This window comes from Microcoleus sp. CZ3-B2 (assembly GCF_036705055.1).
In the GTDB taxonomy this organism is placed as follows: domain Bacteria; phylum Cyanobacteriota; class Cyanobacteriia; order Cyanobacteriales; family Microcoleaceae; genus Microcoleus.
Genome location: NZ_JAUBTN010000001.1, coordinates 62,079 through 177,421 on the forward strand (window position 1 = coordinate 62,079; position 115,343 = coordinate 177,421).

The following is a 115,343-nucleotide window of genomic DNA, read 5'->3' on the forward strand; positions in this document are numbered from 1 at the left end:
AAACCGGGTTTTTTGCCAATTTTTTCGACGATCGCGCAAGATTGTCGGAAAAACCCGGTTTCTGAGTTGTGGTGGCGCGGCCTAGAAACCGGGTTTTTTGCCAATTTTTTCGACGATCGCGCAAGATTGTCGGAAAAACCCGGTTTCTGAGTTGTGGTGGCGTGGCCTAGAAAATGTAACGACTTGTAACGTATAATTAAGGCGAAGCGAACAGAGGGCAGTAGTATTAAATGCGAGTTGCGATCGCCGGAGCCGGCCTAGCAGGGTTATCCTGTGCAAAATATCTCACCGATGCGGGTCACACCCCCATCCTCCTAGAAAGTCGGGACGTACTCGGCGGCAAAGTAGCCGCTTGGAAAGATGCAGACGGCGACTGGTACGAAACCGGCCTCCACATATTTTTCGGTGCATACCCAAATATGCTCCAACTATTCAAAGAACTAGACATCGAAGACCGGCTGCAATGGAAAGAGCACTCGATGATTTTCAATCAGCCGGAAACACCCGGAACCTATTCGCGCTTTGACTTTCCGAATATTCCGGCTCCCTTCAACGGCCTTGTGGCTATCCTCAGAAACAACGATATGCTCACCTGGGCCGAAAAAATCAGTTTCGGCATCGGTTTGGTTCCGGCGATACTTCAGGGCCAGAAATACGTCGAAGAAATGGACAAATACTCCTTTTCCGAGTGGCTCAAAAAGCAAAACGTCCCCCCCAGAGTCGAAAAAGAAGTATTCATCGCCATGTCCAAGGCGCTGAATTTTATCGACCCCCACGAAATATCTGCAACCATTCTGCTGACAGCCCTCAACCGCTTCTTGCAAGAGACAAAAGGCTCGAAAATGGCTTTTTTAGACGGTTCCCCTACGGAGAGGTTGTGTCAGCCGATGGTAGACTACATAACTGAGCGCGGTGGCGAAGTCCGGTTGAATGCACCCATCGGGGAGTTTTTGCTCAATGATGACAACACGGTGCGCGGTTTCCAGATTCGGGGTGTCAAGGGGGCAGAGTCAGAAGTTCTGACGGCTGATATTTACGTTTCGGCGATGCCGGTTGACCCGCTGAAGTTGATGATGCCGAAACCTTGGGCCGAAATGGGTTATTTCAAAAAGCTCGAAGGTTTGGAGGGTGTACCGGTGATTAATGTACACTTGTGGTTCGATCGCAAGTTAACAGATATCGACCACTTGCTGTTCTCGCGATCGCCCTTGCTGAGCGTCTACGCCGACATGAGCAACACCTGCCGCGAATATGCCAACCCAGACAAATCCATGCTGGAACTGGTACTCGCACCGGCAAAAGACTGGATAGGCAAATCTGACGAAGATATCGTCGCAGCCACAATGGTCGAGTTAGAAAAACTCTTTCCCGACCAAATCCCAGAACCCGCCAAACTGCTGAAATATCACGTAGTCAAAACCCCACGTTCCGTCTACAAAGCCACTCCCGGCCGTCAAGAGTGCCGTCCCACCCAAACCACTCCCATTAGCAATTTCTATCTAACGGGGGATTATACAATGCAGCGTTATCTTGCGAGTATGGAAGGTGCTGTGCTTTCTGGTAAGCTGACAGCGCAGGCTATTTCAACGGCCAATAACAAATGAAAAATTAAGAATTTTTCATAAATACTGGGATGTGCGCGCGGGCGACGTGAAACCGGGTTTTTAGCCAAAATATTTGCTGAAAACCCTCAATCTCGGTTGAAAAACCAGGTTTCTCGGTTCGGATGCGTCAATCCTAAAGACGTAAAAGAATCTCCCGTTGTCTCAACGGGGGAATGTCAGTTCTAATCTTTAAATTTCTTATTCTCGGATGCTGCAACTGTCAAAACTCCAGTGCATGAGAACTCTGGCCTCTTTGGATGAATCCTACGAACTGTGCCGCCAAGTCACAGCGAGTTATGCCAAAAATTTTTATTTAGGCACTCAACTCATGCCCGAAGCTAAGCGTCGGGCTATCTGGGCGATTTACGTCTGGTGCCGCCGCACCGACGAACTCGTAGACGGGCCAGGTTCTGAGGCTACGACCCCTGAAACCCTAAATTTGTGGGAAAAACGCCTAGAATCGCTGTTTGCGGGGCATCCGCACGACGATTATGATGTCGCTTTGGTGGATACTTTGTCTCGTTTCCCGATCGACATTCAGCCGTTTCGAGAGATGATTGCGGGCCAGCAAATGGACTTGTACCGCAGCCGCTACGAAACTTTTGAAGAGCTCAATCTTTACTGTTATCGAGTAGCGGGTACTGTCGGGCTGATGTCGATGTCTGTGATGGGTGTAGACGAATCGAACCGGGCTGCCAACTGGAATTGGCACTGGGGAAATAAAATTCCCCAGGAAGAAGCAATCGCCCTCGGTATAGCCAAGCAGTTAACTAACATTCTGCGCGATGTCGGAGAAGACGCCCGTCGCGGCCGCATTTACCTGCCCTTAGAAGACTTAGCGCTGTTTAACTACACCGAAGAAGATTTATTCAACGGTGTGATTGACAACCGCTGGCGGGAGTTGATGAAGTTTCAAATCCAGCGAGCTCGCAAATTATACGCCAGCGCCGAGCCCGGAATCAAAGTTTTGAGTCCCGATATCCGCTGGACAGTGTGGGCTGCTACGATGTTGTACAGCAGAATCTTAAATGCGATCGAACGGAATCAGTACGATGTTTTCCAGAAGCGGGCTTATGTCAGCAATTCTCAGAAATTGCTGTGTCTCCCCGCCGCTTGGATCAAGTCAAAAGTGCTTTAGCCTCCGGCAATATTGCTTCGATATCAGTCCGCGCCGGCGGACTTTGTTATGGCGCATCAAAATTCTCTTCGGAGGGATGATTTTTGCTTTCCAGCAATTGTTTTTCCTGCTGGAGTTTGGCTTCTAAATTTTGAATTTGTTCGCGGCGGGCTTCAAGTTCGATCGATCTCCGAGACAATTCTTGACTTTGCAAAGTGAGAGATTGGCGGCACTCTTCTGCTTTCTGGGCTTCTTGCTGCAAAAAATCGGAAGTAAAGCCTGTGGTTAAATACTTTTCAACTAATTCTAGCACCCAGTTTGTAGCTGTTTGAATATTCAAAACCTGGCTATTTTCGCCAATATCTGCTAATACTAGCATTCCTTCATTTAACACATTTTGATGACAATTTGGCGGCACTATCAAGACAGTTTGTTCGGGAAGAATAGCCCAAGTCTCATCAGCATTTTGACAAGCCAGCAATTGCAGACTTATTTCACCTAAAATATCCTTCTTTTGTACTTGGGCTAAATATAGCATAAAGGTTATTAGTTATTGGTTGTTGGTTATTAGTTATTGGTTATTTGTTATTGGTTGTTGGTTATTGGTTATTGGTTATTGGTTATTGGTTATTGGTTATTGGTTATTGGTTATTGGTTATTGGTTATATCAAATCCGGTAGCATCGGAATGATTCAGCAGATATATATTCTCGGACTCTGTGTACTCTGTGTACTAATAAGGTTAAATCACCTGACGATGCAAGCGGAAACGATATTATTGGTTGTTTGTTATTGGTTATTTGTATATCTCGCTTGTGGCCGAGACTAGATCCCCCTCGCATCCCCCTTTTTAAGGGGGTTAGGGGGGATCGAGAGGATGGGGACTCAGATAGAAGACTGATACTACCTTGACTGTAGAATTTAGATGCGCCTCAACTTAGCTGTCAACTGTCAACTGTCAACCGTTAACTATTAAAACAACTTTAGCCGATCGCGCAAAATTTCCGCCTGTTTCTCCGCTTCCGCCAAAGCATCCCTCGCGCCCTGAACCACATCAGGAGTAGCCTTATCCACAAACTTCTGATTAGTCAAACGCGCCGCAGTATGCTTAATTTCAGCTTCCACCTTGCTCAACTTCTTCTCTAATTTACCGCGCAAAGCCACCAAATCCACCACCCCAGCCAGAGGAATCAATACTTGTACAGTACCGACAACCCCAGCAATTGTCTGTCCTAAATCTGCATCCAAACTAGATGTTACCGTCAGATTTTCCACCCTGGCTAAATCCTGAATGTAAACGCCTCCATCCGAGATAATTTGGCGTTCCTTCTCGCTTTCGCTTTGCAAAATCGCCGTCACCTTCAGACTCGGTTTGATATCAGAATCCGCCCGCAAATTACGAAGAGTGCGAATTGTCCCGAACAACAACTCAAACTGCTGTTCTAATTCTGGATCGATCGGCGATGTATCGGCTTCAGGATAAGCTTGCAAAGCCAAACATTGATCGTCACCTGTTTGAGTCAGAGTGTGCCAAATTTCCTCAGTAATGTGCGGCATAAAAGGATGCAGCAATTTCAGAATTCCTTCCAACACAAAAGCAAAAGTTTGCTGCGCGACTTTCTTAGAATTGGGTTCAGCATCCTCCTGCAAGCGAGACTTAACTAACTCAATATACCAGTCGCAGAAATCGCCCCAAATAAACTCGTAAAGATTCTTAGCCGCTTCTCCCAAGCCGTAAGTTTCCAAAGAATTGCGACTTTGTTGCACAACTTGATGATAGCGAGAAAGAATCCAGCGATCGCACAATTCCAAACTACCGCCTTCTACAGCCGGACTTCCCAACTGCTGCGGAGTTTGTCCCTCCAGATTCATCATCACAAACCGGGCCGCATTCCACAGCTTATTTGTGAAATTCCGGGAAGCCTCGACTGATTTCGATTCATCAGTTTTGCGATCGTACTCCATGCGAATATTCTGCCCAGCCCCAATCACTTCCTTAACCAAAGTGTAGCGCAAAGCATCAGTCCCGTACTTACCAATCAACAGCAGCGGATCGATACCATTACCTTTACTCTTAGACATTTTTCGACTGTTTTCATCCAACACCAAACCGTGAATGTAAACAGTATCAAACGGCATCTTTCCCGTAAAATGTCCTGCCATCATCGTCATTCTAGCAACCCAGAAAAAGATGATATCAAAACCCGTCACCAGAGTAGTTGTCGGGTAGTAAAAATCCAAATCCTTAGTTTCTTCCGGCCATCCCAGAGTTGAAAAAGGCCACAACCCCGACGAAAACCAAGTATCCAATACATCTGGATCTCTTGCTAATTCGACATCTTTGCCAAACCTAGCCTCCGCTTTTTCTCTAGCATCAGCTTCAGTTTTAGCCACCACAAACGGCGTTGTATCAGTAATTTCGCCGTTAGTTTCGCTAACAGCATACCAAGCAGGAATTTGGTGTCCCCACCACAATTGCCGGGAAATACACCAATCTTTTAGCTTCACCAACCAATCGCGATAAACCTTTGTCCATCTGTCAGGAACAAATACAGGCGAATTACTTTTGTCCAATGCTTCTAGCGCGCGTTGAGAAAGCGGATCTATCTTCACAAACCATTGGGTTGATATCAACGGTTCGACGGGAACTTTGCCGCGTTCGCTGTAGGGAACTGTGTGCTTGTAATCTTCTATTTTAACCAAAAAACCGTCGGTTTCTAACCGCTTCACCACATTTTTGCGGGCAACAAATCTATCTTGTCCTTGGAACTCTCCGGCATTTTCATTTAAAGTGCCGTCCTTGTTCATGATGTTAATAAACGGCAAATTGTGGCGCTTACCCATCTCGAAGTCATTCGGATCGTGGGCGGGAGTCACTTTGACACAGCCAGTTCCGAAAGTTGGGTCAACTAATTCATCGGCAAAAATTGGAATTTCGCGATCGAGAATGGGCAAAGTGACAGTTTTACCGATAAGATGCTTGTAGCGATCGTCCTCTGGATTCACGGCCACTCCAGTATCGCCCAACATCGTCTCCGGCCGAGTCGTCGCCACCTCCAAATAACCGGAACCGTCCGTCAAAGGATAGCGGAAATGCCATAAATGCCCCTCAACTTCCTGCTGATCAACTTCCAAATCCGACACAGCAGACTGACTCGCCGGACACCAATTCACCAAGTAATTACCGCGATAAATCAGCCCCTCATCGTACAGACGGACAAAAGCTTCTAAAACCGCAGCGGATAAGCCTTCATCCATCGTAAAGCGTTCTCGCGACCAATCGACAGACACGCCCAGACTACGCAGTTGATTAGTAATAGTATTGCCAGATTCAGCTTTCCATTCCCAAGCCCGTTCTAAGAATTTTTCTCGCCCTAAATCGTGGCGAGTTTTGCCTTCTGCTTTGAGTTGTTTTTCGAGAATAGTTTGAACTGCGATGCTAGCATGATCCGTTCCCGGCAACCACAGGGTATTGCGTCCAGTCATGCGGTGATAGCGGACGAGGACATCAATCAGCGTCTCTTCAAAAGCGTGTCCCATGTGGAGGCTGCCCGTGACGTTGGGCGGCGGAATGACGACGCAGTAAGGTTCGCCGCCGGCTTCTGGGTCAGCTTTGAAGGTTTGATTGTCTTCCCAGTATTTTTGCCACTTGGTTTCGGTGGCTTTGGGGTCGTATTGGGGTGGTAGGTTTGCGGTCATGGTGGCTTGAGGGTTTTATCTTATTTATGATTGTGCCACAGCGGGGGGAGGGTGAGGGGTGTTTGGGGGAAAGTGCAATTTCTACTTAGTTTACTTTCTTCCCAGTAGAACATTATTTACTTCTTCCTTCTTCCTTCGTGTCCTTTGCGTCTTCGCGGTTCAATAATCCTAATTTTTGGGGTCTGAAAGTAATTGAACAAGCAAAGAAAGAGCGATCGCCCTTTTGGGGATTAAGGGCGATCGCTCTAATTCTAAACTTGTCTGAAGACTAGATTAGAGGATGATGAAATTCGCAGCCGTGAGAGAGTCTTTATGGACGATTGAAATCGTGTTCCCAGAACTGATGGTAATTCGAGAAAACTGTCCAATAACATTGCCGCTCTGATCGGTGTAATCCCCACCGAAGAAGGTTCCTGGACGCGGAACTAAAACATCGGCTCCACTGTTAAAACCAAGACCAGCAGCTATCTGTATCTTGTCATCAGCCACCACAAAATCATTGATTTGATCTTGGCCATTTGCTGCTCCAAAGAAAAACGTATCCTGACCCCCGCCACCAGAGAGCGTGTCATTGCCAGCACCTCCCGTCAGAATATCATTGCCACCTGAACCGCTGATGATGTCATTACCACCTAAACCGTTGAGAGTATCTGCCAAATCTGTGCCAATGACTTTATCGTCTCCCTCAGTTGCAGCAGTTGGCGTTGAATCTTGAACGGTAAATCCGTCAAATTTGTAGCCAACATCTGCCAAAATTGCCAAGTCAACCTTTGTGGGGATAAATGCAAATGCAGAACCACCACTTCCCATAAGGGATGATACGCCTGATGGTGTTGTGATATTGCTTAGATGAATTATGTTATTTGCACTGCTTACAGGAATTGGATTGCCTCCATTAACAATCTTGGCGTTCACACCATTAAAAGAAGTGCCATTAACTCGCGCACTGTAAATAGGTGACTGAGTAAACCCTAGTACATGAGCTATTTCATGGCTGGCAGTGATAAAAAGGCTAGCATCACTACCATTTTCACTGGCAGTATCACTATAGTCGAAGGGCGTTTTGTCAACACTATATGCAACATCAGAACCAAAGGAAATGCTTCCTAGATAAGGTTCATAATTGACTCCATTTACCCGATCGGGCAAAACATAGGAAAAACTCGTTTCATCTTTGTAGCCAGCACCAGAACTGTTTGTTACCCCAACAGCGAAGCTCCTGATAGGGCGAGCGCCGACAAATATCACCACATCGTCGATTTCCTTATCTAAAACGACCTTATCCAATTTTGAAGTTTGAGGATTTGGTACCCAAAGCTCGGTACCAGTGGCAATATTAGGAAATTCATCTTGGATGACGGATTCCCAGTAGTCTGCTGCTGCTTCCAAAGTAGCTTTGCGGTTGGGGTCATTGAAGAACCCATTAGCATCAAACCGATAGTCGAATGTAATGTTGAAAGTGCTTACCTGGGAAGGAGCGCTAGCTCGACCTTGAGCTTTACCCAAAGTCTCGTAGTGTTCCAAAGCACTTTTCACCTGACCCGTCAAAACGGCTTTGGCGACATCATAATTATTAACCAGGTAGAATTTTTCATCAAACGCTGTCGGTTTTACAGGTGTCGGAGTCGTCACAGGCGTCGGAGTCGTCACAGGAGTCGGAGTCGTCACCACAGGCGTCGGCGTTGTCACAGGCGTCGGAGTCGGTGCAGGTGTCGGAGTCGTCACCACAGGCGTCGGAGTCGTCACCACAGGCGTCGGAGTCGTCACCGCAGGAGTTGGAGTCGGTGCAGGAGTTGGAGTCGGTGCAGGCGTCGGAGTCGTCACCGCAGGCGTCGGAGTCACCGCAGGCGTCGGAGTCGTCACAGGCGTCGGAGTCGTCACCGCAGGAGTCGGAGTCGGTGCAGGTGTCGGAGTCGTCACCGCAGGAGTCGGAGTCGGTGCAGGTGTCGGAGTCGGAGTCGGTGCAGGAGTCGGAGTCGTTACAGATTCAGGCGTCGGAGTCGGCGTGATGGAAGGTGTCGGCGTCGAAGCGATCGAAGGTGTCGGCGTCGGTGCAGGTGTCGGTGCTGTTGGTAAAGGCTCGGGCTGCACGGTATTAACTCCGCTAGAATCAGCAATAGCGATACTATTCGTACCCTCCAAAACCGCTAAATATTCGTTTGTTAGCTTATCCTGAATAATCGTGTAGCCAGAATAAACGCCTTTACCCGCATAAATTTTCAGGTCATCAAACGACAGGTCGCTATTTAACTTAATTACATCTTCACCGTCTGTATAATCAGTAATGAAGTCCGCATCCAATAACTGAGAACCGCCGGTAGTTTTACCGATAAAGAAAGTATCATTACCATTCCCCCCAGTTAAGGTATCCGAACCCTTGTCGCCAGCAAGAAAGTCATCTCCCAAGTTGCCCAACAAGCTGTCATTACCTTTGCCGCCGTAAACTGTATCGTTGCCTTTACCACCGTTTATGGTGTCCACGCCGTCGTTTCCATACAGCAAGTCGTCGTCAGAATCGCCAAATAGTCGATCGTCACCTTTGCCGGCATAAACAGTCTCATTACCCTTACCGCCGTACAAAGTATCATTCCCTTCATTCCCGTGCAGAGTATCAGCCCCCTGCTTCCCATAAATCAAGTCATTTCCATCGCGCCCAAACACCAAGTCAGAGCCTTCCCAAATATCACATCTGCATTAGAAGTGCCATTGAGAGTATCGTCAGCCAACGTTCCGTTAATGGTTGCCATTTTTAAGTCTCACTATTACAGCAGTCGAACAGCTAGAACCTGTCTGCTTATTTGTCAGACTCAAGCTCTTGTTTTTATGCGGAACGACGATTTTTGTAATAAAACTTCATAAAACAGGCGGCGGATTGTTCTGATATCGTGTCCGGTCAATTGACCGATCTAAAATGAATTCGTAGTGTGGAATGGGAGTCCGCAATCCCGGAGCTGACTCGCATTCCACACTACAAACTGAAGGTATTTAATTATTTCACCTCTTGATAATCCACGCCATAACTCGTATCTCTCCCCGACAAATACGTAGTTTTCCCCGTCAAAGTCTCCAAAGTTTCTCTGGTTTTAGCCGAAGTAATCGTATTCAGCGGCACTCCTAACTTGCTAGCCAAACCAGCGGCTACGCCCACACCTTGTCCTTGATAAATATTCACTGTCGCAATTCGCCCGACTGATACCGCCATACCGACATAGCCCGAAGATCGCCCGACGATCGCCAAATTACTCACTTTACTAGCCAAAGCGCTCTCTATCCCGAAATTATACACCGGCAGCGGCGGAATTCTCGAATCCAAATCCTTGACTCCGCCCCGCAAGTCGAAATCGTAGGAAAAACTGCCGATCGACTTTTCTGGTATAGTTCCCCCTAGAATAATCTCCTTCCCCGTCAGCGGCGCTACCACATCGCGCACATTCAAAGTTTGTCTGATATAAATCTCATCCGGGATAAATAGTCTCACATCTTTACCCGACTTTTTTTGCAGCCATTCTTGCAGGTGTGACATTTCTTTAACCATTTCAGGAGTCGGTTTTCTGCCGTTAGCTTCCATCTTCATCAATTCGTCAACTTTGTATTTAAACAGAAACCCGTTCCACGACATCGAATTATTTTTATAAACGCAAATATTTGCCTTGTCAAAAAAGAATCCTTTTTCTTGAGTGAAGGGGAGATTTCTATCTGCGTGATAGGCGGCTCCGATGGCTACACTTCTGATATTATATCCGTCTGTATAGGCTTGATAAATCGTACTTTCAAAGTTCCTCATCCAGAATTGTGTACTGGCAGGGTCTTTATATTTGCTAATGCTGGCTTTAATTTTTTCTACTAAAGGAGTGTTGTAGAGAATGTTATCTTCTATTTTGCGTAAATCGGCGATCGTTAGCCCGGTAATTGTCGGGACTACAGATATAGCTAAGGATTCATTTTTTGATTTGATGTTTTGCGATTCATATCCTGTGTAATAAGATAAACCTGCTTTTCTAGCAAGTTCGGCATCTTGAGTTACATCAATAAAAGAATTAGCTTTAATTTTGATTTTAGTGTTATTGACTTCGGCATATTCAATTTTATTATTGACTACGTGAGGAGTAAGAGTTGAGTTGGAAATAACTTTAACTCCGGCTTCCGCAAGCATCTCTTTGAGTGCTTTGTCGGCCTGTTTTGGTTCTAAGCAAGATTCGGGAACATTGGCTTTATCTAAGAATTCCCGGAAGCATTGGGCGTAGGGTTGGCGATACCAATCGGGGATTTTATCTAAATCGACGTAACCTAAACCGCCGCGGGTGAGTACGCCGCCCAAGGGATCGGTTGCGTAGTTCGATCGCACGATCGCAACTTTTCCTTTTTCACCTAAAGTTTTCTTAGCCCATATCGCCGCACATATTCCCGGTACTTCGTCGCCGTACACTACGATATCAAAGTTGCGATCGACTGATGTTGGATGGGCTGCTGGGGGCTTGTTTGTGGCTGTTTGTCGCAGGTTTGGGGGGTCTAATGTGGCACTTGCTTCGTTTCGGTGGGCGATCGAGCTTTTTGCTTCTTTGAAATAGGGGGAGTCAACTAAAACTTTTACGGCTACAAAAAAGATGGCAATGGCAGCTAATTTCTTGAAAGTAGGAGGCATTTAGTTGACTGGTTGATGAATTTGCATTACCTGAAAGTGCTGTTCAGGGTTTAGGGGAATATAGCACGTTTAGGTAATTTCGACACAAGTTTAACTTTTCCGGGAAGGGTTATTAGCGGTTTTGTCAGTGTTACTACTGGGAGAGGGAGGGGAATTGATGTTGATAAGGATGCGAAGGGCGATCGTACTTTATGACTCCCGACTTTCCCAGCCGCTTGTAATGTGATACTGAGAGGGAAGGAAGGGCGAGATAGCAACCCAAATCATTGACTCAGTGGTAAAATTAGATCAAACTGAGGTATGGCGGAAACTTGAGGAGGTACAAACAAGTGACAGCAGAAACACAGGTGACGATCGAAGCAATTGACCATACATCCCCTCATTTGCAAACCGTTATAGCACTAGGTGACGCCAATAAAAAAACTCTCGGCTTGTTACCAAGAGATGCTTTTCTAGAATATGCAATCAAGCGCACGATTCTTGTGGCTATTGATCCCGATAAAACTTGTATTGGTTATCTGCTATACCGGAAGGCGATCCGAAAACACGCAATTGTTATTGTTCATCTCTGCATCGATCCGTCATGGCGTGGCAAAGATGTTGCTAAAAAGCTAGTCAATTACTTAAGTCAAAAAACTCAGGATTTTTATAGGATTGAGCTTAAATGTCGCCGAGACTATGGAATAGACGGGATGTGGTATAAATTAGGCTTTGTTCCCTTAGATGAAAAGACAGGCAAAAGTAAGGATGGTAAACTTCTGACAATTTGGTGGCTAGAACACAATCATCCTACGATATTTTCTTATGCTGCTAATCAGAAGCTTGAATCTAAACTTTGTGCAGTCATCGACACAAGCGTTTTCTTGGAATTGCACGGAAATGAAGAGCTTAAAACTACAGAATCCGACTCTCTACTCGCTGATTGGTTGCAGGATGACTTGGAGTTGTGCATCACTGATGAAATTTTCAAATCAATCAACAGAATAGATGATGCTAAATTAAGAGATAGCAAACGTTACCTCGCTAATAGTTTTACTCAGTTGTTGTATGACAAAACTAGACTTGAAGGTATTTTATATTCTATCGCTCAACTGTTAGCCGACCAATCTATAACCTTCGATCAAGCTACAATAAATCAATTAGCTATAACTATTGCTTCTGATTCTCCGGTATTTGTAACTCGCAACATAGAAGTCTTGAATTTAGCTGATGAAATTTATAAAAAATTTACACTGGAAGTAATTAGCCCAACAAATTTAATTTTAAAATTCGATGATATTCGCAGAAATGTTGAATATCAACCTGTTCGCTTGGCAGGTACATCTATAAAGATGAAACTCATCCATAAATTTGAACAATTTCGATTGGTTGATAGTTTTCATGCTAGTGAAAAGGGCGAAATAGAGGGAGAATTTAAACAACGGCTGCGCCACATTATTGCTAATCCCGATAAATTTAAATGTTATGTTTTTTTAGAAAATGAAAATACACCCCTTGCTTTAATTGTTTTTGATCGACACCAAACTTACGAACTAAAAGTGAAAATCATGCGAGTTCGTCCAGGCGCTATAGCGGCTACACTGGCACGGTATTTGATTTTCTATTCTATATCACTCTCAGCCGATGAAAAGCGACAATTTACCAGAATTATTGACCCCTATCTGCAAGAAACTGTTTTACAAGCTATTCAAGAAGATGCTTTTGTTCGAGTTAACAATGGGTATTTAAAGGCGAATCTTGCTGTTGCAAAAACATCAATAGAACTATCTAATTACCTTGCTGAATTAGGTAGCATGGGGCCAGAATATCATTTTTGCATTCAGCTTGCAGAAACTCTTACTATCAGCGAATTAACTCAAGATATAAAGACTATATCGGAGATAGAACGTCACCTTTGGCCTGCTAAAGTTATTAATGCTGACTTGCCTACATTCATTATTCCTATTCAACCCAGATGGGCAAAAGATTTGTTCGACGAAGAGTTGGCTAACCAGTACCTCTTTGATTCTCAAGCTGATCTAGCGCTAAGACGCGAACTGGTGTACTACAAGGGAAATAATGGCGGTCTAAGACCTGGTGATATTGGTCGAATTTTATGGTATATTAGCTCCGATACATCATTTACTTTTGGAACCAAAGAGGTTAAAGCTTGCTCTAGGTTAGATGAAGTTATCATAGACAAGCCTGACAAATTATATAGACAATTTCGTAGTTTAGGTGTATATGAGTTAAAAGATTTAATGACTCTAGCAAGAGACAAACCCGATGAAGATATTATGGCTATCAGATTTAGCTATACCAAAATTTTTACTAAACGACTGACATTAAATAGGCTTCGGGAAATACTTGAAAATAAAACAACCGTTCAAAGTTTATTTAAGATTTCAAAGGAACAATTCGGAATCATATATAATGAAGGAACCGCGACATAAAGAAAGGAGTGTAACCCATGTCAAGTATCTTGCTATTATCTATTCGACCGGAATACGCCCACAAAATATTTGATAGCAATAAGACTGTTGAATTGCGGCGCGTCCGCCCTCGATTATTGAACGAAGGCGATTTGGTATTAATTTACATTTCTTCCCCGACTAAAGCTGTATTCGGTTCATTCAAAGTGGATACTATCATAGAAAAACCAATTGCGGAACTTTGGGAGGAAGTTGAAGATAAAGCGGGCATTTCATCTGAAAATTTTTATGATTATTATCAAGGTACAAAAACAGGTATTGGAATTTTTCTTAAAGATATTCACAGGTTTAGCCAACCAGTAGACTTACACCGTTTAAGAAAAAAGTTGCCTGAGCTTAAACCACCACAAAGTTATCGTTACATCACGGATAAACAGTTGAGAATAGTCTATTCTCTAGGAGAATGTTCGAGATAAATATTTACTACAATAATTTATTAATCAATAGTTGGCAAGAGCAGTATGCTAGCGAAAAAAAAAGCTGAGTTCGTCAGGCTATTTCAGGAATTTGTCAGTTCATATCCCTACACTCCAGATGGGTTACGTCATAGGGTGGCTTACGAGGAGCAGCGTCAGCAGGGACGTAGAAATTTTGAAGCGATCGCTGCTGCTGCTGAGTCTGGAGAAGATGTGAATGAATCTATAATGTTGAAACTTCTACCTTACCAAGACTCTCCTACTAATCGACAAAGGGGGGCCTGGATTCATATTAATCCGTGCATAATAAAAGGGTTGTTATGGAATTCAAAATCTTATAAAAAATTGTCATTAATAGCGCCAGTAAGAATTGCCGAATTAATTTTTTATTTAGTCTGCTGTTGTAACGACGAGCCGAGTCGGCTATATTATTCGTGTAGAGAGTTTTCAGAAGAAATGCCCGTCTCCTTGTTCGGCGAGATAGGAATGCTAACACCTATCCTCAATGCTCTCCGTCCCGATGACTTTCTCGCGATTAATGACAAGTCAATACAGGTTATTAACTATTTGGCCAATACTTCGTATAGCAAACAGCTAATAGACTACTCTTCTGCTAACTTAACCGGACGCGAGCTAATTGAAGAATTCACTAAAGAAATGCACCAAAATGGCGCTCCATCTATTCGATATGACGATCTATTTGATATGTTCTGCCACTGGCTTGTAGATGTAAAAAAATATGACTTTCCTAGTAACGAAGTGCAACCAGTAGATGAGGGCATTGTGTTTGAATACGCTGTAGAAAAAGTAGAGTTGCAACCGGAATATCTTTTGAACCAATGTGCCGAAGAAACTGGCTTTGACGAAACAGAACTCAACCGCTATATACACGCCATCCACCGCAAAGGCCAAACCATCATCCAAGGCCCGCCCGGAACCGGAAAAACCTTCATAGCAGAAAAACTCTCCCAACACTTAATTGGCGGCGGTGACGGCTTCTCAGACATTATCCAATTTCACCCCGCCTACACCTACGAAGACTTTATCGAAGGCCTCCGCCCAACAACTCAAAACGGACAATTAACCTACTCCATAGTTCCCGGTAGATTCCTAGAATTTTGCGAAAAAGCCGAAGCCTGTGAAGACACTTGCGTTCTCATTATTGATGAAATTAATCGCGCAAATTTATCTCAAGTCTTTGGCGAGTTAATGTATCTCCTAGATGACCGACAGGACACAAAACGCTTTATTACACTAGCCAGCGGTAAACTATTTAGAATCCCTACAAATGTCCGCATTATCGGCACAATGAACACCGCAGACCGTTCTATTGCCTTAGTCGATAACGCACTCCGCCGCCGTTTCGCATTCATTTCTATCTATCCAAACTATGAAGTGCTGCGACAGTATCACCAGAGAGAGGAAACAGGTTTTCCAGTTGATAAATTAACTAGCATTCTAGAAGATGTCAATCGCGCAATTAACAATAAACACTATGAACTAGGCATCTCCTTCTTTTTGACAAAAACCTTAGCTGAAGATATCCGAGATATTTGGCAAATGGAAATTGAGCCATACCTCGAAGAATACTTCTTTGATAACCTGGAAAAAATGGATGAGTTTCTCTGGGAGAATATCAAGAATAAATTGGGCTATTGACAATCTAACGCCGTCATTAACGCCGATACGGTGGCGTTACCGCATCCACCACAATTATGAAACCAGAATCCCGCCGAATTATCGAACTTAAAGAATATCTATTAGCCACTTTTGAACGAGATTTTATCCCCGAATCAGTAGGAGATAAAATATACCAGAATTATGGCAAGGAAATCGACATAGAATTTCCTAACCCTAAAACAAAATATCAATGGGAATTAAAATCTAAAGGCAGAGTTGGCAACATTCCCATCACTCCCGACTTTCACATTGCCATCCGCCCAAAGGTTCCCATAAACAACTTATTCGGAATGCTTGAATATGCCTACAACCTTAAGATAAAATTTCCCCAAGGGCAGATTCAGTGCCAATCTTTAAAACAAATTTACGAGAGATTAGCTAACATTCTTGCTCAAAAAATTCTCGAACGCTGTCGCAAAGGATTGTATCGCGATTACTTATCCAAAACAGAAAGACTCGCTTATATTCGCGGCCGCGTCGATTTGCGGTCAGCCCTGCAAAAACCTTGGGATGTTAAACTAAAATGCCACTATCACGAACAAACAGGCGATATCGAAGATAATCAAATTCTGGCTTGGACACTCTTCATGATTGGGCGCAGCGGTGTGTGCGGTGAATCTGTTTCATCCACTGTGCGAAAAGCATTTCATGCACTCCAAGGATTTGTGACATTAAAACATTTTAAATCATCAGCTTGTGTCGATCGCACTTATCACCGTTTGAATCAAGATTATCAACTTTTACACGCCTTATGTCGATTTTTTTTAGATAACACAGGGCCCAGTCACGAAAAGGGCGATCGCGAAATGCTCCCTTTTCTCATAGACATGGCTAATTTATATGAACAATTTGTCGCTGAATGGCTCAAAGCAAATACACCAACAGGCTTCTTTGTCAATAAAAAACACACGGTAACACATGACCAAAATTATTCCGATAAAATTGACTTAATTCTACGCGATATTGAAACAAATGAAATCCTGTATGTCCTCGATACCAAATACAAAAATCCAGATCAAGTAGCCAGTAGTGACCGTCATCAAATAGTTGCCTACGCCAATGCAGTAAACTGTAAAAATGCAATTCTCATTTACCCGCAAGACCTCAAACAGCCACTAAACAATAAAATTGGTGATATCCGAGTTCGCAGTCTAACTTTTTCCCTAGATGGCGACCTCAATGAAGCCGGAAAAACCTTCTTAACCTCTCTACCTCAAAAAATCCTCTTCTAACTATTCTCTGCGCCCTCTGGCGCTGGAGCGGTTCATTTTCTCACAAAAAAAAGAGGCGCAATTGCACCTCTCAAACCTTTCATATTAGGGTTCTAAACACTAACAGCTACTTTCGATTCCTTCGCAGTCAACTTCTCGTAAGTCGCCCGCATCTTCAATCCGACTAACACTTGGAACAAACCAGTTCCATTGTTGGAACCGGGATATTCGCGGTGCTGAAGCAACAGGTGAGTTAACTCGCCTTCATACTTCGCAGAAGTCTTGCTCAAATGGCTTTCGATGTAAATAACTTCTTCCAGATTCTCGAACTGACCGTCTACTTCCAAAATCGAGACTTCGTGGTCGTAGAAAGCGTCTGGCCCGTAGTACATCTTAATTCCGGGATAGGAACAAGTCAGTTTGCGACCGCAAGGAACCCAGTTAATTGTTGAACCTTCGTCAAACAAATACGCTGGCTCAAAATTGGCGATACCTTCGCGCTGGATCATCTGCACGCGCAGAACTTTCCGCTCTTTGTCATCTTTAATCAAGTTGGTCGGCAATACTTGAATTACCACATCAGCGTATTGCTTTTGGGGGTCGATGTAAGCGGTGAAATCGGGTTTGCGAGCGTTGATTGCAAACAGCACGTCTTCGTAACGGTGGCCCCGTTCCGCCATGTCGCGCTGGATTTTCCAAGCAATTTTAACTTCGTCGCTGATGTCGAGGTAGACGCTGAAGTCGATGAGATTTCTCACTCGCTCGTCGTAAAGGGGGTGCAGTCCCTCAATCACAATGATGTGATTTGGCTCTACCCGCTCAGGAGGATCGAGCAGACCGGTTTCGTGGTTGTAAATCGGTTTGTCGATCGCCTTACCTTCTTTGAGCGCTTTCATTTGCTCGGCCATCAGGTCAAAATTGTTAGCTCTGGGGTCAAGGGCGGTAATCCCTGTTTCCTTGCGCTGTTTGCGATCGAGACAATGATAGTCATCGAGGCAGATTACAGTCACGAAATCTTCCCCGAACAAATCTGTCAATCGGCGCAAAAAAGTAGATTTTCCGCACCCGGAGTCTCCGGCTACGCCAATTAAAACCACGCGATCCGGCTTACTTGTCATAGTTTCCCTCTAAAAAAATCACTGTTTACTAACTCAAGTCTAGATTCCACAAAATTTCAGGCCGCAGGTAGCGTGCCGGCTTTGTGCGATTTTGTTGCTACCCCGATCGGATCGAGCACTCACCAGCATACAGGAGTCAGTTGACTGCCTGCGAGGGAAGACCCAAGCAATCTTCAAGGCAATTGACATACTCCCGGTCCCTCAAGGCATGGGGATTGTGGATTCAAACAGCTTCTGGCAAGCACAGCTTGTCCGATCTTGCCTCGCCTCTAGGTTGATGCCTCAACCTATTTGAGATTTTTTGGACTATGGAGTTGAGACGGGATTTTTACATCTGGCGAATCAACAATATATAGTTCCATCACGATTCCCGTCCGATCGGGCTTGCCCGCTCGCCTGCCTTATTGGACGGGATCGTACCCCAATTTTTGGGCTATTAATGCTAACTTTAGTGATTAATCTTACCAGAATGCGTCCGCCCACTACAAGTTCAACGTCATTTAATCAAATTGTGCTTTAATTTGTACTTCATTATTATAAGTTGTATATTTCCATGCCGTATTCCCTTTGATAAGCTAAATCCTCTCCCGATATCGGACTCTGCCTCTGCCGAATCTCCAAATCAGAAGGAGCGATCGGGGCCGATCCCGCGATCGGGTAAAATATTGGCAGTACGCAGACAACAATAGCTATAGGTCAACACCTGAACGCAGCCGGACTCTATAGCCGGCGTGATGTTCGGCTGATGGGGAACTGGAGGCGCGATCGACCAAAAAGGGACACGCCCGCCCGCAACGGCGAGGCCCGAAGATTGGCGCGGCCAATTAGTCCAGATGGCCTTAAGAAAAAAGTAAATTGAGTCTAACGTCACATTCTCTTTCTTTATAACTCTGTATCGTGAAGGACAAGCAACAAATGTACAGCCCAAGCATATCTGGTGTAGCGGCCAACTCAGAATCAGGCAGCCGCATCTTTGTTTACGAAGTGGAGGGTATGCGTCAGAGCAAAGCAACTGACCAAACAAGTCACCCGATTCGCCGTAGCGGTAGCGTGTTTATCTCCGTTCCCTACGATCGCATGAATCAGGAAATGCGGAGAATTGCTCGCATGGGTGGCAAAATCGTCAGCATCCGCCCATTAAACGGCGCTCCCGAAACTCATAGCAAAGTTGCACCAGAAGCAGGGCTACAGAGTCAGAAATCTGGAGAAAAAGCTAAGCCCATGACTCAAGCCAAGGAAAAAGTTCAGGTTCCTGTTAACCTTTACAAGCCGGCCAATCCCTATATTGGTAAGTGCATTTCTACAGAAGAATTGGTCAGAGAAGGCGGCGAAGGCACAGTCCGCCACGTCAAATTTGACATTTCTGGAGGCAAGTTACACTATCTCGAAGGTCAAAGTATCGGGATTATTCCTGATGGGACGGATAAAAACGGCAAACCTCACAAAATTCGGCTTTACTCGATCGCCTCCACCCGTCACGGAGACGATGTAGACGACAAAACAGTCTCTCTGTGCGTCCGCCGCCTAGAGTACAAAAGCCCAGAAACTGGCGAACAAGTGTTCGGTGTTTGTTCGACTTTTCTCACCGGTTTGCAACCTGGAGATAATGTCAAAATCACCGGCCCGGTAGGCAAGGAAATGCTCTTGCCAGAAGACGAAGATGCCACCGTAATTATGATGGCTACCGGTACGGGTATTGCTCCTTTCCGCGCTTATTTGTGGCGGATGTTCAAAGAAAACAATCCCGATTACAAATTCAAAGGTTTAGCTTGGCTGTTCTTTGGAGTTGCTTACACTCCCAACATTCTTTATAAGGAAGAGTTGGAAGAATTGCAGCGCGAGTTCCCCGATAATTTCCGCTTGACTTATGCCATCAGCCGCGAGCAAAAAACTGCTGACGGCGGCAAGATGTACATTCAAAGCCGGATTAAAGAGAACGCAGACGAATTGTGGGAATTGGTTCAAAAGCCGAAAACTCACACTTACATCTGTGGTTTGAAGGGAATGGAAGGCGGAATTGATGAGGGAATGTCTGCTGCATCTAGCAAGCACGACGTTGACTGGACAAGCTATCAAAAACAGTTGAAAAAACAGCATCGCTGGCACGTTGAAACATATTAATGTGTTACCTGATTTAATTTGAATAGTAGGGCGGGCTTTGGCTCGCCCTACATTTTTTTGTGAAACAGTTTTCAGCATTAAACAAGATTGCATAAATCTTCGATGGATCCTTCAACCGCAGATGCAAAGCAGATAAACACAGATTAACGCAGATAATTTCAAGATAGGAAAGTAAATGAATGCAATCCAAGTCTATTCAGGGGCAGATTCACCCAATACAAGTGTAAAATAGACAGTAAGCTCACCGAAAAAGGGAGATAACTGACATGGTTATAACTTCTACCCAAAAACTGACCTTTGAAGAATATCTGAACTATCAGGGAGAATCAGGTGTTTGTTATGAATTATATCGGGGACATCTCATCGAAATGCCAACACCCACAGCAATACATATCAAAATTTGCGAGTTTTTGGTTTACCAGTTCCGGCGCTTCTTTGCAGCACACAACCTACCGCTAGTTGCAATTGTGACTACTGCAGTCCGAACTGAAGAAGACTCTTCCCGCATTGCTGATGTGGTAATTTGCACTCGGAGTTTGTGGAAGTCTGCGCGCAACCTGGTTCCACAGTGCTGGACTTTGAAGAAAAACCGCTGTTAGTTATTGAAGTTACCAGTCAAAATTGGCGGGACGACTACATCCGCAAGCGGGCAGAATATGATTTAATTGATATCCCCGAATATTGGATTGTAGACCCCAATCGACCGAAAATACGAGTATGCAGCCGTCCTGAAAATGAAGGCAGTTATTCTCACCAGGAATTTTTGCCGGGACAGCTTGTTCAGTCTGTACAGTTCGCTGAATTTATTTTATCGGTGAATGAAGTCCTATCTCCACCGCTAGTCGAAGATTTAATTCGAGAAGAATCTGTACGGCGACAACAGCTAGAACAGCAGAATCAACAGCTAGAACAGCAAGTTAATTTAGAAAGGCAGCGTGCCCAAAGATTGGCGCAGAGGCTGCGAGAAATGGGAGCAGATATGGATGCAGAGCTTTAAATTGCTGTGTAAATTCTGGATTCATTAGTCATGCAGAGCCCCAGCTTCTTTAAGAAGTCGGGGGTATCGCTATTCTGTGAATGCCCGGTTGTCATACAATGATTGTAGATTAAGTGAGTTTCAACGGGTCAAAGTCGTGGCTTTCAAAATTGGTTTGCTAGGTTTGGGTACAGTTGGCGCGGGAACTGCAGAGATTTTGCTCTCCCGAGACGATCGCCATTCGCTGTTGCAGGAATTGGAAATCTATCGGGTGGGAGTGCGCGATATTTCTCGAACTCGGTCTTTACAATTGCCAGAAAATGTGCTGACAACTGACCTAGAGGCGATCGCCACTGACCCGGAAGTTGATATTGTAGTAGAACTGATTGGGGGATTGGAACCGGCGCGATCGCTCATTCTGCAAGCGATCGCCAACGGGAAGCACGTCGTCACCGCCAACAAAGCAGTTATCGCCCGCTACGGTAGTGAAATCTTCGACGCGGCTAACGAAAAAGGCGTTTACGTGATGTTAGAAGCTGCTGTAGGCGGTGGCATTCCAGTCATTCAAACCCTCAAACAATCTTTAGGTGCAAACCGCATCAAAACTGTCACGGGCATCGTTAACGGCACAACTAACTACATCCTGACGCGGATGCAGAGTGAAGGTGCAGACTTTGCCGAAGTGCTCGCCGACGCTCAGCAATTAGGTTATGCTGAAGCTGACCCTACAGCGGATGTAGATGGATTAGATGCGGCTGATAAAATTGCTATTTTAGCCTCGCTAGCTTTTGGCGGGCGCATCAAATTAGCCGATGTTCACTGCGAAGGTATCAGAAAAGTTAGTGCGGCGGATATTGACTATGCTGATAAGCTGGGATTTACGATCAAGTTGTTGGCTATTGCTGAGGAAAAATCCCAAAGTTCCAAGCAAAATGGGGATGAAGAAGCGGAACTCCTCTCGATTCGAGTGCATCCTACTTTGGTGGCGAAGACTCATCCGCTGGCGAGTGTCAACGGTGTTTACAATGCAATTTTAATCGAAGGAGAGCCGATCGGACAATTGATGCTGTACGGGCGCGGTGCGGGGGCGGGCCCCACAGCTAGCGCGGTGGTATCGGATATTTTGAATGTGGCGGCAATCCTGAAAACCGAAACTGTTCCGATTCCCCATCCTTTGCTGAGTTGCACTCATCAACATTACTGCAAAATTGCTGAAATGCAGGAACTTGTGACTCGGTTTTACGCCCGTTTTCTGACGCGCGACTCTCCGGGAGTAATTGGTAAACTAGGGACTTGTTTTGGAAACCACAAAGTTAGTTTGGAGTCCATTGTGCAAACTGGAATTCACGGCAATTTAGCAGAAATTGTGGTGGTGACTCACGATGTGAAGGAAGGTAATTTTCAGCAAGCGCTTGCTGAAATTCGCGCGATGGAAGCAGTCGATAGTATTGCGAGTACCTTGCGAGTTTTGTAAGAATTCCACAAGGTTAATAGTCAGGACTAAATTCCTGACTACTAACCTTTTTTAGATTGTTTTTAGTTTAGTACGGATCAATACAATTGGATTTTGTCGATCGCCCTACAGGAAGGCACTTGCTAGATGCTATCTACGAAAAGTTTGCCAAACCCCAACTACACGATACTTTCAAACCCAGCAATCCGTCAATTTACGTTCGGCACCAGCTAGGGCAAGTTGTGGATGGAAATTATATCATAGAAAAAGTCTTTGAAGACTCTGGTACTGGTTTTTATGCTGAAAGTCGCCTTCCCGTTTCTGGGAACAATCCGCCCGTGCTCGTGATTCGCGGCTACGGTTCTTGGTATCCTTTCGAGCGCGTTTTGGAAGATACGCCCGATGTATTTATGGCAAAACTAGAACGCCAGTTAAAAGCGGCGAAAACTGCGGGTGCTATTGATTGGATAAAACAGCAATTTCACAGCGGAAATCCGCCGGATGTCATCGGAGAAAGTTTGGGCGGCAAAGTTGCTCAGCAAATTGCAGCAAAATACCCGAATTATCTGCGATGTACTGTAAGTTTTAATTCTGTGGGCGTTTCGGAAAAGTTAGCTCAAACTTCCACCGCTAACAATGTTTTTCACTACTTTACTTTAGGCGAAAGGTATGCTTTCTGGGCAAATGAAGGCGATTACATACCGGGAACAATTTTTGTGATTTCCCAGAAAGGGGAAAACTGTTGTTACAAGCTAGAAGAGGCGATCGTCCGAAGGGCTCATTTTGAACGTAAGTTTCGCAAAAGACGAGTCCTGATGGCAATATTTGCCCAGTGGCTGTTGTTAAATCGGCATAATGCGATCGTCCTCAACAAGAAAAAGCCGGTAGTCGTTCAGATCGATCGGGCTCAATTGCAAATTTTCCGAAAAAGTCGCTTTGTTTAAACTCAGACCAAATTGCTTCAGGTAGCAGAGGGCTGATTTTCCCGCGCTGCGACGGCGAGTACCAGACAAAGGGCTGCGATCGCTTTTTCCCACTCTTCCTTAACGGCGATGGGTTCAACCTCATCAAAAGCGCTAACTAAGCGAGGGATCGATCTTTCTAATGCTTTGCTGGGAATCGATTTGTGCAATTCAACTAAACGAGTTAAACTTTCTTGATTCTTCAAAAAATCCACTACCCATTTAGTAGTATGATCGGGACTGTCCGGGACATTTTTAATTCCTAGTTCTGTTTGCAACCAGTCGTAAAAAGGCGGCAGCTTTTTGGCTAAAACAGCTCCAGCAGTGGGTAAAGTTTCTTTTAGCAAAGCAGTATCGAGACTCCCCAAAACTTGATTTAACTCCGGTGATTCCAGCAAGGTAGTTAATGGAAGCGAAAGCATGGCTTCAGAATCCTCGGGGGATACATTTAAAATCCGCGAAAATGTTTGCAGCATGGGAAAGTATTTGGTATGGATGACTTTTTCACTATAACAATAACACGCCGCACTGAATGTGAGCTACCTCATATTCAGCAATTTTGATGGAAAATAATTAAATTGAACTCATTTTTTGAGGCTAGCAATTCATTGACGGGCATACTAAAATTAAGCCCAACTATTTGAGTGCTGACAAGTTCACCCCTGGTAAATAAAAGTCTCTGCTGTTGAGTAATACCAATTTAAAAAAATCTTGCTCAAATATAACTTTTGGGCAGAGTGAAACAGAGAGTTGTTTGCTCAAATATTGTCGAGGAGGTGCGTCGCTTGGAGATTTTCGATTTTTTTGGGGGACGATCTATGGCGACGCGCCCTACAAACATTGTTGTATAAATTTTAAAAATTGGTATATAGCGGTTCGATCGCGTGGTGACGTATGCCCTATGCCGGATAGTACGTCATATTTCTGAGACTCGGCTATATCTGCGTTCACCTGCAGTTAAGAATTTCGCATTCATAAATCTAAATAAATTCTCCTTTCGCCACCATCACAACCTTACCACCAACCAAAACCTCTATTTCTTCCTGATTTTTTTGAGCTTTCAATAGCAGCAGCGAAGGTCTGCCAATCTCATAACCTTGTTCGACTCTCACATCAATTTTGGCTGCCCCGCAATAACCATATTCTACCAAATATCCAGCCAAACAGCCATTGGCACTGCCCGTCGCCGGGTCTTCGGGAATTCCTAGGGAAGGGGCGAAAACTCGGACGCTTAAATCATTAATGTGGCTGTAGGTTTCCGGGCAGAAAATTAAAATTTCTTTGGCTTCTGTGGTATTAATCAGTTGAAAATATTGGTCTAAGTTAACTTGAGCTTTTTTGAGCGCTGCGAGATTTTTTAACGGTACAATGATAAACGGCACTCCGGTGGAAACTTCTTGAATGGGGAATTTTGCATCAATTTCATCGACTTCTAAATTCAGGATGCGGGCGAGAGTTTCGGCTGATAAAACTTGACCGAATGTTGGCGGGTTTTGTCGCATCCATAAAATATCTGCGGATTGATTGTGATAATTAAAGGTGACAGGAATTTGACCGACGGCTAGATTGAGAATTACTCGATCGACCTTTTCGCCAATTATCTCTTGCTGCAACACAAACGCAGTGCCCAACGTCGGATGACCGGCAAAGGGCAATTCCTTCTTGGGCGTGAATATCCGCACGTCGTAGCCGTTATTTCGCGGATCGGGCGATCGAATAAACGTGGTTTCGGAATAATTAATTTCCCTCGCTATCAGCAGCATTTCGGCCTCTGAGAGCTCGGCAACTCCAGCGCCGCAAAATACAGCTAGCTGATTGCCAGCATATTTTGACTCAGCAAACACATCAACTATATAAAAATTCATATTTCCCTCTTGCAACAGTAGTTTTTAGTCAGGAGTTTTCAGAAACCGGGTTTTTTACGACAATACTTAGTTTTTACCCTCAAATTATCTAAAAAACCCGGTTTATTTGGTTGTACGCGCTCACAAAGCCTTCCTTCTTCCTGATGACGTTGTACGGAAAGCAGTTGCCAGTTGTCAGTTGTCAGTTGTCAGTTACCAGTTGCCAGTTGCCAGTTGTCAGTTGTCAGTTGCCAGTTGCCAGTTGTTACCAATAACAAATAACAAATAACAAATAACTAATGACTAATGACTAATGACTAATGACTAATGACTACTGACTACTGACTTCTAATTACTTCAAACAGCGAATGGCCTGCAACATTCCCCTGGCTTTATTCAGAGTTTCTTCGTACTCCAGATCCGGGTTAGAATCTGCCACCAAACCAGCACCGGCTTGCACAGAAACCGAATGTTTATTTCCATCTAAAGAACGAACAACCATAGTCCGAATTGCGATCGCGCTATTCAACTGTCCTTCAAAATCATAATACCCGTAAACCCCAGAATAGGGGCCGCGACGGCAACCTTCTAACTCGTGCACAATTTCCATCGCGCGAATCTTCGGAGCACCGCTAACCGTACCCGCAGGAAAACCAGCTTTCAACAAATCCCAAGCTGTCTTATCCTCGGCCAATTCTCCCACTACATTGCTCACAATGTGCATCACGTGAGAATAACGCTCAATTCCCATTAATTCATCAACTTTGACAGTACCATTTCGGCAAACTCTACCTAAATCATTCCTGCCCAAATCTACTAACATGACGTGTTCCGCAATTTCCTTCGGATCTTGCAGCAATTGGGCAGCCAAAGCATCATCTAGTTCGGGAGTTTTGCCCCGGCGGCGCGTGCCGGCAATCGGCCGCAAAGTTGCAATCTTTTTGCCGTCGGCAGTATTTTCTGCCTTCACCATAATTTCGGGACTAGAACCGATAATCTGCCAATCTCTGAAATTAAAATAAGCCATGTACGGAGAAGGATTAATCAATCGCAAAGAGCGGTAAAGTGCAAAAGGATCGCCGCTATATTTAGCTTCCAGCCGCTGCGAAATTACTACCTGAAAAATATCTCCGGCTTTGATATAATCCTTGGCTTTTAAGACATTTTCACAATACTTGTCGCGGGTAATATTGCTGGTGTAAGCTAATTCTGTATTTTCATTTGTGGAACCGACATCTTGCTCGTCCCTCGGCGGAGTCCATTCTATGAGAGTAGATTGCTGGGAAAGCGGGGATTGCAGCTTATTTACTAAGTGAGAAACGCGATCGCACGCTTTGCCGTAAGCATCAGCCAAATCAACGCCAACCTCCCGCAAATCCGCATAGGCTACGGCCCAAATTTTCCGCTTCACCTGGTCAAAAATCAGCAAATTATCAACCTGCATCCACAACCCATCGGGCAAATCGTTTTCTGCAGCCGGATGCACGGGAACTCGCGGTTCTATCCACTTAATTAACTCGTAACCCCAAAAACCGAATAACCCGCCAATTCCCGGCGGTAATTGTGGCAATTTCACTGGTTTGTAGGGCTGCAAACACTCGTTTAATGCTGCAAACGGATCGCCGGCAAATACTTTTTGGGAACCGTCGCGGTAAACTTGAGTTGTGCGAGATCCCCTAGCCTCCAAAATCCACAGCGGATCGCACCCTAAGAAACTATAACGCCCGATTTTCTCCCCACCTTCCACCGACTCCAGCAGAAAACTGTAGGGTTGACCGGCACAAACCCGATACCACGCAGACACTGGCGTATCCAAATCAGCAACCCATTCTTGATACACGGGCACAAAATTGCCTTGTTTAGCCAGTTCTGAAAATTGTGAGAAGTCGGGAAACATCATAAAGTAAAAGGAAGAAGGAAAATGGAAGATGGAAGAAGTCATTAGTTATTTGTCATTAGTCATTAGTTATTTGTTATTTGTTATTTGTTATTTGTTATTGGTAACAACTGACAACTGACAACTGACAAATAACTACTGACAACTGGCAACTGCTTTCCGTACAACGTCATCAGGAAGATGGAAGAAGAAGGAAAGATAGAAAGAAGAAGAAGAATAAAGAAGAAATACACACTAACCTTTTGATCCATACATATTGTATGTTTAATTAAGTGGATTTACTTACAATCAATAAACAAAAGACGGAAACCAACATCCCTCCGGCGGCTGGTAGTCGCCAACGGCCATCACCGCCATCGGTTTGACGGCGCGTAGCCCTTCTTTCAAGCACCAGCGAAACAAACTTGCATATCTCAGCGGCAAGTGGAAAGCCAGCACATCTTCGGAAGTGTACGCAGCAGCCCCCAAGAGCAAAGCCTGCATATCTGCCTCGGTGTGGGCGACGCTGTGGCCCAAAGCTGATACCGCACAAGTATAAGCCACAATCCGACCTTGCTGGCAAGCAACGAAGGGGGAAAAGTGATTCAGGGCGTATTCTATCTCGGAAGTTCGATCGCACCCGCATACTTTTTCGCACAAAACCTGACATTCGCCCACATCCTCAGCAGTCAGCGGCCGCACCTCAAACCCATACTGCGGTTGGCTGTGAAACTTCCCCTCCATTAGCACGAAAGGTTCTTTCACCTCAAAACCCAGAGAAGCGTACAGTGACAGCGCAGCCATGTTGAAAGATTCTTGCACCAAACGGATGCCCTCTGCGTCTTTTCCCCGTTCCAGCAAGGCTTTCATGATTTCTCGTCCCGCGCCGCGGCGTTGAAAAGCGCTTGCGACACTGACGGGCCCGATACCGCGAATCGGGTTGCGTTCGTCCATAAAACCGCAGCCGACAACCGCACCGGCGCTCTCGGCTACGATGCCGAAATACGAGGGATTTTCAATCCAAAACTGAGTGATTTCGGCAGCCAACTCTACCGTCATAAAATCTGTGTGAGGGAAGAAATGGCGATCGGAAATATCTTTAAAAGCTTCATAATTAATGCGAGCGCAAATATCGATATCACTTGGTGTTGCTCGCCTGATTGCGACATTCATTCATTTTTAATTAATGATTAAGTTTTAATTATATTTGAAGTTAGCAGCAGTTGGGCGCGGCCCGTTGCTGTCAGATCAACCCTAAAGTTATTAAAAAATATCGCTTTTATCCTAGTATCGATGGGAGCATCTAATTTTTGGAAAAAGCCTTTTTTGATTATAATGCTGTCCCCGCTTGCTTGTAGAACCAAGCGAGCGAGGAGGGCACTACAAAGCAAAACTGAGAGGAGCCAGTCTCGATCGCCCTCAATTACCAAAAAAAATGGGGAGGAAAGAGAATACTCTTCCCCCTTTTTTTTTTGGGGGGCCTGCGGGCGATCGGTCTTAACTGAGCTTTTGGGGCCTTATTACCTTTTCAAGCTCAGCGATTAGCTCAAAACCTAAACTTCGTAGGTTTTCTTACCGGTGAACTTCACCTTAATCGGATTAGGGTTGCTGCCGATATTGCGGTCAATCTTACCGACGTAGGGACGACCTTCGTTCACCTTCTCGGGGAACACGCCATCCTTGGGATGCAGGTACTCATTAGAACCGTCGGGAAATACGCGGTAGATTTTGTAGTTCGAGATTTTGAATTTCGCCCGCAGTTGCTGGCCGCCCAAAGCGATGCACTGCTCCTTCCGGGGCAGATACAGCAAGTTGTCGCCTTGACGCATAATCGCAGCGCCACCTGTAGGCATTTCAAACACCTGCTCCTTGGGGCTAGTCCAAGTGATAGCATACTTCTCTTCAACTAGCGCCTTGGTCAGCAAGCCGCCGGTGCTGCCGCCGAAGATTGGGGGTTGTCCAGTCAGTTCTTCTGCCATAGATATATCCAAAGGATTTTACGGCATCCTATCATCCAGACTGCGCGCTGTTCTCAAAATTGTAAGGAAAGTTAACAGTTTTTGGGCGATCGATCTTTTCTGATAATTGCTAATTAGTATTTGATAATTGATAATTAGTAATTTTTGCCAAACTTAGAAAACATAATTATCAAATACAAATCCCCCAAATAATAGCTCAATAAAAATGCAATGCTTCGGGTGTTTGTAGCGCACCCAAAGCATCGCATATTCCCCCAGTTTTCTCTGTGCGGGCGATCGCACCATTTACTGCACCAAGCCTAAGTCAAGAACCAATGAGGGTCATAACCGCGCGGAATTTGACTCAAAGCAGTCCAAGTTTCTCGGTTGACAACCCCGTCGGCCTCAATCCCAAAGCTTTTTTGAAATGCGCGAACAGCGTTCTCTGTCAAAGTAGAAAATTGGCCGTCAATTTCACCACTGTAGTGCTGGGAAAGCCTCAAAACTTCCTGAACAGTAGCGACTGCTTCCCCAGAACTGCCGAATCTGAGTACCGGCATATTAACCGGAGATTGAGTATCAAGGGCCTGCCAAGTAAGCGGCCCGACAATACCGTCCGGCGGCAAGAAAACCCGAAACTGATACAGTTTCACAGCAAATTCCACTGCTTTGTCAAAAATTCCTTTCGCAGGCTGCCGGTAAACGCGCAGCTTGGTTAGCAGTTGTTCTAGTTCCAACACGGCTTTACCTTGAGAACCTAATTGCAGTTGCGGGTGGTTGGCGATAGCTTCGGTAGAATTCATCCGAGTTTTAAGTGACATAATAAATTTCGTAACCTTTAGGTTTGACTATTCTGTTTGTAAAAAAGTTTTTCCGGGCGAAACATTTGCATCCTCAAGTTTTGGCGAATCAATACTGGCGATGGCAGTGTCTCAACCGATTCGATCGACTTTTAGCATCTCATATCAAATCCTCTCTTCATCGGAATAGTAAATTCACTGTTGACTGTTGACTGTTTACAGTTAACAGTTAACATCATGAGGAGTGGAACCGGAATTGATATCACATCATGTCTGGTAGATTACCGCAACAAAAACGGTTTGTAGTACGCCCGCAATTCCCCACGCGCGATCGCATTTTATTGTGGTTGATCGAACAAACGCGATATCAAGATTTGTGCGCCTTCCAACTTCATTCTCGCCAGCATCGCTAGGGCTACACCCGAAATTTTGCCTAAACACCGGGTTTAACAAAGCCAGCGCGTCCTGAATCTGCTTCTATACTTTCGATCCTAAACATAGACACCGCGCCTGCGGCATCACCTGAAAGGTGTATTTCATAGGGTGAGGGTTGAGGGTGAGAAGGCTAGAGGAGGAGGCTGGTTCGGCGCTGAAAACTTTTTTGTGTTAAGCTGCATCGGGCGATCGATCGAGTTAGTCGATCGACACCTACGCACCTAAAACTGAGAAACCCAGTTTTTAAGCAAATCTGCTCAATCTTTGCCGCCGCATCCTACAAAAAGAGTTTTGATATAAGTAATTTCCGCAGCCGTCACTAAAAAACGACAGTTTACATCTCAGTAAATTCTCCAGCTTACAACCACCTATCAACCTGATTTTTTATGCAGGTAAAGCAGTCCCGCTCGACTTCGATAAAAACACAATCTTTCTGCGATTGCTTTCCTTTTCCTCGCAATCACAATCTATTTATTTACCCTAGGGCTTTTATTATTAATTTTTAATAAACTTAATTTACAGCGATCGGCGCGATGTTGTAAGATTTAATGTAAAGCCTGCAACACTTACACAACAACAATGAAAAATCCAGAGCGGCAATTTCCCGATCGCTCGATTTATTAGAAATCTCCAGAACAGCATTTAAAGAACAGCCTCGAAGAGCCTGATTTACAACCATTCTTGGAGAAGTCTATTTAAACAATCCCAGACGCACGCGGGGTCAAAAACCCGGTTTCTGCGTCAAGTATCTCTCGGAATTATCGACTATTTTTCGTAGAAATCGGTTTGTTTTACGTCCGGGAACATAAAAAAATACCTGTAAATACGTAAGTAATTTTTAAATTTGGCGATCGATATATCTTTCAAACCTGCTTGTTTGCGGCCAGGCGATCGCCCGCCGTTCATCTTGGATCGAGATGTCAAATTCTAGAATAAGAACTTAATTATAAACTGGGAAGGATCGACTATGCTGCCAGCTTCGGAAATTTCGGGTTACAACTTACAAGAACTCATTCACCAAGGAACTAACACAGTTATTTACCGAGCAGTATCGACAGCCGAGAAACAGTTAGTCATTCTCAAGATTTTAAAAATTGACTATCCTACCCTCGAACAGATTGCCAGGTTCAAACACGAATATCATATCGCCAAACATCTCGATTCTCAGTATGTCATCAAAATTTTTCGACTCGAAACGCATCAAAATTACTTAGTATTAGTATTAGAAGATATTGGAGGAATCTCCCTCAAACAATGGATAAACACCCTAGGCGATCGGCTAAAATGTGCCGCAGGACAAACAAATAGTCCACCAGCGAGTGCCACCAATTACCAATTATCCCTTGTCGATTTTTTTAACACAGTCGTGCCCATCACCAAAGCTTTGATATTTCTGCATGAAAATCAAGTCATTCACAAAGACATTAAACCTGAGAACATTATCATCAATCCCCACACCAAGCAAATAAAAGTTGCTGATTTTAGCATCGCTTCGTGGTTAAGAAAAGAACAAACAGACTTAAAAAATCCCGATCGCCTAGAAGGAACCCTGGCCTATATGTCGCCAGAACAAACAGGGCGGATGAACCGCCCTCTAGACTACCGCAGCGATTTCTACTCTCTAGGTGTCACCTTTTACGAACTGCTGACAGGACAATTACCATTTACCAGTAGCGATACATTAGAAATTGTACACTGTCACATTGCCAAACAACCCCTTCCCATACAACAATTCAACCCACAAATTCCCCCGGTTTTGACCCAAATTGTGGCAAAACTCATGGCAAAAAATGCTGAAGACAGGTATCAAACAGCTACAGGATTGTTAGCAGATTTAGAACGCTGCCAAAATCAAATCGAGAAGTTAGGGACAATTGTTAACTTTATTCCCGGACAAGTCGATACCCTCAGTCAGTTGTCAATTCCTCAGAAACTCTACGGACGAGAAACGCAAATAGCACAACTATTACAAGTGTACAGTCGCGTCAGCAACGGCCGCAGTGAAATTGTCATAGTAAGCGGCTACTCCGGCATCGGCAAATCTGCATTAGTCCATGAAATTATCCCGAATTTAACGCGGCAGCGCGCCTACTTTACCTCTAGTAAATTTGACCAATTCAAGCGAAATATTCCCTATGCTTGTCTCACTCAAGCTATGCGTAACTTAGTCAAGCAAATTTTGATGGAAACCCCAACTCAGCTAGCAGAATGGCGAAAACATTTACTCAACGCTTTGCAAAAAAATGCCAGAGTTGCGATCGATGCCGTCCCGGAATTACAACTAATTTTGGGCGAGCAGCCAGACGTACCAAAACTTGGTTTAGTTGAATCTCAAAACCGCTTCTACCGAGTGATTCAGCAGTTATTTCAAGCAATTGCCACTGCGGAACATCCCTTAGTAATGTTTCTCGATGACTGTCAGTGGATGGATGCTGGAACAATCAATTTATACCAAAAAAATACCTTTGGTAAAAACCCTTACTTTCTGCTGATTCTTGCTTATCGAGATAATGAAGTAAGCCCGACGCATCCGTTTATGCTGGCTACTGAAGTAATTGGGGAAACAGGAATTCCGACGACCAAGATTCGGCTGCAACCCTTAGCAATTTACGATGTAAACCGATTGGTTTCGGAAACCTTAAAATGCGACGGCAAACAAGCCGCCGATTTTGCCAAATTACTGCTAGCAAAAACTAATGGCAACCCATTTTTCGTCAAGCAACTATTGAAATCATTGTATTATGAAAAACTGCTAGTGTTTAACGCAATCTGCGGCGAATGGGAGTGGGATATTCAAAAAATTAAAGAGCAAAATATTTCGGAAAATGTAGTCAACTTAATGATTAAAAAAATTCAAAATTTGTCAGATCCAACTCAGAGAATTTTACAGTTGGCAGCTTGTACAGACAATGAATTTAGTTTAGATATATTGTCAGTATTGAGCGAACAATCTTTGACTCAAACAGCACAAGATTTATGGGAAGCATTGGAAGTAGGGTTGATTTTGCCTCTAGGTTGTGGCTATCGATTACCGCAAGTATTTGAGCAGCAGGAATTAAATAATTTGGAAAAAATAGCCGACAAAGCGCGCTATAAATTTTTACACGATCGGGTTCAACAAGCCGCTTACGTGATGATTCCTGACTCGCAAAAACAATCTGTGCACTGGAAGCTGGGACGTTTGTTGTTAACCTTAAGCAATGAAGCCCAACGCCAAAAACAGATTTTTTATATTGTCAATCATTTGAACTTGGCTCGCGGGTTGATTGTCGATGTTGAAGAACTTTATGAATTAGCAGCATTAAATTTACAAGCAGGGAAAACTGCCAAAGCTGCTTCGGCTTTTGAAGATGCACTTACTTTTTTTCAAGCTGGGTGCGACTGTTTGCCTGTGTCAAGTTGGCAAGATAATTATGCCTTGAGTTTGAGGCTACATTTAGAACGGGGTAAAGCGGAATATTTGAATGGCAAAAATGATGCAGCTTTAGCTATTTTTGACAGGATTTTACCCCTATCTCAGACTTTGTTAGAACGGTGTTCGATCGCAGAATTAAAAATAATTTGTCTGCGGATGAAGAATGATTTATCTGCTGCTTATCAGTTAGCGATTGAATCCTTAAATTCTTTGGGGATTGATATTGAGCCGTACCCGGATGATGATTTTCTAGCCAGTGAATTAGTCGAGACGAAGAGGATGATTGGCGGCTCGATCGATCGATTGGCATATTTACCAGAACTTACCGATCCGCTCAAACTGGCAGCTCACCGGATTTTGAAAGAACTTTTCCCGATCGCCTATTTTACCAGTCCCAACGCTCAATATCTCTGCGCGATGAAGTTTGTGCAAACGAGCATACTGTACGGCAATTCTCAATTTTCCGCCTTTGCTTACACTTTGTACGCCTTTACTTTGGTCAACAAATATCGCGAAATCAAGGCTGGTAGCAGCGCCGGAAAACTATCGCTCAACCTCTACGAACGCTGGGATAATAAAGAGTTAGGTGCTGGTATTTTCCATATGTGGGGGGCTTTAACTTTACATTACATGAAATATCTTGATGAGTGCAAGCCTTTTATACTAAAAGCTTTCAGTAGCGGTTTAGAAACAGGTGCTTATCAATGGTCGGGATACGCTTCGATTAATTATCTTTGGATCGGCTTTTTTGGCAACGAATCTTTGGCTAAATCTACGGAAATTGCTGATAAATTTATTCCCGTGCTCTCAAAGGTCGATCGCAATATGTTAGCTTATCACTTGCTGACCAAAAATGCGATCGCCCAACTCACCACCCCAGCAGCAACCGCCCTAGAACCGGAAACCTTCATCGACGAACAGCAGCTTTTAGCATTCGCGAATTCCTCTGCCGATCTTACCACTGCTTTTGTAATTTATCTTTACAAGCTCACCCTAGCTAATTGGTTTGGCGAGGTCGATCGGGCATTAGAATATGCCCTCGCAGGTGCAGAATTTTTGAAAGGCGGCGCAGGACATTTTGTCAATCCCGTTTTTTGCTTCCATCACGCGATCGCCCTAGCTGCTGCTTGCACAACAGCCAACGATATCGAGTCCAAGCTCTACCGAAAACAGCTCAATATTAGTCGAGACCAATTTCGAGATTTTGCAGAGCATTCCCCTGCAAATTACCTGCACAAATATTCATTAATTCAGGCAGAAATCGCGAGGTTGTCAGGAGACAGCTACACAGCAGCGCAACATTACGATCGGGCGATCGCCTCCGCGCTCAAACATGGCTTCGTCCAAAATGCTGCCCTCGCCAATGAATTAGCTTCCCGATTTTATCTAGCAGAAAATCGTTACAATCTCGCTAAAATATATCTCAATGACGCTCGCTTTTGCTATCTAGAGTGGGGTGCAACTGCCAAAGTCGATCGACTAGAAAAATTTTATCTCGATTGGTTTAACAAAATCAGCGATGCTCCGACAACGATAACTAGAACTGCAAATACAGCCGCTGATGTCAATATTTTTGACTTAAAAACAGTAATTAAAGCCTCCCAGGCTATTTCTAGCGAAATTGTCTTAGAAAAATTATTAAAAAAACTGCTGCATATTATTTTAGAAAATGCGGGAGCCCAAACCGGCTGCATTCTTTTAGAACGAGACGGGTACTTGTTTGTTGAAGTGTCGGATAGCGATCGGCCCGATTATGCAATATTTGAAGAATTGCACCAAATCCAAAACAACTGCCAAGTTCCTATTTCCCTCATTAATTACGTCGCTAGAACTCAGGAACCGCTGGTGCTAATCGATGCAGCTAAAGAAACACTTTACCACTTTGATACCTACATTCAACATTATCAACCAAAGTCGGTTTTGTGCGCGCCAATAGTCTATCAAGGAAAGTCGATCGGTATAGTTTATTTAGAAAATAACTTCGTGCCCGGAGCCTTCACCCAAGAAGGGTTAAAACTTTTGGAAATGTTGACCGCACAAGCAGCAATTGCCATTGCAAATGCGCGCTTGTACGCTAGCGAACAAAATCAATCCCGCCAATTAGCTGAATCCCTAGAAAATTTACAACAATCCCAAGTCGAACTCGCCCAAAAAGAAGAAGAGTACCGCAGTATTTTTGAGAGTGTAGCAGACGGACTTACCTTAGTAGATTTGGAAACCGGAAAATTTGCGGCAGTAAACCCGATAGCGTGCGAAATGTACGGTTATTCTGGGGAGGAATTTTTGAGCTTGAGTCCCCTCGATGTCCAGCACCCAAATTACGTACATCTGTTCGATGAGTTTATCGCAACCATCATCTCGCGCCAAGAATTTTATTGTCAAACTGTGGTGCTGCGAAAAGACGGTACAGAATTCGATCTTGAGATTAGAGCCAAGTTTTTTGAATACAAAGGGAAACCCCATGCTTTGTCAATTGGTCGCGATATCAGTCACCGCAAGCAAGCGGAACAAGCTTTGCAAACATCAGAAACTCAACTGAGAGAGAAAGCTGAAAATTTAGAAAACATATTGATGGAACTGCAAAAAACTCAGGCGCAATTAGTTCAAACTGAAAAAATCTCGCAACTCGGACAACTGGTTGCTGGAGTTGCTCACGAAGTGAACAATCCTATTGGCTTTATTTCTGGAAACTTGCACTACGTCCAAGAATATATTGCTGATTTAATTAATTTGGTGAATCTTTATCAAGAAAAATTTCCCGAACCGGGAACAGAAATTGAACAGGAAATTGAATCGATAGAGCTAGAGTATTTATTAGCTGATTTGCCCAAAACTGCAGAGTCAATGAAGATGGGAATCGATCGCATCCGCGACATTATGCAATCTCTACGCAACTATTCCCGCACCGACACTCTGCACAAAAGAGCAGTTGATATCCACGAAGGCCTGGAAACTACTTTAATGATTTTGTCTCACCGGCTCAAGGCGAAAAATAACAGGCCGGCTATTAAAGTTATTAAACATTACGGTGATTTACCAAAATTAGAATGCCATCCCGGACAACTCAATCAAGTATTTATGAATTTGATTGCTAATGCGATCGATGCTTTTGAAGAAGCTAACGCGGGAAAAACTTACGCTGAAATTGAAGAAAATCCGAATACAATTCTAATTTCTACGGCGGTAGTTTGCGAGAAAGAACCGGAAATAATTGACAAGATTGTGATTCGGATTGCTGACAACGGGCTGGGAATGCCGGAAGCTGTAAAAACAAAATTGTTTACGCCATTTTTTACAACGAAAGTAGAAGGTAAAGGTACGGGATTGGGACTGTCTATTTGCTATCAGATAGTGACTGAAAAACATGGGGGAACTTTGGAATGTTTGTCTTCCTTAGAATCGGGTACAGAGTTTACGATTGGTATTCCGATGTAGGGGAGTCATTGGTCATTAGTCAGTAGTCAGTAGTCAGTAGTCAGTAGTCAGTAGTCAGTAGTCAGTAGTCATTGGTCAGTAGTCATTGGTCATTAGTCATTGGTCATTGGTCATTGGTCATTAGTCATATCAAATCCTCTCTTCATCGGAATAGTAAATTCACTGTTGACTGTTGACTGTTAACAGTTAACAGTTAACAGTTAACATCACCAGGAGTGCAATCGGAATTGATATCATCAGTTATTATCGTTGAATTACGCATCACAAAAATGCTCAAACCTTTTTTATTATGGTCTATCGAGCGGCGAAAATTTGTCAATTGATTCTAAACAATTGGAATAGTAAAGTGAAATTCGCTTCCTCGGTCTTTTCCTGGGGAATCTGCCCAAATTTTACCGCCCCAGCCGGCGACAATCTGCTTGCAAATTGCCAATCCCAAACCGGTACCGCCGGCGCTGCGCCGCAATGCTCCTTCTTCTTGATAAAATCGATCGAACACTACTTTCAAGCTATTCGCTTCGATTCCCCGCCCCGTATCGGCGACCAGCACTTCCACCATCGCAGAACCGTTGCATTTGGCTCTGATGGTGACGCTTCCCTTCGCTGTGGTGAATTTGCAGGCGTTGTCTAGCAGTTTGGACAGCACCTCCACTAACCACTCGCCGTCTGCTTGGACTAATGGCAATTCTGCGGATACTTCGGTGATAATTTCCGGTAACTGTCGATCGAGTCCGCCGCGCGATCGCACGCTGCTGAGGGCCAAGTCCACACATTCTTGCAGCGTCAGCGATTCTACATTCCATTTAACTTGTCCGCTTTCTAGGTTAGAAAGAGTTAAAAAATCTTGGACAAGTTTACGCATTCGATCGGCATCTCCGAGGGCTGTTTCTAACATAATTTTTCGCAATTCTTGGGGCATCTCTGGCTCGGAGTTCAAACTTTCCAGACATACTTGAATTGTCGATAGCGGAGTTCGGAGTTCGTGTCCGGTGATGGCTATGAGATTGCTGCGAGTGCGGTCTAATGCTTCTAATTGTTGGTTGAGTTCTTCTAAATTAGCGTAGGTTTCTGCTTGAATTAAGGCTGCTCCGAGTTGGGTGGCGATCGCCTCTACTAAAGCAATTTCGTCTTCTTCCCAAGGCGAAGTCGATCGGCACTGGTGCATTTCCACCATGCCCAAAATCCGCCCATGATAAAGCACCGGCACCATCAACCAAGAGACGATCTGCCAATTTTTGACAATTTTGCCCAAAGATTTTGTATTGAGAATCAGCGGGTGTTCTGCTGTGTCTTGGATGTAAACTCGCTCTTGCCGCGCTACCGCGTCGCTCCATATTGGATTGGACTGTAGCGGCCAAGTCTGATTTAATAGAGAACTAGCACCCAGGCGCAAAAACTCGCGATCGATTTTGACCGACACATCTGCGGCTTTGCAGCGATAAATCAAACAGCGGCTGGCTGACAAAGCTGTTCCCAGTTCTTGCACTGCGACTTCGACGATTTCTTGCGGGTTGAGAGACTGCCGCATTGCCGTTGTAATTAAGTTTATGAGGCGTTCTTTGCGTTCTTGGGCGGCGATCGCGCTGTATGCTTTCAGCAGTTTGTGCTGGCCTGATTGCAAATAGGTTACTAAGCGTTTGGTAAAAGCGTCGCTCAATTTGGGATTGGGAATTCTTGAGTTTTTTGGCGCGCTTTTTTCTGGTTTGGTGGCTGGGGAAGTCGCGGATTTCCTGGTTTTTTTGGTTTTTTTGCCCAGCTTGTAAGTTGTGCGCGCTCGATCGATCTTTTCGGCCAATTCCGGGCGATATTTGACAATGCGATCGAGCAACAATTCGGCAGCTTTGCAGCTTACCTCCCTGTCAAACGTCCAAACTCCCTCAAATCTGCGACCTTGATCCATCAACAGCGGGCCGCGATCGTCCTGATTCTCGATCGGCACAATTTTTTCTTGACAAATCAGACAAGTTGAGTAGTGTTGTCCCAGCACTACTAAGTGCCACTCTTGACTTAATGTGTCCTCCGGTGCAAACGCCACAGTTTCGTAATGTTCCGAGGAATTTTTAAACTCAGTTTCCGGTGCTGCTAGCACGTATACCTGAGAAGATAGAGCGGCAATTCGCCGATAGCGGTGAGCTTCCTGCAGGTAGAAGCGTTCTCGCTGAAAACTAGCAATCACTAGCGGTTCGTCGTCGGAGCCAGTCAAAACCAAGTCTTCCATCGCGTGAGACAGCGCTGTCATGGAAGATTTGAAATAAATTTGTGCCCGCAGTGGGGGCAAAGCTTGCAGAAGTTCTGCCAGTAGCGAAATAGGGACGATCATCTAGCTTTAAACGTGCATTTTTGCCGTTGACAAAACTGGAAAGGGATCGACCGTAAGTTGAGATCGATATTTTTCCAGTATCTCTCAAAAGTCGCTACAAATTGGCCGTTAGCGAGAAACTAACGGCCAATTATTTTTTTCAGTACCAGCGACTCTGAGTATAAATGCTGCGACTGCGATTAAATCAGCGTCGTTCGCCCCCTTCGTCGCTGCCGCCGGGAGATGATTTGTAGAGAGCATCTAATTGTTCGCGGGCATCTTGGACAGTCAGCGAACGCATCACTAACAGCGGCTCGTTGACAACGTTTCCGTATTCGTCTAACAGTTCTGGATGGGGTACAGCTTGAGAGCGAGGATAGGATGCGGAGCCATGATTTGCCCTGAATTGTTGGGGGCGCTGGGACTCCATACCTACCGTGACTAGACTGCGGATTAAGTTACCGACTGCCAGAAAGGCCAGAACAGTGAAAGCTAAAATATAAAGCAGGTGTAACATGATATTTTCCTCCCGGCTAAACAGCCGCACAGCAGTTTACAAATGTGTTTCAGCAAGTAATAACTTATTAACTGGAAATCTGTTGGAACTTTTCAAGTCGGCCGCGACATTTCCTCTTGTTTGGGATTTAACAACAAGTTTAACTTGAACTCGCTTCCTTATTTTTCACGGGGAGCTGACTGCCATGAGCGAAAGCGAGCCGATACTTGCCAGCATTCGGCGAGCAGTCTGTGCCACGGCATCAGTGCTGCGGTTTCAATTGCAACTTGACCTCCGGTTGCTTGAAATAGAGCTTTAGCGGCGCCTACTTCTTGCTGAGCCTGTTTGACTCGCGCCAGCAAGTCGGATTGATCCTCGCCGCTCAGAAAGGGAATTTCCTCAGTTTCTAAGAGAGTGGTCGATCGCTCGAACCAGTATTTAAAATCCTCTAACAGCGGTTCCAGTAGGGATTTGAGCAACTCTGATTCCGGCAAATTGGAATTAAGCATGAATAAAAATTGGGTTATCTACTTATTCTAACCTTAAACGTGCTTTACAATCAGTAACATATTATTAACAATAATTCAAGGATTTAAAAAAACTAGCAGGTGGGCTTGATACTCCCCACTGATGAATCAGGGGGATTCTTGAATGAATCCGAAAACTCTCAAAGGCGTTATCAAAGCACCTCTAGACGCTCAAAACAACTACCAGTATAAAAGGTATTGCAATTGCGCTTACTTTTGAATTGTTTGCTTTCATAATCCATCACTTTCGCCAGATAGGTACGCTTCACATTCTGCCGTTACTTGTCAGTTAAACAGGCTTACTACTCCTTAAGGAGTGTGGTGGCTCACTGTGCCGGGATTTCTCCGATACTAGAATGTTTCAACACGTAGATGGTTTTTTTACTTACAACCTCATCATAACAAAACCTTTCAATGAGTTGCGTAAATAAATGTTGAAGGCGGTTGAAACCGCTACCGAGTTCCTCCCCATGTCGTTAGCCCGGGGCTTCCCTCTCGTTTTTTGGTGAATAAACTTAACCGTGCCAGGAGCAATTTTTGAGTCAAAATCCCAAAATTATGGGAAATATTGGCTCAGACAGCGTGTATATAGCTGAAGGCTCTGTTATACAGAAAACAACAAAAGCAACAGTTTCAAAATTAAGAAAGTCCACAGGTATCAACTTACGTCAAACGTAGTACAGGTATGCTGTCTGACGATTAGGCCGCAGATCCCCCCTAGCCCCCCTTCTTAAGGGGGGAACCGGAAACGACGATCAAAGTCCCCCTTCTTAAGGGGGATTTAGGGGGATCTAGACTCAGCTAAAAGCGAGATTTTTGAAGTGTTCTAGCCTGAAGTTGACACCAATAGCCTCAGCCGGAAGTCAGCGCTTGCTGTCCCAATCTGAGTAAGATAGAAGCAACTACAACTCTCATTAATTGCTAAATTCAGCCGATGTCTAGCTCAGAATCCATGAACGCTCCAGAAGAGTCCGTTAAAATTCAGTTGCCCCGCACCAGCGAGTCGGAGCAACTAAAAAAAATTCGCCACACCACATCTCACGTTATGGCGATGGCGGTACAGAAGTTATTTCCCAAGGCTCAAGTAACAATCGGCCCTTGGATTGAAAACGGTTTCTATTACGATTTTGACAGCCCGGAACCTTTTACCGAAAAGGATCTCAAGGCAATTAAAAAAGAAATGATCAAAATCATCAACCGCAAATTGCCTGTAACTCGCGAAGAAGTCAGCCGCGAGGAAGCAGAACGCAGAATTAAGGAGATTAATGAACCTTACAAATTAGAAATTTTGGATGGTTTGATCGAACCGATTACTCTTTACCATTTGGGTGACGAATGGTGGGATTTGTGCGCTGGGCCCCATTTGGATAATACCAATGAAATCAACGGCAGGGCGATCGAGCTAGAAAGTCTCGCCGGAGCATACTGGCGCGGCGACGAAACCAAAGCTCAGTTGCAGCGCATTTACGGCACAGCTTGGGAAACACCCGAACAGCTAGAAGCCTACAAGCACCGCAAAGAAGAAGCCCTCAGACGAGATCACCGCAAATTAGGTAAAGAATTAGGCTTATTTATTTTTGCCGATGCGGTAGGCCCCGGTTTGCCTTTGTGGACACCCAAAGGCACTATTTTGAGAAGTATTCTAGAAGATTACTTGAAACAAGAACAAATCAAGCGCGGCTACTTGCAAGTTGTGACACCCCACATCGCCAGAGTCGATTTGTTCAAAATTTCTGGACATTGGCAGAAATACAAAGAAGATATGTTTCCGCTGATGGCTGAAGATGCAGAAGCGGCAGCCAACGAACAGGGTTTTGTCATGAAACCTATGAACTGCCCTTTTCACATTCAAATTTACAAAAGCGAATTGCGTTCCTATCGCGAATTGCCGATGCGCTTAGCCGAATTCGGCACAGTTTACCGCTACGAACAATCGGGAGAATTGGGCGGTTTAACCAGGGTACGCGGCTTTACTGTGGATGATTCCCACTTATTTGTAACGCCGGAACAGTTGGATGCTGAATTCTTGAGCGTGGTGGATTTGATTCTGTCAGTATTCAAGAGTCTGCAACTGAAAAACTTTAAGGCGCGTTTGAGTTTCCGCGATCCAGAAAATTTAGAGAAATACATCGGTTCCGATGAAGCTTGGGAAAAGGCGCAAGGTGCAATCCGCCGCGCGGTGGAAACTTTGGGAATGAATTATTTTGAGGGAATTGGGGAGGCTGCTTTTTACGGGCCGAAACTCGATTTCATTTTCCAAGATGTCTTGGATAGAGAATGGCAATTAGGAACTGTTCAGGTAGATTACAATTTGCCAGAACGTTTTGATTTGCAATACGTTTCTGAAGACGGCACTCGCCAGCGTCCGGTGATGATTCACCGCGCTCCTTTCGGTTCTTTGGAGCGCTTGATCGGAATTTTGATCGAACAGTACGCGGGGGATTTTCCGCTGTGGTTAGCGCCGGTTCAGGTGCGTTTGTTGCCTGTGAGCGCGGAGTTTTTGCCGTTTGCTAAGGAAGTTGCGGCGAAGATGCGGGCGCTGAATATTCGGGCTGAAGCTGATGAGAATAGCGAGCGTTTGGGCAAGTTGATTCGCAATGCTGAGAAGGATAAAATTCCGGTGATGAGTGTTGTGGGTGCGAAGGAGGTTGAGTCGAATAGTTTGAATATTCGGACTCGTGCTTCTGGGGAGTTGGGGGCGATTTCGGTTGATGAAGTTATTGGGAGGTTGCAGAGGGCTATTAGCAGTTACGGCGATTTTTAGGGGAGTTTTTTAACCGCAGATGCACGGGGATTAACGCAGATGATTGTTTGATATTGTCTGCGTTTTTCTAATCTGTTTGCTAAAATGATAGTAATCAACGGGAGGTACGATTATGCCTAATCCTTTTCCGGGGATGAATCCCTATTTAGAAAGTCCTGACTTTTGGCGGGCGGTTCACAATCGGTTAATAGTTGCGATCGCAGATTTTTTGACTCCGCAACTGCTGCCTAAGTATTTAGTGGACATCGAACAAAGAATTTATCAAATCAGCGGGGAAGATGCTTTATTGGTCGGTATTCCCGATGTGGCCGTGCAACGATCGCCAATTCCAGCAACTTCTAGCACTGGAAATGTTGCTGTCATGTCGCCGCCTGTGACTGCTTTGAGAGTGAGAGTGCCTACAACGGTGGAAGTTAGAGAAAGTTATTTGCAGGTAATAGAACAGGAAACTAAGAAAGTAGTTACAGTAATAGAAGTGCTTTCGCCGACGAACAAGCGCGGCAAAGGGCGGGAGATGTATGAGGAAAAACGGTATAAGGTGTTCGGAAGTCGATCGCACTTAGTGGAAATTGACTTGCTGCGAAGTTACGAACCTCTGCCTGTTTTTGGTGACAATATTGAGGGAAGTTATCGAATTTTGGTGAGTCGGGGAGATTGTCGCCCTATGGCTGATTTGTATTTGTTTAATCTACCGGATGCAATTCCGGCTTTTCCTTTGCCTTTGCGCGGAGGCGATGTGGAACCAATTGTAGATTTACAGGCGTTGTTGAATACAGTGTACGATCGCGCCGGATATGATTTTACGATCGATTATACCGCCGAACCAGTGCCCCCGCTTGCCGAACCGGATGCTATTTGAGCTGATGCTTTGTCGCAGGAGACGGGGTTAAGGGGTTGATGGGATAGCAATTTTAAATAAGATCGTGTCTGTTGAATTGCTATGCCTAATCCGTTATAACTTGACAATCCTGATAATCTCTTAACACTTGCAGCAATTCCTTCTCCGTTGTGGCGATGTACTCCAAAGGTACACGTATCATCGGATTGAGTTTTGAGCCTATGAATGCTGCGCGAATATCAGTATGCAAACCAATTATCAACTTATTTCGATGCTGAAGTTTTTTGTGGGTATATGCAACCCCAAGCTCGACACAGGCTCCCTCGTCAGGTACGCGCCCATCTAATACAAATAAGAATATGTCAGACTCCATAATATGAGTTGTATCAACTTGGAATATGGCAAACCTACGTTCTTCTTTAGTCATTTTGTCGTAAGGTGGCTTATCGCGCTCTGCACCGTCACGCTGTGGTAGGAAAACTTGATAACCGAGCGATTCCAGTTTTTCAGTGAGGTACTGATTAAAGTGTAGTTCAGCTTGTGAAAACAGAGGTGCAGCAAAGTAAATGAGCATAAGTAGGCTTACCGGGCTAATTGTTACGATTCCCAAATATAATTTAGCAAGCAAATTATTTATGCAACTGGGTTAGATAACCAGAATTAGGTTCGTCGTAACGAATGCAAATCCTGATAAATCAGGACTTGCATTCCTCACTACAAAGACGCGCTGACGATTCTCTGCTGCGCGCAACCAGCCTGCGACCGTCTGAAACCTAAAAAATCCTACACAAAACGTTACATTTTTGTTACCATCGTGGCGAGTCTGTCTTCAGCAGCCCCTCTGTTAACCTTCTAAACTAACCGCTATGAGTCAACCTCCCTCCACAACTCCCGCCTCCGAAGAGCTCGCCGCCGAAACTCCGACAGCGCCGACAAACAATGCACCTCCACCGAGTTATGTCAAGCTGGCGATGCGGAATATGGTTCGCAAGCGGGCGACTTCTTTGTTTCATTTTGCTTTGACGGCGGCTGGACTTTTGGGCGTACTCGTCGGTTTGGCTTTTCTCGATCGCTATTTCAACTCTTAGAACACCGGGCGCTGGAAATTTAGTCGATACACACACTCACGCGCCTGTGCGGGTTCCATAGCGGGCCGTTTTGTCCGATCGCGCGATCGACCCGTTGCAATCTTCCACAGATTCCTGTAATCTGCCAGCTAAAAGCAAAAAGTCGATTAGCCTGCCCAATGTGAAATTGCCCAAAAATTGAATAAATTGCTTGACAAAAAATGCTGAAAATGCTAATTGAGGTGAACGTCGAAGACTGTTATGGGCTAGCCCGATCGTCCGCCGACGGTTCCAACCTCCCGGAAAGTGCAGCCAGCGGGGAAATTTCAACGGAAACTTGGGAAAGTTGGTTTAGCGTTTGGCTGGAAAACCAAGAGGCGGATGTGCCAGCGGCCCCTGGCTACGAGGTCAGCCTGCGTTTAACCGCTGATCCGGAGATGCAAGCCCTCAACGCCCAGTACCGCAAGCTCGATCGACCGACGGATGTACTAGCTTTCGCAGCTTTAGAGGTAGACTGTCCTCAATTAGAGGAAATGCAGTCATCTGAACCCTTATACTTGGGTGATATCGTAATCTCGATCGATACGGCTCAGCGACAAGCCCAGCAGCAAGGACATCCGCTGAAAACCGAATTAGCTTGGCTCGCAGCCCACGGTTTTCTACACCTTTTGGGCTGGGATCACCCGGATGAGGAGAGTCTGACTCAAATGCTAGACAGACAAGAAACACTGCTGCGGGCGATCGATATCGAGATCCAAACAGCATAACTGAAGTTGATGGTTACTTAACCAATCACATCAAGCCCAACATAACTTTCTGAAATTACACCAAAACTTTAGTAAAAACTTAGGAAAGTTAACTAGACTTGATTAAGTAAATTTGAAAAGTCTAGCTTTCATTCATCTCTGTAATTTAAAGTTGGTTATTTATGACACTAGAGCGACCCTCTATTTCATCAAAAAACATTGCACACATTGCGATCGTGCCTCAAGACTCTTCGAGTGTGACAGACAACGAACCGAAAAAAGCCTTGAAATACAAGCGAGAACTGTCCTGGAAAATTGCATCAAGCTTAGCTACGAGTTTTAGATACGCTTGGGGTGGGCTGAGTTATGCTTTTGAAACTCAGCGAAATTTTCGGATTCACACTTTTATAGGCACTTTGGCGATCGGACTAGGGCTATATCTGCAACTGAAACCTGTAGAAATATCTGTGATCGGCGTCACCATTGGTATAGTTTTAGCAATGGAACTTTTGAATACGGCGATCGAATCGGTGGTAGACTTAACGGTCGGGCAATCTTACCACGAACTAGCCAAAATTGCCAAAGACTGCGCGGCCGGAGCAGTTCTGGTATCGGCAATGGCTGCGGCAATTGTTGCTGCTGCACTCCTGCTTCCTCCGTTGTGGGAAGTGCTTCAAATGGCGATCGTCCGTCAGTAACGCCATTTTCGATTTTCGCATTGAAGATTTTCAATGGGAAATGACTTATGACTATCATGTTTTGAAATTTGTCCGCAGTTGCATTCTTTTTTGAAACTGGTATAACTTATTGAGCGATAAAAATTTGAGGTTTGGGATGACCAAATTGAAGTTTTGAGTTTGATTCGTACATATTGCAGCTATTTAAATCTTGGTTGTATCTCTAAAAATTTCTAACTATTGCATTCAAACCGCCAGTCATATCAAATCCGGTTGTATCAGAATGATAACTAATAGGTGGTAAGATCGAATGAACCGCGAGGCACGCGAACGCGAAGTCAGAGAAATCAGAAGATGTACGTCCTTTCTAACGCACTACAAGCGTCTTCGCGATTCGATTCTTCCTAGACTACCGAACAGGATTTGATATCAATCTCCAACCAAAAATCTCTAACCAAAAATCCCAATTAACCAGTGATTATAGTCATCGATAACTACGACAGTTTTACCTACAATTTGGTACAGTATCTAGGAGAACTAGGCGCCGATTTGCCCGTGGCCAGCGAAGTTCAAGTCTATCGCAACGACCAAATCTCCTTAGCAGAAATTCGACAATTGCAGCCAGCAGCCGTAGTGATTTCTCCGGGGCCGGGGCGGCCGGAAGATGCGGGAATTTCTCTAGAATTAATCAAAGAATTGGGGCCGACTATGCCAATTTTGGGCGTGTGTCTCGGACATCAAAGTATCGGTCAAGTATTCGGCGGCAAAATTGTTTCTGCACCAGTGTTGATGCACGGCAAAACTTCTCAGGTAGAACACGCAGGAGTAGGAGTTTTTGTGGGAGTGGAATCGCCGATGGTTGCAACTCGCTATCACAGTTTGGTAATTGAAAAGCAGAGTTGTCCAGAGGTTTTGGAAATTACGGCTTGGGTTGAAGATGGCACGATTATGGGCGTGCGCCATCGGGAATATCCGCACATTGAAGGAGTGCAGTTTCACCCGGAAAGTATTTTGACTGCTTCGGGAAAGCAGTTATTGCGAAATTTCTTAGAAAGACTTTAATAAGCAAGTACGTCCGCTTCTTTTGTAACGGATGTAAGGGATGGGAGGAAGCAGGAAGAAATCGCTGCGGTTCGCGCGTGCGATCCATATTGTAGTGCTGTCAGGCCGATCGCACACAATATAAATCTAAAACCTAAAATCGAAAATCGAAAATCGACTTACTGTGTTTTGTGGTATAACAACAGACGACCAACACCCGACAACCGCAACCACAAGATGAAACGGCGACAATTAATACGTTACGCACAGACGGGTTTGCTAGCCGCTATAGCAACTGGTTTACCATCTGGATGGGAAAGCTATCAAGCTCAAACTGCTGATTCTTTATCGGTTCAGTGGTTGGGCCACACTTGCTTTTTGTTCGCCGGTGGCGGTGCGAGGGTGCTGGTGAATCCTTTTCGCCCCCTGGGCTGTACGGCTGGCTATCGTTCTCCCAAAGTACCCACTGATTTGATTCTGATTAGCAGCAGATTGCTCGATGAAGGGGCGGTGGACGGATTTTCGGGCAATCCCGGCCTTTTGTACGAGCCTGGGGCTTATCGATCGAACGGGCTCAGGATTCAAGGGATTCGCACGGAAAAAGACCGGGAGGGCGGCAGGCGATTTGGGGTGAATGTGGCTTGGCTCTGGCAGCAAGCCGGTATTAAGATTTTACACTTGGGTGGAGTTGCTGGCGCGATCGGCATTGAAGAACAAATCTTGATTGGGCGGCCGGATTTGGTGCTAATTCCCGTGGGTGGAGGGCCGAAATCTTACACTCCGGCGGAAGCGAAGCAAACTTTGCAAATTCTCAAACCAAAGATGGTGATTCCCACGCATTACAAAACCCAAGCCGCCGATGCAGCAGCGTGCGATTTAGTGCCGCTAGATGACTTCTTGGCGCTGATGGATGGTACTGCGGTGCGCCGATTGAATAATGACACGATTTCGATTAAACCCGCTGACTTACCCCAAACCGGTTCGGTGATTGAGGTTTTGAGTTACCGATTTAGCGGTTGACACTTTTTCGCTAAGTTTACGTTATATTAAGGAAGTTTTGGTGCGATCGGGGATGCAAGAGAATTTTCTTGCTATCTTAGTCTCTGGCAACCTTGCCTTTTGTCGAGATTTGGCTAACATAACAATTCATGTTCACGGTTTTATCTCATAAGGAAATGCAAGCGCAATGAAAAATCAAAATTTACCTAGCTGGATGAAACAACTCACAGGTTTCGCAGGAATAATCGGCGCTAGCGCGTTGATTGGTTTCCCCGCTGCAGCTCGCATCAACTCCCAAACAACTGTTGCTAATACAACTCAAACTCAACAAGTTGCGGGAAACGTGAAAACCGCCGCTTCACCGGCACCGATGGCTGCTACTAAGGATATTGTTGCTATTGCATCTGGCGACGCTCAATTCAAGACGCTGACAAAGGCTTTGGGAGCAGCAGGCTTGGTGACAACTTTACAAGGAAAAGGCCCTTTCACTGTTTTTGCACCGACAGACGCGGCTTTTGCTGCTTTGCCAAAAGGAACTTTGGATGATTTGCTCAAACCAGCTAACAAAGCCAAACTTACTAAGATTTTAACTTACCACGTTGTTCCTGGTGCGGTTTTATCTACTAGCCTGAAGTCCGATGAGGTTAAAACTGTTGAAGGTATGCCTGTGAAAGTGGTAGTTGCTCCCGGCAAAGTTACTGTCGGCGGCGCTAATGTTGTGAAAGCTGATATCAAAGCTAGCAACGGCGTTATTCACGTAATTGACAAGGTTTTGATGCCGCCCGATGGGATGTAGGATTAGCATTTTTTGTATCCTAATGTAACTGAAGTTGAGGGAACGGGCAATTAACTAATCTCCCGTGATATCATCTTCGCTCGATCTAAAATTGGTTCGTAGTGCGGACTAATACCAATTTCATAAAGTAGCGCTAGATATTACCCCCCCAACCCCCCCTTATTAAGGGGGGGCTAAGATTTTATCTATACCACATCTTTAGAAAAATGGTATAAAGTCCGCTCTAAAACAGCAGAATAAAGTATACACGCGCGATCCGTTTATGCGTGTTAATGAGTAGCCGCAGGTACTGGCAAAAATGGCTGCCAACCTTGACCGCGATAGCCAAAATCGAAGATTTCGGGATGGATAATTTCTGCTAAAATTTCTAAGGAATCCACCAATCTCGGCCCTGGCCGATTGAAGTAAGAATTGCCGTCAGTTATGTAAACTTTTCCGGTTTTGACTGCTTGCAAATCTTGCCATTCTGTGTATTGAGCCATCGCCATTGCTTCGGTGCAAGTGCGATTTAAATCAAAGCCGCAAGGCATAAAAATAATCACATCGGGATTAGCTTCAACCAGGGATTCCCATTGTAACCAGGGGGAATGTTCCCCGACAATGCCAAACAGCGAATCGCCTCCCGCCATTGCTACTAATTCGGGAATCCAATTTCCCGCAGCCATCAAAGGTTCAATCCATTCGATGCAGGCTACTGTGGGTTTAACGGTTAATGTTTCGGTTTTTAAGATAATAGCATCGATGCGGGATTGCAAAAGTGCGATCGTACTTTGAGCATCGACACCCAAAGCAGCAGCAACTCGCCCAATATCCGTCCAGATTTCTGCTAGCAAATTTGGCTGCAAAGAAATAATTTCCGGCTGGCTATTTACCAGCGTGCTGACTGCTTGTTCAACCTCTGTCAGAGAACAAGCACAGACTTCACATTGAGCTTGAGTAATGATGTGAGTTGGCTGCAATTTTTCTAAAGTATCTATTTCTACTTTATAGACGCTGAGCGCATTTTGCAACAATTCTGTGACGCGGTTGTGAATTTCGCTGCTAGTTCCTTCGGGATTGAATTTAGGCTGAGTGCAAACAGGTAAATTCTGGATTTCTGCGGGATAGTCGCATTCGTGAGAACGGCCGACAATGGCATCGGTTAATCCTAAAGCTGCTACAATTTCGGTGGCACTGGGAATTAGAGAGACAATCCTGAGTTGATTCATGAGGAAGTTATTGGTTATTGGTTATTGGTTATTGGTTATTGGTTATTGGTTATTGGTTATTGGTTATTGGTTATTGGTTATTGGTTGTTGGTTGTTGGTTGTTGGTTATTGGTTGTTGGTCATATCGTTTCCGATAGCATCGGAATTATATAGCAATCCTAAATTATTTGTGAATTTCTTACTCCCTCCCCTTACTAAGGGGAGGGTTGGGGTGGGGTAAAAATATTTACGACTCCTGCAAGGATTGCTATATATTTTAATCATTGATAGTGCGAGAGTCCCCGCTCGCTATCGACTTCGCGAGCGAGGACGCTCGCGCTATATAATTCCAATGCTACCGGATTTGATATCATTAGCAAGAAGGAAGAAGGAAGTTAGTCGGGCGAAGTACACCGCACTTTGCTGCTATAAATAGCGCGTGAAACTACGTTTTTGGTATTCCTAATAATTGTTAAATTTTCAACTGTTTGAGGAATTGCAAATCTTGCCACGCTTGGATGAGATTGCCTTGCATTAGAGCGGCTAAACCGTTTAAGACTCTAATTTCCGGTAAGTTGGGGTTGAGGGCGAGAGCGGGTTTTAAGGCTGTTTGAGCGGCTTGGGGATGCCATCCGTAAAGCTGGACGAAGGCGAGATAAGCATAAGCATAAGGGTTTTGAGAATCGAGTTTGGTAACTTTTTCTAAGGCTGCGATCGCACTTTTGACATTTTGCTGCAATACCCGAGAAAATGCCAAAGCATAAGCGAATTCTAGATTGTTCGGTTCTTGCTTCAACCTATATTCTAGTGCTTGTTCGGCTTGCACGGTATAATCTTGAGTTGGATCGTACTGATTAATGCGTCCTATCTGCTCGAATATGGGTTCTAAACTGGTTAATCCTTTCGGTAAATTAACTGCCATCGCCCGCAATTGAGTCACTAAATCTAATTCCGGCTTGTCCTCGTTATCGGGAAGAGTCTGGACTATTTTCAACTTTTGATCGTTTTTGTTCCCCGGAATGGTTTGGGAACGCATCTTTAGAGGGTCTGTATCGATTTTAAGTGTTACTGGTGGCACCTCGATCGGATAAGTTTCGCCGGTTTTTCGGTTCAGATAAGTAGCTTGCAGGTTGTAACTTCCCGATGCAATATTAGCAGGAGTCAGCATCGCCGTGCGATCGACAACTCGAAACCCGACTGCAAATTTATCTGCTTGCAGAATTCCCGGATGCAAAGTCCCTTGGGCGATCGCGCGATCGTGTAAAATCCTTAAAGCTTGTCCCGACTCTAGGATATCACTAGCTAGCCGATGTTTCCACGTTAGCAACACTAAACCAGACTGCAACTGCTGCCAAGGCCCAGACCAAATATAAGTAACCGGCAGCGCGACTCCGGGAATCGCTTTTCCCGTAACAGTAACTTGCTCTAATTGTACTTGCGATCGCGCTTCATTCAACGGCTGTATTTCAACAGGCTGCCGTCGCTTGCAGTAAAGATTTAGATTAGTATTGTCAGGCAAAACCCAAGCTTTTTCTAACTGAAACTTTCCACCTTTTTCAATAGCAGCTACCGCAGCATTTTGAGCTTTTTTAATTCTTTCACGAATCGAACCTTGCGGGCCTGTTTTGGTGACAAACCAAGAAAGCGATCGCACATCTTGCGGCACTTCTTTTAAATTAGTTCCCACCTGCCGCCCGTACACCTGAAAATTCGCCAAAGCACCGTAATAATTCAAATTGTGCTGATTAATTTCCGCTGTGGAAGGCAACACGCCTAAAGTAGATTGCAAATAAGGTTCCGCAGCAATAATTTCTGCAATTACCTCTCGATGCGGCCACTCTTTCCCCAAGAAAGGATAGTTAGAATTACCGGGACTGACAAGTTGAACTAAGCTATGTCCAAAAGCACCGCCCAGCGGCCACATATGCAACAGCATCGTCAAAATTGCCAAACCAATTGTCCCCCAGCGAATTTGTCGCCCCCAGCGCGGAGGCCACAGCGTTAAACAGTAGGCTAATAAAATAGATAATACTGGCAAATAAGGTATCACATATCTGTCGTCTTTGTTAATATTTAGAGAATTAATTAAATAAGCTCCCACCCAAAAAACAGCCAGCCACCGACAGGAGTTGAGGTGAAAGATTGACGAACTATTTGGTCTTCGGAGCCAATAAAGTATCAATCCAACTAAGGGAATCAGTAACAAAGGCCAAGAAAGCTGTTCGGGTAAGTGCTGAATGTAGTAAATCCAAGCGTCGATCGTATTGAGGGCTGGATCTCCTTCGGCGATCGCAGAATCCAGCGTTGCCCGTTTTCCCCCGGTCAAAATTAACAGCCAATTGGTTTTTGCCCAGGGCCCAAACACTGCCACCGACAGCAACAAAGCACCAGCTAATTGACCTAATCTTCCCCAAGCTTTTTGCCGCAAAGCACCCGCAGCTAACCAGACTATCGGGGTAAACAGAAATAAGACTGTAGTGTGTTTAACTAATATTGATAAGCCGAGAGAAATTCCAAAGGCGATCGCCCAAAAGAAAGACGATGGAGAAAGGCGTAAATGCGGAAAATCTTCCGGCTTGCTGCTTGCTGCTTCCTGCTTCCACATTGTGAGACAATAGAAAGCCAAAGTAATCGCAGCAGCGAGGGGATAGTCGAGCAAAAATTGCAAGCGGAACCGATAAAGTCCCGGTAACAAAACGCAAATTGCAGCGGCCCACAAACCGACTTGTCTGTTGAATAATTTGACGCCCAGACTGTAGACTGAGGCGAGGAGAATTGCACTAAATAGTAAATGAACGAGGGTTGCCCGATCGCCCCCAGCACCGAAAACATTCAAAAACGGTACCGTTAAGATGTACGTCAAGGGTGGAATTTTTGTCGAAAGCAGCCAGAAGTTTGTCCACCAATCCCCCGAAAACCACTGAGGATGCTGCAGCGCCTGCCAGTAATTCAGCGTGCTCGTGAGGTATTCTGCCTGATCCCACGCGGGTACAGAGCGATCGAAGGCAAACCAGAGGCGATCGCTAATTGCCTCCAACAGCCAAATTGTCCCCAAGACAAGCAGACTGTTGCCCCCGCTAGCCCGATGTTGCTGTGCCATTGCGATTTTTGGATTTTAGGTTGCAGCTTTTAGCTTACAGGCGGGCGGTTCCGGGCGAGCTAAAAATTAGTTGAGAAAAGTGCTTGCTAAATTGTGTATGTGTCTGCTAGGATAGTAAAGCGCGAAAAAACAAGCCGGGATAGCTCAGTTGGTAGAGCAGTGGACTGAAAATCCACGTGTCACGAGTTCAAGTCTCGTTCCTGGCATAGCTTTCTAAAACATACATTTACGGTATCTAGGATTTTAACTCAATCCTAGTTTTGTTGTTTGCACTCATTTTTCGCTGAGTTCGTCTTCAGTGTAGCCAAAAAAAGAGGGAGCATCTGGGGCTTTGTAAAAAGCATTTTTTTATTTTAAATAAATTCATCTAACTAAACCTATGAGGGCGATCGCTCAAAGGCCTGCTTTGTATCTATTTTTGCTTCTTCCTCCTGCATCCTGCCTTCTTCCAATTGACCAATGACTAATGACTGTTGACCAATGACTAATGACTGTTGACTGTTGACTGTTGACTGTTAACTGTTGACTGTTGACTGTTGACTGTTAACAAATAACAAATAACCAATAACCAATAACAAATAACAAATAACCAATAACCAATAACAAATAACCAATAACAAATAACCAATAACAAATAACAAATAACAAATAACCAATAACCAATAACCAATAACCAATAACCAATAACCAATAACCAATAACTAATTGCAAAGCCGATCGAAAACTTGGCTGTCATCCGGGATCTCACCAATATGCCGCTGATAGTGGCACTCTGGCAAGACAATAGTTAATTTATGGGATTTGAAATTTGGGGTGTTTGATTAAAAAATTGGGAATGACTGATTGTGTATGGTTTTGCAGCTTGCAAGCGAGTTGCATTATTTCTGGAAATTGGTAGAGCCAGTGGCGCGACTGAGAAAAAAATTAGGACGAACACGCCAAAAAGCTCTATCTTAATAGTTATAACTTGGCTCTAGGAGGACTCGATCGGTGTACCGCCGCTCTTACAACTTCAGCTATGTCGCAGCTATAAGTATTGTTTTATCTCCCGCACTCAGCCTGCTGGCAATCTCAGACGCTGCGGCCTTTGCGCCTATTATAAATGCAAGGCTGGTTCAAAAAAGCGATCGCGCCCAGGCAACTGAACCCAACACGCAAGCAGACACACTCTTTGAAACAGGAGTAAAACAGCACCGCGAAGGTTTGTTTATCGAAGCAATCCAGACTTTTGAACAAGTTTTGGCAATTCGCAAGCAACAAAACGACAAACCCGAAATCGGCAGAATCCTCAACCGCCTAGGAGAAGTTTATGGCGAAATGGGTTCAAAGTCGAAAGCTTTGGAAGTTCTGCGACAAGCTTTAGTCATTCACCGAGAAATAGGCGATGCGCGCCGCCTTGCTCAAACCCTCAATCTCATGGGTTTCATCAACCGGATTTCCGACAAATTTCCCGAAGCGCTGAAACAGCACGAAGAAGCGTTGGAACTTGCCAAAACTGTCAACGACGAAGTTGAAATCGGAGAAGCACTCCATAACATTGCGGCCGTGTACGCAGAACAGGCAGAATATGCTAAGGCGATCGAATTTTACCAGCAAGCGCGGGTCATTCGCACCCAACAGAGCGATCGACGAGATTTAGGCCGTACCCTCAACAATATGGGCGGCGTTTACTACAACATCGGCGATTTTGACAGAGCGATGGAATTTTACCACCAAGCTTTAGCAATTCGCCGGGAAATCGGAGACAGGGCTGGCGTGGGCCGCCTCCTCAACAACATGGCACTTACCTGTCGCAAACAGGGTAAAGATACTCAAGCGCTGATCTATTTTCAGCAAGCGATACCGATGTTGGAAGCAATCGGTGACAAGACAAGTATCGGAAGGTTACTCAACAATATGGGCGAGATTTATGAAAGTCTCGGTCAATCTGCTAAAGCTCTCGAATCCTACGAGCAAGCTTTGAAAATTGCCCGCGAAAAAAACGATAAATTTGGAGAAAGTGGGGCGATGGAGGGAATTAAGCGATTATCTTCCGGTCGGCTCGTCCCGCAATAATGACCAAAAAAGGTTTCAGGAACGCTAGAATTTTGATTAATATCTGGCTCGAAAGATAGAAACAATTTCTCAATGGTTTCGTCGGTTTGCTCGATCGCCCACAATCAATCTCAGCTATGGATATCCGCCCCGAAAAACCCGAAAATGCGGCAGCTAGACTAATACCATTATCATAAATTTACAGTGACCCGATACCAGCCTAACTCCCAACCTAGGATAGAAATTTCCCAAAGTCACGGCTTGCTAGCTCCTGATTTGATCCGAGTAGCTCGATCGGCCTACGGTATCTATCTGAAAGTGCATTCCGAGCAGATGCAGCGTCCAGCAGGTGTAGTTGTTAGTCTAGGTAGCAATCGAGGTCAGCTAATTTTTGCTTCGCAGCCAGTTTTGTTGCCCGGTGAACGTTTTGTTACTTTTGACGAAATTGAATCTCAAATGTATTAGTTAGTTGTTATTAGTTAGTTGTTATTAGTTGTTAGTTGTTAGCTGTTAGTTGTTAGTTGTTAGTTGTTGGTTGTTAGTTATTAGTTATTAATCATCGGTCATTAGTCATGAGTCATGCCAACTCGGATTTGGCTATTACCTTTGTCTTCTGACTCTTCTCTTCGCGCTCTAGCGCTTACGCGCGGCTTCGCCTAACGCGTCTTCGCGGTTCAATCATCAAGGGGGTAAATAATACGGATTTGGAATCGTTGGGAAATTGGTCATGTAATTAGTAAGTAGTTATTGCTAGCTGCTACTAACAGCTAACAAATAACAGCTAACAAATAAGAAATAACAAATAACAGCTAACAAATAACAAATAACAGCTAACAAATAACAGCTAACAAATAACAAATAACAAATAACAAATAAATGGAAATTATCTTTAATGTCCTTGTCACCGCGATCGTCTTTGTTGTCGGCTCGGCGATCGGCAGCTTCTTGAATGTGGTAGTTTATCGGTTGCCTGCGGGTTTGTCGGTGATACACCCTCCCTCTCGCTGTCCCAAATGTTTAAATCAACTCAGAACTTACGAAAATATACCCGTGTTCGGTTGGGTGTGGCTGCGGGGACGCTGCAATCACTGTCGCAGTCCGATTTCTGCCCGCTATCCGCTGGTAGAAGTAGCTACGGGTTTGCTGTTTTTGCTCATTTTTTGGCGGTGTGGGATAGCAGTAAAAACTCTGGGGTTTTGGGCTTTTTTTAGCTGGCTATTGGCTTTGTCTTTGATTGACTGCGATACAATGACTTTGCCCAATTCTTTAACTCGATCGGGCTTGGTGCTCGGATTGGTTTTTCAAGTGGCGAAAGGTTGGTGGCCGACTTTTAGCCCGATCGACTCCGTACATTATCTGGTACTCGACGGTATTCTGGGAGCAGTTGTCGGGTTGTGGCTGTTTGATGCGATCGGACTTGCAGGTTCGATCGGCTTCGGGCAGACTGCTATGGGGATGGGAGACACCAAATTGGCAGCTTTGATGGGGGCTTGGCTGGGCTGGAAATACTTGCTGTTAGCGGGATTTATCGCGTGTTTCGCTGGAGCTTTTGTCGGCGGCGGGGCGATCGCCCTGAGATTGCTCGATCGGCGTCAACCCATGCCTTTCGGCCCGTTTCTGGCCCTCGGTGCAGCAATTACTGCCCTGTGGGGCGAAGCGATCTTATCTACTTACTTGCAATTATTTTTCCCGAATTTTACTTTCTGATATGTCGGTACTCCGGCGCGATCGAACATAACATTGTCTCAATAATTGGTAAAATTGTTCCGTGTCTTGGATTACACTTACAACTACTAGCTTTCGCTGGGAAGCGGAATTAATGCAGCAGATCCTAGCTGCTCATCAAATCCCAGCTCGCATCGTTGACTTGGGCGTAGCATCTTATTTAGGAGCTGGAAGTGCTACAGCTTTGCAAGTTCTTCCAGAAGACCAGCGGACTGCATCGCTCCTGATCAGTCCCGTTGAAGATGAGCCAGAATCTGGTGATTAGTCATTAGTCATTAGTCATTAGTCACTAAACAACTAGCAATTGACAACTAGCAACTGACAACTAATTACCAATTCCCAATTACCAATTCCCAATTCCCAATTACCAATTCCCAATTACCAATTACCAAGTTTTAATGTCTCTATTTGATTGGTTTGCAAATCGAAGAAAATCTGTACCGAACTCTCAAGAACGGCCGGAACGGGAAATTGCCGACGGGCTTTGGAATAAGTGCGAGGCTTGCGACGCGCTGAGTTATACCAAAGACCTGCGAGCAAATCAAATGGTTTGCTTGGAATGCGGGCATCATATCAGAGTTTACAGCGACGATCGCATTGAACAGTTGATCGACCCCAATACCTGGATGCCCCTTAACGAAGGTCTCCACGCCACCGATCCCCTAAAATTTCGCGATCGCAAAAAATATAGCGATCGGCTGCGAGAATTTCAAGAAAAAACAGGCCACCTAGACGCGGTACAAACAGGCATCGGTCAACTCGAAAATTTGCCCGTCGCCCTCGGAGTCATGGAATTTCAGTTCATCGGCGGCAGCATGGGCTCAGTGGTCGGAGAAAAACTGACCCGCCTCATCGAACACGCCACGCGGGAACGTTTACCTGCGATCGTGGTCTGCTCCTCTGGCGGCGCAAGAATGCAGGAAGGGATGCTCAGCCTGATGCAAATGGCCAAGATTTCCGGGGCTCTGGAGCGCCACCGGGAAGCGAGACTGCTTTACATCCCAATTTTGACCCACCCGACCACAGGCGGTGTCACCGCCAGTTTTGCCATGTTGGGAGACATTATAATTGCAGAGCCAAAAGCTACTGTAGCCTTTACGGGCGGTCGGGTAATCGAGCAAACTCTGCGGGAAAAGCTGCCGGAAAATTATCAAACTTCCGAATATTCCTTCGCCCACGGTTTTGTAGACTTGATCGTACCCCGGACTCAATTAAAAAAAACTCTCGGTCAACTGATCGCTCTCCACCAGCCCCAGCCGTTCTTGGCAAAATCGGAATTTCCAGCCCTCGATGTCGGCGAGGCCCACCACGCTTTACCCGCACCTACTCACGCTCTCAAGCTTTCTCCCTAAGCAGCAGCGCCAAAGGACTTTTGTCGTCAAGAGATCGAAATTTTAGACTCCCGTTCAAGCCCCAGATTGGATCTGTGGAGTAAATCTCAAATCTCAAATCGACTGATTGTCTGTTGGTGAGCCCGCCCAAGACCAAAATCTCAGAGGAATTGCCAAAAAACCCTGGTTTCTTGGCAAAACATCAAGTTTGGTGGCGAGAAATTCAGGCAAATACCGGGTTTTGAGCCTCACGCGCTCAAGTCCTATTGATAATAAACACCCGGCAATGGGATGATATTAGTTGGAAGTTGATGGGCTATGAAGTTTGAGTGAGCAAAAATGCTTAGTGGTAGTTAGTGGTTAGTGAGCTGGCGATCGAACAAAATCTCAGAACAAACTAACAGATTGGGAGCTAACACCACTTTGTTAAATTGTCCAGCTTTCTGTCAATAGCCGTCAACTCAATTTTGACCAGTCAGCGACCTAAAAATTATGGGTTTTGCAGACCTATCCATCGCAGAAATAGCAGAGGACTTCGACGTCCCTGTTGAAGACGTGCTCCGCTTGTGCGACGAGTTGGAAATTGCCTACAAGCATCCTCAAACCCGTTTGGCTTTGGAAGATGTTAAGGCAATTATGTCCGCTCTCGAAAAAAGGCGCGACTCAAAAGGGATTGCAGATTAGATAGCAAAATTCCTCTACCTCGACGTTGGGGTACGGCTGCACAAATTTTTGCCAATTGTCGCAGCAGGAAGGAATTTTCAAGATCGATCTGTTTGCCTACGCTCTCTTAGCGTTCAATAATTTGTCGGATTTTTTTTAAGGAGAACCATGCTTAAAAGATATTTCATTGCTCTGACCGCTGTATTCTTGACATTTCAGTTATTTGTCAGCAGCGCGATGGCTATCGAACTGAGTCCGGAACTTCGCACTGTGACTTTAAATGACAAGGGCGCTCCGGTGGTGCTGAGCCTCAAACAAGTTCAGCAAGGCAAACGCTTGTTTAACTCAGCCTGCGCTCAATGTCACGCTGGGGGAATGACAAAAACTGACCAGAACATAAATTTGAGTCCCAAAACTCTGGCTTTGGCCAACCCACCCCGCAACAATATTGAGTCGCTGGTGGACTTTATGAAAAATCCCACCACTTATGACGGCTTTGAGGAGATTTCCGAGCTGCATCCGAGCATGAAGAGTGCGGATATTTTTGCTGAGATGAGAAATCTCTCAGAAGAGGATTTGTACGCGATTGCCGGTCACATTCTGTTGCAGCCCAAAATCATTGGCGAGCAGTGGGCTGGCGGTAAAGGCGCTCGTTAATTGATGTTAAATTTTAGATTTTGGATTTTGGATTGAGAGAGGGCGGGGCTTTGGCAAGCATTGCTGGCCGGTCGTTTTTCGCTCTAAAATCTGAAATCTAAAATTTACTTGTTACTCATTGATATCGCAAAAGGTTGTAGTGCGTCATGCAGCGTCTTGGTGTTTTTGTCTGCTTTTTGTTGGGAATTTTAATTATTTTGCCGCTGGTGCTGCTGGCACCTCAACCAGCCTTGGCTGCTTCTGATGCTTACGTGACTCGTTATTTGAAAGTCACCGAACCTGTGCCATTGGAATTGGACGCACAGGGAAACACTCGGTTATTTTCGGCTGAGGATTTGTCCTCCGGTAAGCGGTTGTTTGAGCAAAGCTGCCTCAACTGTCATGTTGGGGGAACAACTTTGCCGGATCCGACTGTATCTTTGTCTTTGACTGCTCTGGAGGGGGCAACGCCTCCGCGCACCAGCATCAATAGTTTGGTGGCGTATCTGAGAGAACCCATGACTTATGACGGTAGTGAGGAAACTTTTTGGTGCCGCCAAGTGCCGGAAAGCTGGATGCAGCAGGATGAGATTGAAAATTTGGCTGCTTTTGTGCTCCGTGCTGCTCAGAAGGCTCCGGGCTGGGGCGTGGATAATCTGGAGAGTTGAACGGCTTTTGGTCAAAAAGTGTAAATTACTAGAAAAATCCCGATCGCGACTGCGTGTTTGTGCCTGAATAAACAGGTAAAATAACTAAATAACCACCTTCAAAAGTGTCCATTAGAGGAGAACTGTGTTGAAAAGACTCTTATCGATCGCCCTGTTAGCGATCGCAATTTTTACCGTCGGCTTCGGCCGCCCTGCCTTGGCCGGCGATGCTGCTAACGGAGCTAAACTCTTTAGCGCCAACTGTTCTGCTTGTCACATCGGTGGCGGCAACGTGGTTATGGCAATGAAAACCCTGAAAAAGGATGCTCTGGAAAAGTACGGCATGAATTCCATCGAAGCTATCACTACTCAGATAATTAAGGGCAAAAATGCTATGCCTGCTTTTGCCGGCCGCTTGAAGCCCGAACAAATCGACGATCTCGTAACCTACGTGCTCGAACAATCTGAAAAGAACTGGAAAGGCTAAACTGCCTCTTTGAATTCGGACAAGCTGGACTTGATTTAATTTAAAACCTGTCCTCCCGATCGCACCCTCTCTCTCTCTTGTGCGAATAAATATCGGTTTGCAGCAATCTTAACCTGTTTGGGAAAGCGCGCCACAAATCGGATTTTTATTTGCCCAAGCGCGAGGGAGGGAAATTCGATTTTAGATTGAAGATTTTAGATTTTAGATGGAAGATTTTAGATTTTGTATAAATTATCAAGCACCTTACATTAAGAATTATTATTGCTGGCGTATAAATAAAAATTCGGTGCTAGGATATAAAGCTTTATTAGCTAAGCATTGAAATCACAAATAAAGTCAATGGCGAAAGTGGACTCTACATATATCATGAACGTAAAAACATCAGCAAAAGTTAAAACTCTCGGAGACGCAGCCTCTGGTGCGATCGAGAAATATTTTCGTAAAACAATAGCGCACGAGGCTGAAGTTATCAAAGACAAAGATGCAGAAGAACTTCACCAAATGCGGGTAGGATTGCGGCGTTTGCGATCGGCTGTAACGGGTTTTGCTCCGGTTTTAGACTGGCCAAAAGAAGCTTCTGAACGCAAAATTGGTAAAGTGGGGCGGATTCTGGGAACGCTCAGGGATTTGGATGTGATGCTCGAAAGTCTCCAAAAACGCTATTACCCGAATTTGCCGACTGAAGAACAGGAAGTTTTAGATGAGGCTTTGTCGAGTTTGCTAAAACAGCGGCGCCGGGCTTTGAAAAAGGTGAGGGCTGTTTTGGAACGCAAAAGTTACCAATCGCTGAAAAAGTCGATCGAGGATTGGTTGGAAAAACCGCAGTTTCGGGCGATCGAACATTTGCCAATTGCTGAAGTTTTGCCAGATTTACTCTTACCTCAAGTCAGCGAATTTTTTCTGCATCCGGCTTGGCTGCTGGGCACAAAATATGAGGATGGCCAAGTTAAAGTTTGTGATGATTTGAATGAGTCGGCTGTCGAAGAGAAGTTAACAGCGGAGGGAACTATTCTGCACGATTTGCGGAAGCAAGCCAAGCGGGTTCGCTATTTGATGAATCTGTTTGGGGATTTTTACAGCGAGACTTACGAAGTTTATGTCGAAGATGTGAAAGCTGTTCAAGAATGTTTGGGCGACATTCAAGACAGTGAAGTTTTAAGCGAGTTTTTGACAGATTTTGTCGATCGCGATTTGCAAAAAGAGTTGCCGCAACTGGCGGATTTATTGGCGAAAAAGCGCTACGAAGCTTGGCAAAAGTGGCAGGTTGTGCAGAATAAGTATTTGAGTTCGGAAGTTCGGCAAGGTTGGCGATCGACCTTAATTAATCCTGTGGTTGAAGATGCAGCTTCGGGAGATTCGCAGCCGGAAAGTTAGGTTTTTGGCGAGGAGAGAATGCGATCGACTGACGGGAGGGAGTAAAAGATAGATATTTTTAGGGACACGTCATTGCAGTGTCCTTCATTATGTAACTCAATAAAGGGCGATCGCACTTGGGGATAGGTTCAATAAAAAACCTTAACAATTACTCTTTCCAGTAACGAGTTAAAATCCGAATTACTTCACCAGTGTGAAGTAAAAAAGGGCGATCGCATTTTTTACCATAGCAAATCACGATTGCAACCACTTCATAAACTTATTCGTTGCAGTACCAATAGACTCTCCCACTTGTTTCTTCAAACGCCACCGCTGAAACGCTTGTTCGTAATCTTCGCCTTCAGTTTGATAAACATTCCAAGCATTCAGCGACAATCCTAAGCCCCAGGTTAGTAAAATGAAAAGCGACCAAGAAAGCTCGTGGGATCCAGCTAGATTAAACAAAACTAGAAAACTATTGATAATGCCGTATTTTGTCACATTTTTCTGCAATTTGCGACGACGGTAAGTGTTAAAAACCAGTTTTTCTTGAACTTCTCCTCTAGTTGCTAACCATTGCTGTTCCGCCGCCACGATATCCTGTTCGGAAATGCCCAATTCCGCTGCAATCTCGAACAACTGCACTCTGGATAATTCCCCTTCATCTTGTCGGCGGGCGATCGCAAGCTGTAAAATACCTTGAGCATCCTCCGAACCGTAAATTTGATTTATTTGATTGTCATTGGTCGCCATATAACAAGTTTCCTATAATTCCTGACATCCTTTCTATGATAGAGATAACCGGAGTTAAACGGCAGGTGGGGACATTGGCGGATTTCAACACCCGGACATTCGAGTTGACGCATTGGGCTAAGGGAATTGGGCCAAGGGCATTGCTAATTGGTAGTAAATAACCAACAACCAACAACCAACAACCAACCAACAACCAACAACCAATAACCAATAACCAATAACCAATAACCAATAACCAATAACTAATGACTATTGACTAACCCAAAGTATACATCCACCCGTCTCTCGCGCAAATCCTGACAATTCCGTCCCAAACAACAGGCGTAGCCTCAAAGGATAAACCAGGTTTAAATCTCCCCGATTCTATTACTTTCAAACGGTAAAACTCGCCTTTAGCATTTCTCAAAGCATTCTTATCGCCCGACTTCGCTCGTTCCCAATTCAAATTAAACAAATAAACACCGTTGTATCCCGCACTTATCAGTTTATTGCCATCTGTAAAAATCGGAGTCGAAATTGAAGAACCTATTTCTTTTTTAAAGACTATTATCGGAGTATCATAAGACTGATTTCGCCAAGGCACAGCAATTTTTTTACCTGTAATCATATCTTGGGAACCGATGTACAAATTGCCGTCGATCGCATTTGTGGCAAACAGCGCCGGAAACTCCCCGGAATTGTACTCGTCGTTCAACGCCACCGAACCAATTATCCCGCCTTCCCAACTAGAAAGTCGGCGGTTTCCAGTAGGCAAAAACCATTCGACACTGGCATTCGGTTCCTTGTTCGGATTCAGTTTCAGGACTCCGCCGTTGCCCTGAATGTATTGTTTTTCAATCGCACAAAATAGTTTTCCAGATTTAGAAATTACAGCACTTCCATCCAAATCTGAACCTGTATAAAAATCCCAAACTATCTTTTTAGTGGCAATGCTAATACCGTAAATATGACCGGAACCAGCAGCTATAAATATTCTATCTTTGAGCCTTGATGGCGATGACTCCGCTACCAAGTTGCCGCCGTGCTTGCCGATATCTGCTGCTGCATAAAGCTGTACTTCTGACAATATCTTTGGCTGTTTAATTCCTTGTTTTAGCTTGGCATTGCTTGTGGAACTATCGAGAAAATAGCCGATCGCATTTTCGCCCGCATTGAACAACACGCCACCGCCGATGTCCAAAGCACTGCTATCGTTATCTTGGCTGTAGCTGGGCGTTTTCCTGATGTCCAGCTTCCAAATTTCCTTGCCAGTTCTAAAAGATATTGCCCTAAAACTCGGCACGACACTTTTGCCACCACCGCCGCTGCGGCTGCCTTGCAAAATCACAATTTTGTTTTCGGCGCTGGCTTTTTCATCGATATAAATCGTTGATGAACCTTTGATTATATCATCAAACTTATAGCGCCACACTTCTTTATTGGTAGCCATATCTATTTTTCGCAAATTGTGGTCGAAAGAACCTATAATTAAATAAGTTTTACCCCGGTCTCTGGTAATTGTTGGCTGTCCAGTCCAACCCGCGCCGCTCCAAATTTGCGATCGCCTTCCCAGAAAAGTTCGTCCGCTTCCTAGCTGAAATTTGTCGATTAATTTCAAGCTTTTCGGAATACCTCTGCCGTAGAAACGGCGCTTGTCGTTACCTAAAAATGTCGGGACTAATAATTCTATTTCTGGGTCTGCTTTTGCCAGAGCATTGTTAAAATTAGTTTCTAATAAAGCTTGTTCCGAGGATGCAGTTTGGTACAGTTTGAGAACAGCAGGAGGAACAGCAGCACTCAGCAAAAATTGTCCTAGCTGTTGATTGAAGGTTCTGCGAGATGATAAACTCATGTTAGATAGAGATAATCAGCAATAATATTAAAACATAATTATCAGCAACAACTCAATTAAAACAGATCGCGCTAAACTGCTAAATAACTGACAAGCTTACTCAGTACGAGTTAAAGTATATTTGATTATGGTGAACCGTCTTGCTCAATCCCAAAGCCTTTACCTGCGGAAACACAGCGAAAATCCGATCGACTGGTGGCCCTGGTGCGACGAAGCCTTAGAAACGGCCCAGAGCCAAAATAAGCCGATTTTCCTGTCAATAGGCTACTCTAGCTGCCATTGGTGCACGGTGATGGAAGGGGAAGCATTTTCCGATCGCGCGATCGCCCAATACATGAATTCGCAGTTTATACCGATCAAAGTCGATCGCGAAGAACGCCCGGACATCGACAGCATATATATGCAAACCTTGCAAATGATGACCGGTCAAGGTGGTTGGCCGCTCAACGTTTTTCTCACTCCCGACGAGCGAATTCCCTTCTACGGAGGCACTTATTTCCCCGTAGAAGCCCGCTACGGGAGACCAGCATTTTTAGAAGTTTTGCAAGCAATCCGCCGTTTTTACGACACAGAAAAAGGCAAAGTAGAAGCTTTCAAAGCAGAGATTTTAGAGAACCTTCAACAGTCGGCAACGCTGTCAGCAGGAACCGCAGAACTAAATCGCGAAATATTCCAAAAAGGCTGGGAACTCAACACCGGAATTATTGCCGGCAGCAACCCAGGGCCCAGTTTTCCGATGATGCCTTATGCTGAGCTAGCACTGCGGGGAACGCGCTTTAATTTTGATTCAAAATACGACAGCAAACAAGTCTGCACTCAGCGCGGATTAGACTTAGCATTGGGCGGCATTTACGACCACGTAGCCGGCGGATTTCACCGCTACACAGTTGATGCTACTTGGACTGTGCCGCACTTTGAAAAAATGCTCTACGACAACGGTCAAATTGTTGAGTATTTAGCAAATTTGTGGAGCGCGGGAATCCAAGAACCGGCTTTTGAAAGTGCGATCGCGCGGACAGTAGAATGGTTGAAGCGAGAAATGACCGCAACCGCAGGCTATTTTTACGCCGCACAGGATGCCGACAGTTTTAACACTTCAGAGGAAGTTGAACCGGAAGAAGGAGCGTTTTATGTTTGGACTTACAGCGAACTGGAACAACTGTTAAATGCTGAGGAATTAACGGAAATTAAAGCACAGTTTACTGTTAGTCGCGCAGGCAATTTTGAAGGCAAAAATGTCTTGCAGCGCCACCAGCCGGGAAAACTCAGCGCCACGGTAGAAACGGCTTTAGCTAAACTTTTTGCTGTTCGCTACGGCGGCAATCCCGATACTGTGAAAACCTTTCTCCCAGCCCGCAACAATCAAGAAGCTAAGAATGAAAGTTGGCCTGGTAGAATTCCGGCAGTTACTGACACGAAAATGATTGCTGCTTGGAATAGTTTAATGATTTCGGGTTTGGCGCGGGCGGCGGCTGTTTTTGGGAATTTGGAATATCTGGAATTGGCGGTGAATGCTGCTAATTTTATTTTAGACAATCAGTGGCAAAATGGGCGGTTTCAGCGGCTGAATTATGACGGACAATCGGCGGTGGCTGCACAGTCGGAAGATTATGCTTTGTTTGTGAAAGCTTTGTTGGATTTGCACCAAGCGAGTTTGACTTTAGGCAACGGGGAAGAGGCAAAACAGTTGCCGAATTCTCAGTTTTGGTTGGAGAAAGCTGTGCAGGTGCAAGAAGAGTTTGATGAGTTTTTGTGGAGCGTGGAATTGGGAGGGTATTACAATGCTGCTAAGGATGTGAGCGGAGATTTGTTGGTGCGGGAACGCAGCTATATAGACAATGCAACTCCGGCGGCGAATGGAATTGCGATCGCCTCTTTGGTTCGCTTGGCCTTGCTGGGCCCGAATTTAGAATATCTCGATCGCGCCGAACAAGCTTTGCAAGCTTTTAGCAGTATTGTCCGAGATGCTCCCCAAGCTTGTCCGAGTCTGCTTTCGGCGATCGACTGGTATCAGCATTCTACCCTGATTCGCACTTCGCCCGACCTGATTTCTGGGTTAATTTCGCAGTATTATCCGACTGCTGTTTGTCAGATTGAGGCGGATTTGCCTGAAGGTGCGATCGGGTTAGTTTGCGAGTGTTTGACTTGCAAAGAACCGGCGAAAACTCAAGAGATGCTGTTAGCAGAAATTCAGCAAAGTCAAAGGCGAGGATAAAAGGAAAAAAACTGAAGTCCTGACTGCGAACCTGTTTTACTCGTTGACTCGTCACTAGGCTTTACTCGTTACTAGGCTCTGCCTAGTAACACAGATCCGGAGGCTCTGCCTCCAATTTCCGAAGCGAGGCAGAGCAAGAGTGATATAGGTTCCTTTCGCTGTAGCCTGGGAACCAGTTAAAGCCCTCAATTCATCAATCCCTGAATCTAAAATCTAAAATTTCAACTCCTTACCTTTTTGAGAAAGGCTATATTCCGTGAAAGAGGTATCTAAAAATGAACTTCACCATCAAACTGCTTGATGTCGTTGCATTACTAGAAGATTTACCAGAACAGGGCTTATATCGGGGTCAAGTGGGAACAGTAATTGATGAATATGATGCAGAATTTGTTGAAGTTGAGTTTAGCGATTTGCAAGGTTGTACCTACGCGCTAGAAGCGGGAGCATCTCACTTTTCCAAAAAGCATTTTTTTACATTACAGTGCGAGTACCTCAAGAACTCGCGAGTACAATACGCGAGCTCTTGAGGTACTCGCACTACAAATGCAAAACTGAGATGCTCCCCTAGAAGCCCTTAGCAAGTCGCAGTTAATGATTTTGCATCACAGTCCGCTTGCTGAAACCAAATAGCTGAAAACTCAACCATTATTACAAAAACAAGTTTTAAATCCCTAATACTTCCATTTTTTACAAACAATACAGCGGTGGGCAATATCCGAACTTATACAGAATAAGTTATGGCCAACTCTACAATCTAAAATCTACAATCTAAAATTGTATAATCCCCGTGCAGCTAACAGTTACCCCTCAGCAGCTAAAAACATAAGCTTTTTTTATATTGACTGAACCGAATTTATTAACTATAATTACCAGGTCAAAAATAACAAAAATCTTACGCCTAACACTTTTCTCAAATAACAGGTAAACTATTCTAACGTTTGCCCGTACCGAACGCTGCAGGCAAAACCTATATCTGTTAAGCATTCGTCCTAATTCTTAGGAGCAGGATTTTAAAATATGCATCTCAGCGAACTGACTCACCCAAACCAATTACACGGCCTGTCGATTCATCAACTCGAACAAATTGCCCGACAAATTCGAGAAAAGCATTTAGAAACAGTAGCTGCGAGCGGCGGACACCTAGGCCCAGGATTGGGTGTAGTCGAACTCACCTTAGCACTCTACCAGACACTCGACCTCGATCGCGACAAAGTTACCTGGGATGTCGGCCACCAAGCTTATCCGCACAAATTGATCACCGGCCGCTACAACCAATTCCACACCCTGCGCCAAAAAGACGGCGTTGCAGGCTATCTCAAGCGCTGCGAGAGCAAATTTGACCACTTTGGGGCCGGTCACGCCTCCACGAGCATTTCCGCAGCCCTGGGAATGGCAATGGCGCGGGACCTCAAAGGCGAAAACTTTAAAACTGTAGCAGTCATCGGCGACGGCGCGCTGACGGGCGGTATGGCACTCGAAGCGATCAACCACGCGGGCCATATGCCGAAAACCAATTTGTTAGTTGTGCTCAACGACAATGAGATGTCAATTTCGCCCAACGTCGGCGCAATTACCCGTTATTTAAACAAAATGCGCTTGTCGCCACCGGTGCAGTTTCTCAAAGATAACTTAGAGGAACAATTCAAACAAATTCCCTTTGTCGGCGAAACTTTTACTCCAGAAATGGAACGCATCAAAGAAGGGATGAAACGCTTGGCTGTCTCGAAAGTTGGAGCTGTAATTGAAGAATTGGGCTTTACTTACATGGGCCCGGTAGATGGACACAATTTGCAAGAGTTAATTACCACTTTCAAACAAGCTCATACTATCCAAGGCCCTGTGTTAGTTCACGTTGTGACGGTGAAGGGCAAAGGATATGCGATCGCCGAAAAAGACCAAGTAGGATATCACGCCCAAAATCCTTTTAACTTAGCCACCGGCAAAGGCATTCCCTCCACCAAGCCCAAACCTCCCGCCTACGCGAAAGTCTTTGCCCACGCCCTCGTCAAGCTAGCAGAAGATAATCCGAAAATTGTTGGCATTACTGCTGCAATGGCAACCGGCACGGGGTTAGACAAACTTCAGGAAAAACTGCCGAAACAGTACATCGATGTTGGCATTGCCGAACAGCACGCGGTGACTTTATCGGCTGGTTTAGCCTGCGAAGGAATGCGCCCGGTTGTAGCAATTTACTCGACCTTTTTGCAGCGGGCCTACGACCAAATAATTCACGATGTCTGCATCCAAAACTTGCCTGTTTTCTTCTGTTTGGATCGCGCGGGAATTGTCGGCGCAGACGGCCCCACTCACCAAGGAATGTACGATATTTCTTACTTGCGGTGCTTGCCAAACATGACAATTATGGCTCCAAAAGACGAGGCCGAATTGCAGCGGATGGTAGTCACGGGAATCAACCACACCAGCGGCCCGATCGCGATGCGCTACCCGCGCGGCAACGGTTACGGCGTACCTCTGATGGAAGAGGGTTGGGAAGAATTGGCGATCGGCAAAGCCGAAATTCTCCGCAACGGCGACGACTTGCTAATATTAGGTTACGGTTCGATGGTTTATCCGGCGATGCAAACTGCCGAGATTTTGAGCGAACACGGCATCGAAGCAACAGTCATCAACGCGCGTTTTGTCAAGCCTTTGGACACTGAATTAATCTTGCCTTTAGCACAGCAAATCGGGAAAGTTGTCACAATGGAAGAAGGTTGTTTGATGGGCGGTTTCGGTTCAGCAGTAGCCGAAGCTTTGCTAGATAATAATGTTCTTGTTCCTGTGATGCGCTTGGGTGTACCGGATACATTGGTAGACCACGCAACACCGGATCAGTCGATGGCAACCTTGGGCTTAAATCCGTCGCAAATGTGCGATCGTATCTTAGCACAATTCAGCCGCAAACAATCACCCGTTAGCGTCTAATTAGCTAGAATTGTAGGGTGGGCACTGCTCACCTTACTTCACCTTTACTGCACAAAAGGAGAATCAACAATGACTTATCTCAACCCAACTAGCAGAACTCCCCGGAGAAGATTGCACCCAAAACGCACAGGTTCTGCAGAAGAAATAGCCCAATGGTATGCTGAGAGAGAAGCATTTTATCAGCGCTGCAAACCTATTTTCGATCGCCTCAAACCAGAATTGATTAAAACCCACTACAACTGGTACATGGCCGTTGAACCCGACAGCGGTGAATATTTTATCGACAAGGATGATATGCTAGTTGCAAACATAGCCCATGAAAAATACCCTAAAGTTAAATTGCACGTCTTTCGGATCAATGAAACTGGAGTTTGTGGCACGATATGATGGAAGGAATATTTGGCGATCAGGACGAGCTATTTTTTGAAATTGAATTGATTGCTGATAACGGCTTAGAATTACCTATTGACGCTCTGCTTGATACAGGTTTTTCCGGCTGGTTAGCTATGAACGATTAAGATTTAGAGGGACTTGATTGGATATATGTGAAACAAGAAAAAATGCGAACAGCTAAAGGAGAATTTAATTTCGATCTTTATGCAGGAAAAATTACAATTGATGAGCAAGAGTTTGACATTCCCGTTCATGTAGGCGCGGGAGTACCCGAAATTTTAATCGGCCGCCAACTGTTGAAAAATCGGCGCTTGGTAGTTGATATTTCGGCGGGTATTTTGACATTGGAAACGATTTAAAAGCAAAATGAACTTAAAAAATTTTGATATAGTAATAGTAGGAGCAGGCCCAGCAGGCGGTCACTGCGCGAGAATATTGGCAAAATCCGGCCGCAAAGTCTTGCTTGCCGAACAAAACGACAATTTTAATAAAAACGACTTTTCCAGCGCCGCCACGCCTTTAGAAACCCTTTCTCAATTCGATTTACCCGAATCAGTTGTCGGCAGTTGTTGGCACAAACTGACTATTGAAACTAGCAAAGTCAGTCAAACTTGGGAGTCTCCCGAAAACTTGGGAGTTGTTCTCAATTTTGCTAAATTTAGAGCTTTTTTAGCCGAGGAAGTTGAGCGATTTGGCGGTGAAGTTTGGCTTGGTTGTCGCTACACCGGACATTCGCAAGCTAACGGTGAAACAATCGTAGAATTTAAACAGCTATCTGACGGTCAACTTATCAAAGCTAGCACTAAAGTTTTGGTTGATGCTACGGGTTTTGCTAGGGCGATTATGTACGAAAAAGAAAACGATAAGCCAGAGTTTTTATCGGGAACCGGCATCGAATATTTAATTGAAGTAGAACCGGAAATTTATCATAAATATGCCAATGATTTAATCTTTTTTTTGGGCGATAAATGGATGCCGAAGGGTTATTCTTGGATATTTCCAATGGAACAAAACAGGCTGAAAGTTGGTGCGGGCCGCATTTTTTTAGATCCGAAAACTGTGAAAAATTTGGAACCTTTGAAAAAATATATCGATTTGCTGATTGATGAATATCTGAAGTCTAAAAATTATACAATTATTGACAAACACGGTTCTACTCTGAAGTACAGTCAGGGTTTGCAGGATATTTATTACAAGGAGAATATAATTGCGATCGGCGATACTGTCTCCACTGTAAATTTTTTGGGCGGCGAGGGTATCAGACACGGGATGGATGGTGCCGAAATTGCGGGGAAATACATTGAAAAATATTTGGACGGGAAAATCTCAGATTTTGGAGATTATGAAACCCAAATGCACCGCAAGTTCGATCAAAAATGGCATATTTCGGAAAGGTTGGCGGTGAGAAAGTATATCGATGATGTTAATGATGAGCTTACAGACAAGGTAATTTCTTACTTAAAGTACATGAAAACTGATGATGTGATGGATATTTTATTTTATTATAAGTTTGAGAAGATTTATAGAGGATTTGGCGGTTATTTAGGGCGGAAGTTTCAGGGTTTGGTGCAGCGGCTGAGAAAAAGTTTTTAGTAATGATCTAAATCGTCATCAAGTTGGTTTGTAGTGAGGACTTGATTCCTTCCGAATGCGGACTAAATTCATCACTACGAACCTAATTTTAAGGGATTTTCCTTGGTGATTTGAATGCGGGGTAGCGACATTAAAGAATCGTCTAAGCTGCTAAACTTTGACCTATAGGATACACCAAAAGTATACCCGCTCGCCCCGATTAAATGTTCTACAATTTTATCGACATCTCCGTAAGGATAAGCAAAACATTTAACAGATTTCCCTAATCCCCGTTCCAAAATAGCGCGACATTTTGCCCCCTCACGCACAATTTCTGTGGGCGACAAGGTAGTTAATGGTTGATAGGTAGCAGACATCGAACCGAATTCAATTCCTGCATCCTGCATTTGCAGAATTTCTGGCCATCCCATTAAGTTTACTTCTTCACCTTCGGCTTTTTCCCAACTATTTGTCTTTCCAATCGACTCGGCTACTAAAAAAACAGTTGCTGTAAAATCATAGCGTTTTAGCAAAGGCCAAGCATATTGGAAAAAGTCGAGATAGCCTCCGTCAAATGTTATCAATACGGCTTTACCGGGTAAAGGAGTTTTAGTCTGTTTTGCGCTTCGCCAATTTTCCCAACTCGCACTGTAATAACCTTTTTCTTGTAAATCCTGTAGTTGCTGTTCAAACAAGTCGGGAGTAACGGTATTTAAACCATCGGGAGAAATGCGGCCGTAGGCGAGAATGGGCAGATTTTCTGTGACGCTGTTATTGTTAAAAACTTGAGGTTTTTCTGGGTTGGCAACTTCTCGATAAGGCGATTTTTTACCGATGATTTCTGGTGCATAAAATACTTGTTTTTGTAGCTCGTTTTCTAAGGGAATTTGCATTGTTGTTTCCCCGGCGATTGCTGCGGCTGATGCGATTTCTCGCAGCGCTGCGGCTGGGAGTGCGGCGCGGCGGCTGATACTGGTGCCGATCGCACCCGATCGCCTGCCGAACATCACTGCATTTGGCGGGTAAATGCCACCATAACCCTCTGCATTCAAGCACTCTGGCTGATTCGACCTTTCGCGGGCAGCAGAGGCTAAGCGCGATCGCAGCGATTGCTTACCGTCGATCGGTTTTCCCAGCAAAGCTTCTCGCACGGTGGCGACGCACAACTCAAAACCGCTATTTCGAGTAATTGTCGATCGCAATTTTTGAGCAGAAACGAAATTATTTTCCACCGCAACCGTTACAATACCGACAGCAACGCCGCCTACTTTCACCAGGACATCTATTTCAGAAAGCTCAACTTTTATATTAGGCAATTCCTCGCTAACTTCTACAGCAATTAAATCTTTTTCGAGGGTAATTGTTGGGACTTCCTCTGGTATTTCTGGCTTGTAGAAATCCTCCAAATGCCAATGCGATCGCACCCATAATTCTTGTAAAAATAGCCTCCAGTCATTTTTCTTGTGGAATGGTTGCAGCAAAGTTTCCCACAATCTATTACCTTTTTCGCAGCGATTGCGTTGAAAGTAGCGATCGAGAATTTGCCAAGCAAACTGGGCTGCAACCGCATCCGCCAACACCGCACCCGCCACAATCCCGTCGCAGACTGGCAATTCCACAACACCGAGTTTAATGCCTTCTAGTTGAATTGTACAGTGCAGGCGATCGTATATTTGCAAAGTGTAAATATCCGAAATTGGTTCCCTCACTTCTACCGTAACTTTCCAGGCAATTTCACCCTTGACTCGCTTAATCTTATCTAAAATATCTTTAATTTCATTACTCGTAAAAATTTTATGATATTTGTGAACATTACTCCTTTTAACCTCTCTCTCAATTCCTTGGTGCCAAGGTAAATTTAAACTGAGACTAGCAGCTTTTTCTTGATAAAACTCCAGCATTTTTGCGTCATATTCAACCCCCATAAAATGACAAAGCTCTTCTAATTTCTTGACTTTATTATCGACTATTTCCTCATACTTGACTAATATATGATTAGAATTTTTAGCATATTTGTGACTAATTAACGTCGCCTCCTTCCAGCGATGGATACAGTGGTTTAAATCCCAACCAGGCCCCCACAAATCATGAGAATTCCTAGTAGCCTCATGCAGAGAAGCTATTGTATCCATACCGTTTCGCAAAATATGTATAAATTTAGCATCCGGCAAAAATCGCTCTATGTCATCAATAAAATATATATGTTCCGGCGTTTTTTCCAACCAAATGCTTTTGTTTTGTTCCGCAGCCAAACCATCCAAAACTCCGACAAACCAACTAACTTTAGTTTCCAAACTTTGACTATCATCAAAACCTTGCAAAAGTTCAGGGCGATTAATCTCATCTTTAAAAAAAGCTTCCATCCTACCTGGAAACTTTCCCGCAAACTTCTTGTAAAGTAAATATTGAAAAAACTTAGATTCAGGAAAAGAAATAACTTCAGGATGAGCAGCCAATAAACTTTGAAGCATGGTTGTGCCGCTTCTCGGAGAGCCTATTAAAAATATCCGTTTCATTTTTATAGCTAATAAAGGGTTTGTGAATTAGATTTTTTTTTACGAACCGCAGAGAGCGCAGAGGGCACTGAGGAAGAGAAGAAAGAGGTATGATTGATGTTCATCTCTGGGCTATCTGCGGTTAAAAACTTTTTTCCTAACTCCAACTAAAATCCTCATGCAACAAATCCGAAAGTTCCTGATTGTAAGGTTTGAAGTAATTAGTCAATTTTTCTGCGATTTCCGGTGGCATTTGGCTGTATTCATCGAGATGATTGATTTTATCTTCTTTACCTGCATTCTCACTAATATCCAGAAAATTCAATACTTCGGAAAAGACTTTGCCTGTATGTGTGTAAAAATCTTCGCTCTTGAGAATTAGCAATTGTTCTCTCGGAAAATAGTCGAGCCAATTTTTGATTTGTTCTACATAAATTCCCCGCGACAAATAGGAATAGTGCTGGTGATTGAAACTGTAATATTTTTCATCGGCTTTGATTTTTTCAATCTCACCTTTGAGTCGATCGCCCTCAGAGGCGATCGCCTTTTCAAAATCCAACTTTTCGCAGCCGTTTGCCACTTCTAAATGATAGTGCATCCACGCTCGTTTTACCGGGTTTCGCAGCATTACAATCAGCTTAACATCCGGGAAACACTTGTAAACTCGCTCCGCTACCAAGGGATGATAAATATAGTAAGCAGTCATCTCCCAAAGGAGCACTTTCTCACTCGCTACACTCCGCGTCAACTGCTTGCTGTACCACTCAATACCACGCTCGAAATTTAATTCAAAAAAGTGAATGTCCCGCGAACCTTCTTTGATAATTTGCAAGTGATTTGCGAGATAGCTGTATAGAGATTCCGTGCCGCAGTTTTGAGCACCAATCATTAAAAAATCAGGTTTTTGCTTGTTTTCCAACTGAGTCAAAATCTTGGCGTAGCCGGGATTATTCTTATCCAAATCGTAAGTTGCAGCGGCTGGTTCGGCTAAATCCAGAAGCGGCATTTTGCCCTCAAATTCCCAGCGGTACGGCGGACAAAGAATCGTTTTTTGGTTGACAGTCGATCGCACGTACAGCGGATAAACCTGCCAATGATAATCGTAGGCGTAAGCCAAAGTTTCCTCGTAAACCCCAGCATTCACGTAATACTGACCGTTTCCTAAATCCAGCCTGTCTATTTGCAGCCGGATTTTGCCTTTCCCCTTTACAAGCGGCAGCAGTCTGCCCATTTGATTAGTATTAGTCTCAAAACAACTTTGACCATCATCCCGGCTGATTGTCACGGCAAAAATAGCAGCAGAAATTTCCTGAGACACCGAATAATGGATTTCAATGCTAATAGCATCACCGCTATCTATTTCTACATTCGGAAATACTTTAACATCGGTAATTTCTACTTCCAAAGAACCGAAGCGATTCTGATTACCTCGCAGTGGCGAGCCGCTACTTGTAGCTTCAGCACCGCGCAGGGGAGTGTGATTTTCTGTGGACGATCGCATTTCTGACAAATACTGACCGACTACTACTTCCGGTTCCCCATAGGCCACGATTTCACCTGCTTTCAGCCACAAAGCCCGATCGCACATTTTCTGAATTTGCGACGCAGTGTGAGAAATCAAAACAATCGCACATCCTTGATTTTTAAACTCAGTTATCTTATTCAAACATTTGGTTTGAAAAGCCACATCACCAACCGACAAATGTTCATCAACTAACAGCACTTCTGGATCGGTATGCACCGCCACCGAAAAAGCCAGCCGCATTTTCATCCCCGTACTGTAAGTCCGCATCGGGCTGTCAATAAACTGTTTTAACTCTGCAAATTCCACAATATCGTCAAATCTGCGCGCCACTTCCCGGCTAGTCAAACCGGCCACTACAGCACCCACAAACACGTTTTCTCTGCCAGTTAGATCCGTGTGAAAACCCGCACCCAAATCTAACAAGCCGCCTATTCTGCCGTTAACTTTAATAGTTCCTTCCTCAGCCTTACCAATCCCACCGACAAGTTGCAGCAGCGTTGATTTCCCCGCCCCATTCTTGCCAAGAATTCCCAACATTTCCCCAGGAGAAACAGTAAAATTTATATTCCGCAGCGCCCAAAAACTCGCCTCCGGCTTCAGCTTCCACCAACCGGACAAAGCTGCCTCCATAATCGTATAAGGTTTCGTGGCAGAGTAGCGGTTAAAACGCTTACCCAAACCCTTGACAATAATTGCTTCTCGCATTTATAATTCCTCCACAAAATGATCACTTTGCCGTCTAAAAATTCCCAGTCCAATGGGCAAAAGAGCCGCCACAGCCAAGCTCAAAACTAACAGAGCCTGCCAATCCGGCTGCATACCTTTGAGCAGTATGGCGCGGTAAGCTTCAATCAGCGGCACCATTGGATTTAAGTAATAAAAAATCTTAAATTTTTCCGGGACGCTGTTGATGTCGTAGAAAATCGGAGTTAGGTAAAACATCATCTGCAAAACTACTCCCAAAGTGTGCTGAGTGTCGCGAAAAGTGACATTTAAAGCTGCAAGGGGATAAGCAAAACTAACTGTCAAAAAAAACTGAATAATCATCAGCAGCGGCAACAAAAGTAGCACTGAATTTAGATGAACGCCATCAATTAGCAGAAAGATAATTAACACCGGCAAAGCTAACACAAAGTGAATTAGCCCAGTCATCGTCGTGACTACCGGCAAAATTGCCGTGGGGAAATTTGGTTGCCTGATTAGTGCCTTATTATTGGTAATTAATCCCGTTGATTTAAATAATGCCGTTTGAGACCAACTCCAAATTAACAAGCCGCTGAAAACAAAGGAAGAAAATTTGGGAATATTAAGCGCTACGACAGAGCGAAACAAAAAGGAAAATACAGCCAACTGTAACAGCGGACTGATTAAAGTCCAAGCAATCCCCAAGGTCGATCGCTTGTAAAGTAATTTCATATCGCGATCGACCAATACCCGTAGCAAATCAAAGAAATGAGTGATTTGGCGAATGTAAGCTACCTTTCCCGCATTTATCACAGCACACCCCCAGCAACTATCTGAGGTTCTCGCCCGGATAAATTCCAGGGCTGAATCTTAACTAAATTCTGGGTCTGCACCAGGTTCAACTTATCAGGAATTGGTTCTAAAAAATTAGCTTTATTCAATTCTATTGCCATAATTACCATTGTCAATTTCTATTTTTTTTACTCTAAATTACTATTACCGAGCAATTAAAGGCTTACTTAATTACACCTCTATAGCGGTTCTCAAAAAATTGAGGTATCCCCGATGCCCTATGCCCGATGCCCGATGCCCGATGCCCGATGCCCTATGCCCTATGCCCTATGCCCGGTTTGGCCTATGCCCTATGCCGGATAGTACCTCGTATGAGAGATCGAAAGGCTATATATTCTATTATTTATAGAATCTAATTCTGTCATTTCTAGGCAGAATTTTCCAGCTTTTTTTTGTCCAATACTTTAAATAACTGTAGATGTTGAAGTAGGGTGTTGTCAACTAAGCTAGGCTCAGAATGAGCAGCACTTTTGGGCATACCGTTAGCCGCGATCGCCCGAGCCAGAGGTTCGGCAAAGTCAAGCGCCAGAATCGATCGCAAGTGAGCACCCCGCAGTGGCTCTACACCGAATTTGGGAGTGACGTGACCGATCGGCAGTTCGCCGTAACGGAGATAAATGCCATCGGGCCGCGCAGCATCGATCGCTCGTTCTGCAGCTTCCCAACCTTGCTGCAAATCAATTTCAATTTCGCGATCGCTCAAATCAGCGCGGGCCGCGCCGGATTGCATAAAACTCGAAATTCCCGATCGACTTTTCAACTCATCCATCACACCCCGGAAGTACCAATAACCCAGCAAGTTTCCCCGCAGCCACCGCCAAGTAGTCCTCATCCCCAAACCTTGCAACAAATCCAGCGATTTCCTCAGCCCCAGGGCCAGCAAATCCACAGCTTGCACCCAGAAAAACGCGATCGCCACCAAAATCTTGTCTGCCAAAGAATCAGGAACTTCGTAATATTTGATCTTCAATATCGGTCTAAGTTCCGGATGTCTCTGACCGATCAAAACATCCGATCGCCCTTCCTGACGAGCACGGCCAAAAGAGCGATCGAGATTATTAGTTTCATGTTCGTAATGATAGCCCACCGCATCAGCCGCGATCGCAAAACATACATCAGCTTTCAGCAACCGCACCCCAAACTCGTAATCTTCCCCGCCGCAGTTCCCAAAAGCCAAATCAAAGCCATCGAGACTAGCAAACAACTCTGCATCCAGAGAAAGATTGCCGCTGAGCAAATCTTGGTATCCAAAGCGGCGATCCGGGAGGCCCATCTGGTAAAACTTTTCCTCCCACCAAGCCCGCACTTCCACATCAAAAAAGCTAGTTCCTCCCTGCAACTTTGGCGGATAAGGGCCCATGACAGCACAGCCCGGACGTTCTTGGTGAGTGCGAACGTGGCTTTCCACCAAAAGCGGCAGCGCTTCAATATCATCGTCCAGAAACAGCAGCAACTGCCCGATCGCCGAAGCCGCTCCCGTATTGCGAGCGATCGAAGCACTCCGGCAATTTACCTCAACAACCTGCAATTTAAACGGAGTTTTGTAGTCTTGCAGCATTGCCAAAGTATCGTCAATGCAGCTATCTGCAACTACAATAACTTCCATGAGGTCGATCGGATAAGTCTGCGAGTGCAAAGCATCCAGAGCCCGCCGCAGCGAACCACTTCGATTGTGAGTCGGAATAATTACGCTAACTGTTAGATTTTCTCTATTCATATTTGGAATTGGTAATTGGGCGGAGCGAAGCGGAGGGATTGGGCATTGGCCCGCGCAGGGCATTAGTTGTTAGTTGTTAGTTGTTGGTTGTTGGTTGTTAGTTGTTATTCAGAAGGAATAAGAAAGAAAAAAGAGAAAAAAACAGTTTTCCCTGTATGCGTGACTTCCGTGTTCTGAATAAAAATAATTGGTAATTGGTAATTTTAAACACTCTTTCCTCCGACTTCTTCCCTCCGACTAATGACTACTAACTACTAACTAATGACTAATGACTACTGACTTCTTGCTTAACTGCTTGTAACTGCTTCCGAGAAGCAAAATAAGCCATCGGCCCCCGAACACAGCCCCGCAACTGAGCCAACAGCAAATCCCTCGGAATCGACTCCGGCTGCTTTCGCCAAGAAGCAACTAATTCAGGAATTTGTTTGTACCGCAGCCATCCCCAAGCTAAGAGAGGCACGCTGAATTCTTGGTTGATGACAAACATCCGCGTCCAGAAAGCATAGACTCCGATGCCGTAGCCGTGCAGCGTTTTTTGCAATTCTTCCCAAGTGCGCCGGTGGCGGTGCCAGCTCAAAGCTCTCGGCTCGTAGACGATGCAGTAGCCCGATCGCAAAATGCGCGCAAACAGTTCGCAGTCTTCGCCGCCCACCGTGGGCGTTCCCGCCCCCAAAACTTCGTCAAACAAGCCGATCGACTCGATCGAACTTTTCCGCAAAGCCATGCTCGCCGAAACACCCACCGGAGAGACTATCAGCGGATTGCACTGCGCCCCGTCAAAAATTCGGCGTTCAAAGCCCCGCCCGTGGGGGCTGTAGCGCTCGAACCATTCTTGCGCTTCTGTTTCGAGTTCCAAGGGCATGATTAGCCCCGTAACGCACATCACTCGCGGATCGCTAAAATTCCCCAAGAGCGATCGCAGCCAGTTCGGATCGGGCACTGCATCATCATCTGTAAACGCTACGAATTCGTGTTTAGCTTCGCGTAAAGCTCGGTTGCGGGCAGCGCTGGAGCCGGGTACGTCCTCGCGTACATAGCGGACTTTTGGGTAATTTTTGACCAATTCCTCAGTAGCGTCCGTGGCGGGACAATTGTCAATTACTAAGTATTCCTGACCGTCGTCTGGGAGCTGCATGAACGCTTCCAGACAGCGCTGCAAATCTTCCGGGCGATCGCGCGTGCAAACTGCTACTGTGGCGATCGGCAATGCCTCCATCGGCCCCCGCTCATCCCATTCTAGAGTGTCGTAGAGCCAGTTTTTCCAAAGGTTATCCCCCGCAGCATCCATCAGTGTTTCCCGCAATTGAGAACCCTCAATGCGACCTCCGACTACTGAAAGTTGAGCGCTCGCGATCGGCTTTCCGTGCAGTCTAATTAAAACCAAGGCTTTGCTGTAACGCTCCTCAACCGCAATTTCTGGCGGGAGTTTAGAGATTTCTAGGTCGAGAATAGCTGTTGCCATTTTAGATTTTAGATTTTAGATTTTAGATTGCCAAAAAATCATAGAGTATCCGTATTTTACCGGATGTATTTTAGTCAAAATTGTTGTAGGGGGATAGCAACTTATCAATGCCATACTTGCCGATCGCCGATGCGCTAATCAAACATAAAGCCTCATATTTATGATTGCTGTTATTTATTTTTACTTTCGATTACCGGTTGATGTCAAGTTTTTTGTCTAAATAATTTTTGTCGCCGACAGCGATTGCTCGTCGAGCACGATCTCAATGGCGAGTGTCATTGGCGGTCAGGGCTACCAAATTTGGCAATTAATGTCAAATCAAAAAAACCCGATTTTTTATTAAGAAACCGAGTTTTGGCGATCGATCCTGATTTCAGCGTTAATTGCGATCGGCTACTATTCAAGGGCAAAATACCAAACAATCAAACACCCTCGCAATTCAAACTTTCGCGAGTAGTAGTTCTACTATAAGAATTCCAACTATCCAACTCCGCTGAACTCCGGTGACAAAGCATGGCCCTCACCCCTTCATCAAGTCCGCGAACCCCAGTAAAATCGGCACCTTCAATGCTAGTAACATGATCGAAACTAGCATTAGTCAAATCAGCAGCTCGAAAATCAACACCCTGCAATTCCGCACCATTTAACCGCGCATCCCGCAAGCAAGCACCAGTCAAAAAAGCCCTCCGCAAATTAGCGCCGCTCAAACCCACACCTTGCAGATTAGCACCAGTCAAATCAGCCCCGCTTAAATAAGCGCCCAGCAAATTAGCACCCCTCAAATCCACAAACCGCAAATTAGCCGTATTTAAAAAAGCCCCAGTCAAAATAGCTCCAGGCCCCACAGCGCCGCAACTTTTGAATCTAAAACCCGACGGCCAAACTGTCAGCGAATCGTAGATAGCAACTTGCAATTTCGAGCCGCTCAAATCAGCCTCGCTCAGATTAGCATTCTGCAAAGAAGCCCTGCACAAACAACTGTTTTGCAAAGCAGCCGACTGCAAAATCGCCCCTTGCAAATTAGCACCGCGCAAATCCGCTTCAACCAGATTAGCACCGCTCAAATCTGCACCGCACAGGTTAACACCAATCAAACTAGCACCCGCGAGGTTAGCACCGTCAAGCTTAGCACCGCTCAAATCGCGATCGTACAAATCAACCCCGCTCAAATCAACCCCTGCCAAACTCTGCCCCGACTTCACAGCAGCCAGTAAACTCTCCGAATCAAAATTTGTGCGATCGATCGTTAAATTAACCATTTCTTTAAAAAAAACACCTCAATCCAACTGATTATACCTTGACCAGAACCCCTCCCGACATCCCTCACGCCATTTTCGATTTTTAATTTTTAATTTTCAATTGCGAATCATTTACTGAATGTCGGTTAGAAGCACAAGCCAGCATTTATCTTCTTTTTGGCTGCTAGAATTACTAAACTTTACAATCAAACATTCTCAAATTTAGTAAAATCGAGAAAACCGCATTGCCCAAAAATCAGCAGAGGTCACAAATACCATGAAAATCCAACCGCCGATGACAATGATGGACTTCTTTCGCAAAAGCGAAGGAACCTGGTTTTCGCAGCGTTCAGTCCATCACTTCGACGCAGTAGCAGACGAGTCAGGCGAATCAAATCTCATCATTCAAATCATGGAAAAAGACCACCCCAAAATACAAGAAATTTGCGAAAAGCAAGCAGTAAATCCAGCACTAGCCGTCGGTGGAGCTATATTCATGTGGCAGACAACCCTAGACGCACAAGACAAAGAACCAAACCCAAATTACGCAGCCATTCTAGTAGATATTCCCGATCGAAACAATCCCCAATCAGGAAAATTTCTCCGCAACCAAGGCTATGTAGAAGGAATACCAGTCATCGGGAGATACAATTTTGCAACCGATGGAGTATTAACAATCGACACCGAATATGAAAAAAATCAAGGTCAAGAACGCTGCTGGTTTATCACTGACGATTTCCGCGTGCGCGTCAGCACAGTACGCATGATGAACGGCATCAATCTTATGACTTACAGCTCAGAACGCCGCTGCGTCGCACCCGCAGATTTACAGCAAATCATTCAACAGCAACAACTCATCACTCATTAGTCATCAGCCATATCATGTCCGACTGAATAATTCTTACATATTCAAAGATTTGTAGTATTTGTAGGGTGCGTCGCCATTAAAAATCCGTACATCCAATTAACAATCTCAGGGCGACGCACCTTACATCATATTTGAGAAAACAAGCCTAAAAATTATCTAATTTCAACCGCAGATTTTTATTTAACAGCGTTCATCAAACCTAGTATAAAAACTGCCGTATTTAATCCAGTATTGCTTGAGCTCGTGCTGAGGAGTGTGCAAACTCGCCTTAGCTTGATATAAAATAACTTTTCGGTGATTGCCAATCCAAACTTTATTAATCGGGTGAACGCAAATAAAAGTTCCGCCCAAACTCTCAATGCACTCCCCAAAATTTTCAATAGTAGGATATTCTAGAGTTTCAAATATAAAAAAATTTCCCGAACAAATCAAATGCCGGCTCCGAATCCAGCACTCCATTTTTTTTCTAGCTAAAGGCGGCAGCATAATATTTTAAACGTTCAGCTTTTATCATATTACTAACGCGGTCGCAGGCACTTCACTAGCAAAACTTTCGACTTTATCAAACAGCAAAGGCCCTTCAGTCGAACCCCAAACTTGCTCGCCAGTATTAACATCCATTCCTCGGTCTAAACTTGTCCAAGTATGCTCTGTTAATTCCACATCACTCACTAAATAAGTCTCGCATCCCTTGCGATTGATCAAACACTTCTGCCCGGGTTCTACGCTTCCTCGAAATATTTCGCCATCTCTCTTAAATACCATTGAACAGTTATAGCGGCGTTCAATACTATCCGGCGTAATCGTCATCAAAATATCTAATTCTCGTCCTGCACCTGCATAAAGCATACCATCTTTTAGACCATAATTTTCTATATAAATTTGATCTTCTTGTTCGACAAGTCGGTGAATTCCTTGACGGTAAGGATTCCACACATCGTAGTCATAAACTTGTTCGGAATAAAAACCAATGCCGCCAAAAAACTCAAAGGGTAAAGGCCGAAACAAAACCCGAATGTGAGCGTAATTTTGCGGATTTGCAATTGATTGCTTTTGGTTGCTGAAATGCCCGGCCATCAAGTTAGCTAGGGCGATAAGTTCACTTGTCATTGGGTAAAAGGAAGAAGGAAGTTCGGCAACGGATTATGTACGGGATGTAACGGATGTAAGTCCGTCGGAAGAAGGAAGAAGTCATTAGTCATTAGTCATCAGTCATTAGTCATGTTTTGCTATCGCCTCCGAGCTTTCCGTACAACGTCATCAGGCAGAAGGAAGAAGGAAGGAAGGAGGCAGAAGAGAAAAAACCAGGAGGAAGAAGGAAGAAGGAAAAAACAGCTATTGCTGTATTCGTGACTTCCGAGTCGTGAATCAACGTAGTTGGTAATTCGTAATCGGTAGTTGTCAACCACTAATGACCAATGACTAATGACCACTGACTAATTACTAACAACTAACAACTAACAACTAACAACTAGCGACTAATGACTAATGACTAATGACTAATGACTAATGACTAATGACTAATTAGCGGACAAACAGCGGATTTCTGATGAAAAAGAAGCGGTGGTAACGCCTGCGCCGTCGCTTGTTTTGATTAGGGAGACGCGGAAGCGCAAATTGGGAGTACCGAACCAGATGCGCTCTTCTGCAGCGGCGCGATCGTACTCTGTAATTAAAATAAAAGTTCCGTCCTCTGTCAACTGGTAGCGGCCAACAGCAGGCACTGTCTCAGCATACCCGCGATCGCGCAGCAGTTTCCCTTGGGACGGATTTTCGGGATTTGGCACGGGTACGAGCACGCAACTGCCTTCTAGTACCTCTTTTTCGTCCCAATCCGACTCGCCCTCCCAACTCATCCGAAAAGGATGAGCAGCGTCAGCAGGATCGATATTGTACGATCGACAAAGCTCAACTACTTCTGCATCGTCGGCATTCAGCGCTACAATGTCAATTCTAGAACGAACTTCCTCAAAGTGACTGAATGCTAAATGGTGAGCGCTGCGTTGCGATCGCCATTTGCCAATTGAACGATCGATAAATTCACTTAACTGCATCTGCTAATTGGTAATTTGTAATTTTAAATCAGTTATCGGTAATTTGTAATTTCTTATCGGTTATCGGTAATTAGTTATTAGTTATTAGTTATTGATGACAACCAATAACCAATAACCAACAACCAATAACCAATAACCAATAACTACTGACCAACTATCCCTCTAACCAACCTCAGTAATGCTGAGGATTTTTCCCCCACTCTTATTGATATACTGAATGTTCTGAGACAACTGGCTGTAACCCACTTCATAAGTTACATTGCTCACCTTTCTCCGAGAGCCACTACCCTTGACAGCCGAGATCCGAAAACGCTTACCAGTATTGCTGTAAGCACCGAAACTGCTAGCAGGAGCTTTGATTTTTGTGCCGAGATTAGCAGCTACATCGGTAATCAATTTTGCCTTATTGCTGGCATCGCTAGTAGCATCGCCGCGGTACAAAGCAAACATCCGATTGAAACCAACATTTTTGTTGCCAACTTGGCTGCGAGTGCTGCGGGCATAGGGAACAGTATTCTCGCCAAAACTTGAATTGTACTCGTTGCTATCGAGATAAGAGTCAATTTCAGCATCGTATCCTTGCTCGTTATAAGTGATAACGTGCTGGGAAATTTCCGATTGATCGGCAGGGGCGCGGCCCAACAAATGCTTAGAATTGAGTTCGATAAACCGATAGGGGGAACTCGACTCAAAAAAGAGCGATCGATACAAATCCGATTTGGCTACCAAGTTCACAAAACCCTTGACGGTGATATCGCCATTTCGCAACAGCGATTCAGCACTCGTTAGTCGATCGCACTCCATCAAGTGTGCGTTACCCAAGACTTGTTTGTAAACAGCCCGAATCACTGTTTGCAAATCATCTTCTGTAGCATTTGCTCGCAGTTCTACCGGTGTCGATTCCACAGCCCATAAAGACATTTGATTTTCTCCTAATTTTCAATTGCTTTGGTAATTGTAATTAGTTCGACCGTTCGCAATGCCAGTCCTCCAATCGTGAAAACTTGCATTCCGCACCATCGAACTATTTTGATTACGAGGGATTGATCGGCAACGATCTAACTGGTAATTGGTAACTCGCAAATTGTCAAATTTTGCACGCTTCGACGATGGTAATTCCTCTTTTTTATTGGTAATTTCTCAAGTTTGAATTCATCATTCATCCTTTTTCTTTACCTTCGCAATTACCCTTCGCAATCACCAATTATCCATTACCAATTATCCAATTTCAGTGATGCTGACAATTCGGCCGCTCGTGCGATTAATCCGCTGAATTTGGGGAGTCATTCTGTTACCGGGAACAATATATTCCACAGTGCTGCGGCGGCGGGGTTGGTTGTATTTAGCACCTTGCACCACAATCTTAAACATCTTTTCAGTCGCGTCGGCATAACCGCTACGGCCTCCAGACATCGGCGGTACAATCTTGTTGGTGCTGTTAGTGGCCACAGCATAGGTTAGCTGAGAATCCTTATTTGTGTCAGTTTCGGCAGGGCCGCGGAACAGAGCAAAAATCCGGTTGTAGCCTACTTGTTTTTGACCGACTTGGCTGACAGCAGCGCGGTAGAAAGGTACGGTATTTTCGCCAAAGTTTTCTTGATATTCTTGGCTGTCAAGATAAGAATCAATTTCTGCGTCGTAACCGTGTTCGTTGTACCGGCGAACGTGCTCGGAAATCTCGGCTTGATCTTGAGGTGCTCGACCTAACAAATGTTTGAAATTGAGTTCGACAAATCGGTAGGGAGAAGCTGTTTCAAAAAAACGGGCGCGATACATTTCTGATTTGGCGATCGCCCGCACGAAGTCGCGCACGGAAGTGCTACCATCGCACAACTGAGATTCTGCGCTCGTCAAACGCTCGCTTTCCATCACGTAAGCGTTGCCCAAAACCTGCCGGTAGGCTGCTCGAATCACGACTTGTAACTCTTCCAAACCGCTTGCAGGCCACAGCTCAACTGGTGCGCCAGAAAAAGCTTCTATTCCGAATTTTACTGCTGGTGCTGTACTGACCATTTGTACTTTTCCCCCTTCCTATTCAGTTGATAAAAAACTTTGAAAATCTGCTTTTCCACTCTGTTAATTTTTGCGAGTAGATTGCTTCCAAAATAACTGTAAAGCGCGCACTGCGTACCTACCCCAGTCAGCGTTACATCCGCAATTAACGTAGCGTTCGCAATACGCACCTTACTCAAACATTTTGCTGTTTCCTAGCTCACCGGTGTGATGCTAGCAATCACGCCGCCCATTTGGTGAATCCGCTGGTACTCTTGCGATAATTTGTCAAAAGGAACCAGATAGACTTGGTTGCTGCGACGGAATTTCGAGACGCGGTTGACCACATTCGATCGATAAGCCGTAACTTCGATCCGGTATACCTTGCCTTCTTCGCCAGCCCCGGCTCCGTGACGAGTCCGAGCGCCAACCGGCGAATCTTGGAACGCCCAGCCGTCGGAACCGCCCGAAGGAGCGATTACAGCTAGGGGCGTTTCTTGAATTACGTGCTTGTACAATTTGGGACTGTTACCAGCCAAACTGCCCTTCAGGTCGCTGCTGGAAGCACCCCGCAGCAGTTGGAACATATAGGTAAAACCAACCATGTTCTTGCCCGTTTGGGTTTTGTAGCCGCGGTAATACGGTACTGTGTCTTCCCCGTAAGCATTTTGGTATTCGTCGCTGTCGATGTAGGCATCGATATCAGCTTCAAAGCCGCTTGCATCGAGGATATTGCTGTGATGCTTCGTTTCTTGGTAGCCCTCTGGCGCTCTACCTAACAGGTGCTTGAAAGTCAGCTCCGTATAGCGGTAGCGCGGACAAACGTCAAAAAAGCGCGATCGGTAAAGTTCCGATTTCGCTACTTGGCGCACGAACTCGCGGACGCTGATTTCACCGCGTTTGAGCTGCGATTCGGGAACCGCAAGCCGTTCGCTTTCCATTACATAAGCATTGCCCAAAACTTGTCGGTACACTGCTTGAATTACGGTGGCGGCTTCCTCATCCGAGCGTCCGGGCCACAACTGAACAGGGTCTGTGTCTTCAAATAGGGCGACGCCCAATTGAGATGCAGGTCCAAAAGCCATTTAAACTCTCTCCTGGATAGCCACAAGGTTTGCTTAGAAAAATGTATCAAACTTTTACAAAGAAACCGATCGAACTCATAAACTCCCTATCTGCCCTGACAGCAGCAGTTAGCTAGCGCGAATCTGGTTCTCCAAGTTTTCCTTTTTGGACTATACACCGCCCTCAAAACCCTAGAGATGAAGATTTGTAAAGTTTTGTCAACATCTTTGGGCTGCTGAATTAAAATCTTCTCATAAAAAAGACTAGCTTTTAGCAGGCGCAAATTGTGAAAAAAGATTTAAAACTCAGAATACGAGATCGAGTTCGCTGCTATTACAAGGTGCAATAAAATTTAACTTTTGATGCCCGCAACCAGTAGCATTAAGTTTGTCGAAAGGCCAAAACCCAAGAGTCGCTGCCTTCGGAAAATCGCTTTCAGGGCGCTGCATCAACTCTTAAAGTTCTATTACTTTCCTTGCACGGGAGCCGGAGCCTTCGAGCCAATATTAAACTCTAGGGCTATTGGACGACGCGCGATCGACCTGGTTTTTGTGTCGGGAAAAATATTTTAGTTTGTCAAAGCTGGTCGATCGCGCGTCGGTAACTGAACTCGATCGAAATAAATGCAGTCGCAGCCCATATTTTAGATCTCGCGATACTGCAAATTGCGCGCAAAACAGGGGACTAAACCCAGTGATGGATCTCGATTGTTTACCTTACGGCGCAGGCCACGCACAGGAAGGGGTCTGTTTGCTAGTCCGCATGGGGCCGCACCGCATTTTACTTGACTGCGGTGTAGAGGATGTATCGCCCCTGTCAGCGAAACTAGATCGATCGCTCCCAGCCGATTTTGTGGTGTGCACCCACGCCCACTCCGACCACGCCAGAGGTTTGCTAGCACTTCACAAGTCTTTCCCGCACTTGCCAATTTACGCCAGCGAAGTCACAGCGCGACTGCTACCACTCAACTGGCCGGAACAATCTCAGCAGCCGGAGTCCCGTTTCTGTCAGGGACTGCCCTGGCAGTCGTCGATCGAACTGCGACCTGGGCTGACCGTGCAGTTGTTCCCGTCGGGCCATTTGCCCGGAGCGGCCGCTGTACTGCTGACCTATACAGCCCCCCACCGCACCTACACCCTCGTTTACACGGGCGACTTTTTCCTGTCCAATTCTCGTTTGGTAGAAGGTTTGCCACTGGGAGAACTCCGAGGCATGAAGCCGGACGTGTTAATTTTGGAAGGCAGTTACGGCACGGCGCGCCACCCTCACCGCCGACAACTGGAAAATCAATTAGCCGATCGCATCCACCGGGCGATCGGCGACGGGTACTCGGTACTCCTACCCTCGCCGGCGATGGGTTTGGGCCAAGAACTGCTGATGCTGCTCCGCAGCCACCACTATTTCACAGGCCGCGACTTGGATATTTGGGTAGACGGCACCGTCGCCGACGGCTGCGACGCTTATCTGGAACTGCTGCCCCAATTTCCCACGGCTGTCCAAAATTTTGCTCTGCACCAACCTTTGTTTTGGGACGAAAGGGTGAAACCCCGCGTCCGCCGACTGTCGGCCCAAGGGCGCGCCGGATTGGGTTCTACACCTTGTATTGTGATTACTGACCGCATTGCTGATTTGAATTTGTATGTTGCCGATCGGACAAATCCTTGGATTTTGCTCGCACCTCAAAAACCCGGATATCCGCTCCGGGACTGGCTGCCCAACTGGGCCGAATCAGGAGTCAGAAGCCTCGAAACTTATTTGCTAGCCGAACACTGCGACGGCCCGGGGACTACCCAGCTCATCCACAACTTGCGTCCCCAGCACGTAATTTTTGTGCATGGTTCCCCCGCCTATTTGGCTGATTTGGCTAACTTAGACGAGCTCCGCAACCGCTATCAGTTGCACACTCCGGCGACGGGTACGATCGTCGAATTGCCGATCGGGGAAATGTTTTTGCAGCCCGCGATCCCCGAAACTAACTATGAAGGAGAACTCAGCGAATTAGGCACAGAGGTAGCCATTAGCTTGCCGAGTCCGATAACAGCCGATCCTCGGTGGGCAAACTTTGCCGATACCGGTTTAGTAGAAGCCCGCTGGCAAGGCGAAGAACTTGTACTGCGCGGCATTTCCCAGCGGGAACTGCTTTTTCAAGGCAGCCCCGTTGCCACCAACCTCGAATGCTGCGGCAATTGCCAGCACTACCGCGGCCAGCGCTGTTGGAACCAGTCCAGTCCTTTGTTTGGCTTTAAAGTTACTCCCGACGGTTACTGTCCGGTGTTTGAATCGATATCGGAGTCAGAACTTTTCCTAGATGCGGAAACAGAAGGTGAGTGAGCTGTAGGGCACCTTGAAGCCAGCCCGCACCAAGACAAACAAAGGAGAGCTTCTGTGTTTTGCATTCATCAAGATACTTGAGTGAAAATTTAATAACTTAAGCGATTGCTCGTTGCTCGTTACTTTCGCTCTGCCTGGTAATGCAGATGCTTTGGCTCTGCCTCTCTTTACCTCGCGGCTTCTGGAGAGAGAAAATCGTGGCAGATGCTTAAGTTATTAAATCTTCGTTTTTAAGACGGGCTAGCCCAGTGTCCGTGGGAGCATCTGTGTTTTGTATTTATAGTGCTGTCTCCGATCGCGAGTACAACGCGAGTACAATACGAGAGCGGGGACAGCACTATCATCAAAAAATGCTTTTTACAAAGCCCCAGATGCTCCCCTGTCCGTCCCACAAAAATCTTTTTTTTCTTGTGATACCTTGATCCCCGCAGCGTCCCCAAAATTTTATCAAAAAAACTGAGGCAAGAAATATTCTGCTTAAACCCAATTTTTTGGTAATTCTTCCAGAAAAAAGGGAGAAAAATCGTTTGATTTTCCCCCAAATCTTATTTTTGATTCAAGCGCGAGCTCAAAACTAATCTAAATTCGAGTCGGGGTAATGATTGCGAATTTGTTCCGCTTCGGGACAATCGTCAGAAACTAGGGGTTCGCAGTTAGTTCTCGACACCGAAGCCAACTTCTGGGATACAGCTCCAATACTTTCTAGACGCACCATTTCTTCCCAGGAGCTAATTTCGTCTTCTTCGTCGGTTTCGTAGCGCAGCGTGACTAGATCCCCTTCAATATCTAGGATACGAGCGCGCTCTATCCAACGTTGCTGATCTCGAAGAAAAATAGAAACCTCACGACCATCACAACAGAGTTGATAGATTTTGCGCTGTAGCATTTGTCAGTTCTCCTGCGCAGTGTATTTGCTTAAAAAGATTGCCTGTTTACATTGACATAATCCCCAACCTCAAGGCATAGGGATTCTGGATTTCAAATAGCTTTCAGCAAGCACAGCTTGCCTGATATTGCCTATTCCGATAGTGGATGCCCCAACCTATTTGAGATTTTTGGGATTTATAGAGTTGAGACCGGATTGTGACATCTGGCGAATCAACAATACGTAACTTATCATGAAAGCCGTCCTGTAACGACTGGAATCCTATGCCAATTGTTCCGTAACGTACTTTGGGTTTGACATCGGAAGGCCCAGCCATATTGACGAGCCAGTTTCACGTTTTTTTGAAACTTCAACACCGATGGGTGTTACTAAATTTGATTTTACCACTAAATCTATCTAGTACGCCATTTATCCGATCGCAGATTTTGCAGCCACCGACATCTCTCGCCAGACGCATTTGCCACAATACATCCCAGAATCAGGATTTGAGGGAGCGATCGAACCCTCAGAGACACCAAGCAAGCGACAATAAACACAGTTCGCGCGTGCGGATGACCGTCCGCTCAGTTCTGCAATACCTGCATTCCGCACGCGCGATCGAATCTTACTGCGGTTAATCGAGCCGACATGATAAAACTCTTCGTCACTCGATCTCCCTGTCGCGGTGCTTGAGGCAGCTCACAAATGCTCTGCGATGATTGCACAGACCGCTTTCACATAGTATAATTTTGCGATCGAGCTGTTGATATCCCACCTGATCATAAGGATTTTCGGGCGATCTGGCAATCCAATCACCAACGGAAAATCAACAGTTTCAGACCGCGACTTCAAAACAGTTCGGACTGTGGGAAGAAATTGCGATCGAACAAGTGGCCGCGACTTTAAGACGCTGTAGAGTAAAGTTAAGCAAAATAGGAAAGCCCCTTAGCGATTAGAGGCGAACCGATCGAGAACCGGCATACCAAAGGGCGATACCAGGGGCTCGACAAAGCTCCAAAGTACACCTCCGGGACTTGCACGCTCAACTACCAGCGTGACTGCGACTTTAAAACCGAGCGTCAAGTCAGTATTCACACGCTAGATGGTCGCATTGTCCTCCCGACGGCTACAACCAGCACATCTATCTGATTGCTTAGTGCAAGGATATCGGTGCTGCGAAGATTGTCTGTCGGAAATTATCGAAGACTGATTAATTGATGGTAAATCTACAGCTTAAAAGGCCTGCTTTCGATCCACTAAATATCACTAGAATTTATGGTGTGGACGCGGGTTTGAGATATCGCCTCGAAACAGATTTGCCAAACAAGTCTAGTTTCTCTTCGGTCAAGGTGGCACTGCACAAAGCTAAATCCGATCGACAGGCTAAACAGTTTTTTCAGCGTAAAGATAACCGTTCGGCTTCGCAAATTTTAATCGTTTCGTCGGGAGAAAAAAAGACGATTTATTGCTGATACAAACACCAGATAGCGATTACTATTGCTAATTTTAATGGTTTAATTAAACTCAAATATATGAGCAAGACACCGGATAGATTTAGATCGCATTTAGCAAAAATACGAGCAACAAAAAGCGAAGATTTAATCAAGAAGGAGCCAAATAATTGTTGCTATAATTGCCCAGTTATGTCTGCTGTAAGGCTGCGTTTATTGGCTAAATAGCTAAATCTAGGTGCATTATATAGCGGTGATCAAGCATTGTGAGGATAGCCCAATGCCCTATGCCCAATCCCTCCGCTTCGCGCTCGCCCTGCGCGGGCCAATCCCTCCGCTTCGCGCTCGCCCTGCGCGGGCCAATGCCCTATCCCGCGTACCTCATATGAGAGCACAGAAAGGCTATACCTCGCTTTAGTTGCTCGAATTCTGGGCAGACCTCTGAGACCGAGCAACCGCAGAAAAAGCTAATTTTTCGCTGTGAATGTCGGGGGTTTGAACTTGATGCCGATCGCGCCGGAAGCAGAAATATTGCAATATATATAAAGCTGCTTGTCCGGGAAGATTCGAGGGGTACGGGGATATTCTCAGCACTCCCTAATGTGTAGGACACTGAAGCCAAAGCAGCAATCCTTTCGAGGTTTTTGGAGTTGCGGTGGAGTTCAGATGCTGCACACCATGCAGCGGTACTCGGCCGGCGGTGGCTGGTAGTTGACAACAAATTAAAGCGATCGATGTGTTAAGGAGGATAATTTATGGTATATGCAGAAAATTGGTCGCAGCCGTCTATGTTGGAACTAGCGCGATCGGGCAACTTTCAAGCCCTGAATTACTGGATTGACAGCTTGCTCAGACCCGAAGGGATTTATGCTCGTGTCGAACAAGCTCAAGCCGGCTGCGTCCAAATCTTAGTAGAATTCCAGCGGGAATTTGCGCCGGATACTACATTACTGGGGAGCACTCTCCGGGAAAGCTTAGTCAAATTTATTTGTCACCAAGTCTGGAGACTCAACTCCCCAGCGGTAGAAGGGGTGCGAATTCACGCGCGGTTGGCTGGAGAACCAGAGATTCTCTGGAAACAGTCAGTGCGAATTGTGACTCCGGCAAATCGGCGGCAGCGGCGCGATCGTTCCCTATTCGTCATAGATTGGGTTAAATTTAAAACGTATCGTTCTCTGCTGCTAGTGGGATCGGCACTTGCTTCATTTATTTTAGGGTGCTGGGTGAGCTACCACGAGGCTCTGGCCGTGCGGTTAGTATCTCCAGTCTCGCCGTACCAGCAAGCTGGGCTAATTTCGGGGCCGCCTCCCAAACGTCCAGATTCGGTGCAAGCGGCTTTGGAAGTAGTACCAGTAGTGCAACAAAAGCAGGTTGCTAATCCCTACGACCCCACCGTAACGCTGATGTTCGGGGGAAATGTGAATCTATCGGATGCGATCGGAGCATCTGCCGGTAACGATTATGATTGGGCTTTTGCCAATATGGACGAGTATCGGCAAGCAGATGTGTCGATGGTTAATCTAGAAAATCCCCTGACTACCTCTACCTTGACCAAGAATAAAAAACAATTAAATTTTAAAGCCGATCCAGAATTGGTGAAAATATTAACAGCGGGAGGAGTGGATCTTGTTAATCTGGCAAACAGCCACGCTATGGATTACGAGGAACCGGGGCTGGTGGAGACTATAAATACTCTAAATAATGCTGGAATTGGGCATCTGGGAGCCGGTAGAAATATTAAAGAAGCTAGGCGTCCAGATATTATTGAGGTTAAGGGTCAGCGGATCGCTTACCTCAGTTATTATGATACCGACCTTAACTCTGCCGACCAAGGGAAAGCTGGTACTAATCCCCGCCGCAACAATCGCGTGGCAGAGGATATTCGAACTCTCAGGGGTCAGGTAGACTGGATTATTGTTAATTACCACTGGGGAGTTGAGTTGGCAGATTATCCGGGAGATTGGCAAATTGATTTGGCTCGGTTTACGATCGACCAAGGAGCAGATTTGGTAGTGGGACACCACCCCCACGTCCTCCAAGGTGCAGAAGTGTACAAAGGCCGCCCAATTGTTTACTCGCTTGGTGATTTTATATTCGGCGCGAATGCTCGCAGCGATTACGATACTGCAGTCCTGAAAGTATCGCTCAAAGACAGGAATATGAAGGTAGAATTTCTGCCTGTGGAGGTGAAAAAGTTTCAGCCTTCGGTTGTGAATGGGGCGGCGGGCGATCGGATTCTCAAACACGTCGAACAAATTTCTAGTATTTTCGATCGCCCAATGCGATCTTCTGTAGTTCTAGATGCCACAATTAACTCAGGAATTACACCAAAAACTCCAAACTATCCATTGTCCCCAGCCAAGAGCGGTATCGACGGGCCAGGGCTGAATTCACCCAAAACAGCAGGTGAAAGCAATCTGCCAGACCCAGCACAATCCAAACCTACTCCGATTTTGCCAGCTTTGCCTGCAGCACCCAAACAGCCGGACAACTCCTCATTATTTCAGAACGGCGCTGGGCCTGCAATTGAGTCAAGCCCGCCTCAAAATCAAGATTTGCCGCCGCGCATCTACCACACTCAACCTCAAAATCCCAACCGGGAAGCAGATCCCTTTACCAAAGAGCCATTCATCAAAGAACCGTTTATTGCGCCCCTATCTGGGAGTCAAGGAGGGGCGATGAGTCCCCAAAGCTATCTTCCCCCGACTCGGGCTCTATCTTTCAAAGTCGGGGTCACAGAGCAGCAGACACGCAGGAACATTCCAGACACCAGCAGAGATCGGTCTAAGCAGCCGATCGCGCTGCCTCCTATAATAACTGCGAGGATGGGGACGGCCTATGAAGGTCGGAGCTATGATGCACAGGGGTAAAAAAGGGGCGGTAATGGGCAAAAATCAACTAGCAGCGACCAATTACGACCGATTTACTAAGAACCAATGATCGACGACCTACTACCGATGACAAATGTGTTTGCGATCGCGCTGAAGCAAAAGCAGTATAAAACCTATATCCTCTCCGACGAAACCGCTAACTCTACTCTAGAAGTTGTGCCGGAACGGGGCGGTATTGCCACTAGCTGGCTGGTTGAAGGCAAAGAAATGTTGTACTTGGACGCGGAACGGTTCGCCAATCCCGATCGAACTGTACGCGGCGGGATTCCCATCTTGTTTCCCATCTGCGGCAATCTCGCCGACCAGACCTACACCTACAAAGGAGTCTCGCGCCAGCTCGAACGACACGGCTTTGCTCGCGATTTGCCTTGGACGGCGACGGAACAAGTCACGGAGGGTTGCGCGGCTCTTACCCTAGTGCTTAAAAGCGACGAGAAGACTCAAGCTGTTTATCCGTTTGATTTCCAGCTAGCTTTTACTTATCAAATTAAAGGCAATTCTTTGGAAATTGTGCAGGAATACACCAATCTTGGTGTCGATCCCATGCCCTTTTCTAGCGGCTTGCACCCTTACTTTTTCGCTCCCGACAAGACAAATCTGCGCTTTCAGATTCCGGGGATGCAGTACAGAGATCGGAATACCCACTCTAAGGGTTATTTCACGGGGGTTTTTGACCCGACGCTGGATGAAATAGATATTTCCTTTGATGAACTCACGGGTCTTGCTGCTATTGTTACTGACGCGGCGCGGGGCTTGCGGCTCACCCTCAGTTACAATTCCAGCTATGGGAAGTTGATCTTCTGGATGATCGAGGGCAAGGATTTTTACTGTCTGGAACCTTGGACTGCTCCTGGAAATGCTCTAAACACTGGCGAACACTTGATTTATTTGCAGCCGGGAGCGACTTGTGAGACGATCGTGCGGATGACTGCAACTTTTTTCTAAAAAACACTTGCTATTTGAAATGATGGGTGCTACTGTTAGAAATTGTCTGCGGTAACAACGTTTACACGGGTCGCTAGCTCAGCGGTAGAGCATTCGGCTTTTAACCGATTGGTCTCGGGTTCAAATCCCGGGCGACCCATTAAAAATCTAGAATTTTGAGTTTCGAGTTGAATGCTCGGAGCTCGAAATTTTGTTTTTTGAGCTTTTAAGTAGAAATTTGGAAAGATAATGCGCGATCGGCTACAAATTGTCTTAAGATTATCGTAAGAATTGAGCTTGTCTAAAATTCACGGCCCAGAAACACAAATAACTAGGAGGAATATCTATGGCGCTTGTACCTATGCGACTGCTGCTCGACCACGCGGCTGAAAACGGTTACGGCCTACCGGCTTACAACGTCAACAACATGGAGCAAATCCAAGCGATCATGCGCGCTGCTGACGAAACCAACAGCCCTGTGATCTTGCAAGCTTCTCGCGGCGCTCGCTCCTACGCTGGGGAAAATTTCCTGCGCCATTTGATTTTGGCGGCAGTTGAAACCTATCCTCACATTCCCATTTGTATGCACCAAGACCACGGCAATGCCCCCGGCACTTGCTATTCTGCCATGCGCCAAGGTTTCACCAGCGTAATGATGGACGGTTCTCTGGAAGCGGATGCTAAAACTCCGGCCAGCTACGAGTACAACGTTGAAGTTACTCGCGAAGTTGTGAAAGTGGCTCATTCGATCGGCGTTAGCGTTGAAGGCGAACTGGGTTGCTTGGGTTCTCTGGAAACAGGAATGGGCGAAGCAGAAGACGGCCACGGCTTTGAAGGTGCGCTTTCCCACGATCAATTGCTCACAGATCCCGAAGAAGCTGTTAATTTCGTTGAGCAAACCGGCGTTGATGCTCTCGCAGTGGCGATCGGCACTTCCCACGGCGCTTACAAGTTCACTCGCAAGCCGACTGGCGAAATTTTGGCAATCAGCCGCATTGAAGAAATTCACCGCCGCTTGCCCAATACTCACTTGGTAATGCACGGTTCTTCTTCTGTACCCCAAGAATTGCTGGAAATCATCAACAGCAACGGCGGCAAAATCCGCGAAACCTACGGCGTACCTGTGGAAGAAATCCAAAAGGGTATCAAGTGCGGTGTTCGCAAGATCAATATCGATACTGACAACCGTTTGGCGATTACCGCTGCGGTGCGCGAAGCTTTGTTTGCTAAGCCCGAGGAATTCGATCCGCGCCACTTCTTGAAGCCGTCGATCAAGTATATGCAGAAGGTTTGTAGCGATCGTTACAACTCTTTTGGTTGCGCCGGTCAAGGTACAAAGATCAAGCAAGTTTCTTTGGACGATTTCGCAGCTAAGTATGCTAAGGGCGAATTGAGTTCTTCTACTAAGAAGACTGTCGCTGTTTAATAATTTTAGGTTTGAGATTTGAGATTTATCTGAAGTCTAAAGTTTGGATAGCCGGGTAGCTGCGAAGTTGCCCGGTTTTTGTTTGTGGACAGAAACCGATAAGAGTTGTTATTGACAACTGCGATCGCTATAGCAGTTTCCCTAATTTTGCTTACAATGAAACTAATTTTCGTGTGAAAAACCGTTTGAATCAAAGGTGAAGGAATGGCAAAGGTTATTGCAGTTACAGAAGCTATTAAAAGCCTTGCTGAGGCTGAATCAAGGTTGAATTTGAGCAGAACTGAGGATGAGGCTTTTTTTACTGAGTGGCTAGCCCAATTGCCAAATCCCAGCGATTCTGAACAAGCTGCTTTGGATACGCTACGACGCAGATTGCTATATCATAGAGCAGATGGAGAGTTGTTAGAAGGGTCAGTGACTTTGCTGGTGGCATCACCTTTGTTAGAACTGGCGGGTTTCTACGATCCACCGTTTAGAATGAAGGCTGAGGCTGCGGTCGAAATTGCGATCGATGATGGGGAAGAAACGCTGCGCGGACGCATTGATATTTTGATTTTGCAGAATCAGCTTTGGGTAATGGTTTTGGAGTGTAAGAAGACTACGATTTCGGTGCGATCGGCATTACCCCAAGCATTAGCATACATGATGGCAAATCCCGATCTGGATAAACCGAGATTTGGGATGTTGACGAATGGCGATGATGTGTTGTTTGTGAAACTTATGGCTCAACCTACGCCCGAATACGGGTTATCGCGGGCATTTTCGATCTATACTGTGCGTAGTGAATTGCGATCGGCATTTCAAGTCTTGAAGCATTTAGGGCAAAGCATTACTAGATCGGACGGCGGTTGAAACCGCGTCTACACAAACGATGTCCGGATGGTGCGCGGACTAAGAAATAAAGGGGTATTTAAGATAAGACGGCGGTTTCAACCACCGAGTCTTATGGTGGCATATTGCCTCAGTACAGGTGAAATAGTGTAAAAATTTGCTTGTTGTTCTATCAAGCAGCGACGCGATAAAGATTGCAGCGCATTTACCAAATCTGAGGCGGGAATTTGGCTATTTTCTAGCAATTGGGTGAGGTTAATTGCATCGCTTGCTTTGGCTAACAAGGAGATTACTTGTTTTTCTAATTCGGATAGGCTAAATTGCTGCTGTAGAACATCTTTCAAATCTTCGGGCAACAATATGATATCATTTGGTAATAACTGATTGACGCAGCCTCCCAATTCTTGAATCAGAGTCGCCACGCTTTTTAACCAGAGGGGATTGCCTTGGTAGCGATGAATGAGTGTTTCAATGTTATCGCTTTCTGCTAACCCATAATCTCTGAGGATTTCCCGTCCGGCGGCGATGTCTAAACCTTTGAGTTGTAAGGTACGAATGGAAGTATTTTGGTTTTTAACTTGAGTCACTTCTCTGGGTTGTTCCCAACCGATTAACATCAAGCAGCTTTGATGGGATAATTTTTCTATTTGTTTGAATAAGGTGCGATATTCTTCGCATTTAGGTTTATATTTACCTGCGAATTCGCCGCTACAAAAAAGGTTGTGAACGTCATCTAATATTATTAAACAGCGATGGTTTTGTAAATACTTAATTAACGGTAAGGGTTTCTGGTTGGTTGGGGATGAATCTGGTTTTTGTGAGTTAGAAAAAAGCTGTGTTAGGTTAGATTGAAATTTATCTATGGTGGGGAATTCGTCGAGGGTGTACCAAGCTGTGTACTCAAACTCGTGTTTGATTTGTTGTACGAGTTGTACTGCTAGGGATGTTTTGCCGATGCCGCTGATACCGGTGAGGGTGATGAGGTGGCTGTTTTGTTGTAGAATCCAGTTGGTGAGGGTGTCGAGAGAGGAAGTGCGATCGAAGAAATCACCCAACTCGGGCATTTCGCTTAAATCTTGATGTGATATTTCTTGATTGGGTAGGTGTGAGTTTGGTTGATCTGGCGGGTGTCTACCTTCTCCGCAGGTGTTGAAACTACCAGTCACTACAACGTCTTTTGCAAAGTTTAAAACATTAGAGTTTTGTAACCTCTCCATTGCCGATTGAAAATTCGATTTACTGACATCTTCTCCTAACTCTTTTGAAAGTATCTGCCATAATTCCGATCCAATTTCCCTGATGCGACTTTCGGAACAGTCAAAATTCTTGGCTATTTGCTTGTAGGTCTCGCGTTGTAGAGTTCCCCGCAGTACGGCTGCTTGTAAATCGTCAAGGTGCTGACCTGTTTTCTCGAAAACTATGCGATCGGCGAGGTTTAACATTTCTTTAAGATTCATCTGGCAGGGAGATGCGAGAGTTTTGTGTATTGTAGCTCACAACTGCCAACATTTTCGTACATTTTCGTACATTGTTGTACAAACTTAGATTAAAGTTAAAGTAAAAGCGAGGGAGAATTGGCGGCAAAATAGAACTTTTTTGGGCTAGACAAACTTTGAATTTATTAAGATAATGGAACAAGTATTAAAAGGATAAATTAATTTATGAATTGGGAAAATATTGCCAGTAAAGCGGGTGAAAAAGTTGTAGAAAATGTTGTAGAAAACACTCTGGGAATTAATGGAAATACAGTCAAAACAGTCAAAGCGGTTGCAGAAACTGGTGCTGCGGTAGGTGCGGCTGCCAGTGCTGCTACAGGGTTGACTGTTGCAGCAACGTCAGGAGCAGGAATTACTTCGGGTCTAGCTGCAGCAGGTGGTGTGGTTGGTGGTGGTATGGCGGCTGCTCCTGCGGTATTAGCAGCAGGCCCTGCTTATCTGGGGGCAAAAATAATGAATGAAACTTTGTTCAAAGAGCAATCGAACTTGTCTGAGGAAGAGAATGATGCTCGTGCAGCGGCAAGAACAGCTACAAACATTGGGGCTGTTGCTGGTTTAGCTGGTGCTGGTGCTGTAACGGTAGCTGGCGGTGCTTCTGGTGCTGCAATTATGGGCACCCTTGCTGGTATCGGTGGCGTTGTCGGGGGAGGCGCGATCGCTGGTACTGCCATAGTTGCTGCTGCACCTGTTGCGGCGGCGGCTGCTATTGGATACGGAATATATAAACTGTTTGGAGGTAAAGGGAAAGATAGTTAGTTCAGTTTGGCTTTGAAAGTCTAATTAATCTGAAGTTTAGCGGAACATTTAATTATGATGGATGAGATAGTCAATAAGTTAGCTGGTCTAGGAGTTGCTGGTTTAGTCTTAGTTGGGCTTGTTGCAACCTCTTCTTATGCAGGAGCCGTAGCAATTACAACTTCGTTAGCTTTTTTAGGTGGTCCTTTTGGCATGATTGGTGGCGCAGTTGCTCTCACCTTGATTGCAGGCGTTTCAAGCATGATTGCAAAGGTTGGGGTTGAGACTTTAGCAAAGGCTGTAGTTCAGGAACTCAAGAAGAGTGGCAGATCTGAGAGCTCTATCATTCAAGAAATCAATAATTTTCCAATGATTACTCAAGGTCTACGTTCCCAACTACGTGAATATGTCCGCCTAGTATAAAAGGAATAAGTGTGATTGCTGCTCTCCATTAGTGCGATCGTCTTTTTTTGTAGGTTGGGTTGACGCTGGTGTCACCCAACCTCTTTTTTTACTTACAATCTTATCCATTTCCACCATCTCAAAGGGCGACGATCGCACGGAGAGTGATCGCCCATAACGCATCGAGAGCGATCGCATTTCTCTTTTACAAATCAAGATTCCAACTGCTTAGGGAAAATAACGATAAAATTCCCGACGATGTAGAACACGCATCACTTCTATAACATCTTCATTAACCTCTATTCCAATACGGTAATCGCCGATGCGGATGCGATAGCGACCCGCGTAACCTCTCATGGCTTTAATGTCAGAAATCTCCTCCAAGGTGTTGATTGCTTCTAGTGTGGTAAAAGCCAGATCGTAGATGCGTTGGTAAGATGTCGAGCTCTTCAGTTGTTTCAAGTCTTTTAGAAAAGCCTGACGGTATTGAACTTCCAAGATAACTATTCCTCAAGATAAGCTAAGGCTTCCGAGCGATTTAGCAAGGGAGTATTAACAGCTTCATCCATTGCTTTGTTCATGCAATAATCTTCTACCGCACCCGCAAGTCGATCGACAGAAACTTCTTCATTAGGTAGTAGTAGTTGTCGCCATAGCTCAATAGGAATCACCACAGCGCTTACATCTCCGTCTTTGTTCGTAAGATATTCAATATTTAACGTTGTTTCCATGTCATACTCCCGAAACTTCCTGCAATTCTAGCTTACCTGAGAGTGCTGTGGCAATATCTGGTTTAGGATAAAATATCAAGTAAACATTGGTAGCGATCGCCCCATAACACATAAAGAGCGATCGCTCTTTATGCAACCAAAAGCATCAACGTTAGTTTTAATTCACTGCAAATTCTGTGAATTGACGCATATAAGGTGGATGAAACCCAACCACAATATCAGACTTCGGCACACCTATATTAACCAGCTCTTGCCCTAAATCGATTTCTGTTCCATTCTGCTGAATCCAGATTTTGCCATCCTTAATATCGAGATGTATAGGACAACCGTAAACTCGCTGTTTGTTATCCCAACCCACTCGAACAACTTGATAATGATTGTGTTCTGTGTCAAAAACAACTTGCACCTCTACTTCTCCATAAGAAGGCTTGTATGCAGCATATTTCGTGAGAACTTGTTTGATACAATCCCGATATTTTTCTACTTTTTCCATAAAGCTATCACCTCTTCTTCTACGTCATAGACCAATAATTTTAACTGGTAATCTTCCACAACAGCGGTTGTAAATTCCAGCTTGAAGAAATCGTTATACGCCGTCAAAGGAATTGCCAAAAATAGCTGACGTTGGGGGTCTTTAAACTTGAGTGCTGTACGGTAGTTAATAAATTGTCCAACCGCTAAATGAAAATCTGTTATCGCTGAAGTATTCAAAAAGCTCTTGATTTCTACAGCAATTTTCTCGCCCTGCCGTTCGGCTGCCAGCAGACGTTCCGCCCCCAGATCGATTAACATATTAACTCCACCCACACTGATGGAAAGTGGGTCATCTGTAATCTGCCAACCCTCCTTTTGCAACGCAATCTTCACAACATCATGAAATTTATCCTTTGCTGACATAAAGCCCTGATGACAAACAACTACAATTATACTGGCGTTAATTGAGATGTGTGAGCGCAATAGTCATTACAAACACACAAGGAATGTCCGCATCCCTATCTATCGAAAGCTTACCACCATTTCGCAAACCCCCAAAATTTGGCGGATATCCTCATGAATTGCTGAGCATGGGGTAAATCCCTTCAGTGGCGCGATCGCCCTTCACACCAAATACCAAACACTGTGATAATTTTACGAGTTGCGTGAAGCGTAGCTATCCCGCAGGGCGATCGCCCTTTCTTGTTTCTGATGAGCGAGATCTTAAAATGAAAGAGCGATCGCCATTGGTTGGCAATTAACTTAATTTAAAAGTTTATTCGTCAATAAAGCTCAAGACAATCCAAAGTAGCGCTATCGCTCAATTCTTGAATTGCGTCTGCTCCAGCTCGAAGCATTGCTTCCACACTGCTGGTAGGTGTATTGCCACACTGCAGCCAAATCACCTTTGGCGGAGAACCATAAAGACGGCTTCTTTCTGCAAAATCAGCATCCTGAGTAACAATACAAAACCCTTGAATTTTAGCTAAATCCCAAATTTCGCTATCCATAGCTTCTGTAAACCCGTGAAACTGAACATGACTAGCATCCGGGAAGATATCAGCCAAGCGATTCACTAACTTCCGGCTCAAGTTTTGATCGAACAGTAATTTCACCTTTCACCTACTACGGCAATTAAACGATGTTCTCTATCGGCAGCAAATTCAAGACAAGCTCTAATATCTTCCTCTGTTAACTCTGGGAAGTCATCTAAAATTTCTGCATGAGACATACCAGCAGCTAACCAGCCCAAAACATCGTACACGGTAATCCGCATTCGTCTGATACACGGCTGGCCACCACGCTTACCTGGTTCTATTGTAATGATGTTGCGATAGCTCATGGGAAAGGGAATTTGGTATTTATAAAGCCAGTTTAGCCTAATTTTCCATTCTTTTGGTGTTCTGCCTCACTAGACAAATTAATTGTTCCTCTCTTCTCTCAACTCCTGCTGCCGAATTCCCTTCAAAAACTCCTGTCTTGCCTCAATCCTTGAAGGCATTAAAACACAACGCACCAACAATTCTAAATCCAATTCCGGCAACAAATCACTTTTAGAAATTAGCTCATAATCATTCTCGCGCAGCCCATACACAGCCAACTGATTATTTTCCCAAAACCAGACTTCTGGGATGCGAAGTCGCAGATATTTAGCTAGTTTATTTGTACTACCGCTAGTAATTGTCACTTCTACTGCTAAATCGGGATGCTCTTTCGTTTCACCTATATAATAAGACTCATCAGGCTCAAATGAGACATCTTTGGCTCGATTTTTGCGAGTTGCACTTCCTACAGGAATATATTCAATTTCCCTTTCACAAAAGTAGAGTTGTATCAAAAAATTAAGAATACAACTGATTGTCTCATGTGCTTCGCCCAATGTCATAAACTCGATCCACCCATCAAGATAAATAATTCGCAAACCAGGCGCATCTGCCATTAAAGATTCCAGCGCCTCAAATTGCTCCCAACTATAATAACCAGGGAGAATCAATCGCTGTTCGGCAAGCGTAACTATTTCTTCTAAAACTTGTGCAGTCACAGCTATCACCATCCTATTTTAAATATTGCTAGCCCTTATCTAGTGTAACCCTGGTAGGACAGCATGAAATCCCATTCAAAACTTAGCGAACAAAGTCGAGCTTACTGCGGCCGAATTCCCTTCAAAAACTCCTGTCTTGCCTCAATCCTTGAAGGCATTAAAACACAACGCACCAACAATTCTAAATCTAATTCCGGCAGCAAATCACTTCTGGAAATTAGCTCATAATCATTCTCGCGCAGCCCATACACAGCCAACTGATTATTCTCCCAAAACCAGACTTCTGGAATGCGAAGTCGCAGATATTTAGCTAGTTTATTTGTACTACCGCTAGTCATCGTTACTTCTACTGCTAAATCGGGATGTTCTTTCTTTTCACCTATATAATAAGACTCATCAGGCTCAAATGAGACATCTCTTGCCCGGTCTTTGCGAGTTGCACTCCCTACAGGAAAGAACTCTATTCCGATCGCAAAAAAGTATGCTTCCAGCAATATAGCGATCGCCTTTTTAAAGCTTTCATGTGCTTCACCCAATGTCATAAACTCGATCCACCCATCAAGATAAGTTATCCGCAAACCAGAAGAGTTTGCCATCAAAGACTCTATAGCCTCAAATTGCTCCCAACTATAATAACCGGGCAGAATTAATCGCTGTTCCCCAAGCGTAACTACTTCTTCTAAAACTTGTGCAGTCACAGCTATCACCATCCTATTTTAAATATTGCTAGCCCCTACCCAGTAAAAACCAGGCAGGGGCATTCTCTCACATTCTAGCTTAATCAATCCTGGATGCGCGGGGGAGCAAAAACCCGGTTTCTACATCAATATTTCTCGAAAAAAGCGACTATTTTTGGAAGAAACCAGGTTTTTTTGCCTAAGTCTGATTAATTAACTAACCCGATCGCCCTTTTAGTCAAAGCATCAGCAGTCAACCCATTAAACGCCATCAACTCACCCGCACTAGCAGTCGTTTCCCCCCGCTTCCAAGCAAAAGTATCACGCGGGCAATTGCTGCGTAGCATCACAGGCTCCAACATCCCAGAAGCGCCGCCTATGACACCAATCAAGGCATCTCCGCCAAACATTTCGGCAAATTTGTCATCGCTCAAAAAGCCGCCGTCAGCCTCGGAACAAGTATCCCAAGCAACATCAGTTGGACGATACAAACGCCGAGGATTGATAATAGAAACAATCCGCGAACCTATGCCTGATTTTTCCAAAGATGCCGCTGCTTCAAACACCGGAATCAAACTCATATCGCCAATGACAGCAAATACAACCTTCTTGCTCCCCCCTTGATTAAGGGGGGTTGGGGGGGGATCGATTTCTTGCAACACAATAGCACCATCTTCCAAACCTTGGCGAGTCTGTGCAAAAGTAGTGCGAATTGGCAGCGGCGACTTGCTCGCAGTAATCACAACTCCCTTATTCTTCGCACTCAAAGCCCACTCGTAACAAGCTTGAATGCTGTTAGCATCCGGTGGAAACAAAGGAAACACATTTCCATTCCGCATCATGGCCGCAAAATAAGCCTCAATTTCCGGCCGTTGGTGCGTCCAACCGTTGCGGCCTTGCTCCAATGCACCCGCTGTAAATAAGGTGACAGCAGCCGGAGTTGGACGGCGCAATTCTGCCATTGCTTGGGTAACAGTTTGCCAAATTGGTAAACCGTTGATGGCAAAAGATTCGTAGGAACACCACAAACTCCGCCCTCCAAACAGCGACAAACCTACAGCCAAACCCGCGCAAGCATCTTCGCTCAAAGGTTCGTAAACTTGACCGTTTGGCGATTGATTGTACAAGTCATCTGTTGTCGGGTGAATAATTTTCAGAGCTTGATTGATGTTGGCAATTGCCGATGCTTCATTACCGTCAGCATTGGTGACAAGAAAAGTCCGATCGCACTCGCCGACTTTCGCTACCAAACGTCCCATTGCAGTTGTCGAAATCTTGGCTTCTCCGCCAACCGCAAATTCTTCTAAAGGCAATTCGCCCAAATCTGCCAGCGGCAATGTAAACTCAGTAACAACTGTTTTCGCTGCAGGCCCGCCGCCGGCGCGCTCGCAATTTGTCCGCACCAACTCCCAAGCAGCCACCGTCAAAGCGCGCTCTTTTAAGGCACTGATAATGTGCGGAGCATCCAGCGTATCTTTTGGATAAAGGTTGTGAGATTTTGCGCCCAATGCGTGCACGCCAGCACCTTTCAACTGTTTGATAATAAACACAGTCAATTTGCCGCCGAGAGCAGATTTTGCCGCTTTGTCAACTCCTTGTAAAACAGCTTTGGTAAATGCCATCCGCTGTTCGAGTGAAAAAGCAGTGCTGTCAACATAAGCTTCCGGTTGATTTTTATCGTCAAATTCCTTAGCATCAACTAAGATAATTTCTTCAAAACCGTTTCCTTGCCAATAAGCAATCATTTCAGCATTAGTTTTTGTCGAAACCATACTGTGATGTTCTTGGGAATATCCGTTCCAAACTAACACTGGTAAAAAGTTAGTAGCCTTGGGATAAGCAGTGTGGAAATGCCCCATGCTGCTCATGGGATAGGGTTCGCCCATGCCGCCGTCGCCCATTGTGAAAGCAAACAGTTTTCCGGGATGCAAAAGCGCTCCCGCCATTGCAAAATGCTGTCCTTGTCCGAGGGGGCCAGCAGGTGCTAAAAGACCGGGAATGAAACCGGAAAGATGTCCTAACAAACCGTCTTTTTCGCGGAATTTATCGCGCACTTGCTGCACGTTGACAATTCCCATATCTTCTAAAGATCGATCGAGAAACATGGCACTGTAAAATCCCGGCGCGTGGTGCCCCACTTCGGTGACAATGTTCTTGTGTCCGAGCATCACCAACGCGGCATAAGCCTCGGCTTGGCTGGCAAAACCCCCCGGATGTCCCGATGCCTTGCTGGCGGTGACTTGCAGCGTCAGGTAGCGCAGGGCATCTGCTCCCAGCATTGTTTGAAAGACGGCGGCGGGATCTGCCGCATCGGCGATCGACTTGCTCCCCTGGGCGATCGCAGGTGTTTTCCCGTAAGTCTCAAAACCCGGCACTGTTTCGGAGAAATACTGGATTCCTTCGCAAAAACTGGGGATGGCTGACGTTGCCTTCGACGTAGTTGCAGTCATGCTTGATACCTGAAAAATTTGGATTAGATTAATTTAACAGTAATTTTATAACTTATTTGTTGCAAAATATCGCTATTTCTGTTATTGCCAATTATAAATCATTCAAATATCTTAAACTTTTAGATGAGTGCGCCCGATATTTTCACAAGCAAATCAGCGCGATTTTGCCGAAAAAATATCGCCGATCAGATTTCTTGCACGAGTCTTGGATAGCTATGAAAACCGCAGATTTCAGGCAGATAAACACAAATAAACGCAGATTTTTTTTTCCAGATTGTTTCTAAATTTTGCCAGCAGTCTATTACAAATTAGGGCTCGCTAACATCTAAACCCAGCCGTTCCCCAACATTAATATAAACGGGAGTGCTACTTTCAAAAAGAGAAGGTCTAGCCTTCTGATTCCCCAGCCACACAAAGAAACTGCTGAGTGCTGGAGCCGGATCTTGATCGCGGCGCAGCGTGTAGATCAAACCTTCGCAGGGCCCGTTAACGCGGCTGCTGGTGCAAATCACTTTCTGATTGTTGACAGTGCCTACAGTGACATAATTTAGCTGTTTGTTGCGGCTGTAATTTTCTAGGCGCTGAGTGACTTGTTTGCAGCGAGTCAGAGGATCGTAGCCAGAATCCGAAAAGAAATTAGAATTCCAGCGAATCCAAGGCTCCCTAAACCCTTGCGGATTTTGATAAACAGTCATCGGTTCGCCGGTGGAGGTATCGCAGACAAAGCCTCCTGGCCCCAGATTCGATTGAGTTTGGCTGTAGCCGCGCTGGATCGAAATATTGCTGAGAATATCAAACCCGTTAGGTTTAGCTTGCGATCGCAACGACATCAAAGAATCGATCGGGATTGCTGCATTTAACCCTGTTTTAATTTCCTCAATTTGACCGTTCCACTGGCCGATCACCGTACCAACAGTATCACCCTGACCGTGAATTCCCACAACAGTGCCATCAGCATCAAATACAGGCCCGCCGCTCATGCCGCGCCTGGTGACAGCTTGATATCGCAGTCCGTATCCCGATGATGCGCGATCGAGACGAGAAGAAACAATACCTGCTGTAAATTCGAGTTTTCTTTCATACCAAGAAGCGATGGGCAGTGGATAGCCAGCAACGTAAATAGTAGAACCGACTACAGCACGTTTTGATTCGCCAATTGGCGCTACTGGATAATTTTCTCGGCTGTAAAACTGGATCAGAGCTAAGTCTATATCGCGGTCGCTTTTCGGCAGCCGCTGTATTCTGATTGCTCTATAATTTTTTTCTAAATGAGTGCGAATGCTGTATTCTTGAGCGAGGCTGGCAACAACGTGATTCGCCGTCAAAACCGTATAAATATTGCCTTGTTTCGCAATAATTACTCCCGAACCGCTAGTAGCAAAACCCAGCGTATTGTTAACTTCCACTGTGCTCAACGTTGCTACCTGGGCAATTTCTTCCGCTGTTTTGGCACAAGCAGCATATTGTTGGCCGACAATTGCTATCGCCGTTATTGCACCGGTCAAGATGATTGTCAGCGCCCCGAACCGCGAACTCCACAAATTCATCGCTAACTCCCCAGACATGACGAGACGAACTGCAAATATATACCGATCGGAATTCCCCAACTGGATTTAACCATTTTTTCCAATAATTCTCGCGTCGGCGCGCTTCCATCTTCAAAAGTATAGACCTCAAAACCGGGATGTCGATCGCTGCCCCGATCGTTAATTGCCACCAAGAAACCTTTGCCATTAAAAATCCGGCGGCGGTTCATGGCAATTTTAACGTTATTTGTATACCGCAAGCTATAGCCTTGACAAAAAGATTTTGGCAGCAGCAACTCTACAAAACCCCGCGCTACTGCCAACACCTCAGCACCAGCAGGGAATCAGGTGGCGGCGACTGTCCCACCGCAGGGCCTAGGAACTGCTGTCGTTCGATCTGTTAACCGCAGATTTCAAGCGTACAAACACCGATCGACACAGATGCATTCAATCTTGAAAATTGCCCAACCATTAAGCAAGGCTGGAGGATGGCGAAAAAATCGGCTATTGCGCCCCATCATCCGTGCTTTCCCCTAGTTTTTGCCTCACGTCAATGTAAGGAATGTTACGGGCTTCATCAAAAGACGGCATCCCGACATATCCTTGACGCCAAGCTAACAAATTATATAAAGAGCCGATCGGGTCTTGGCCTGGTCTGAGAGTATAAATCAAATTTTGACACAAACCGTTGACTTGATTCGCCGTGCAGATGACGTTTTGGCCGTTCATCCGGCCTGCTGTAATGTACTTGAGCACCCGGTTGCGGCGATAGGTTTCGAGGCGCTGGCTGACTAATTGGCACCGAGTTTGTGGATTGTAGCCAGAACCGGAAAAATAATCTGAATTCCACTCAATCCAAGGCTCTACCGCACCTTGAGAGTTTTGGTACACCGTCACCGGTGCGCCCCTGACGGTACTGCACGAAAATCCCTTTTCCGTGGGTGAACTCCAGCCGTAACTAGCCTCAAAAGGCACTGTCAGGCTGCTGAGGGCGATCGCGCTTGTCGCCAAAACCTTCGTCAATAATTGCTGTTTCATGATGATGTTCTCACTATTTTTGATGGAATTCGGTAGAAAAATCACCAAATGTTGCGATCGCACCCTGAATGCGCCAGAGGCTGGCTGCTAAATTATGTTGTTCGCGACTTGCACGTTTGCTGGTGCCAAATCCGGCTGAAATACCCGCTTTATTTCTTAGTCCGTCTCGGCGGAGGAAAGCTTGTACAGTCGAGGTTTCAACCGCCGACTCATCAGGGATTTTTAATGTGGATTTTGTTCTGTAACTGCACCGAAAGCCCAGTTATGCCACTCCGCAGCCCTCGTAAAATGCGCGCAACCGTCGAAAATATGTCCTCATTACTACTAATCAAGGTCAAGGTTTCGCCAACCGGAAAAAAGCTATTTAAATCAGACGGAATAAAGCGATTTGCAACGCTACATCACACCGCCGATCGGTTATTCGATCTGACTGGCAGTCTAGCGTTACGAGCTCGCATCTGATGAGATCCCGACCCTGCAGCAGCGTTGCACGCATCAAGTGCCTTACCCGTTTACGTGAAACCACAATAAAATTAAGGTATTAATCAGAACTCTTAACTTGTTTTCATCTACGTATATCTTTGGCACTGATTCACAAATTCTCTGAAATTATCTAATCTAGAGTGTGCTTATCTGCTTTTCATCTGCGGTTTATGTATCGATCCGGAACTTATCCAAGACATCTCGTATTGCGGATGCCGGGAAATACTCATAAGTGAGTGTAATCAGGAAGTAAGTGCTTTCTACCAGAAAAATTCACCCTCCACGCACAGACGTGGAGTTGAGTATTAAAAACTATGAACAGTATCTGCAAACAGTTAGGGTATTTAGCCACTGGATTTATTTTGATGGGCGTTAGCAGTTGTTCCAGCTACGATCCAGCGAACTTAACCGCAAACCAGAGCCAATCGCCAAGGGGTGCCAGTCAATTCGGAGACATACAGCTAACGGGAAATCGAGTTGAGGAGCGATCGGCTCAAACAGCTGGGCCTTCTAACTTTATTTCTCCTGTTTTAGCCAGTGGAGTAGCATCAGAAAATACTGTCACCGTTAAAGTTTATAAGGTAAACAATCTCTGTCAAACTCTGAACCCGGAAACAGTAACAGGCACCGACAATCAGTTAATGTCATCCGTCATTAATGAAGTGTTAAAACAGCAGATTTTCGATAGTCTTGGTTTGGTTGGCTATCGGCTAACGATCGATCGCGACCTCGGAATAGCGACCCTCGATCTGCGGGCCTTCGGGAATTCCCGGCAGAAATTGCAAAATCTGTCGAGCTGTCAAATGCTAGGTTTGTTTGGAGGCGTGCGCCAAACTTTAACCAGTTATGCTCCTTGGCAAATCAAAACAGTGCGTTTTACAGAACTGGGACAGGACATTGTAAGCACCGTTCGAGAATAACCTCTTAAAATTATTGCAGAGGGTATAACCCGGTTTCTGCAGCAGTCCTATTTATGTTCTCCAAGTTCTTTAACAAGCACTACCACAATTTCTATGACCTTACCTGACGGCCCCAACAACCCCCGCTTCGTGCAGCTAATTCAATGGATAGCCGATCCGCTGACATACATGGATGTCAGCGCCAAAAAGTACGGGGAGATTTTCACGACGCGGTGGGGGAACCTCAAACCATTCGTGATGATCCACAACCCGCAAGCGATCCAGGAAATGCTCAACAGCAAAGCGCTTGAGGCTCCAGGCGATATCAACGGTATTCTCAAACCCTTGCTAGGAGAACAATCGATGATTGTGATCTCTGGAGAAAAGCACAAACGCCAGCGCCAATTATTGATGCCACCGTTTCACGGCGAACGGATGCGTAATTACGCTCAACAAATTTGCGATATTACTCAAGATGTTGCTAGCAAGTTGAGGGTCGATCGACCTTTTGTGGCCCGCACCGCCATGCAAGAAATCACCATGCGGGTAATTTTGCAAGTAGTCTTCGGACTGGATGAAGGGCCGCGGTTGCAGCAACTGTCCCCGCTGCTGGCTTCAATTATCGATACAACAGGCTCTCCGCTGCGATCGAGTATGCTATTTCTGTCTTGGATGCAGCAAGATTGGGGCGCTTGGAGTCCTTGGGGACGGATGAAGCAGCAGCAGCGGAAAATTCAGGAACTGATGGACGCGGAAATTGCCGAACGCAGACAGCAACCAGACAGCAACCGCACCGACATTCTCAGCTTAATGATGGCCGCCCGCGACGAAAACGGCGAACCGATGACCAATGAAGAATTGCGCGACGAGTTGATGACGCTGCTGTTTGCAGGCCACGAAACCACAGCAACGGCCTTAGCTTGGGCATTTTACTGGATTCACAGTTTGCCCTCAGTGCGCCAGAACTTGCTGCAAGAATTGGACAGTTTGGGCGAAAATCCAGACCCGATGGAGATTTCCCGCTTGCCGTACCTGAGTGCGGTTTGTCAAGAGACACTCAGAATTTATCCCGTGGGAATGCTGACGTTTCCGCGAGTGGTGCGAGAGCCCGTGGAACTGATGGGACATCAACTCGAACCGGGTACGGTGGTTTTCGGCTCAATTTATTTAACCCACAGGCGCGAGGATTTGTATCCAGAACCGCTGCAATTTAAGCCGGAACGGTTTTTGGAGAGGCAATTCTCGCCTTACGAGTATTTGCCCTTTGGAGGTGGCAGCCGCCGCTGTATCGGCTTGGCGCTGGCGCAGTTGGAGATGAAACTGGTGCTGGCAACCATTTTGCGGGATTTCGACTTAGTATTGGCCGAGAAAAAGCCGGTACAGGCCAAACGCCGAGGGGTGACTTTAGGGCCGGCCGGTGGCGTGCGGATGGCTCTGCTGGGGCGGCGGATGCGGCAGTCAAAGCCTGAACCTGTGGTTAGTGGGGTTTGATGTTGTAGCTGCAAAGAATTAGGGAAGAATGGGCGATACCTTCGGCCTGCTTCGCTTACGACCGGCAAGCGCCCATTTTTTGTAGCACCCGCTACATAAAAACCGCTAGAATCCTTAACCTGTAACCATCACCCGCTCTCAAGTTTCAAATTTTAAGTCTAAAATGGTATGAACCTTGCAAACATACGTTAAAAGCAAAAGTGGGTGATTGCAATAGCCCTCTTGATATCTCGAAAGCTTGGCTGCCATACTTTAAAAACATATGCATACCCTGTTATTCAGCAAGGTCGGAAGCGTGTTGGCATTGCCTGCAATCTTCCGACCTCTTTATTTTTTGGGCTACTTTAGACCTTGGGCTTTCTGATGCACAAGGCAAGGCAAAAGTATAAATTCTCCCTATCTTCTCACCTCCCCTCTCTTCAATTAGAGTGGTTTCTCCTTAAATTGAAAAAGCATCCGCCACCAAGTTTAATAAATTTCTGTGGGTGATTGCAATAGTCCTCTTGATATCTAGAAGGCTTCCCCGCCATACTTTAGAAACATATGCATACCCTGTTATTTAGCAAAGGTCGGAAGCGTGTTGGCATTGCCTGCAATCTTCCGGCTTCTTTATTTTTTGGGATTTGAAGACTTGCGGCTAGAGATGCAGAAAGCAAGACAAAAGTAGACATTCTCCCCTCTCCCCATCTGCCCCTCTCCGCAATTAGGCAGGTTCTGCCTGCAATTGAAATAGAATCGGGCAGCAAGTTTAAGGAATTACTAAGGAATAGTTAATAACTTGTTAAACGCTCTTCTTCTGCCCCCTTTTCAATCTTCTGTTTTCAGGAATTCCGAAACCGAGACCGACTTGGGGAGGCTCTCGACATCTTTAATTTCGCTTTCGTGGGCAAAGAATTCGACTTCTTTGTCGTCAATCTCGATCTGATAGCTAGCGGTAGCAGTTACAATCCGCCGCTTTTTTTTATCTTCTATTAAAACCCAACACACGACAGGTCTTACCCACCTCTCAACGTGCTGGCTTTGCTTGGTACTTCCAAAGGCATACCAGCCTTTAGCTTCAATAATTTGCAGGACTTTAAAATCGTTACTTGCCATAAATATCTCGATCGCGTTAATTTCACTATTATTCTTAGATAGAACGGCACGCTGGCTAAGCAGGACAAAGCTTGGGGAATTATCATCTGGGCTGGAAAACCAGATATTTGGTCTAAATTTAGCGATTTTCTAGGGCATGGTCTGCCCTGTATCCCGCTAAATTTAGTGCGATGTTTTTGTACTCTCCTACAATTACGGTCAAGTATTTATGCTGGATACTCAAAAAATAGTTTTGCAGTAGCCTCAAAAGCAGCCAACTAGACATGAGTTAAAGTGCATTTAAGTGGATGCTAACTGCTTCTAACGCCTGGTTGTTGAGAGCGATCGGCATACAAGACTGTTCAAAATTTCTGTTGCAATCCACAGTCATGTTTGCCCGATCGGGTAAAACGTCACTAGAGATTGCTGTTTTCAATTCTAGGCCTCGGCGTGCCTAATTCCACATTAATTGTATGGTTTAGTTGATAATTGCCAAACTGTCGATCGCACAAAACAGCCGTGTCTAATTCTTCGATTACCGTCACCGTTAAACTGTTCGCCGCCTTCGGTGAAGCCTACGGCGTTTCCTTCGTTACTGTAGAACTCCCTCCCGAAACTCCAGTGTCTCAAGTGCTCGAAAACTCGATCGCCCAATATCCTCAATTAGAAGAGTGGCGCGATCGCACCCGCTTCGGCGTCAACCTAGAATTCGTCTCTCCCGACACCATCCTCCAAGACGGCGACGAAGTTGTACTCATCCCCCCCGTCAGCGGTGGATAATACGATTTTGGATTTTGGATTGAAGAATTGGGAAAGCCCGC

105 protein-coding genes and 2 tRNA genes (1 of these 107 only partly in view) are annotated in these 115,343 nt (G+C 45.3%); 55 read left to right on the forward strand and 52 right to left on the reverse strand.

Annotated features, from left to right (window positions below; translation table 11 throughout):
• The first annotated feature begins 230 nt into the window (after positions 1 to 230).
• Both pds and crtB read left to right on the forward strand, forming a co-directional pair.
• Positions 231 to 1,604, forward strand: coding sequence for a 15-cis-phytoene desaturase (gene pds / locus QUA97_RS00290; protein WP_333092341.1), 1,374 nt, complete (start codon positions 231 to 233; stop codon positions 1,602 to 1,604).
• A 208-nt stretch (positions 1,605 to 1,812) separates the two neighbouring features.
• On the forward strand, positions 1,813 to 2,742 hold the full coding sequence (crtB, locus tag QUA97_RS00295) for a 15-cis-phytoene synthase CrtB (protein WP_333191971.1): 930 nt from the start codon (positions 1,813 to 1,815) through the stop codon (positions 2,740 to 2,742).
• A gap of 46 nt (positions 2,743 to 2,788) precedes the next feature.
• On the opposite strand, the gene QUA97_RS00300 is transcribed toward crtB, so the two are convergent.
• Positions 2,789 to 3,259 carry a hypothetical protein gene (locus tag QUA97_RS00300; protein WP_333191974.1) on the reverse strand — a complete coding sequence of 157 codons (471 nt, stop codon included), beginning with the start codon at positions 3,257 to 3,259 and terminating at the stop codon, positions 2,789 to 2,791.
• Between the two features lie 14 nt (positions 3,260 to 3,273).
• On the opposite strand from QUA97_RS00300, the gene QUA97_RS28225 reads away from it, so the two are divergent.
• On the forward strand, positions 3,274 to 3,549 hold the full coding sequence (locus QUA97_RS28225) for a hypothetical protein (protein ID WP_442922463.1): 276 nt from the start codon (positions 3,274 to 3,276) through the stop codon (positions 3,547 to 3,549).
• A gap of 143 nt (positions 3,550 to 3,692) precedes the next feature.
• Here QUA97_RS28225 and QUA97_RS00305 read toward each other — a convergent pair whose 3' ends face one another.
• The 3 genes from QUA97_RS00305 to QUA97_RS00315 form a co-directional block, all read right to left on the reverse strand.
• Entirely contained in the window at positions 3,693 to 6,419 is a 2,727-nt protein-coding gene (locus tag QUA97_RS00305; protein WP_333191976.1) for a valine--tRNA ligase, read from the reverse strand.
• A 273-nt stretch (positions 6,420 to 6,692) separates the two neighbouring features.
• Entirely contained in the window at positions 6,693 to 9,080 is a 2,388-nt protein-coding gene (locus QUA97_RS00310) for a calcium-binding protein (protein ID WP_333192243.1), read from the reverse strand.
• A 328-nt stretch (positions 9,081 to 9,408) separates the two neighbouring features.
• Positions 9,409 to 11,061, reverse strand: a complete 1,653-nt coding sequence (locus QUA97_RS00315) for an FAD-dependent oxidoreductase (RefSeq protein WP_333191979.1) — start codon at positions 11,059 to 11,061, stop codon at positions 9,409 to 9,411.
• 329 nt (positions 11,062 to 11,390) lie between these two features.
• On the opposite strand from QUA97_RS00315, the gene QUA97_RS00320 reads away from it, so the two are divergent.
• Genes QUA97_RS00320 through QUA97_RS00335 form a run of 4 tightly spaced genes read left to right on the forward strand, consistent with a single transcriptional unit; the run spans position 11,391 to position 16,860 of the window.
• Positions 11,391 to 13,493, forward strand: a complete 2,103-nt coding sequence (locus QUA97_RS00320; RefSeq protein WP_333191983.1) for a GNAT family N-acetyltransferase — start codon at positions 11,391 to 11,393, stop codon at positions 13,491 to 13,493.
• Between the two features lie 17 nt (positions 13,494 to 13,510).
• Complete coding sequence (locus tag QUA97_RS00325; RefSeq protein WP_333191986.1) at positions 13,511 to 13,948, forward strand: ASCH domain-containing protein; 438 nt, start codon at positions 13,511 to 13,513, stop codon at positions 13,946 to 13,948.
• Positions 13,949 to 13,993: 45 nt separating this feature from the next.
• The gene (locus tag QUA97_RS00330) at positions 13,994 to 15,607 is read left to right on the forward strand and encodes an McrB family protein (RefSeq protein ID WP_333191989.1); all 1,614 of its coding nucleotides are present in this window, start codon (positions 13,994 to 13,996) and stop codon (positions 15,605 to 15,607) included.
• A gap of 56 nt (positions 15,608 to 15,663) precedes the next feature.
• The gene (locus QUA97_RS00335) at positions 15,664 to 16,860 is read left to right on the forward strand and encodes an McrC family protein (RefSeq protein ID WP_333191991.1); all 1,197 of its coding nucleotides are present in this window, start codon (positions 15,664 to 15,666) and stop codon (positions 16,858 to 16,860) included.
• A 92-nt stretch (positions 16,861 to 16,952) separates the two neighbouring features.
• Here QUA97_RS00335 and QUA97_RS00340 read toward each other — a convergent pair whose 3' ends face one another.
• Positions 16,953 to 17,957: a phosphoribulokinase gene (locus QUA97_RS00340; protein ID WP_194012731.1), complete on the reverse strand. Its 1,005-nt coding sequence runs from the start codon at positions 17,955 to 17,957 to the stop codon at positions 16,953 to 16,955.
• Between the two features lie 622 nt (positions 17,958 to 18,579).
• Positions 18,580 to 18,828 carry a hypothetical protein gene (locus QUA97_RS00345; RefSeq protein ID WP_194065602.1) on the reverse strand — a complete coding sequence of 83 codons (249 nt, stop codon included), beginning with the start codon at positions 18,826 to 18,828 and terminating at the stop codon, positions 18,580 to 18,582.
• A 44-nt stretch (positions 18,829 to 18,872) separates the two neighbouring features.
• On the opposite strand from QUA97_RS00345, the gene petH reads away from it, so the two are divergent.
• The 5 genes from petH (at position 18,873) to QUA97_RS00370 (ending at position 23,451) form a co-directional block, all read left to right on the forward strand.
• The gene (gene petH / locus QUA97_RS00350) at positions 18,873 to 20,078 is read left to right on the forward strand and encodes a ferredoxin--NADP reductase (protein ID WP_194065603.1); all 1,206 of its coding nucleotides are present in this window, start codon (positions 18,873 to 18,875) and stop codon (positions 20,076 to 20,078) included.
• 266 nt (positions 20,079 to 20,344) lie between these two features.
• Complete coding sequence (locus QUA97_RS00355) at positions 20,345 to 20,677, forward strand: Uma2 family endonuclease (protein ID WP_333191997.1); 333 nt, start codon at positions 20,345 to 20,347, stop codon at positions 20,675 to 20,677.
• Positions 20,647 to 21,075, forward strand: a complete 429-nt coding sequence (locus tag QUA97_RS00360; protein WP_333192000.1) for a Uma2 family endonuclease — start codon at positions 20,647 to 20,649, stop codon at positions 21,073 to 21,075. The genes QUA97_RS00355 and QUA97_RS00360 overlap by 31 nt, the downstream gene beginning before the upstream one ends.
• Positions 21,076 to 21,211: 136 nt before the next feature.
• A complete protein-coding gene (locus QUA97_RS00365; RefSeq protein ID WP_333192003.1) occupies positions 21,212 to 22,528 on the forward strand; it encodes a homoserine dehydrogenase in 1,317 nt (438 codons plus the stop codon).
• A gap of 86 nt (positions 22,529 to 22,614) precedes the next feature.
• On the forward strand, positions 22,615 to 23,451 hold the full coding sequence (locus tag QUA97_RS00370; RefSeq protein ID WP_228049684.1) for a hypothetical protein: 837 nt from the start codon (positions 22,615 to 22,617) through the stop codon (positions 23,449 to 23,451).
• A gap of 17 nt (positions 23,452 to 23,468) precedes the next feature.
• Here QUA97_RS00370 and QUA97_RS00375 read toward each other — a convergent pair whose 3' ends face one another.
• The 6 genes from QUA97_RS00375 to QUA97_RS00400 form a co-directional block, all read right to left on the reverse strand.
• On the reverse strand, positions 23,469 to 23,945 hold the full coding sequence (locus tag QUA97_RS00375; RefSeq protein ID WP_333192006.1) for a hypothetical protein: 477 nt from the start codon (positions 23,943 to 23,945) through the stop codon (positions 23,469 to 23,471).
• Between the two features lie 504 nt (positions 23,946 to 24,449).
• A complete protein-coding gene (locus QUA97_RS00380) occupies positions 24,450 to 25,334 on the reverse strand; it encodes a PhzF family phenazine biosynthesis protein (RefSeq protein WP_333192008.1) in 885 nt (294 codons plus the stop codon).
• A 331-nt stretch (positions 25,335 to 25,665) separates the two neighbouring features.
• Positions 25,666 to 27,213 (reverse strand): anthranilate synthase component I, encoded by a 1,548-nt coding sequence (trpE, locus tag QUA97_RS00385; protein WP_333192247.1) that lies wholly within the window; start codon positions 27,211 to 27,213, stop codon positions 25,666 to 25,668.
• Positions 27,214 to 27,498: 285 nt separating this feature from the next.
• The gene (locus QUA97_RS00390) at positions 27,499 to 28,362 is read right to left on the reverse strand and encodes a GNAT family N-acetyltransferase (protein WP_333192010.1); all 864 of its coding nucleotides are present in this window, start codon (positions 28,360 to 28,362) and stop codon (positions 27,499 to 27,501) included.
• Positions 28,363 to 28,742: 380 nt separating this feature from the next.
• The gene (locus QUA97_RS00395) at positions 28,743 to 29,168 is read right to left on the reverse strand and encodes a photosystem I reaction center subunit II PsaD (protein WP_194012030.1); all 426 of its coding nucleotides are present in this window, start codon (positions 29,166 to 29,168) and stop codon (positions 28,743 to 28,745) included.
• Positions 29,169 to 29,467: 299 nt separating this feature from the next.
• Positions 29,468 to 29,968, reverse strand: coding sequence for a peptidoglycan-binding domain-containing protein (locus QUA97_RS00400; protein WP_194012031.1), 501 nt, complete (start codon positions 29,966 to 29,968; stop codon positions 29,468 to 29,470).
• Positions 29,969 to 30,216: 248 nt separating this feature from the next.
• Between QUA97_RS00400 and QUA97_RS00405 the strand changes: the two genes are divergently transcribed.
• Positions 30,217 to 30,360, forward strand: a complete 144-nt coding sequence (locus QUA97_RS00405) for a hypothetical protein (RefSeq protein ID WP_194012032.1) — start codon at positions 30,217 to 30,219, stop codon at positions 30,358 to 30,360.
• Between the two features lie 787 nt (positions 30,361 to 31,147).
• Here the strand turns inward: QUA97_RS00405 and QUA97_RS00410 are convergent.
• On the reverse strand, positions 31,148 to 31,306 hold the full coding sequence (locus tag QUA97_RS00410) for a hypothetical protein (protein ID WP_333192013.1): 159 nt from the start codon (positions 31,304 to 31,306) through the stop codon (positions 31,148 to 31,150).
• Positions 31,307 to 31,349: 43 nt separating this feature from the next.
• On the opposite strand from QUA97_RS00410, the gene QUA97_RS00415 reads away from it, so the two are divergent.
• Positions 31,350 to 37,232 carry a protein kinase domain-containing protein gene (locus QUA97_RS00415; protein WP_333192016.1) on the forward strand — a complete coding sequence of 1,961 codons (5,883 nt, stop codon included), beginning with the start codon at positions 31,350 to 31,352 and terminating at the stop codon, positions 37,230 to 37,232.
• A 325-nt stretch (positions 37,233 to 37,557) separates the two neighbouring features.
• Here the strand turns inward: QUA97_RS00415 and QUA97_RS00420 are convergent, their stop codons facing one another.
• The 3 genes from QUA97_RS00420 to QUA97_RS00430 form a co-directional block, all read right to left on the reverse strand.
• Complete coding sequence (locus tag QUA97_RS00420; RefSeq protein WP_333192019.1) at positions 37,558 to 39,552, reverse strand: DICT sensory domain-containing protein; 1,995 nt, start codon at positions 39,550 to 39,552, stop codon at positions 37,558 to 37,560.
• Between the two features lie 184 nt (positions 39,553 to 39,736).
• Positions 39,737 to 40,048 (reverse strand): DUF2973 domain-containing protein, encoded by a 312-nt coding sequence (locus QUA97_RS00425; RefSeq protein ID WP_194012206.1) that lies wholly within the window; start codon positions 40,046 to 40,048, stop codon positions 39,737 to 39,739.
• A gap of 158 nt (positions 40,049 to 40,206) precedes the next feature.
• Positions 40,207 to 40,536: a DUF2605 domain-containing protein gene (locus QUA97_RS00430; RefSeq protein ID WP_333192023.1), complete on the reverse strand. Its 330-nt coding sequence runs from the start codon at positions 40,534 to 40,536 to the stop codon at positions 40,207 to 40,209.
• A 952-nt stretch (positions 40,537 to 41,488) separates the two neighbouring features.
• On the opposite strand from QUA97_RS00430, the gene thrS reads away from it, so the two are divergent.
• Both thrS and QUA97_RS00440 read left to right on the forward strand, forming a co-directional pair.
• Complete coding sequence (gene thrS / locus QUA97_RS00435; RefSeq protein ID WP_333192025.1) at positions 41,489 to 43,318, forward strand: threonine--tRNA ligase; 1,830 nt, start codon at positions 41,489 to 41,491, stop codon at positions 43,316 to 43,318.
• Positions 43,319 to 43,430: 112 nt separating this feature from the next.
• On the forward strand, positions 43,431 to 44,177 hold the full coding sequence (locus QUA97_RS00440; protein WP_333192027.1) for a DUF4058 family protein: 747 nt from the start codon (positions 43,431 to 43,433) through the stop codon (positions 44,175 to 44,177).
• An 85-nt stretch (positions 44,178 to 44,262) separates the two neighbouring features.
• Here the strand turns inward: QUA97_RS00440 and QUA97_RS00445 are convergent, their stop codons facing one another.
• A complete protein-coding gene (locus QUA97_RS00445) occupies positions 44,263 to 44,784 on the reverse strand; it encodes a nucleoside 2-deoxyribosyltransferase (protein ID WP_333192030.1) in 522 nt (173 codons plus the stop codon).
• 238 nt (positions 44,785 to 45,022) lie between these two features.
• Between QUA97_RS00445 and QUA97_RS00450 the strand changes: the two genes are divergently transcribed.
• The gene (locus tag QUA97_RS00450) at positions 45,023 to 45,244 is read left to right on the forward strand and encodes a DUF3285 domain-containing protein (protein ID WP_194012213.1); all 222 of its coding nucleotides are present in this window, start codon (positions 45,023 to 45,025) and stop codon (positions 45,242 to 45,244) included.
• A gap of 36 nt (positions 45,245 to 45,280) precedes the next feature.
• Here the strand turns inward: QUA97_RS00450 and QUA97_RS00455 are convergent, their stop codons facing one another.
• Positions 45,281 to 45,418: a hypothetical protein gene (locus QUA97_RS00455; protein WP_194012214.1), complete on the reverse strand. Its 138-nt coding sequence runs from the start codon at positions 45,416 to 45,418 to the stop codon at positions 45,281 to 45,283.
• A gap of 35 nt (positions 45,419 to 45,453) precedes the next feature.
• Between QUA97_RS00455 and ybeY the strand changes: the two genes are divergently transcribed.
• From ybeY to QUA97_RS00480, 5 genes are all read left to right on the forward strand, one after another.
• Positions 45,454 to 45,990 carry an rRNA maturation RNase YbeY gene (gene ybeY / locus QUA97_RS00460; protein ID WP_333192249.1) on the forward strand — a complete coding sequence of 179 codons (537 nt, stop codon included), beginning with the start codon at positions 45,454 to 45,456 and terminating at the stop codon, positions 45,988 to 45,990.
• Positions 45,991 to 46,151: 161 nt separating this feature from the next.
• Entirely contained in the window at positions 46,152 to 46,667 is a 516-nt protein-coding gene (locus tag QUA97_RS00465) for a diacylglycerol kinase family protein (RefSeq protein WP_194065617.1), read from the forward strand.
• A 453-nt stretch (positions 46,668 to 47,120) separates the two neighbouring features.
• On the forward strand, positions 47,121 to 47,708 hold the full coding sequence (locus QUA97_RS00470; protein ID WP_194065618.1) for an anthranilate synthase component II: 588 nt from the start codon (positions 47,121 to 47,123) through the stop codon (positions 47,706 to 47,708).
• 216 nt (positions 47,709 to 47,924) lie between these two features.
• Complete coding sequence (locus QUA97_RS00475; RefSeq protein ID WP_333192037.1) at positions 47,925 to 48,707, forward strand: MBL fold metallo-hydrolase; 783 nt, start codon at positions 47,925 to 47,927, stop codon at positions 48,705 to 48,707.
• A gap of 166 nt (positions 48,708 to 48,873) precedes the next feature.
• Entirely contained in the window at positions 48,874 to 49,482 is a 609-nt protein-coding gene (locus QUA97_RS00480) for a fasciclin domain-containing protein (protein ID WP_333192039.1), read from the forward strand.
• A gap of 269 nt (positions 49,483 to 49,751) precedes the next feature.
• On the opposite strand, the gene QUA97_RS00485 is transcribed toward QUA97_RS00480, so the two are convergent.
• Both QUA97_RS00485 and QUA97_RS00490 read right to left on the reverse strand, forming a co-directional pair.
• A complete protein-coding gene (locus tag QUA97_RS00485) occupies positions 49,752 to 50,690 on the reverse strand; it encodes a cobalamin-binding protein (protein ID WP_333192041.1) in 939 nt (312 codons plus the stop codon).
• 451 nt (positions 50,691 to 51,141) lie between these two features.
• Positions 51,142 to 53,769, reverse strand: a complete 2,628-nt coding sequence (locus QUA97_RS00490; protein WP_333192044.1) for a phospholipid carrier-dependent glycosyltransferase — start codon at positions 53,767 to 53,769, stop codon at positions 51,142 to 51,144.
• A gap of 133 nt (positions 53,770 to 53,902) precedes the next feature.
• Between QUA97_RS00490 and QUA97_RS00495 the strand changes: the two genes are divergently transcribed.
• From QUA97_RS00495 to QUA97_RS00545, 11 genes are all read left to right on the forward strand, one after another.
• Positions 53,903 to 53,975, forward strand: a tRNA-Phe gene (locus QUA97_RS00495).
• A gap of 784 nt (positions 53,976 to 54,759) precedes the next feature.
• Entirely contained in the window at positions 54,760 to 55,824 is a 1,065-nt protein-coding gene (locus QUA97_RS00500) for a tetratricopeptide repeat protein (RefSeq protein ID WP_194065624.1), read from the forward strand.
• A gap of 183 nt (positions 55,825 to 56,007) precedes the next feature.
• Complete coding sequence (locus QUA97_RS00505; protein ID WP_194065625.1) at positions 56,008 to 56,268, forward strand: hypothetical protein; 261 nt, start codon at positions 56,008 to 56,010, stop codon at positions 56,266 to 56,268.
• Positions 56,269 to 56,679: 411 nt separating this feature from the next.
• Positions 56,680 to 57,510, forward strand: coding sequence for a prepilin peptidase (locus tag QUA97_RS00510; protein ID WP_194065626.1), 831 nt, complete (start codon positions 56,680 to 56,682; stop codon positions 57,508 to 57,510).
• 61 nt (positions 57,511 to 57,571) lie between these two features.
• Complete coding sequence (locus QUA97_RS00515) at positions 57,572 to 57,793, forward strand: hypothetical protein (protein WP_194065627.1); 222 nt, start codon at positions 57,572 to 57,574, stop codon at positions 57,791 to 57,793.
• A gap of 133 nt (positions 57,794 to 57,926) precedes the next feature.
• Complete coding sequence (gene accD / locus QUA97_RS00520) at positions 57,927 to 58,880, forward strand: acetyl-CoA carboxylase, carboxyltransferase subunit beta (RefSeq protein ID WP_194065628.1); 954 nt, start codon at positions 57,927 to 57,929, stop codon at positions 58,878 to 58,880.
• A 471-nt stretch (positions 58,881 to 59,351) separates the two neighbouring features.
• The gene (locus QUA97_RS00525; RefSeq protein ID WP_194065629.1) at positions 59,352 to 59,543 is read left to right on the forward strand and encodes a translation initiation factor IF-2; all 192 of its coding nucleotides are present in this window, start codon (positions 59,352 to 59,354) and stop codon (positions 59,541 to 59,543) included.
• A gap of 147 nt (positions 59,544 to 59,690) precedes the next feature.
• Positions 59,691 to 60,179, forward strand: coding sequence for a photosystem II cytochrome c-550 (gene psbV / locus QUA97_RS00530; protein WP_194065630.1), 489 nt, complete (start codon positions 59,691 to 59,693; stop codon positions 60,177 to 60,179).
• A gap of 146 nt (positions 60,180 to 60,325) precedes the next feature.
• Positions 60,326 to 60,826 carry a photosystem II cytochrome PsbV2 gene (gene psbV2, locus QUA97_RS00535; RefSeq protein ID WP_194065631.1) on the forward strand — a complete coding sequence of 167 codons (501 nt, stop codon included), beginning with the start codon at positions 60,326 to 60,328 and terminating at the stop codon, positions 60,824 to 60,826.
• 127 nt (positions 60,827 to 60,953) lie between these two features.
• The gene (petJ, locus tag QUA97_RS00540; protein WP_194065632.1) at positions 60,954 to 61,292 is read left to right on the forward strand and encodes a cytochrome c6 PetJ; all 339 of its coding nucleotides are present in this window, start codon (positions 60,954 to 60,956) and stop codon (positions 61,290 to 61,292) included.
• 366 nt (positions 61,293 to 61,658) lie between these two features.
• A complete protein-coding gene (locus QUA97_RS00545; protein ID WP_194065633.1) occupies positions 61,659 to 62,666 on the forward strand; it encodes a CHAD domain-containing protein in 1,008 nt (335 codons plus the stop codon).
• 234 nt (positions 62,667 to 62,900) lie between these two features.
• On the opposite strand, the gene QUA97_RS00550 is transcribed toward QUA97_RS00545, so the two are convergent.
• Together QUA97_RS00550 and QUA97_RS00555 are read right to left on the reverse strand one after the other, a co-directional pair.
• Positions 62,901 to 63,398: a 2TM domain-containing protein gene (locus QUA97_RS00550; protein ID WP_333192057.1), complete on the reverse strand. Its 498-nt coding sequence runs from the start codon at positions 63,396 to 63,398 to the stop codon at positions 62,901 to 62,903.
• A 256-nt stretch (positions 63,399 to 63,654) separates the two neighbouring features.
• Entirely contained in the window at positions 63,655 to 65,229 is a 1,575-nt protein-coding gene (locus tag QUA97_RS00555; RefSeq protein ID WP_333192060.1) for an outer membrane protein assembly factor BamB family protein, read from the reverse strand.
• A 127-nt stretch (positions 65,230 to 65,356) separates the two neighbouring features.
• Between QUA97_RS00555 and QUA97_RS00560 the strand changes: the two genes are divergently transcribed.
• From QUA97_RS00560 to QUA97_RS00590, 7 genes are all read left to right on the forward strand, one after another.
• Positions 65,357 to 67,444, forward strand: a complete 2,088-nt coding sequence (locus QUA97_RS00560) for a thioredoxin domain-containing protein (protein WP_333192062.1) — start codon at positions 65,357 to 65,359, stop codon at positions 67,442 to 67,444.
• A 275-nt stretch (positions 67,445 to 67,719) separates the two neighbouring features.
• Positions 67,720 to 67,971: a DUF4926 domain-containing protein gene (locus QUA97_RS00565; protein ID WP_228049685.1), complete on the forward strand. Its 252-nt coding sequence runs from the start codon at positions 67,720 to 67,722 to the stop codon at positions 67,969 to 67,971.
• Between the two features lie 490 nt (positions 67,972 to 68,461).
• A complete protein-coding gene (gene dxs, locus QUA97_RS00570; protein WP_194065637.1) occupies positions 68,462 to 70,369 on the forward strand; it encodes a 1-deoxy-D-xylulose-5-phosphate synthase in 1,908 nt (635 codons plus the stop codon).
• Between the two features lie 69 nt (positions 70,370 to 70,438).
• Positions 70,439 to 70,756 carry a hypothetical protein gene (locus QUA97_RS00575; protein ID WP_194065638.1) on the forward strand — a complete coding sequence of 106 codons (318 nt, stop codon included), beginning with the start codon at positions 70,439 to 70,441 and terminating at the stop codon, positions 70,754 to 70,756.
• Complete coding sequence (locus QUA97_RS00580; RefSeq protein ID WP_333192066.1) at positions 70,753 to 70,887, forward strand: hypothetical protein; 135 nt, start codon at positions 70,753 to 70,755, stop codon at positions 70,885 to 70,887. Before QUA97_RS00575 ends, QUA97_RS00580 begins: the two co-directional genes overlap by 4 nt.
• Before the next feature lie 42 nt (positions 70,888 to 70,929).
• Positions 70,930 to 71,121, forward strand: a complete 192-nt coding sequence (locus QUA97_RS00585; protein WP_333192070.1) for a hypothetical protein — start codon at positions 70,930 to 70,932, stop codon at positions 71,119 to 71,121.
• Positions 71,122 to 71,128: 7 nt separating this feature from the next.
• Positions 71,129 to 72,355 (forward strand): NAD(P)/FAD-dependent oxidoreductase, encoded by a 1,227-nt coding sequence (locus QUA97_RS00590; protein ID WP_194065639.1) that lies wholly within the window; start codon positions 71,129 to 71,131, stop codon positions 72,353 to 72,355.
• Between the two features lie 74 nt (positions 72,356 to 72,429).
• On the opposite strand, the gene QUA97_RS00595 is transcribed toward QUA97_RS00590, so the two are convergent.
• The 7 genes from QUA97_RS00595 to QUA97_RS00625 all read right to left on the reverse strand — a co-directional run bounded on the left by QUA97_RS00595 (position 72,430) and on the right by QUA97_RS00625 (position 82,328).
• A complete protein-coding gene (locus tag QUA97_RS00595) occupies positions 72,430 to 74,850 on the reverse strand; it encodes a sulfotransferase (RefSeq protein WP_333192074.1) in 2,421 nt (806 codons plus the stop codon).
• Positions 74,851 to 74,986: 136 nt separating this feature from the next.
• A complete protein-coding gene (locus QUA97_RS00600; protein WP_333192077.1) occupies positions 74,987 to 77,059 on the reverse strand; it encodes a Wzt carbohydrate-binding domain-containing protein in 2,073 nt (690 codons plus the stop codon).
• Entirely contained in the window at positions 77,060 to 77,851 is a 792-nt protein-coding gene (locus QUA97_RS00605) for an ABC transporter permease (protein ID WP_333192081.1), read from the reverse strand.
• Entirely contained in the window at positions 77,848 to 78,000 is a 153-nt protein-coding gene (locus tag QUA97_RS00610) for a hypothetical protein (protein ID WP_333192084.1), read from the reverse strand. Before QUA97_RS00610 ends, QUA97_RS00605 begins: the two co-directional genes overlap by 4 nt.
• Before the next feature lie 257 nt (positions 78,001 to 78,257).
• On the reverse strand, positions 78,258 to 79,607 hold the full coding sequence (locus QUA97_RS00615) for a glycosyltransferase family 2 protein (RefSeq protein ID WP_333192087.1): 1,350 nt from the start codon (positions 79,605 to 79,607) through the stop codon (positions 78,258 to 78,260).
• A gap of 265 nt (positions 79,608 to 79,872) precedes the next feature.
• Entirely contained in the window at positions 79,873 to 81,069 is a 1,197-nt protein-coding gene (locus QUA97_RS00620) for a glycosyltransferase (protein WP_333192089.1), read from the reverse strand.
• Positions 81,070 to 81,491: 422 nt separating this feature from the next.
• Positions 81,492 to 82,328, reverse strand: coding sequence for a pentapeptide repeat-containing protein (locus tag QUA97_RS00625; protein WP_194065645.1), 837 nt, complete (start codon positions 82,326 to 82,328; stop codon positions 81,492 to 81,494).
• A 256-nt stretch (positions 82,329 to 82,584) separates the two neighbouring features.
• Here QUA97_RS00625 and QUA97_RS00630 point away from each other — a divergent pair, with 256 nt between their 5' ends.
• The gene (locus tag QUA97_RS00630) at positions 82,585 to 83,175 is read left to right on the forward strand and encodes a phycobiliprotein lyase (RefSeq protein WP_194065646.1); all 591 of its coding nucleotides are present in this window, start codon (positions 82,585 to 82,587) and stop codon (positions 83,173 to 83,175) included.
• A 180-nt stretch (positions 83,176 to 83,355) separates the two neighbouring features.
• Here the strand turns inward: QUA97_RS00630 and QUA97_RS00635 are convergent, their stop codons facing one another.
• The 6 genes from QUA97_RS00635 to QUA97_RS00660 all read right to left on the reverse strand — a co-directional run bounded on the left by QUA97_RS00635 (position 83,356) and on the right by QUA97_RS00660 (position 88,306).
• On the reverse strand, positions 83,356 to 83,661 hold the full coding sequence (locus tag QUA97_RS00635; protein ID WP_194065647.1) for a CpeR family transcriptional regulator: 306 nt from the start codon (positions 83,659 to 83,661) through the stop codon (positions 83,356 to 83,358).
• 24 nt (positions 83,662 to 83,685) lie between these two features.
• The gene (locus QUA97_RS00640) at positions 83,686 to 84,285 is read right to left on the reverse strand and encodes a chromophore lyase CpcT/CpeT (protein ID WP_194065648.1); all 600 of its coding nucleotides are present in this window, start codon (positions 84,283 to 84,285) and stop codon (positions 83,686 to 83,688) included.
• A 410-nt stretch (positions 84,286 to 84,695) separates the two neighbouring features.
• Entirely contained in the window at positions 84,696 to 85,229 is a 534-nt protein-coding gene (locus QUA97_RS00645) for a phycobiliprotein lyase (RefSeq protein WP_194065650.1), read from the reverse strand.
• Between the two features lie 162 nt (positions 85,230 to 85,391).
• Complete coding sequence (locus QUA97_RS00650; RefSeq protein ID WP_194065651.1) at positions 85,392 to 86,150, reverse strand: phycobilisome rod-core linker polypeptide; 759 nt, start codon at positions 86,148 to 86,150, stop codon at positions 85,392 to 85,394.
• Between the two features lie 297 nt (positions 86,151 to 86,447).
• A complete protein-coding gene (locus QUA97_RS00655; RefSeq protein ID WP_194065652.1) occupies positions 86,448 to 87,242 on the reverse strand; it encodes a phycobilisome rod-core linker polypeptide in 795 nt (264 codons plus the stop codon).
• 194 nt (positions 87,243 to 87,436) lie between these two features.
• Positions 87,437 to 88,306 (reverse strand): phycobilisome linker polypeptide, encoded by an 870-nt coding sequence (locus tag QUA97_RS00660; protein WP_194065653.1) that lies wholly within the window; start codon positions 88,304 to 88,306, stop codon positions 87,437 to 87,439.
• Positions 88,307 to 88,982: 676 nt separating this feature from the next.
• Here QUA97_RS00660 and QUA97_RS00665 point away from each other — a divergent pair.
• Entirely contained in the window at positions 88,983 to 90,617 is a 1,635-nt protein-coding gene (locus QUA97_RS00665) for an MBL fold metallo-hydrolase (RefSeq protein ID WP_194065654.1), read from the forward strand.
• Positions 90,618 to 91,191: 574 nt separating this feature from the next.
• Here the strand turns inward: QUA97_RS00665 and QUA97_RS00670 are convergent.
• The gene (locus tag QUA97_RS00670; RefSeq protein WP_106148100.1) at positions 91,192 to 91,503 is read right to left on the reverse strand and encodes a DUF6679 family protein; all 312 of its coding nucleotides are present in this window, start codon (positions 91,501 to 91,503) and stop codon (positions 91,192 to 91,194) included.
• Between the two features lie 374 nt (positions 91,504 to 91,877).
• Here QUA97_RS00670 and QUA97_RS00675 point away from each other — a divergent pair, with 374 nt between their 5' ends.
• Positions 91,878 to 92,120, forward strand: coding sequence for a hypothetical protein (locus QUA97_RS00675; protein ID WP_194012833.1), 243 nt, complete (start codon positions 91,878 to 91,880; stop codon positions 92,118 to 92,120).
• 579 nt (positions 92,121 to 92,699) lie between these two features.
• On the forward strand, positions 92,700 to 92,954 hold the full coding sequence (locus QUA97_RS00680; RefSeq protein ID WP_333192102.1) for a hypothetical protein: 255 nt from the start codon (positions 92,700 to 92,702) through the stop codon (positions 92,952 to 92,954).
• Positions 92,955 to 93,347: 393 nt separating this feature from the next.
• On the opposite strand, the gene QUA97_RS00685 is transcribed toward QUA97_RS00680, so the two are convergent.
• Entirely contained in the window at positions 93,348 to 93,527 is a 180-nt protein-coding gene (locus QUA97_RS00685; RefSeq protein WP_194065656.1) for a hypothetical protein, read from the reverse strand.
• Positions 93,528 to 93,688: 161 nt separating this feature from the next.
• Between QUA97_RS00685 and QUA97_RS00690 the strand changes: the two genes are divergently transcribed.
• From QUA97_RS00690 to QUA97_RS00710, 5 genes are all read left to right on the forward strand, one after another.
• Complete coding sequence (locus QUA97_RS00690; RefSeq protein WP_333192108.1) at positions 93,689 to 95,803, forward strand: CapA family protein; 2,115 nt, start codon at positions 93,689 to 93,691, stop codon at positions 95,801 to 95,803.
• 66 nt (positions 95,804 to 95,869) lie between these two features.
• On the forward strand, positions 95,870 to 96,769 hold the full coding sequence (locus QUA97_RS00695) for an aldose epimerase family protein (RefSeq protein WP_333192111.1): 900 nt from the start codon (positions 95,870 to 95,872) through the stop codon (positions 96,767 to 96,769).
• Positions 96,770 to 96,836: 67 nt separating this feature from the next.
• Positions 96,837 to 96,908 (forward strand) — tRNA-Lys (locus tag QUA97_RS00700).
• A gap of 186 nt (positions 96,909 to 97,094) precedes the next feature.
• Positions 97,095 to 98,174 (forward strand): class II fructose-bisphosphate aldolase, encoded by a 1,080-nt coding sequence (gene fba / locus QUA97_RS00705; RefSeq protein WP_194012838.1) that lies wholly within the window; start codon positions 97,095 to 97,097, stop codon positions 98,172 to 98,174.
• 204 nt (positions 98,175 to 98,378) lie between these two features.
• A complete protein-coding gene (locus tag QUA97_RS00710) occupies positions 98,379 to 99,026 on the forward strand; it encodes a type I restriction endonuclease (RefSeq protein ID WP_333192114.1) in 648 nt (215 codons plus the stop codon).
• Between the two features lie 77 nt (positions 99,027 to 99,103).
• Here QUA97_RS00710 and QUA97_RS00715 read toward each other — a convergent pair whose 3' ends face one another.
• The gene (locus QUA97_RS00715) at positions 99,104 to 100,462 is read right to left on the reverse strand and encodes an NB-ARC domain-containing protein (RefSeq protein WP_333192117.1); all 1,359 of its coding nucleotides are present in this window, start codon (positions 100,460 to 100,462) and stop codon (positions 99,104 to 99,106) included.
• Positions 100,463 to 100,666: 204 nt separating this feature from the next.
• Between QUA97_RS00715 and QUA97_RS00720 the strand changes: the two genes are divergently transcribed.
• Together QUA97_RS00720 and QUA97_RS00725 are read left to right on the forward strand one after the other, a co-directional pair.
• On the forward strand, positions 100,667 to 101,257 hold the full coding sequence (locus QUA97_RS00720) for an RNA polymerase subunit sigma-24 (RefSeq protein WP_194061085.1): 591 nt from the start codon (positions 100,667 to 100,669) through the stop codon (positions 101,255 to 101,257).
• A gap of 54 nt (positions 101,258 to 101,311) precedes the next feature.
• Complete coding sequence (locus QUA97_RS00725; RefSeq protein ID WP_228049688.1) at positions 101,312 to 101,659, forward strand: hypothetical protein; 348 nt, start codon at positions 101,312 to 101,314, stop codon at positions 101,657 to 101,659.
• Positions 101,660 to 101,866: 207 nt separating this feature from the next.
• Here QUA97_RS00725 and QUA97_RS00730 read toward each other — a convergent pair whose 3' ends face one another.
• The 12 genes from QUA97_RS00730 to QUA97_RS00785 form a co-directional block, all read right to left on the reverse strand.
• Entirely contained in the window at positions 101,867 to 102,136 is a 270-nt protein-coding gene (locus QUA97_RS00730) for a type II toxin-antitoxin system RelE family toxin (RefSeq protein WP_194065662.1), read from the reverse strand.
• Between the two features lie 5 nt (positions 102,137 to 102,141).
• Positions 102,142 to 102,369 (reverse strand): hypothetical protein, encoded by a 228-nt coding sequence (locus QUA97_RS00735; RefSeq protein WP_194065663.1) that lies wholly within the window; start codon positions 102,367 to 102,369, stop codon positions 102,142 to 102,144.
• A gap of 157 nt (positions 102,370 to 102,526) precedes the next feature.
• Positions 102,527 to 102,862 (reverse strand): XisI protein, encoded by a 336-nt coding sequence (locus QUA97_RS00740; protein WP_194065664.1) that lies wholly within the window; start codon positions 102,860 to 102,862, stop codon positions 102,527 to 102,529.
• Positions 102,850 to 103,266, reverse strand: coding sequence for a XisH family protein (locus QUA97_RS00745; RefSeq protein WP_194065665.1), 417 nt, complete (start codon positions 103,264 to 103,266; stop codon positions 102,850 to 102,852). Before QUA97_RS00745 ends, QUA97_RS00740 begins: the two co-directional genes overlap by 13 nt.
• 359 nt (positions 103,267 to 103,625) lie before the next feature.
• Positions 103,626 to 103,958: a DUF5615 family PIN-like protein gene (locus QUA97_RS00750; RefSeq protein WP_194065666.1), complete on the reverse strand. Its 333-nt coding sequence runs from the start codon at positions 103,956 to 103,958 to the stop codon at positions 103,626 to 103,628.
• Entirely contained in the window at positions 103,955 to 104,185 is a 231-nt protein-coding gene (locus QUA97_RS00755) for a DUF433 domain-containing protein (protein ID WP_106148543.1), read from the reverse strand. The genes QUA97_RS00750 and QUA97_RS00755 overlap by 4 nt, the downstream gene beginning before the upstream one ends.
• Before the next feature lie 78 nt (positions 104,186 to 104,263).
• On the reverse strand, positions 104,264 to 104,884 hold the full coding sequence (locus QUA97_RS00760; protein ID WP_194065667.1) for a Uma2 family endonuclease: 621 nt from the start codon (positions 104,882 to 104,884) through the stop codon (positions 104,264 to 104,266).
• Between the two features lie 101 nt (positions 104,885 to 104,985).
• The gene (locus QUA97_RS00765) at positions 104,986 to 105,582 is read right to left on the reverse strand and encodes a Uma2 family endonuclease (protein ID WP_194065668.1); all 597 of its coding nucleotides are present in this window, start codon (positions 105,580 to 105,582) and stop codon (positions 104,986 to 104,988) included.
• Between the two features lie 188 nt (positions 105,583 to 105,770).
• Positions 105,771 to 108,011 (reverse strand): phosphoketolase, encoded by a 2,241-nt coding sequence (locus tag QUA97_RS00770; RefSeq protein WP_333192131.1) that lies wholly within the window; start codon positions 108,009 to 108,011, stop codon positions 105,771 to 105,773.
• A 308-nt stretch (positions 108,012 to 108,319) separates the two neighbouring features.
• Entirely contained in the window at positions 108,320 to 109,576 is a 1,257-nt protein-coding gene (locus QUA97_RS00775) for a COP23 domain-containing protein (protein ID WP_333192134.1), read from the reverse strand.
• Positions 109,561 to 109,863: a hypothetical protein gene (locus tag QUA97_RS00780; RefSeq protein WP_333192136.1), complete on the reverse strand. Its 303-nt coding sequence runs from the start codon at positions 109,861 to 109,863 to the stop codon at positions 109,561 to 109,563. The genes QUA97_RS00775 and QUA97_RS00780 overlap by 16 nt, the downstream gene beginning before the upstream one ends.
• 178 nt (positions 109,864 to 110,041) lie before the next feature.
• Positions 110,042 to 110,575 (reverse strand): COP23 domain-containing protein, encoded by a 534-nt coding sequence (locus QUA97_RS00785; protein WP_333192139.1) that lies wholly within the window; start codon positions 110,573 to 110,575, stop codon positions 110,042 to 110,044.
• Positions 110,576 to 111,372: 797 nt separating this feature from the next.
• Here QUA97_RS00785 and QUA97_RS00790 point away from each other — a divergent pair.
• Both QUA97_RS00790 and QUA97_RS00795 read left to right on the forward strand, forming a co-directional pair.
• Positions 111,373 to 111,978 carry a hypothetical protein gene (locus QUA97_RS00790; RefSeq protein WP_194065672.1) on the forward strand — a complete coding sequence of 202 codons (606 nt, stop codon included), beginning with the start codon at positions 111,373 to 111,375 and terminating at the stop codon, positions 111,976 to 111,978.
• Positions 111,979 to 112,071: 93 nt separating this feature from the next.
• The gene (locus QUA97_RS00795; RefSeq protein WP_333192141.1) at positions 112,072 to 113,448 is read left to right on the forward strand and encodes a cytochrome P450; all 1,377 of its coding nucleotides are present in this window, start codon (positions 112,072 to 112,074) and stop codon (positions 113,446 to 113,448) included.
• 807 nt (positions 113,449 to 114,255) lie between these two features.
• Here the strand turns inward: QUA97_RS00795 and QUA97_RS00800 are convergent.
• Both QUA97_RS00800 and QUA97_RS00805 read right to left on the reverse strand, forming a co-directional pair.
• Positions 114,256 to 114,543 carry a hypothetical protein gene (locus QUA97_RS00800; RefSeq protein WP_194010724.1) on the reverse strand — a complete coding sequence of 96 codons (288 nt, stop codon included), beginning with the start codon at positions 114,541 to 114,543 and terminating at the stop codon, positions 114,256 to 114,258.
• Positions 114,544 to 114,811: 268 nt separating this feature from the next.
• Positions 114,812 to 114,958: a hypothetical protein gene (locus QUA97_RS00805; protein WP_333192144.1), complete on the reverse strand. Its 147-nt coding sequence runs from the start codon at positions 114,956 to 114,958 to the stop codon at positions 114,812 to 114,814.
• 83 nt (positions 114,959 to 115,041) lie between these two features.
• Between QUA97_RS00805 and QUA97_RS00810 the strand changes: the two genes are divergently transcribed.
• Together QUA97_RS00810 and QUA97_RS00815 are read left to right on the forward strand one after the other, a co-directional pair.
• Positions 115,042 to 115,302, forward strand: a complete 261-nt coding sequence (locus QUA97_RS00810; protein WP_194065674.1) for a MoaD/ThiS family protein — start codon at positions 115,042 to 115,044, stop codon at positions 115,300 to 115,302.
• Positions 115,295 to 115,343, forward strand: the 5' portion of a protein-coding gene (locus QUA97_RS00815) for a hypothetical protein (RefSeq protein ID WP_333192146.1). 134 nt of this gene lie beyond the right edge of the window; only the first 49 of its 183 coding nucleotides appear in the window; it begins with the start codon at positions 115,295 to 115,297; the stop codon falls past the right edge of the window. Before QUA97_RS00810 ends, QUA97_RS00815 begins: the two co-directional genes overlap by 8 nt.

Bases quoted from the DNA above. Each gene is read 5' to 3' on its own strand.
- QUA97_RS00450 (WP_194012213.1), top strand. From the start codon at position 45,023: ATGAGTCAACCTCCCTCCACAACTCCCGCCTCCGAAGAGCTCGCCGCC.
- QUA97_RS00615 (WP_333192087.1), bottom strand. From the start codon at position 79,607: ATGAATAGAGAAAATCTAACAGTTAGCGTAATTATTCCGACTCACAAT.
- QUA97_RS00340 (WP_194012731.1), bottom strand. From the start codon at position 17,957: ATGACAAGTAAGCCGGATCGCGTGGTTTTAATTGGCGTAGCCGGAGAC.
- QUA97_RS00440 (WP_333192027.1), top strand. From the start codon at position 43,431: ATGCCTAATCCTTTTCCGGGGATGAATCCCTATTTAGAAAGTCCTGAC.
- QUA97_RS00610 (WP_333192084.1), bottom strand. From the start codon at position 78,000: ATGGTAATTATGGCAATAGAATTGAATAAAGCTAATTTTTTAGAACCA.
- QUA97_RS00660 (WP_194065653.1), bottom strand. From the start codon at position 88,306: ATGGCTTTTGGACCTGCATCTCAATTGGGCGTCGCCCTATTTGAAGAC.
- QUA97_RS00475 (WP_333192037.1), top strand. From the start codon at position 47,925: ATGAAACGGCGACAATTAATACGTTACGCACAGACGGGTTTGCTAGCC.
- psbV (WP_194065630.1), top strand. From the start codon at position 59,691: ATGCTTAAAAGATATTTCATTGCTCTGACCGCTGTATTCTTGACATTT.
- QUA97_RS00330 (WP_333191989.1), top strand. From the start codon at position 13,994: ATGCTAGCGAAAAAAAAAGCTGAGTTCGTCAGGCTATTTCAGGAATTT.
- QUA97_RS00695 (WP_333192111.1), top strand. From the start codon at position 95,870: ATGATCGACGACCTACTACCGATGACAAATGTGTTTGCGATCGCGCTG.
- thrS (WP_333192025.1), top strand. From the start codon at position 41,489: ATGTCTAGCTCAGAATCCATGAACGCTCCAGAAGAGTCCGTTAAAATT.
- QUA97_RS00715 (WP_333192117.1), bottom strand. From the start codon at position 100,462: ATGAATCTTAAAGAAATGTTAAACCTCGCCGATCGCATAGTTTTCGAG.
- QUA97_RS00670 (WP_106148100.1), bottom strand. From the start codon at position 91,503: ATGCTACAGCGCAAAATCTATCAACTCTGTTGTGATGGTCGTGAGGTT.
- QUA97_RS00790 (WP_194065672.1), top strand. From the start codon at position 111,373: ATGAACAGTATCTGCAAACAGTTAGGGTATTTAGCCACTGGATTTATT.
- QUA97_RS00525 (WP_194065629.1), top strand. From the start codon at position 59,352: ATGGGTTTTGCAGACCTATCCATCGCAGAAATAGCAGAGGACTTCGAC.
- QUA97_RS00430 (WP_333192023.1), bottom strand. From the start codon at position 40,536: ATGCTTAATTCCAATTTGCCGGAATCAGAGTTGCTCAAATCCCTACTG.
- QUA97_RS00405 (WP_194012032.1), top strand. From the start codon at position 30,217: ATGTCTGGTAGATTACCGCAACAAAAACGGTTTGTAGTACGCCCGCAA.
- QUA97_RS00550 (WP_333192057.1), bottom strand. From the start codon at position 63,398: ATGGCGACCAATGACAATCAAATAAATCAAATTTACGGTTCGGAGGAT.
- QUA97_RS00400 (WP_194012031.1), bottom strand. From the start codon at position 29,968: ATGTCACTTAAAACTCGGATGAATTCTACCGAAGCTATCGCCAACCAC.
- QUA97_RS00585 (WP_333192070.1), top strand. From the start codon at position 70,930: ATGCGAACAGCTAAAGGAGAATTTAATTTCGATCTTTATGCAGGAAAA.
- QUA97_RS00390 (WP_333192010.1), bottom strand. From the start codon at position 28,362: ATGAATGTCGCAATCAGGCGAGCAACACCAAGTGATATCGATATTTGC.
- QUA97_RS00315 (WP_333191979.1), bottom strand. From the start codon at position 11,061: ATGCCTCCTACTTTCAAGAAATTAGCTGCCATTGCCATCTTTTTTGTA.
- QUA97_RS00590 (WP_194065639.1), top strand. From the start codon at position 71,129: ATGAACTTAAAAAATTTTGATATAGTAATAGTAGGAGCAGGCCCAGCA.
- QUA97_RS00655 (WP_194065652.1), bottom strand. From the start codon at position 87,242: ATGGTCAGTACAGCACCAGCAGTAAAATTCGGAATAGAAGCTTTTTCT.
- QUA97_RS00420 (WP_333192019.1), bottom strand. From the start codon at position 39,552: ATGATCGTCCCTATTTCGCTACTGGCAGAACTTCTGCAAGCTTTGCCC.
- crtB (WP_333191971.1), top strand. From the start codon at position 1,813: ATGCTGCAACTGTCAAAACTCCAGTGCATGAGAACTCTGGCCTCTTTG.
- QUA97_RS00395 (WP_194012030.1), bottom strand. From the start codon at position 29,168: ATGGCAGAAGAACTGACTGGACAACCCCCAATCTTCGGCGGCAGCACC.
- QUA97_RS00620 (WP_333192089.1), bottom strand. From the start codon at position 81,069: ATGGCAACAGCTATTCTCGACCTAGAAATCTCTAAACTCCCGCCAGAA.
- QUA97_RS00635 (WP_194065647.1), bottom strand. From the start codon at position 83,661: ATGCTGCCGCCTTTAGCTAGAAAAAAAATGGAGTGCTGGATTCGGAGC.
- QUA97_RS00740 (WP_194065664.1), bottom strand. From the start codon at position 102,862: ATGGAAAAAGTAGAAAAATATCGGGATTGTATCAAACAAGTTCTCACG.
- accD (WP_194065628.1), top strand. From the start codon at position 57,927: ATGTCTCTATTTGATTGGTTTGCAAATCGAAGAAAATCTGTACCGAAC.
- QUA97_RS00785 (WP_333192139.1), bottom strand. From the start codon at position 110,575: ATGAAACAGCAATTATTGACGAAGGTTTTGGCGACAAGCGCGATCGCC.
- QUA97_RS00630 (WP_194065646.1), top strand. From the start codon at position 82,585: ATGAAAATCCAACCGCCGATGACAATGATGGACTTCTTTCGCAAAAGC.
- QUA97_RS00575 (WP_194065638.1), top strand. From the start codon at position 70,439: ATGACTTATCTCAACCCAACTAGCAGAACTCCCCGGAGAAGATTGCAC.
- QUA97_RS00795 (WP_333192141.1), top strand. From the start codon at position 112,072: ATGACCTTACCTGACGGCCCCAACAACCCCCGCTTCGTGCAGCTAATT.
- QUA97_RS00560 (WP_333192062.1), top strand. From the start codon at position 65,357: ATGGTGAACCGTCTTGCTCAATCCCAAAGCCTTTACCTGCGGAAACAC.
- QUA97_RS00800 (WP_194010724.1), bottom strand. From the start codon at position 114,543: ATGGCAAGTAACGATTTTAAAGTCCTGCAAATTATTGAAGCTAAAGGC.
- pds (WP_333092341.1), top strand. From the start codon at position 231: ATGCGAGTTGCGATCGCCGGAGCCGGCCTAGCAGGGTTATCCTGTGCA.
- QUA97_RS00625 (WP_194065645.1), bottom strand. From the start codon at position 82,328: ATGGTTAATTTAACGATCGATCGCACAAATTTTGATTCGGAGAGTTTA.
- QUA97_RS00480 (WP_333192039.1), top strand. From the start codon at position 48,874: ATGAAAAATCAAAATTTACCTAGCTGGATGAAACAACTCACAGGTTTC.
- QUA97_RS00425 (WP_194012206.1), bottom strand. From the start codon at position 40,048: ATGTTACACCTGCTTTATATTTTAGCTTTCACTGTTCTGGCCTTTCTG.
- QUA97_RS00665 (WP_194065654.1), top strand. From the start codon at position 88,983: ATGGATCTCGATTGTTTACCTTACGGCGCAGGCCACGCACAGGAAGGG.
- QUA97_RS00375 (WP_333192006.1), bottom strand. From the start codon at position 23,945: ATGCTGCAAACATTTTCGCGGATTTTAAATGTATCCCCCGAGGATTCT.
- QUA97_RS00680 (WP_333192102.1), top strand. From the start codon at position 92,700: ATGGTAAATCTACAGCTTAAAAGGCCTGCTTTCGATCCACTAAATATC.
- psbV2 (WP_194065631.1), top strand. From the start codon at position 60,326: ATGCAGCGTCTTGGTGTTTTTGTCTGCTTTTTGTTGGGAATTTTAATT.
- QUA97_RS00595 (WP_333192074.1), bottom strand. From the start codon at position 74,850: ATGAAACGGATATTTTTAATAGGCTCTCCGAGAAGCGGCACAACCATG.
- QUA97_RS00325 (WP_333191986.1), top strand. From the start codon at position 13,511: ATGTCAAGTATCTTGCTATTATCTATTCGACCGGAATACGCCCACAAA.
- QUA97_RS00555 (WP_333192060.1), bottom strand. From the start codon at position 65,229: ATGAGTTTATCATCTCGCAGAACCTTCAATCAACAGCTAGGACAATTT.
- QUA97_RS00465 (WP_194065617.1), top strand. From the start codon at position 46,152: ATGACACTAGAGCGACCCTCTATTTCATCAAAAAACATTGCACACATT.
- QUA97_RS00600 (WP_333192077.1), bottom strand. From the start codon at position 77,059: ATGCGAGAAGCAATTATTGTCAAGGGTTTGGGTAAGCGTTTTAACCGC.
- QUA97_RS00710 (WP_333192114.1), top strand. From the start codon at position 98,379: ATGGCAAAGGTTATTGCAGTTACAGAAGCTATTAAAAGCCTTGCTGAG.
- QUA97_RS00565 (WP_228049685.1), top strand. From the start codon at position 67,720: ATGAACTTCACCATCAAACTGCTTGATGTCGTTGCATTACTAGAAGAT.
- QUA97_RS00725 (WP_228049688.1), top strand. From the start codon at position 101,312: ATGATGGATGAGATAGTCAATAAGTTAGCTGGTCTAGGAGTTGCTGGT.
- ybeY (WP_333192249.1), top strand. From the start codon at position 45,454: ATGCTAATTGAGGTGAACGTCGAAGACTGTTATGGGCTAGCCCGATCG.
- QUA97_RS00755 (WP_106148543.1), bottom strand. From the start codon at position 104,185: ATGAGCTATCGCAACATCATTACAATAGAACCAGGTAAGCGTGGTGGC.
- trpE (WP_333192247.1), bottom strand. From the start codon at position 27,213: ATGATGTTTCCCGACTTCTCACAATTTTCAGAACTGGCTAAACAAGGC.
- dxs (WP_194065637.1), top strand. From the start codon at position 68,462: ATGCATCTCAGCGAACTGACTCACCCAAACCAATTACACGGCCTGTCG.
- QUA97_RS00510 (WP_194065626.1), top strand. From the start codon at position 56,680: ATGGAAATTATCTTTAATGTCCTTGTCACCGCGATCGTCTTTGTTGTC.
- QUA97_RS00305 (WP_333191976.1), bottom strand. From the start codon at position 6,419: ATGACCGCAAACCTACCACCCCAATACGACCCCAAAGCCACCGAAACC.
- QUA97_RS00770 (WP_333192131.1), bottom strand. From the start codon at position 108,011: ATGACTGCAACTACGTCGAAGGCAACGTCAGCCATCCCCAGTTTTTGC.
- QUA97_RS00720 (WP_194061085.1), top strand. From the start codon at position 100,667: ATGAATTGGGAAAATATTGCCAGTAAAGCGGGTGAAAAAGTTGTAGAA.
- QUA97_RS00355 (WP_333191997.1), top strand. From the start codon at position 20,345: ATGGTTATAACTTCTACCCAAAAACTGACCTTTGAAGAATATCTGAAC.
- QUA97_RS00490 (WP_333192044.1), bottom strand. From the start codon at position 53,769: ATGGCACAGCAACATCGGGCTAGCGGGGGCAACAGTCTGCTTGTCTTG.
- QUA97_RS00485 (WP_333192041.1), bottom strand. From the start codon at position 50,690: ATGAATCAACTCAGGATTGTCTCTCTAATTCCCAGTGCCACCGAAATT.
- QUA97_RS00690 (WP_333192108.1), top strand. From the start codon at position 93,689: ATGGTATATGCAGAAAATTGGTCGCAGCCGTCTATGTTGGAACTAGCG.
- QUA97_RS00645 (WP_194065650.1), bottom strand. From the start codon at position 85,229: ATGCAGTTAAGTGAATTTATCGATCGTTCAATTGGCAAATGGCGATCG.
- QUA97_RS00735 (WP_194065663.1), bottom strand. From the start codon at position 102,369: ATGGAAACAACGTTAAATATTGAATATCTTACGAACAAAGACGGAGAT.
- QUA97_RS00545 (WP_194065633.1), top strand. From the start codon at position 61,659: ATGAACGTAAAAACATCAGCAAAAGTTAAAACTCTCGGAGACGCAGCC.
- QUA97_RS00775 (WP_333192134.1), bottom strand. From the start codon at position 109,576: ATGTCTGGGGAGTTAGCGATGAATTTGTGGAGTTCGCGGTTCGGGGCG.
- QUA97_RS00380 (WP_333192008.1), bottom strand. From the start codon at position 25,334: ATGAATTTTTATATAGTTGATGTGTTTGCTGAGTCAAAATATGCTGGC.
- fba (WP_194012838.1), top strand. From the start codon at position 97,095: ATGGCGCTTGTACCTATGCGACTGCTGCTCGACCACGCGGCTGAAAAC.
- QUA97_RS00650 (WP_194065651.1), bottom strand. From the start codon at position 86,150: ATGTCTTTATGGGCTGTGGAATCGACACCGGTAGAACTGCGAGCAAAT.
- QUA97_RS00300 (WP_333191974.1), bottom strand. From the start codon at position 3,259: ATGCTATATTTAGCCCAAGTACAAAAGAAGGATATTTTAGGTGAAATA.
- QUA97_RS00745 (WP_194065665.1), bottom strand. From the start codon at position 103,266: ATGTCAGCAAAGGATAAATTTCATGATGTTGTGAAGATTGCGTTGCAA.
- QUA97_RS00415 (WP_333192016.1), top strand. From the start codon at position 31,350: ATGCTGCCAGCTTCGGAAATTTCGGGTTACAACTTACAAGAACTCATT.
- QUA97_RS00580 (WP_333192066.1), top strand. From the start codon at position 70,753: ATGATGGAAGGAATATTTGGCGATCAGGACGAGCTATTTTTTGAAATT.
- QUA97_RS00335 (WP_333191991.1), top strand. From the start codon at position 15,664: ATGAAACCAGAATCCCGCCGAATTATCGAACTTAAAGAATATCTATTA.
- QUA97_RS00640 (WP_194065648.1), bottom strand. From the start codon at position 84,285: ATGACAAGTGAACTTATCGCCCTAGCTAACTTGATGGCCGGGCATTTC.
- petH (WP_194065603.1), top strand. From the start codon at position 18,873: ATGTACAGCCCAAGCATATCTGGTGTAGCGGCCAACTCAGAATCAGGC.